Source organism: Streptomyces sp. CB02056, assembly GCF_001905545.1.
Taxonomy (GTDB): domain Bacteria; phylum Actinomycetota; class Actinomycetes; order Streptomycetales; family Streptomycetaceae; genus Kitasatospora.
This window is the reverse complement of the sequence record NZ_LIPD01000002.1, coordinates 1-113,789: the sequence shown is the minus strand read 5'-3', so window position 1 is coordinate 113,789 and position 113,789 is coordinate 1. Positions and strand designations below refer to the sequence as shown.

The 113,789-nt window shown below is 73.4% G+C and carries 98 protein-coding genes, 4 tRNA genes and 1 rRNA gene; 39 read left to right on the top strand and 64 right to left on the bottom strand.

Translation table 11 applies throughout. The annotated features are described in order from the left end of the window. Positions 1 to 280: 280 nt before the first annotated feature. A complete protein-coding gene (locus tag AMK13_RS04625) occupies positions 281 to 742 on the top strand; it encodes a YwqJ-related putative deaminase (protein ID WP_049653632.1) in 462 nt (153 codons plus the stop codon). 76 nt (positions 743 to 818) lie between these two features. Then, positions 819 to 1,346, top strand: a complete 528-nt coding sequence (locus AMK13_RS04620; RefSeq protein WP_049653631.1) for an SUKH-3 domain-containing protein — start codon at positions 819 to 821, stop codon at positions 1,344 to 1,346. Between the two features lie 67 nt (positions 1,347 to 1,413). On the opposite strand, the gene AMK13_RS04615 is transcribed toward AMK13_RS04620, so the two are convergent. After that, on the bottom strand, positions 1,414 to 2,682 hold the full coding sequence (locus tag AMK13_RS04615) for a sensor histidine kinase (RefSeq protein ID WP_049653628.1): 1,269 nt from the start codon (positions 2,680 to 2,682) through the stop codon (positions 1,414 to 1,416). Between the two features lie 259 nt (positions 2,683 to 2,941). Between AMK13_RS04615 and ppc the strand changes: the two genes are divergently transcribed. Continuing rightward, a complete protein-coding gene (gene ppc / locus AMK13_RS04610) occupies positions 2,942 to 5,746 on the top strand; it encodes a phosphoenolpyruvate carboxylase (RefSeq protein WP_049653627.1) in 2,805 nt (934 codons plus the stop codon). Between the two features lie 67 nt (positions 5,747 to 5,813). Here ppc and AMK13_RS04605 read toward each other — a convergent pair whose 3' ends face one another. The 6 genes from AMK13_RS04605 to AMK13_RS04580 form a co-directional block, all read right to left on the bottom strand. Next, complete coding sequence (locus tag AMK13_RS04605; RefSeq protein ID WP_143204483.1) at positions 5,814 to 6,137, bottom strand: hypothetical protein; 324 nt, start codon at positions 6,135 to 6,137, stop codon at positions 5,814 to 5,816. A gap of 145 nt (positions 6,138 to 6,282) precedes the next feature. Continuing rightward, a complete protein-coding gene (gene pth, locus AMK13_RS04600) occupies positions 6,283 to 6,861 on the bottom strand; it encodes an aminoacyl-tRNA hydrolase (RefSeq protein ID WP_074001289.1) in 579 nt (192 codons plus the stop codon). A gap of 108 nt (positions 6,862 to 6,969) precedes the next feature. After that, positions 6,970 to 7,557 (bottom strand): 50S ribosomal protein L25/general stress protein Ctc, encoded by a 588-nt coding sequence (locus AMK13_RS04595; RefSeq protein WP_049653621.1) that lies wholly within the window; start codon positions 7,555 to 7,557, stop codon positions 6,970 to 6,972. Between the two features lie 278 nt (positions 7,558 to 7,835). Further along, positions 7,836 to 8,813 (bottom strand): ribose-phosphate diphosphokinase, encoded by a 978-nt coding sequence (locus AMK13_RS04590; protein WP_049653615.1) that lies wholly within the window; start codon positions 8,811 to 8,813, stop codon positions 7,836 to 7,838. Between the two features lie 201 nt (positions 8,814 to 9,014). Further along, complete coding sequence (gene glmU, locus AMK13_RS04585; protein ID WP_074001288.1) at positions 9,015 to 10,469, bottom strand: bifunctional UDP-N-acetylglucosamine diphosphorylase/glucosamine-1-phosphate N-acetyltransferase GlmU; 1,455 nt, start codon at positions 10,467 to 10,469, stop codon at positions 9,015 to 9,017. Between the two features lie 143 nt (positions 10,470 to 10,612). Then, positions 10,613 to 10,683: transfer RNA gene (locus tag AMK13_RS04580), tRNA-Gln, on the bottom strand. A gap of 248 nt (positions 10,684 to 10,931) precedes the next feature. On the opposite strand from AMK13_RS04580, the gene AMK13_RS04575 reads away from it, so the two are divergent. Both AMK13_RS04575 and AMK13_RS04570 read left to right on the top strand, forming a co-directional pair. Continuing rightward, positions 10,932 to 12,011 (top strand): fatty acid desaturase, encoded by a 1,080-nt coding sequence (locus tag AMK13_RS04575; protein WP_079271852.1) that lies wholly within the window; start codon positions 10,932 to 10,934, stop codon positions 12,009 to 12,011. A gap of 212 nt (positions 12,012 to 12,223) precedes the next feature. Then, a complete protein-coding gene (locus AMK13_RS04570) occupies positions 12,224 to 12,826 on the top strand; it encodes a TetR/AcrR family transcriptional regulator (protein ID WP_063780418.1) in 603 nt (200 codons plus the stop codon). 40 nt (positions 12,827 to 12,866) lie between these two features. On the opposite strand, the gene AMK13_RS04565 is transcribed toward AMK13_RS04570, so the two are convergent. After that, on the bottom strand, positions 12,867 to 13,667 hold the full coding sequence (locus tag AMK13_RS04565) for a methyltransferase domain-containing protein (RefSeq protein WP_074001287.1): 801 nt from the start codon (positions 13,665 to 13,667) through the stop codon (positions 12,867 to 12,869). 111 nt (positions 13,668 to 13,778) lie between these two features. On the opposite strand from AMK13_RS04565, the gene AMK13_RS04560 reads away from it, so the two are divergent. Next, positions 13,779 to 14,276 carry a MarR family winged helix-turn-helix transcriptional regulator gene (locus AMK13_RS04560; RefSeq protein WP_049660288.1) on the top strand — a complete coding sequence of 166 codons (498 nt, stop codon included), beginning with the start codon at positions 13,779 to 13,781 and terminating at the stop codon, positions 14,274 to 14,276. A 38-nt stretch (positions 14,277 to 14,314) separates the two neighbouring features. On the opposite strand, the gene AMK13_RS04555 is transcribed toward AMK13_RS04560, so the two are convergent. From AMK13_RS04555 to AMK13_RS44525, 5 genes are all read right to left on the bottom strand, one after another. Next, positions 14,315 to 15,316 (bottom strand): LuxR C-terminal-related transcriptional regulator, encoded by a 1,002-nt coding sequence (locus tag AMK13_RS04555; protein WP_074001286.1) that lies wholly within the window; start codon positions 15,314 to 15,316, stop codon positions 14,315 to 14,317. Between the two features lie 282 nt (positions 15,317 to 15,598). Continuing rightward, the gene (gene galE / locus AMK13_RS04550; RefSeq protein WP_049653698.1) at positions 15,599 to 16,561 is read right to left on the bottom strand and encodes a UDP-glucose 4-epimerase GalE; all 963 of its coding nucleotides are present in this window, start codon (positions 16,559 to 16,561) and stop codon (positions 15,599 to 15,601) included. Between the two features lie 141 nt (positions 16,562 to 16,702). Next, positions 16,703 to 17,371: a response regulator transcription factor gene (locus AMK13_RS04545; RefSeq protein ID WP_049653699.1), complete on the bottom strand. Its 669-nt coding sequence runs from the start codon at positions 17,369 to 17,371 to the stop codon at positions 16,703 to 16,705. Positions 17,372 to 17,540: 169 nt separating this feature from the next. Then, a tRNA-Thr gene (locus AMK13_RS04540) sits at positions 17,541 to 17,616 on the bottom strand. 143 nt (positions 17,617 to 17,759) lie between these two features. Then, positions 17,760 to 18,266: a winged helix-turn-helix transcriptional regulator gene (locus AMK13_RS44525; RefSeq protein WP_079271851.1), complete on the bottom strand. Its 507-nt coding sequence runs from the start codon at positions 18,264 to 18,266 to the stop codon at positions 17,760 to 17,762. 177 nt (positions 18,267 to 18,443) lie between these two features. On the opposite strand from AMK13_RS44525, the gene AMK13_RS04530 reads away from it, so the two are divergent. Then, on the top strand, positions 18,444 to 19,040 hold the full coding sequence (locus AMK13_RS04530; protein ID WP_049653702.1) for a flavodoxin family protein: 597 nt from the start codon (positions 18,444 to 18,446) through the stop codon (positions 19,038 to 19,040). Positions 19,041 to 19,052: 12 nt separating this feature from the next. Here AMK13_RS04530 and AMK13_RS04525 read toward each other — a convergent pair whose 3' ends face one another. From AMK13_RS04525 to AMK13_RS04500, 6 genes are all read right to left on the bottom strand, one after another. Further along, positions 19,053 to 20,447 carry an MFS transporter gene (locus tag AMK13_RS04525; RefSeq protein WP_074001285.1) on the bottom strand — a complete coding sequence of 465 codons (1,395 nt, stop codon included), beginning with the start codon at positions 20,445 to 20,447 and terminating at the stop codon, positions 19,053 to 19,055. A 171-nt stretch (positions 20,448 to 20,618) separates the two neighbouring features. Then, entirely contained in the window at positions 20,619 to 21,812 is a 1,194-nt protein-coding gene (locus tag AMK13_RS04520) for a S8 family serine peptidase (protein WP_241852757.1), read from the bottom strand. Between the two features lie 156 nt (positions 21,813 to 21,968). Beyond that, the gene (locus AMK13_RS04515) at positions 21,969 to 23,270 is read right to left on the bottom strand and encodes a S8 family serine peptidase (RefSeq protein WP_241852756.1); all 1,302 of its coding nucleotides are present in this window, start codon (positions 23,268 to 23,270) and stop codon (positions 21,969 to 21,971) included. A gap of 81 nt (positions 23,271 to 23,351) precedes the next feature. Continuing rightward, positions 23,352 to 24,554, bottom strand: a complete 1,203-nt coding sequence (locus AMK13_RS04510) for a S8 family serine peptidase (RefSeq protein ID WP_241852755.1) — start codon at positions 24,552 to 24,554, stop codon at positions 23,352 to 23,354. A 278-nt stretch (positions 24,555 to 24,832) separates the two neighbouring features. Next, positions 24,833 to 26,515, bottom strand: coding sequence for a WXG100 family type VII secretion target (locus tag AMK13_RS45730; protein WP_198959326.1), 1,683 nt, complete (start codon positions 26,513 to 26,515; stop codon positions 24,833 to 24,835). A gap of 44 nt (positions 26,516 to 26,559) precedes the next feature. Continuing rightward, positions 26,560 to 26,976 carry a hypothetical protein gene (locus tag AMK13_RS04500; protein WP_143204482.1) on the bottom strand — a complete coding sequence of 139 codons (417 nt, stop codon included), beginning with the start codon at positions 26,974 to 26,976 and terminating at the stop codon, positions 26,560 to 26,562. Positions 26,977 to 27,428: 452 nt separating this feature from the next. Between AMK13_RS04500 and AMK13_RS45725 the strand changes: the two genes are divergently transcribed. After that, the gene (locus AMK13_RS45725; RefSeq protein ID WP_143204481.1) at positions 27,429 to 29,456 is read left to right on the top strand and encodes an FUSC family protein; all 2,028 of its coding nucleotides are present in this window, start codon (positions 27,429 to 27,431) and stop codon (positions 29,454 to 29,456) included. Between the two features lies 1 nt (position 29,457). Here AMK13_RS45725 and AMK13_RS04490 read toward each other — a convergent pair whose 3' ends face one another. The 7 genes from AMK13_RS04490 to rsmI all read right to left on the bottom strand — a co-directional run bounded on the left by AMK13_RS04490 (position 29,458) and on the right by rsmI (position 37,631). Then, complete coding sequence (locus tag AMK13_RS04490; protein WP_074001278.1) at positions 29,458 to 31,296, bottom strand: ABC-F family ATP-binding cassette domain-containing protein; 1,839 nt, start codon at positions 31,294 to 31,296, stop codon at positions 29,458 to 29,460. 120 nt (positions 31,297 to 31,416) lie between these two features. After that, on the bottom strand, positions 31,417 to 32,334 hold the full coding sequence (locus AMK13_RS04485) for a 4-(cytidine 5'-diphospho)-2-C-methyl-D-erythritol kinase (RefSeq protein ID WP_074001277.1): 918 nt from the start codon (positions 32,332 to 32,334) through the stop codon (positions 31,417 to 31,419). Continuing rightward, positions 32,331 to 33,395, bottom strand: a complete 1,065-nt coding sequence (gene rsmA / locus AMK13_RS04480) for a 16S rRNA (adenine(1518)-N(6)/adenine(1519)-N(6))-dimethyltransferase RsmA (protein ID WP_079271850.1) — start codon at positions 33,393 to 33,395, stop codon at positions 32,331 to 32,333. Before rsmA ends, AMK13_RS04485 begins: the two co-directional genes overlap by 4 nt. 117 nt (positions 33,396 to 33,512) lie before the next feature. Continuing rightward, positions 33,513 to 34,391 carry a TatD family hydrolase gene (locus tag AMK13_RS04475; protein ID WP_074001275.1) on the bottom strand — a complete coding sequence of 293 codons (879 nt, stop codon included), beginning with the start codon at positions 34,389 to 34,391 and terminating at the stop codon, positions 33,513 to 33,515. Between the two features lies 1 nt (position 34,392). Continuing rightward, positions 34,393 to 36,015, bottom strand: coding sequence for a methionine--tRNA ligase (gene metG / locus AMK13_RS04470; protein WP_049655605.1), 1,623 nt, complete (start codon positions 36,013 to 36,015; stop codon positions 34,393 to 34,395). Between the two features lie 85 nt (positions 36,016 to 36,100). Next, a complete protein-coding gene (locus AMK13_RS43985) occupies positions 36,101 to 36,526 on the bottom strand; it encodes a hypothetical protein (RefSeq protein ID WP_181970659.1) in 426 nt (141 codons plus the stop codon). A gap of 235 nt (positions 36,527 to 36,761) precedes the next feature. Next, positions 36,762 to 37,631: a 16S rRNA (cytidine(1402)-2'-O)-methyltransferase gene (rsmI, locus tag AMK13_RS04460; protein WP_074001274.1), complete on the bottom strand. Its 870-nt coding sequence runs from the start codon at positions 37,629 to 37,631 to the stop codon at positions 36,762 to 36,764. A gap of 106 nt (positions 37,632 to 37,737) precedes the next feature. Between rsmI and AMK13_RS04455 the strand changes: the two genes are divergently transcribed. After that, the gene (locus tag AMK13_RS04455; protein WP_079271913.1) at positions 37,738 to 39,519 is read left to right on the top strand and encodes a dolichyl-phosphate-mannose--protein mannosyltransferase; all 1,782 of its coding nucleotides are present in this window, start codon (positions 37,738 to 37,740) and stop codon (positions 39,517 to 39,519) included. A 186-nt stretch (positions 39,520 to 39,705) separates the two neighbouring features. Beyond that, the gene (locus tag AMK13_RS04450; RefSeq protein WP_074001273.1) at positions 39,706 to 41,475 is read left to right on the top strand and encodes a penicillin-binding transpeptidase domain-containing protein; all 1,770 of its coding nucleotides are present in this window, start codon (positions 39,706 to 39,708) and stop codon (positions 41,473 to 41,475) included. Positions 41,476 to 41,527: 52 nt separating this feature from the next. Here the strand turns inward: AMK13_RS04450 and AMK13_RS04445 are convergent, their stop codons facing one another. The 6 genes from AMK13_RS04445 to AMK13_RS04420 all read right to left on the bottom strand — a co-directional run bounded on the left by AMK13_RS04445 (position 41,528) and on the right by AMK13_RS04420 (position 49,391). Further along, positions 41,528 to 42,964, bottom strand: coding sequence for a glycosyltransferase 87 family protein (locus AMK13_RS04445; protein WP_079271849.1), 1,437 nt, complete (start codon positions 42,962 to 42,964; stop codon positions 41,528 to 41,530). A gap of 128 nt (positions 42,965 to 43,092) precedes the next feature. Beyond that, entirely contained in the window at positions 43,093 to 44,652 is a 1,560-nt protein-coding gene (locus AMK13_RS04440; RefSeq protein WP_079271848.1) for an amino acid permease, read from the bottom strand. Between the two features lie 178 nt (positions 44,653 to 44,830). Then, a complete protein-coding gene (locus AMK13_RS04435; RefSeq protein WP_079271847.1) occupies positions 44,831 to 46,339 on the bottom strand; it encodes a penicillin-binding transpeptidase domain-containing protein in 1,509 nt (502 codons plus the stop codon). Next, positions 46,339 to 47,670 (bottom strand): FtsW/RodA/SpoVE family cell cycle protein, encoded by a 1,332-nt coding sequence (locus AMK13_RS04430; protein ID WP_074001271.1) that lies wholly within the window; start codon positions 47,668 to 47,670, stop codon positions 46,339 to 46,341. The genes AMK13_RS04435 and AMK13_RS04430 overlap by 1 nt, the downstream gene beginning before the upstream one ends. Before the next feature lie 189 nt (positions 47,671 to 47,859). Further along, positions 47,860 to 48,543, bottom strand: coding sequence for an ABC transporter (locus AMK13_RS04425; RefSeq protein WP_241852754.1), 684 nt, complete (start codon positions 48,541 to 48,543; stop codon positions 47,860 to 47,862). Further along, complete coding sequence (locus tag AMK13_RS04420; protein ID WP_074001270.1) at positions 48,540 to 49,391, bottom strand: ATP-binding cassette domain-containing protein; 852 nt, start codon at positions 49,389 to 49,391, stop codon at positions 48,540 to 48,542. The genes AMK13_RS04425 and AMK13_RS04420 overlap by 4 nt, the downstream gene beginning before the upstream one ends. 331 nt (positions 49,392 to 49,722) lie before the next feature. Between AMK13_RS04420 and AMK13_RS04415 the strand changes: the two genes are divergently transcribed. Together AMK13_RS04415 and AMK13_RS04410 are read left to right on the top strand one after the other, a co-directional pair. Next, positions 49,723 to 51,051 (top strand): VWA domain-containing protein, encoded by a 1,329-nt coding sequence (locus AMK13_RS04415; protein ID WP_074001269.1) that lies wholly within the window; start codon positions 49,723 to 49,725, stop codon positions 51,049 to 51,051. Positions 51,052 to 51,053: 2 nt separating this feature from the next. After that, entirely contained in the window at positions 51,054 to 51,935 is an 882-nt protein-coding gene (locus AMK13_RS04410) for a peptidase (protein WP_074001268.1), read from the top strand. A 64-nt stretch (positions 51,936 to 51,999) separates the two neighbouring features. Here AMK13_RS04410 and AMK13_RS04405 read toward each other — a convergent pair whose 3' ends face one another. The 10 genes from AMK13_RS04405 to AMK13_RS04360 all read right to left on the bottom strand — a co-directional run bounded on the left by AMK13_RS04405 (position 52,000) and on the right by AMK13_RS04360 (position 61,591). Continuing rightward, positions 52,000 to 53,619, bottom strand: coding sequence for a DUF2079 domain-containing protein (locus AMK13_RS04405; RefSeq protein ID WP_241852753.1), 1,620 nt, complete (start codon positions 53,617 to 53,619; stop codon positions 52,000 to 52,002). Between the two features lie 44 nt (positions 53,620 to 53,663). After that, positions 53,664 to 54,866: a glycosyltransferase 87 family protein gene (locus AMK13_RS04400; protein ID WP_074001267.1), complete on the bottom strand. Its 1,203-nt coding sequence runs from the start codon at positions 54,864 to 54,866 to the stop codon at positions 53,664 to 53,666. A 351-nt stretch (positions 54,867 to 55,217) separates the two neighbouring features. After that, positions 55,218 to 55,291 (bottom strand) — tRNA-Ala (locus AMK13_RS04395). Positions 55,292 to 55,476: 185 nt separating this feature from the next. Next, complete coding sequence (gene sepX / locus AMK13_RS04390; protein ID WP_074001266.1) at positions 55,477 to 56,472, bottom strand: divisome protein SepX/GlpR; 996 nt, start codon at positions 56,470 to 56,472, stop codon at positions 55,477 to 55,479. Positions 56,473 to 56,622: 150 nt separating this feature from the next. Continuing rightward, positions 56,623 to 57,207: a GNAT family N-acetyltransferase gene (locus tag AMK13_RS04385; protein WP_369808369.1), complete on the bottom strand. Its 585-nt coding sequence runs from the start codon at positions 57,205 to 57,207 to the stop codon at positions 56,623 to 56,625. 38 nt (positions 57,208 to 57,245) lie between these two features. After that, entirely contained in the window at positions 57,246 to 57,764 is a 519-nt protein-coding gene (locus AMK13_RS04380) for a MogA/MoaB family molybdenum cofactor biosynthesis protein (protein ID WP_049660037.1), read from the bottom strand. Continuing rightward, positions 57,761 to 58,201, bottom strand: coding sequence for a cyclic pyranopterin monophosphate synthase MoaC (gene moaC / locus AMK13_RS04375; RefSeq protein WP_241852779.1), 441 nt, complete (start codon positions 58,199 to 58,201; stop codon positions 57,761 to 57,763). Before moaC ends, AMK13_RS04380 begins: the two co-directional genes overlap by 4 nt. A 127-nt stretch (positions 58,202 to 58,328) precedes the next feature. Then, positions 58,329 to 59,666 (bottom strand): molybdotransferase-like divisome protein Glp, encoded by a 1,338-nt coding sequence (glp, locus tag AMK13_RS04370; protein WP_074001264.1) that lies wholly within the window; start codon positions 59,664 to 59,666, stop codon positions 58,329 to 58,331. A gap of 32 nt (positions 59,667 to 59,698) precedes the next feature. Then, positions 59,699 to 60,619: a UTP--glucose-1-phosphate uridylyltransferase GalU gene (galU, locus tag AMK13_RS04365; RefSeq protein ID WP_049660927.1), complete on the bottom strand. Its 921-nt coding sequence runs from the start codon at positions 60,617 to 60,619 to the stop codon at positions 59,699 to 59,701. Between the two features lie 51 nt (positions 60,620 to 60,670). Continuing rightward, positions 60,671 to 61,591: a GGDEF domain-containing protein gene (locus AMK13_RS04360; protein WP_074001263.1), complete on the bottom strand. Its 921-nt coding sequence runs from the start codon at positions 61,589 to 61,591 to the stop codon at positions 60,671 to 60,673. 63 nt (positions 61,592 to 61,654) lie between these two features. Between AMK13_RS04360 and AMK13_RS04355 the strand changes: the two genes are divergently transcribed. Next, a complete protein-coding gene (locus AMK13_RS04355) occupies positions 61,655 to 62,245 on the top strand; it encodes a 5-formyltetrahydrofolate cyclo-ligase (RefSeq protein WP_074001262.1) in 591 nt (196 codons plus the stop codon). Between the two features lie 62 nt (positions 62,246 to 62,307). Here AMK13_RS04355 and AMK13_RS04350 read toward each other — a convergent pair whose 3' ends face one another. Beyond that, complete coding sequence (locus AMK13_RS04350; protein ID WP_049654521.1) at positions 62,308 to 65,028, bottom strand: penicillin acylase family protein; 2,721 nt, start codon at positions 65,026 to 65,028, stop codon at positions 62,308 to 62,310. Positions 65,029 to 65,267: 239 nt separating this feature from the next. Between AMK13_RS04350 and AMK13_RS04345 the strand changes: the two genes are divergently transcribed. The 5 genes from AMK13_RS04345 to mscL all read left to right on the top strand — a co-directional run bounded on the left by AMK13_RS04345 (position 65,268) and on the right by mscL (position 70,004). Next, positions 65,268 to 66,752 (top strand): potassium/proton antiporter, encoded by a 1,485-nt coding sequence (locus tag AMK13_RS04345; RefSeq protein WP_074001261.1) that lies wholly within the window; start codon positions 65,268 to 65,270, stop codon positions 66,750 to 66,752. A gap of 367 nt (positions 66,753 to 67,119) precedes the next feature. Next, positions 67,120 to 68,466 (top strand): MFS transporter, encoded by a 1,347-nt coding sequence (locus AMK13_RS04340; protein WP_380718803.1) that lies wholly within the window; start codon positions 67,120 to 67,122, stop codon positions 68,464 to 68,466. Positions 68,467 to 68,681: 215 nt separating this feature from the next. Beyond that, positions 68,682 to 68,993: an FmdB family zinc ribbon protein gene (locus AMK13_RS04335; protein ID WP_049654525.1), complete on the top strand. Its 312-nt coding sequence runs from the start codon at positions 68,682 to 68,684 to the stop codon at positions 68,991 to 68,993. A 282-nt stretch (positions 68,994 to 69,275) separates the two neighbouring features. Continuing rightward, positions 69,276 to 69,554 carry a hypothetical protein gene (locus AMK13_RS42775; RefSeq protein WP_143204480.1) on the top strand — a complete coding sequence of 93 codons (279 nt, stop codon included), beginning with the start codon at positions 69,276 to 69,278 and terminating at the stop codon, positions 69,552 to 69,554. Positions 69,555 to 69,584: 30 nt separating this feature from the next. Continuing rightward, a complete protein-coding gene (gene mscL, locus AMK13_RS04330) occupies positions 69,585 to 70,004 on the top strand; it encodes a large conductance mechanosensitive channel protein MscL (RefSeq protein WP_049654529.1) in 420 nt (139 codons plus the stop codon). 48 nt (positions 70,005 to 70,052) lie between these two features. On the opposite strand, the gene AMK13_RS04325 is transcribed toward mscL, so the two are convergent. After that, positions 70,053 to 70,280, bottom strand: a complete 228-nt coding sequence (locus AMK13_RS04325; protein ID WP_049654534.1) for a hypothetical protein — start codon at positions 70,278 to 70,280, stop codon at positions 70,053 to 70,055. Positions 70,281 to 70,459: 179 nt separating this feature from the next. After that, positions 70,460 to 71,431: a sigma-70 family RNA polymerase sigma factor gene (locus AMK13_RS04320; protein WP_049654530.1), complete on the bottom strand. Its 972-nt coding sequence runs from the start codon at positions 71,429 to 71,431 to the stop codon at positions 70,460 to 70,462. 425 nt (positions 71,432 to 71,856) lie between these two features. Between AMK13_RS04320 and AMK13_RS04315 the strand changes: the two genes are divergently transcribed. Both AMK13_RS04315 and AMK13_RS04310 read left to right on the top strand, forming a co-directional pair. Beyond that, a complete protein-coding gene (locus AMK13_RS04315) occupies positions 71,857 to 72,723 on the top strand; it encodes a phosphatase PAP2 family protein (protein WP_074001260.1) in 867 nt (288 codons plus the stop codon). Positions 72,724 to 72,804: 81 nt separating this feature from the next. Beyond that, entirely contained in the window at positions 72,805 to 73,704 is a 900-nt protein-coding gene (locus AMK13_RS04310) for a carbon-nitrogen hydrolase family protein (RefSeq protein WP_079271839.1), read from the top strand. Positions 73,705 to 73,764: 60 nt separating this feature from the next. Here the strand turns inward: AMK13_RS04310 and AMK13_RS04305 are convergent, their stop codons facing one another. Together AMK13_RS04305 and AMK13_RS04300 are read right to left on the bottom strand one after the other, a co-directional pair. Continuing rightward, positions 73,765 to 76,233 (bottom strand): FtsX-like permease family protein, encoded by a 2,469-nt coding sequence (locus tag AMK13_RS04305; protein ID WP_074001259.1) that lies wholly within the window; start codon positions 76,231 to 76,233, stop codon positions 73,765 to 73,767. Positions 76,234 to 76,513: 280 nt separating this feature from the next. Then, positions 76,514 to 76,586, bottom strand: a tRNA-Arg gene (locus AMK13_RS04300). Positions 76,587 to 76,826: 240 nt separating this feature from the next. On the opposite strand from AMK13_RS04300, the gene AMK13_RS04295 reads away from it, so the two are divergent. Further along, positions 76,827 to 78,365 carry a glycosyltransferase family 39 protein gene (locus tag AMK13_RS04295; protein ID WP_079271838.1) on the top strand — a complete coding sequence of 513 codons (1,539 nt, stop codon included), beginning with the start codon at positions 76,827 to 76,829 and terminating at the stop codon, positions 78,363 to 78,365. A gap of 97 nt (positions 78,366 to 78,462) precedes the next feature. Here the strand turns inward: AMK13_RS04295 and AMK13_RS42770 are convergent, their stop codons facing one another. Beyond that, the gene (locus AMK13_RS42770) at positions 78,463 to 80,961 is read right to left on the bottom strand and encodes a hypothetical protein (protein ID WP_074001257.1); all 2,499 of its coding nucleotides are present in this window, start codon (positions 80,959 to 80,961) and stop codon (positions 78,463 to 78,465) included. A gap of 298 nt (positions 80,962 to 81,259) precedes the next feature. On the opposite strand from AMK13_RS42770, the gene AMK13_RS04285 reads away from it, so the two are divergent. From AMK13_RS04285 to AMK13_RS04275, 3 genes are all read left to right on the top strand, one after another. Next, positions 81,260 to 82,000 carry a GOLPH3/VPS74 family protein gene (locus tag AMK13_RS04285; RefSeq protein WP_049656970.1) on the top strand — a complete coding sequence of 247 codons (741 nt, stop codon included), beginning with the start codon at positions 81,260 to 81,262 and terminating at the stop codon, positions 81,998 to 82,000. A 635-nt stretch (positions 82,001 to 82,635) separates the two neighbouring features. Then, complete coding sequence (locus AMK13_RS04280; protein ID WP_049656226.1) at positions 82,636 to 83,499, top strand: helix-turn-helix domain-containing protein; 864 nt, start codon at positions 82,636 to 82,638, stop codon at positions 83,497 to 83,499. Further along, entirely contained in the window at positions 83,496 to 83,711 is a 216-nt protein-coding gene (locus AMK13_RS04275; protein WP_049656225.1) for a DUF397 domain-containing protein, read from the top strand. The genes AMK13_RS04280 and AMK13_RS04275 overlap by 4 nt, the downstream gene beginning before the upstream one ends. A gap of 170 nt (positions 83,712 to 83,881) precedes the next feature. Here the strand turns inward: AMK13_RS04275 and AMK13_RS04270 are convergent, their stop codons facing one another. Then, positions 83,882 to 84,997: an ADP-ribosylglycohydrolase family protein gene (locus AMK13_RS04270; protein ID WP_049656224.1), complete on the bottom strand. Its 1,116-nt coding sequence runs from the start codon at positions 84,995 to 84,997 to the stop codon at positions 83,882 to 83,884. A 212-nt stretch (positions 84,998 to 85,209) separates the two neighbouring features. Continuing rightward, a complete protein-coding gene (locus AMK13_RS04265; protein WP_074001256.1) occupies positions 85,210 to 87,798 on the bottom strand; it encodes a bifunctional FO biosynthesis protein CofGH in 2,589 nt (862 codons plus the stop codon). A gap of 182 nt (positions 87,799 to 87,980) precedes the next feature. Between AMK13_RS04265 and AMK13_RS04260 the strand changes: the two genes are divergently transcribed. From AMK13_RS04260 to AMK13_RS04250, 3 genes are read left to right on the top strand one after another with little or no spacing between them, the layout of a single operon-like run. Beyond that, complete coding sequence (locus AMK13_RS04260; protein WP_074001255.1) at positions 87,981 to 89,240, top strand: LolA family protein; 1,260 nt, start codon at positions 87,981 to 87,983, stop codon at positions 89,238 to 89,240. 3 nt (positions 89,241 to 89,243) lie between these two features. Beyond that, positions 89,244 to 90,326 (top strand): ABC transporter ATP-binding protein, encoded by a 1,083-nt coding sequence (locus tag AMK13_RS04255; protein ID WP_079271836.1) that lies wholly within the window; start codon positions 89,244 to 89,246, stop codon positions 90,324 to 90,326. Then, on the top strand, positions 90,313 to 91,206 hold the full coding sequence (locus AMK13_RS04250; protein WP_074001253.1) for an ABC transporter permease: 894 nt from the start codon (positions 90,313 to 90,315) through the stop codon (positions 91,204 to 91,206). Before AMK13_RS04255 ends, AMK13_RS04250 begins: the two co-directional genes overlap by 14 nt. Here the strand turns inward: AMK13_RS04250 and rarD are convergent. Beyond that, positions 91,196 to 92,191, bottom strand: coding sequence for an EamA family transporter RarD (gene rarD / locus AMK13_RS04245; RefSeq protein WP_074001252.1), 996 nt, complete (start codon positions 92,189 to 92,191; stop codon positions 91,196 to 91,198). The genes AMK13_RS04250 and rarD overlap by 11 nt on opposite strands. A gap of 166 nt (positions 92,192 to 92,357) precedes the next feature. Continuing rightward, entirely contained in the window at positions 92,358 to 93,206 is an 849-nt protein-coding gene (locus AMK13_RS04240) for an SDR family oxidoreductase (RefSeq protein WP_049659738.1), read from the bottom strand. Between the two features lie 103 nt (positions 93,207 to 93,309). Here AMK13_RS04240 and AMK13_RS04235 point away from each other — a divergent pair, with 103 nt between their 5' ends. Then, entirely contained in the window at positions 93,310 to 93,711 is a 402-nt protein-coding gene (locus tag AMK13_RS04235) for a winged helix-turn-helix transcriptional regulator (RefSeq protein ID WP_074001251.1), read from the top strand. A gap of 41 nt (positions 93,712 to 93,752) precedes the next feature. Here the strand turns inward: AMK13_RS04235 and AMK13_RS04230 are convergent, their stop codons facing one another. Then, a complete protein-coding gene (locus AMK13_RS04230) occupies positions 93,753 to 94,520 on the bottom strand; it encodes a TetR/AcrR family transcriptional regulator C-terminal domain-containing protein (RefSeq protein ID WP_074001250.1) in 768 nt (255 codons plus the stop codon). A 61-nt stretch (positions 94,521 to 94,581) separates the two neighbouring features. Between AMK13_RS04230 and AMK13_RS04225 the strand changes: the two genes are divergently transcribed. Continuing rightward, positions 94,582 to 94,821 carry a DUF6011 domain-containing protein gene (locus AMK13_RS04225; RefSeq protein ID WP_049659733.1) on the top strand — a complete coding sequence of 80 codons (240 nt, stop codon included), beginning with the start codon at positions 94,582 to 94,584 and terminating at the stop codon, positions 94,819 to 94,821. A 26-nt stretch (positions 94,822 to 94,847) separates the two neighbouring features. On the opposite strand, the gene AMK13_RS04220 is transcribed toward AMK13_RS04225, so the two are convergent. Continuing rightward, positions 94,848 to 96,785, bottom strand: coding sequence for a hypothetical protein (locus AMK13_RS04220; protein ID WP_074001249.1), 1,938 nt, complete (start codon positions 96,783 to 96,785; stop codon positions 94,848 to 94,850). Positions 96,786 to 97,133: 348 nt separating this feature from the next. Here AMK13_RS04220 and AMK13_RS04215 point away from each other — a divergent pair, with 348 nt between their 5' ends. Both AMK13_RS04215 and AMK13_RS04210 read left to right on the top strand, forming a co-directional pair. Continuing rightward, the gene (locus tag AMK13_RS04215; RefSeq protein WP_074001248.1) at positions 97,134 to 97,850 is read left to right on the top strand and encodes a chitinase; all 717 of its coding nucleotides are present in this window, start codon (positions 97,134 to 97,136) and stop codon (positions 97,848 to 97,850) included. A gap of 109 nt (positions 97,851 to 97,959) precedes the next feature. Then, entirely contained in the window at positions 97,960 to 98,478 is a 519-nt protein-coding gene (locus AMK13_RS04210) for a hypothetical protein (protein WP_074001247.1), read from the top strand. Positions 98,479 to 98,569: 91 nt separating this feature from the next. Here the strand turns inward: AMK13_RS04210 and AMK13_RS04205 are convergent, their stop codons facing one another. Then, complete coding sequence (locus tag AMK13_RS04205) at positions 98,570 to 99,553, bottom strand: oxidoreductase (RefSeq protein ID WP_074001246.1); 984 nt, start codon at positions 99,551 to 99,553, stop codon at positions 98,570 to 98,572. A gap of 73 nt (positions 99,554 to 99,626) precedes the next feature. On the opposite strand from AMK13_RS04205, the gene AMK13_RS04200 reads away from it, so the two are divergent. Both AMK13_RS04200 and AMK13_RS04195 read left to right on the top strand, forming a co-directional pair. Beyond that, the gene (locus AMK13_RS04200; RefSeq protein ID WP_074001245.1) at positions 99,627 to 100,049 is read left to right on the top strand and encodes a MerR family transcriptional regulator; all 423 of its coding nucleotides are present in this window, start codon (positions 99,627 to 99,629) and stop codon (positions 100,047 to 100,049) included. Between the two features lie 92 nt (positions 100,050 to 100,141). Further along, positions 100,142 to 100,906: a DUF6215 domain-containing protein gene (locus AMK13_RS04195; RefSeq protein ID WP_074001244.1), complete on the top strand. Its 765-nt coding sequence runs from the start codon at positions 100,142 to 100,144 to the stop codon at positions 100,904 to 100,906. Positions 100,907 to 100,929: 23 nt separating this feature from the next. On the opposite strand, the gene AMK13_RS40810 is transcribed toward AMK13_RS04195, so the two are convergent. Then, positions 100,930 to 101,802: a hypothetical protein gene (locus AMK13_RS40810; protein WP_079271835.1), complete on the bottom strand. Its 873-nt coding sequence runs from the start codon at positions 101,800 to 101,802 to the stop codon at positions 100,930 to 100,932. A 50-nt stretch (positions 101,803 to 101,852) separates the two neighbouring features. On the opposite strand from AMK13_RS40810, the gene AMK13_RS04185 reads away from it, so the two are divergent. Both AMK13_RS04185 and AMK13_RS04180 read left to right on the top strand, forming a co-directional pair. Next, the gene (locus AMK13_RS04185) at positions 101,853 to 103,199 is read left to right on the top strand and encodes a tetratricopeptide repeat protein (RefSeq protein ID WP_143204479.1); all 1,347 of its coding nucleotides are present in this window, start codon (positions 101,853 to 101,855) and stop codon (positions 103,197 to 103,199) included. A 122-nt stretch (positions 103,200 to 103,321) separates the two neighbouring features. Beyond that, positions 103,322 to 103,993, top strand: coding sequence for a DsbA family oxidoreductase (locus AMK13_RS04180; RefSeq protein WP_074001242.1), 672 nt, complete (start codon positions 103,322 to 103,324; stop codon positions 103,991 to 103,993). Between the two features lie 40 nt (positions 103,994 to 104,033). On the opposite strand, the gene AMK13_RS04175 is transcribed toward AMK13_RS04180, so the two are convergent. Beyond that, positions 104,034 to 104,711: a hypothetical protein gene (locus AMK13_RS04175; RefSeq protein WP_074001241.1), complete on the bottom strand. Its 678-nt coding sequence runs from the start codon at positions 104,709 to 104,711 to the stop codon at positions 104,034 to 104,036. A 268-nt stretch (positions 104,712 to 104,979) separates the two neighbouring features. Here AMK13_RS04175 and AMK13_RS04170 point away from each other — a divergent pair, with 268 nt between their 5' ends. After that, a complete protein-coding gene (locus AMK13_RS04170) occupies positions 104,980 to 107,016 on the top strand; it encodes a serine/threonine protein kinase (RefSeq protein WP_074001240.1) in 2,037 nt (678 codons plus the stop codon). A gap of 86 nt (positions 107,017 to 107,102) precedes the next feature. Here the strand turns inward: AMK13_RS04170 and AMK13_RS43980 are convergent, their stop codons facing one another. The 5 genes from AMK13_RS43980 to AMK13_RS04140 all read right to left on the bottom strand — a co-directional run bounded on the left by AMK13_RS43980 (position 107,103) and on the right by AMK13_RS04140 (position 109,459). After that, positions 107,103 to 107,315, bottom strand: coding sequence for a hypothetical protein (locus AMK13_RS43980; protein ID WP_198959313.1), 213 nt, complete (start codon positions 107,313 to 107,315; stop codon positions 107,103 to 107,105). Positions 107,316 to 107,466: 151 nt separating this feature from the next. Further along, entirely contained in the window at positions 107,467 to 108,408 is a 942-nt protein-coding gene (locus tag AMK13_RS45720; RefSeq protein WP_274538665.1) for a GNAT family N-acetyltransferase, read from the bottom strand. Between the two features lie 35 nt (positions 108,409 to 108,443). Continuing rightward, a complete protein-coding gene (locus AMK13_RS04150) occupies positions 108,444 to 108,737 on the bottom strand; it encodes a hypothetical protein (protein WP_074001238.1) in 294 nt (97 codons plus the stop codon). A gap of 105 nt (positions 108,738 to 108,842) precedes the next feature. After that, positions 108,843 to 109,097: a hypothetical protein gene (locus AMK13_RS04145; RefSeq protein WP_049653135.1), complete on the bottom strand. Its 255-nt coding sequence runs from the start codon at positions 109,095 to 109,097 to the stop codon at positions 108,843 to 108,845. Next, the gene (locus AMK13_RS04140) at positions 109,094 to 109,459 is read right to left on the bottom strand and encodes an ATP-binding protein (RefSeq protein ID WP_074001236.1); all 366 of its coding nucleotides are present in this window, start codon (positions 109,457 to 109,459) and stop codon (positions 109,094 to 109,096) included. The genes AMK13_RS04145 and AMK13_RS04140 overlap by 4 nt, the downstream gene beginning before the upstream one ends. A 181-nt stretch (positions 109,460 to 109,640) precedes the next feature. Between AMK13_RS04140 and AMK13_RS04135 the strand changes: the two genes are divergently transcribed. The 3 genes from AMK13_RS04135 to AMK13_RS04125 all read left to right on the top strand — a co-directional run bounded on the left by AMK13_RS04135 (position 109,641) and on the right by AMK13_RS04125 (position 111,753). After that, the gene (locus tag AMK13_RS04135) at positions 109,641 to 110,522 is read left to right on the top strand and encodes a helix-turn-helix domain-containing protein (RefSeq protein WP_074001235.1); all 882 of its coding nucleotides are present in this window, start codon (positions 109,641 to 109,643) and stop codon (positions 110,520 to 110,522) included. Between the two features lie 12 nt (positions 110,523 to 110,534). Further along, positions 110,535 to 110,735 carry a DUF397 domain-containing protein gene (locus tag AMK13_RS43350; RefSeq protein WP_074001234.1) on the top strand — a complete coding sequence of 67 codons (201 nt, stop codon included), beginning with the start codon at positions 110,535 to 110,537 and terminating at the stop codon, positions 110,733 to 110,735. A gap of 67 nt (positions 110,736 to 110,802) precedes the next feature. Then, the gene (locus AMK13_RS04125; RefSeq protein WP_158077668.1) at positions 110,803 to 111,753 is read left to right on the top strand and encodes a phosphotransferase family protein; all 951 of its coding nucleotides are present in this window, start codon (positions 110,803 to 110,805) and stop codon (positions 111,751 to 111,753) included. 125 nt (positions 111,754 to 111,878) lie between these two features. On the opposite strand, the gene AMK13_RS04120 is transcribed toward AMK13_RS04125, so the two are convergent. Together AMK13_RS04120 and rrf are read right to left on the bottom strand one after the other, a co-directional pair. Then, positions 111,879 to 113,453, bottom strand: a complete 1,575-nt coding sequence (locus tag AMK13_RS04120) for a TIGR03086 family metal-binding protein (protein WP_074001233.1) — start codon at positions 113,451 to 113,453, stop codon at positions 111,879 to 111,881. A gap of 171 nt (positions 113,454 to 113,624) precedes the next feature. Next, a 5S ribosomal RNA gene (gene rrf, locus AMK13_RS04115) occupies positions 113,625 to 113,741 on the bottom strand. Between the last annotated feature and the right edge of the window lie 48 nt (positions 113,742 to 113,789).

Genomic DNA, 113,789 nt, shown 5'->3' with positions numbered 1-113,789 from the left:
CGGTCGGCCGCGTCCCCCTTCGGCTCGCTGCCGGAACGGTACCGGCCGCGTACCGGCCTCCGGGGCCGTTTCGGTAAATCGGCGGACAAGTCGTGACGGACGCGTGCGCGTTCGGCCAGCATCGGGTGACCGCCGGGCCGGTCCGTGGCGCCACCGGCCGCCGCCGCACCCCGGTTGCGCGGTTGTCAGTGCCGTTTGACAGGCTTGCCCCTGAACAGGCTTGCCCCGGACGGGCCCGGTCACTCCGGCCGACACCGGGTTACCAGGAGGAGGACGACGGATGACCACCGGTGAGCCGGCGGGCCCGCCCGTGCTGCGCCACCACCGCGACAGCCTGCTGCCCGCCGTCGCCGCCGCGCTGTCGCTCAAGGGCGGCGAGGTGCACACCCTGGCGGGCGACAAGGACCCGCGCCGCCCGGTGCTGCACCACCTGGTCGCCGATTTCCTGGACGCCCTGCCGACGGAGGCCCGCGAGCGGTTCACCGGCCGCTGCCCGGAGGCCGTCCTGCTCTCCCAGCACCTGGCCGCGGTCGACGGCCGGCGCTCCAAGCGCGCCGCCCGCAAGCCGATGACGCTGCACGAGGCCCGCAAGGCGCTCAAGGGCTCCCGGATGACGACCGTCCGCATCCGCGAGGAGGGGGATCCGGCGCACGGCAGCCACGCCCCGCCCTGCCGCTCCTGCGCTCCGATGCTGGAGCACTTCACCGTGCGCAGCGTCGCCGTCGGCCCGCCCGCGCACTGACCGCCCGCGCACCGGCCGGCCGAGCCGCCGGCACGTCCCCCGTCCCCCAGCCCTGGAGCCCGCCCTGAACCCGCCCATCCCGCCCGCACCGGCCACCCTCTCCCCCGCCGGCGCCCGGACCCGCCCGCGCTTCCCCGCCGACGTCGCCGCCGAGCTCAAGGCGGCCGGCTGGCACCCCGGCCGCTGGCAGATCCGGCAGGCCGAGGAGTGGGCCGACGCCCTGGTCGGGTACGGCGCGCCCACCGGTGTGACGCACGCGGTGTTCCCGGCGGCGGTGGAGGCCTGGGCCGAGTTCGGCGGCCTCGCCTTCGACCTGTCCGGCCCGGGCCGCCAGTTGGCCCGCACGCCGTTCCTGATCGACCCGCTGTGCGGCCTGCACCAGCCGCGCACCCTGCTCGACCTCGGCCGGGCACTGGGCACCCGGCTGGCCCCGCTCGGCGAGGAGGCGTACGGGCAGGCGCTGCTGGCCGTCGACGAGGAGGGCCGGGTCTACAGCCTGGACCACACCGGCGAGTGGTTCCTCGGGCACGGCATCGACCAGGCGGTCTCCGCCCTGGTCCTGGGCACGGCCCCGGAGCGGCTGCGGACCCCGGACGAGTACTGACGAGTACTGACGGGCACCGAGGCGTACGGAGGAGGAGCACCGGGAGCGCCGGAGCGCCGGGCCCGGCTCAGCGCAGCCGCTCGGCCCGCACCGCCAGCCGGGACGGCAGCACCGCCTCGATCCGGAACCCGCCGTCCGCCTCCGGCCCGGAGGAGAACGTGCCGCCCAGCGCGATCACCCGTTCCCGCATCCCGACCAGCCCGTTGCCCCCGCTGGGCAGCTTCGCCGCGCCCCGCTCCCCGCCCGGGCAGGCGTTCACCACGGCCACCCGCACCCCGTTCGGCGCGTACGAGAGCAGGACGGACACCTGGGCGCCGCCCGCGTGCTTGTGCGCGTTGGTCAGGCCCTCCTGGACGACCCGGTAGGCGGTCTGCTCGGCCTCGCCGGTGAACTCCTGCCGGCTGCCGCTGACCGTCAGGGTCACCGCCATCCCGGCCACCCGGGACTGGTCCACCAGCCGCGGCAGCCCGGCCAGCGAGTCCGGCTCCGGCTGCCGCTCGTCGTCCATCCGCAGCACCCCGAGGATCTCGCGCAGTTCGTTCAGCGCCTGCCGGCCGACCTCGCCCATCAGCTTGGCGCTCTGCGCCGCCTTCTCCGGGTCCTTGCCGACGATCCGCTCCAGCGCCCCGGCGTGCACCACCATCAGCGACACCCGGTGCGCCACCACGTCGTGCATCTCCCGGGCGATCCGGGTGCGCTCCTCCAGCCGGGCCCGGCGGGCGCGCTCCTGCGCCTGCTCGGCCAGCAGGTCCAGTTCGGTCTCCAGGCCGTGCGCGCGGTCCTTGAGCGACTCGATCAGCCGCCGCCGCGCGCCGACGTACAGTCCGGTCAGCACCGGGGCGACCGTCAGCCCGACCGCCACCAGCAGCGACAGCAGGATCTGACCCCACAGCGGCGGCGGGTCCACCGGCCCGTCCCCGGGCGTCATCAGCGACACCGCCATCACGGCGGCCGCCTCGGCGAAGGCCAGCGCGGACAGCGCGACCACCCGGCGGCGCCGCGAGGGCCACTCCCAGGTCGACGCCAGCGTGTACAGCGCCACCACCAGCAGCACCACGCCCAGCATTCCCGGCATCACCAGCAGCGTCACCAGCACCGGGACGGCCGGCCAGCGCCGGCGCACCACCAGGGAGCCGCCGGCCAGCGTGCCGAGCACGGCTATCCCGACCGCTCCCGCGGTGCTGACGTGGATCCGGGCGGAGAGGAAGGCGATCGTGCTGGCCGCGCACTCGACCGCGGCGAGCAACGCCAGCCCGATGTCCAGGAAAGCGCTGCGCGGCCGCTTCCACCACAAGAACGACCGGACCGGCACGCGCTCCCCAGGCGAGTTGCTCATGCCCCACAGCGTAAGCGGCAACCCCCTCCCCTCCCCACCGGGATCTCCCCGTACACCCCCCTAGGCCGTCAAGTGGTCCAGACCACAGGTGGTTTTCGGCAGCCCTGTCCGCCATCCGGCCACGTCGCGGACAGCACCCTCCCCGACACCTATGCTGGTCGCGTCGGACAGCGCGGTCCGCACGCGTCACACCCGCCACACGCGTGTGGACCTGTGACGATGAGCCGTTGCCGAACCCCACCACCACAGGGAGACAGCCGTGACCGCTCCGGTCCCCACCCCGGCGGACAGCCCCACGCCCGTCGTCGCCGATCCCGACAACGCCGCCCTGCGTGCGGACATCCGCCGCCTCGGCGACCTGCTCGGCGAGACGCTGGTCCGCCAGGAGGGCCCCCAGCTGCTGGGCCTGGTCGAACAGGTCCGCCTGCTGAGCCGCACCGACGGCGAGGCCACCGCCGAACTCCTCTCCGACATCGACCTGGACACCGCCGCGAAGCTGGTCCGGGCGTTCTCCACCTACTTCCACCTCGCCAACGTCACCGAGCAGGTGCACCGCGGCCGCGAGTTCGCCACCCGCCGCGCCCGCGAGGGCTCGCTGCTCGCGCAGACCGCCGACCTGCTCGCCGAGGCCGACGCCAAGCACCTCCAGGACACCCTGGCCCACCTCGCGGTGCGCCCGGTCTTCACCGCGCACCCCACCGAGGCCGCCCGCCGCAGCGTCCTCAACAAGCTGCGCCGGATCGGCGAACTCCTCGACCGCATCCACCGCGACGAGGTCACCTCCGGCCTGGCCGCCGCCGACCAGGCCCGCACCAGCAGCGCCAAGCGCTCCGCCGACCGCCGCCTGGCCGAGGTCATCGACCTGCTCTGGCAGACCGACGAGCTGCGCATCGCCCGCCCCGAGCCCACCGACGAGGCCCGCAACGCCGTCTACTACCTGGACGAGCTCTACCGCGAGGCCGTCCCCGAGGTCCTGGAGGAGCTGCACGAGGAGCTCGCCCGGGTCGGCCTGAGCCTGCCCGACGGCGTGCGCCCGCTCACCTTCGGCACCTGGATCGGCGGCGACCGCGACGGCAACCCCAACGTCACCCCGCAGGTCACCTGGGACGTCCTCAACCTCCAGCACGAGTACGGCATCAAGGACGCGCTCGCCGCGATCGACGACCTGCGCAACACGCTCTCCACCTCCGAGCGGCTGGCCGGCGCCTCGGTCGAGCTGCTCGCCTCGCTCAACACCGACCTGCACCTGCTCCCCGAACTCAGCCCGCGCTACAAGCGGATGAACGCCGAGGAGCCCTACCGCCTCAAGGCCACCTGCATCCGGCTCAAGCTGGAGAACACCCGCGAGCGGCTGGCCGGCGGCACCCCGCACGTCGAGGGCCGCGACTACCTCGGCACCCGCGAGCTGATCGCCGACCTGCGGCTGATCCAGGACTCGCTGCGCTCCCACCGCGGCGAGCTCATCGCCGACGGCCGCCTCGCCCGCGCCATCCGCACCGTCGAGGCCTTCGGCCTCCAGCTCGCCACCATGGACGTGCGCGAGCACGCCGAGGCCCACCACCACGCCCTCGGCCAGCTCTTCGACCGGCTCGGCGAGGAGGCCTGGCGCTACGCCGACATGCCCCGCGAGTACCGGCAGAAGCTGCTCGCCAAGGAGCTCCGCTCGCGCCGCCCGCTCGCCCCCACCCCGGCCCCGCTGGACGAGGCCGGCACCAAGACCCTCGGCGTCTTCAACACCGTCCGCCAGGGCTTCGAGCGCTTCGGCGACGAGATCGTCGAGAGCTACATCATCTCGATGTGCCAGGGCGCCGACGACGTCTTCGCCGCCACCGTGCTGGCCCGCGAGGCCGGCCTGATCGACCTGCACGCCGGCATCGCCAAGATCGGCATCGTGCCGCTGCTGGAGACCACCGACGAGCTCCAGCAGGCCGACCGCATCCTCGACGAGATGCTCTCCGACCCGTCCTACCGCCTGCTCGTCTCGCTGCGCGGCGACGTCCAGGAGGTCATGCTCGGCTACTCCGACTCCTCCAAGTTCGGCGGCATCACCACCTCCCAGTGGGAGATCCACCGCGCCCAGCGCCGGCTGCGCGACGTCGCCCACCGCTACGGCATCCGGCTGCGCCTGTTCCACGGCCGCGGCGGCACCGTCGGCCGCGGCGGCGGCCCCTCGCACGAGGCCATCCTGGCCCAGCCCTGGGGCACCCTGGAGGGCGAGATCAAGGTCACCGAGCAGGGCGAGGTCATCTCCGACAAGTACCTGCTCCCCTCGCTGGCCCGGGAGAACCTGGAGCTGACCCTCTCCGCCACGCTCTCCGCCTCCGCGCTGCACACCGCCCCGCGCCAGGCCCCCGAGTCGCTGGCCCGCTGGGACGCCGCGATGGACCAGGTCTCCGAGGCCGCCCACACCGCCTACCGCGGCCTGGTCGAGCAGGAGGACCTGCCGAAGTACTTCTTCGCCTCCACCCCGGTCGACCAGCTCGCCTCGCTGCACCTGGGCTCCCGCCCGTCCCGCCGCCCCGACTCCGGCGCCGGCCTGGACGGCCTGCGGGCCATCCCGTGGGTGTTCGGCTGGACCCAGTCCCGGCAGATCGTCCCCGGCTGGTACGGCGTCGGCTCCGGCCTCGCCGCCGCCCGCGCGGCCGGCCTCGGCGACGTGCTGGACGAGATGTACGGCGAGTGGCACTTCTTCCGCAACTTCCTGTCCAACGTCGCCATGACGCTGGCCAAGACCGACCTGCGGATCGCCCGCCACTACGTCGAGCAGCTGGTGCCCGGCGAGCTGCACCACGTCTTCGACGAGATCAAGGCCGAGCACGCGCTCACCCTGCGCGAGGTGCTCCGGCTCACCGGCGAGAGCGAACTGCTGGAGCACAACCCGGTGTTGAAGCAGACCTTCGCCGTCCGCGACGCCTACCTCGACCCGATCTCCTACCTCCAGGTCGCGCTGCTGCGCCGCCAGCGCGAGGAGCTCTCGGCCGGGCGCCAGGACGACCCGCTGCGCGCCCGCGCGCTGCTGCTGACCGTCAACGGCATCGCCGCCGGCCTGCGCAACACCGGCTGACGGCCGGCCCGAGAACGGCCGAGGGCCGGTGTCCCGTCGGGGACACCGGCCCTCGGCCGTGAGGTTCCTACTCCGCGGTCTCGCCCGCGCGCTTGCGCTTCAGCCACAGCGCCGCGCCGCCGGCCGCCACCACCAGGCCGCCGCCGACCGCCAGCAGCCCCGCGTCGGGGCCCATCGAGTCACCGAGCACCGGGCCGAACTGCGCCGCCGCCGGCTCCGGGGAGACCGCCGGGTCCGACTCGGCGACCGGCTCCGCGTGCGCCACCGCACCGCCCGACAGCAGGACGCCGGCCACCCCCAGCGCACCGGCCGTACCGACCCGCCGGCCGAGCCGCCTCAGCTCGACCCCCCGGCTCCACCGCACTCGGCGGTCCGGACGCAATTCCCGCATCGAGAACTCCCCAGGACTCGTTCGCGTACCAGGCCGACGCTATCCGATCCCGCACAGGTTTCTCACACCGATTCAGGTTTGACGGGCCAAGCGTTGTACGACCGTTGCGTACCCCGCACAGGGTCCTGACGGACGGTCAGGAGGCTCAGGAGTTGTACGTCCCCTGGGCCCGCTCCAGCCCCTCGGACAGCAGCGCCTCCACCGCGTCCGCCGAGCGGTCCACGAACCACTCCAGCTCCTTGCGCTCGGTCGCGGAGAAGTCCTTCAGCACGAAGTCCGCGACCTCCATCCGGCCCGGCGGACGGCCGATCCCGCAGCGCACCCGGTGGTAGTCCGGGCCCAGCGACTTGGTGATCGACTTCAGCCCGTTGTGGCCGTTGTCGCCGCCGCCCAGCTTCAGCCGCAGCGTCGCGTAGTCGATGTCCAGCTCGTCGTGGACGGCGACCAGCGCCGAGGCCGGCGCCTTGTAGAAGTCGCGCAGCGCCGTCACCGGCCCGCCGGAGAGGTTCATGAAGGACATCGGCTTGGCCAGCACCACCCGCCTGCCCGCCAGCCGTCCCTCGGCCACCTGCGCCCGGCTCTTGTGCGCCTTGAACCTGGCACCCATCCGCTGCGCCAGCAGGTCCACCACCATGAAGCCGATGTTGTGCCGGTTCCGGGCGTACTGCTCCCCGGGGTTGCCCAGCCCGACCACCAGCCACGGGCCCTCGTACTCGTCCGCCATGCCGTCCTTCCTCTCCTTCGCGCTCGTCGTCATCATCCCGGACACGCCGCTGCCCCGGGCGCTCCGACGGGAGCGACCGGGGCAGCGGTCCGACTAACGGGGCGAGGCTCAGGCCTCGGTGCCCTCGGCCTCGGCGGCCTCGTCCTCGGCCGGGGCGGCCTGGGCGCCGATGACCTGCAGCACGACGGCGTCGGCGTCGACGGCCAGGGTGACGCCGGCCGGCAGGACGATGTCCTTGGCGTGGATGGCCGCGCCGGCCTCCAGGCCCTCGACCGAGACGGTGACCGACTCGGGCAGGTGGGTGGCCTCGGCCTCGATCGGGAGCGCGTTCAGGACGTGCTCCAGCAGGTTGCCGCCGGCGGCCAGCTCGCCCTCGGTGTGGACCGGGATCTCGACGGTGACCTTCTCGCCGCGCTTGACCAGCAGCAGGTCGACGTGCTCGATGGTGCGCTTGATGGCCTCGCGCTGGACGGCCTTCGGCAGGACGTACTCGTCCTTGCCCTCGATCGGGACGACCAGCAGGGCGTTCGGGGTCTTCAGGGCCATCATCAGGTCGTGGCCGGGCAGGTTCAGGTGAACCGGGGCGTGGCCGTGGCCGTAGACGACACCGGGGACGAAGCCGGCGCGGCGGGCGCGACGGGCGGCACCCTTGCCGAACTCGGAACGGGTCTCAGCGGCAATACGGATCTCGGACACGACTGCACTCCTCGTGGAAATGGCGCGGGGGTGCAGGCAATGCGAAAACCGCCGGGACCACACCCTCAGTACGTTCGGGGGTCACTCGGCGGCAACGGCCTGCCGGTGGACGGGAGTCCGGCACCGGCAGCGCGTCGATCACGGAGCGGGCACCCGGCAAGCAGGCGCACGGCATCCCTCGCCGAGCAGTTTCACGAGTCTAACCGCACGAGCGGCCTCCCGCGAAATCGGCGGCGGCCCCGGTCCGACCGGACCGGGGCCGCCTGCACGGGCCTTCGTCAGTGCACGCCCTCGAAGAGGCTGGTCACGGAGCCCTCCTCGAAGACCTCGCGGATCGCGGCGGCGATCGACGGGGCGATGGACAGCGTGGTGATCTTGTCCAGCTGGATCGAGGCCGGGGTGGGCAGCGTGTTGGTGAACACGAACTCGCTCACCCGCGAGTTCTTCAGCCGGTCCGCGGCCGGACCGGAGAGCACACCGTGGGTGGCGGCCACCACGACGTCCGCGGCGCCGTTGTCGAACAGCGCGTCGGCCGCGGCGCAGATGGTGCCGGCGGTGTCGATCATGTCGTCGACCAGCACGCAGACCCGGCCCTTGACGTCACCGACGACGTCGGCCGACAGGATGGTGTTGGCCTGGGTGATGTCGCGGCGCTTGTGGATGATCGCCAGCGGGGCGTCCAGCCGGTCGCACCACTGGTCGGCGACCTTCACGCGGCCGGCGTCCGGGGAGACGACCGTCAGCTTGTCGCGGTCGACCTTCCCGCCGATGTAGTCGGCCAGCAGCGGCAGCGCGAACAGGTGGTCCACCGGGCCGTCGAAGAAGCCCTGGATCTGCGCGGTGTGCAGGTCCACGGCCATCAGGCGGTCGGCGCCGGCCTGGCGCAGCAGGTCGGCGACCAGGCGGGCCGAGATGGGCTCGCGGCCGAGGTGCTTCTTGTCCTGGCGGGCGTACCCGTAGAACGGCAGGATCGCGGTGATGCTCTTGGCGGAGGCCCGCTTCAGAGCATCGATCATGATCAGCTGTTCCATGATCCACTGGTTGATGGGAGCCGTGTGGCTCTGCATCACGAAGCAGTCCGCGCCGCGCGCGGAGTCCAGGAAGCGGACGTAGATCTCGCCGTTGGCGAAGTCCAGGGCCTTGGTGGGGACCAGCTCGGTCCCGAGCGCCTCGGCCACCTCCTTCGCCAGCTCCGGGTGGGCACGGCCGGAGAAGAGCTTCAGCTTCTTCTCACCCGACGTCGTGATCCCGCTCACTGCACCGTCTCCTCGCGTTGCGAACGCTGAACCCTCGACCCGGTGGCGGGCAGGCAGGGCCCGCTCGCGGTACGGGTTGGGGAATTGTCGGTACGCCTGGACACGGGCGGTAAGCCCTGTGGCGCACGTATGTCCCCAAGGTTACGCGCCCGCGCAGAAACCGTCCGCCTCGGGACCGTCCCCCGGCCCCGGCCCGCCCGCTCAGGCCTGCTCGGCCCCGTCCGCCGCCGCCTTCGCGGCCTGCGCGGACACCGTCCCGGGGCGCTTGCGCTCGACCCAGCCCTCGATGTTGCGCTGCGTGGCCCGGTTCACACCGAGCGCCCCGGCCGGGACGTCGTTGGTGATCACCGAGCCGGCGCCGGTGTAGGCGCCGTCACCGACGGTGACCGGGGCGATGAACATGTTGTCCGAGCCGGTGCGGCAGTGCGCGCCGATGACCGTGCGGTGCTTGTTCACGCCGTCGTAGTTCACGGTGACGGAGGCCGCGCCGATGTTGGTGCCCTCGCCGATCGTGGCGTCGCCGATGTAGGACAGGTGCGGCACCTTGGCGCCCTCGCCCAGCTCGGAGTTCTTCACCTCGACGTAGGTGCCGACCTTCGCCTTGCGGCCCAGCCGGGCGCCCGGCCGCAGGTAGGCGTACGGGCCGGCGGTGGCCAGCTCGCCGATCTCGGCGCGGTCGGCCGTGGTGTTGCTCACCCGGGCGCCGACACCGACCAGGGTGTCCTTGAGGGTCGAGTTCGGGCCGACCTCGCAGCCCTCGCCCAGGTGCGTGGCGCCCTGGAGCTGGGTGTTCGGCAGCACCACGGCGTCCGGCTCGTACGTGACCTGCACGTCGAACCAGGTGGTCGCCGGGTCCACCACGGTGACGCCCTCGCGCATCGCCCGCTCCAGCAGGCGGTCGTTCAGCAGCCGGCGGGCCTGCGCCAGCTGGACCCGGTCGTTGATGCCCAGGATGTCCCGGTGGTCCTCGGCCACCACGGCGCCGACCCGGTGGCCCGCCGTACGCAGGATCTCCAGGGTGTCGGTCAGGTACTCCTCGCCCTGCGAGTTGTCCGTGGTGAGCTCGCCCAGCGCCGCGGTGAGCAGCTTGGCGTCGAAGGCGAAGACGCCGGAGTTGATCTCGGTGATCGCGCGCTGGGTGGCGCTGGCGTCGCGCTCCTCGACGATCGCGGCGACGGTGCCGTCCTCGTCCCGCAGGATGCGGCCGTAGCCGAAGGGCTCCGGGACGACGGCGGTCAGCACGGTGACGCCGTTCTGCTGGGCGGCGTGCGCGTCGGCCAGCCGGCGCAGGGTCTCCCCGGTCAGCAGCGGCGAGTCGCCGGCGGTGACGATCACGGTGCCGTCCAGCACGGCGCCGTCGGCGGCCAGCGACTCCAGCGCGGTGCGCACCGCGTGCCCGGTGCCGTTCTGCTCCGCCTGCACCGCGGTGCGGGTGGCCGGGTAGTGCTCCGTCAGGTGCGCCACGACCAGCTCGCGCTGGTGGCCGACCACGACGACCAGCTGGCCGGGCGTCAGTTCCCGGGCCGCCGAGACCGCGTGACCCACCAACGAGCGGCCGCACACCTCGTGCAGCACCTTGGGCAGCTTGTTCGACTTCATCCGGGTCCCGCCACCGGCGGCGAGCACGACAACGGCGGCAAGCGAATTGGCACCCATGCGGGGAGGCTCCTCGGTAGGTTCACAGAGAGGGCAGAGCAGGCCCGGCCCGGACCCAGGCCGGTCGCCATTCGCACAGTCCGCCGAGCAGCACCGACAATACCGGCGCCACGGATAACGCCCGAACCCGAGGCGTGCAGAGGCTCCGCCGCTAGGATTCGAACCCAGACAAAGGCCTCCAAAGGGCCCTGTGCTGCCATTACACCACGGCGGACAGTCGTGTCAGACCCTACCCGAGAGGGCCCTGCCGTGGGTATCGACTTGACCGATCCACGGCCCGGATTCCAGCCCCGGCGGCCGAACCCGCCGGCCCCCCGGTTCATCCATCCAGTCGGGTGAATTCACTCAAGCGCCGCGCGGCGGTGTGTTCCCCTGGACACGGAGCGCAACCTACGATGCCGTAGGTTACGCCAACGTAGCTCCGCTTCGCTCCCGTTCCGGGACGCCGCACAAGGGACGCCCATGACCATCCAGGCAGGCGAGGCGCGCGCGGGGAACGCCGCGTCCCGCACTCCGTCTCCCGACCCCGAACCCGCCGAACCCACCGACCCCGCCGCACCCGTGGAGACCGACGACGCCGTGGAGACCGCCGACCAGACCGCCGGGACCGGCGACTCCGACACCGCCGCCACCCGGCTGTCCGCCACCCGCGGCGGCGAGAAGCAGGGCCCGGCCGAGCGGATCGCGCTCTCCCTGTTCATCCTCGTGCCGTTCGCCGCCCTGGTCGCCGCCGTCCCGGTGGCCTGGGGCCGGGGGCTGGGCTGGACGGACCTCGCGATCACCGTCGGCATGTACTACCTCACCTGCCACGGCATCACCATCGGCTACCACCGCTACTTCACCCACGGCGCCTTCAAGGCCGGCCGCCCGATGCGCCTGGCGCTGGCGATCGCCGGGAGCCTCGCCGTCGAGGGCCCGCTGGTGCGCTGGGTGGCCGACCACCGCAAGCACCACCGGTTCAGCGACAAGGACGGCGACCCGCACTCGCCGTGGCGCTACGGGGAGAGCGTCCCGGCGCTGATGAAGGGCCTCTGGTGGGCCCACATGGGCTGGATGTTCGACGAGGAGCAGACCCCGCAGCTCACGTACGCCCCGGACCTGGTGCGCGACCCGGCCCTGCGGCGGATCTCCCGGCTGTTCTGGCTCTGGACCACCATCTCGCTGCTGCTGCCCGCGCTGATCGGCGGCCTGGTGAGCCTGTCCTGGGAGGGCGCGCTGTCCGCCTTCTTCTGGGGTTCGCTGGTCCGGGTGGCCCTGCTGCACCACGTCACCTGGTCGATCAACTCGATCTGCCACGCCGTCGGCCGGCGCCCGTTCCGCTCCCGGGACCGCTCCGGCAACGTCTGGTGGCTGGCCGTGCTCTCCTGCGGGGAGTCCTGGCACAACCTGCACCACGCCGACCCGACCTCGGCCCGGCACGGGGTGCTCCGCGGGCAGATCGACTCCTCGGCCCGGCTGATCCGCTGGTTCGAGCTGGCCGGCTGGGTCCGGGACGTCCGCTGGCCGGACGCGCAGCGGATCGCCGCCCGCCGCGCCGCATGAGGCGGCGCTTCCAGCATGATGTAGGGGTGAACGGGAGCAGCGCAGACAGCAGGGGCGGTCACCACGGCACGCGGACGGACGCGGCGCCCGCCACGGCGCAGGCCCGTCCGCGGGCCGCCGCACCGGCGGCCGGCACCGACGACGGAGGTCCGGACCGGGGCGCCGGCGGCGGCCCGGCCCCGACGGCCCGCCGCCGGGGCGGCCGGGTCCGGATGACCGGCAAGCAGCGGCGCGAACAGCTGCTGGAGATCGGCCGGACGGTCTTCGCCGAGCGCGGCTACGACGGCACCTCGGTGGAGGAGATCGCCGAGCGCGCCGGGGTGTCGAAGCCCGTGGTGTACGAGCACTTCGGCGGCAAGGAGGGGCTGTACGCGGTGGTCGTCGACCGCGAGATGCAGCTGCTGCTGGACATGGTCACCGGGGCCCTGACCGGCGGGCACTCGCGCGAACTGCTGGAGCAGGCCGCCTTCGCGCTGATGGACTACATCGACACCTCGACGGACGGCTTCCGGATCCTGGTCCGGGACTCCCCGGTGGCCCAGTCGACCGGCACCTTCGCCTCGCTGATCAGCGACATCGCCACGCAGGTCGAGGACATCCTGGGCCTGGAGTTCAAGTCCCGCGGCTTCGACGCCCGGCTGGCCCCGATGTACTCGCAGATGCTGGTCGGGATGGTCGCGCTGACCGGGCAGTGGTGGCTGGAGGTCCGCAAGCCGGACAAGGCGACGGTGGCGGCGCACCTGGTGAACCTCGCCTGGCACGGGCTGGAGGGCCTGGAGCGGCACCCGCGGCTGGTCGGCGAGCGCAAGGGCTGACCGGCCGGGCCGCCCGGGCCGACCCGGCCCCGCGGCCGCCTCACCCCCGCGGCCGCCTGGTCCCCACGGCGAAGATCCGCCGGAACGGGAAGACCGTCCCGTGCGGCCCGGCCGGGTAGGCCTCGCGCAGCAGCCGCCCGTACTCGGCCAGGAAGGCGGCCCGGTCGGCCGGGTCGGTGAGCCGGGTGAGGACCGGGCGCAGCGCGGTGCCCTTGACCCACTCCAGCACCGGGTCCGGCCCCGGCAGCAGGGTGCGGTAGGTGGTCTCCCAGACGTCCGGCAGGCAGTCGGCGGCGACCAGGGCGTCGAGGTAGCGCTCGGGCGGGTGGACGCCGGCCCGGACGGCCTCCTCGCCGAGCAGGCCCCGCCAGCGGGCGCTGCGGCGCAGGTCGGCGAGCAGGGTGTGGCTGGGGGCGTCGAAGTTGCCCGGCACCTGGAAGGCGAGCACCCCACCAGGTTCGAGGGCCGCCGCCCAGCGCGGCAGCAGCGCCAGGTGCCCGTCCACCCACTGGAGGGTGGCGTTGGAGACGATCAGGTCGGGCCGGGCCGGGGCCGGGTCGTACTCGCGGGCGTCGGCGAGCAGGTACTCGGCCGTGGGCTCGCCCTCGGTACGGGCGGTGGCCAGCATCGGAGCGGAGTTGTCGACGCCGGTGAGGTGGGCGGTCGGCCAGCGCTCGCGCAGCGCGGCGGTGGAGTTGCCGGGGCCGCAGCCGATGTCCAGGATCACCTCGGCACCGGGGTGCGGGAGGGCGGGGACGCGGGCGAGCAGTTCGCGCAGCGGACGGTTGCGTTCGTCGGCGAAGCGCAGGTACTGCTCCGGGTCCCAGACGGGGGTGGTCATGGTTCACCTCAAAGGTATCTCGATATCAAGATATCCAGCGTTAGCCTTGCTGGCACATTTCTCGATGTCAAGAGACTTCACATCGACACATCCACCGATACACTGATCGTCATGGAGGACGAGGTCGACAGGCTGGTCGCAGCGTGGCGCCGGGAGCGCCCCGACCTCGACGTGGAGCCGCTGGAGGTGCTCAGCCGGGTCAGCCGGCTCGCCCGGCACCTGGACCGCGCCCGCCGCACCGCCTTCGCCGAGCACGGGCTGGAGCCCTGGGAGTTCGACGTCCTGACCGCCCTGCGGCGGGCCGGCTCCCCGTACCAGCTCTCCCCCGGCCAGCTGCTCACCCAGACCCTGGTCACCTCCGGCACCATGACCAACCGGATCGACCGCCTCACCGGCAAGGGCCTGGTCAAGCGCCTGCCCGACCCGGACGACCGGCGCGGCGTGCTGGTCAGGCTCACCGACGACGGCCGCGACCGCGCCGACCAGGCGCTCGCCGGACTGCTCGCGCACGAACGCGAACTGCTCGCCCAGCTCACCTCCGGCCAGCAGACCGAACTCGCCGCGCTGCTGCGCGTACTGGTCGCCCCGTTCGACAACATCCCGGGCTGACGGCTCCGGGCTGACGGCTCCGGACTCGGGCTTGCGGGTCAGGGCCGTTCGACGGTGCCGACCACCGGGGACGGCGGGGGCGCGGCCGGCTCGGCCGGGCTGACCCCGGCCCGGCGGGCGACCGCGACGGCCGCCAGCGTGGAGTGCACCCCGAGCTTTCCCAGCACGTTCTGCATGTGCGTCCGGACGGTGTGCGGCGACAGGTAGAGCCGCTCCGCGACGGCCTGCCGGCCGAGGCCCGCGACCATGCAGCGCAGGATCTGCTTCTCCCGCGGCGTCAGGGTGTCCACCAGCCGCTCGCTCTCGGTGCGGTCCCGCCGGGCGGTGGTGAGCTCGCGGATCACCCCGGTGAGCAGCGCGGGCGGCAGGTGCGTCTCGTCCCGCAGCACGCCCCGGACCACCGCCAGCAGCCGGGCCAGTGAACTCTCCTTGGCCACCCAGCCGGTGGCGCCCGCGTGCAGGGCGCGGGCGGCGCGGTGCGGGTCGTCGGCGGTGGCCAGGACGACGGCGCGCAGCCCGGGGTGGGCGCGGCGGAGCCGGGCGAGCAGGGTGATGCCGTCCGGTGGCGGGGCGGCGGGTCTGAACTGATCGCCCCGCAGCGGGTCCACCGCGGCCCGCACCCCGGTCGGCAGCCCGCCCGACAGCGGAACCGGCACCCCCACCGGTACGGCCGGCCGGCGCGGCTGCGGCACGGGCGGGGCACCGCGGCCGCGCCGGGCCTCGTCGCCGTACTCCGCGCCGGGCCGACGGCGGGCCGGCACTCCGCCGCCCGCCTGCGCTCCCGGCACGCCCGCCTGGCCGCCAGTCCCGATCGTCCCGGCCGCACCGACCGTCCCGACCGGCTCGACGCCCAGGTCGGCGTCGATCAACGCCACGTCGTAGGACCGGCCCTCGCCGGCCGCCCGCTCCAAGGCCCGCTCGGCGGCGGCGGCACTGCCGGCCGCCCCCACCTCCACGTCCGGCTCGGCGGCCAGCGCCGCGGCCAGTGCCTCGGCGAAGATCCGGTGGTCGTCGACCACCAGGACGCGAATCCGCCCCATCGTCCCTCCCCCTGCTCGCACCGCCCGAGCCCGGGGGCGGGGACCGGCCCGGCATCCGCGTTCCGGACCCGCCGTTCCGCCCGCCCACCGGTGGCCGGTGAGGCCGAATGGGCGCCGGCCCCCACCGGTACCGCACTCAGCGTACGGGGCGGGATACGCGCTCGTGGCGATTCGGTGAAGTTTCGTCAGAAGGTGCGTGAGTGGCCGGACTTGGACCGTCCGACCCCCACTCCACCACTGCTCACCGGCCGTTGCTCACCGGCCTTTCTCACCGGCCTTTTCTCACCGGCCGTTCTTCGCCAGGGTGAACGTCCAGGCGTCGGCGACGATCTCGTCCAGGTTCGGGCGGCGCGGGGTCCAGCCCAGCGTCTCGTGGGCGCGGGCGGCCGAGGCCACCAGCACCGCCGGGTCGCCGGCCCGGCGGCCCGCGACCTGCACCGGGATCTCCCGGCCGGTGACGCGCTTGACCGACTCGATCACCTCGCGCACCGAGAAGCCGCTGCCGTTGCCCAGGTTGCAGATCAGGTGCTCGCCCGGCTTCGCCGCGTCCAGCGCCAGCAGGTGCGCCTCGGCCAGGTCCGCGACGTGGATGTAGTCGCGGACGCAGGTGCCGTCCGGGGTCGGGTAGTCGTCGCCGTACACCGCGATGTGCGGACGCTGCCCCAGCGCGGCCTGGAAGACCAGCGGGATCAGGTGCGACTCGGGGTCGTGCCGCTCACCGTAGGACCCGTACGCACCGGCCACGTTGAAGTAGCGCAGCGAGACGGCGGCCAGGCCGTGCGCGACGGCCTCACTGGTGATCAGGTGGTCCACCGCGAGCTTGGTGGCGCCGTAGGTGTTGGTCGGCGCGGTGCGGGCGGTCTCGGCGATCGGCACGGCCTCCGGCTCGCCGTAGGTCGCGGCGGTGGAGGAGAACACCAGCTTGCGCACGCCCGCCGCGCGCATCGCGCTGATCAGCTCCAGCGAGCCGGCCACGTTGTTGCGCCAGTACTTCTCCGGGTCCGCGACCGACTCGCCGACCTGCGAGGAGGCGGCGAAGTGCAGCACGCCGTCGAAGGAGCCGTCCAGCACCTTGTCGGCCTCCTGGATCCGGCCCTCGACGAACTCGGCACCGGCCGGGACGCCCTCGCGGAAACCGGTGGAGAGGTCGTCCAGGACGGTCACCCGGTGCCCCGCCTCCAGCAGGTGGGCGGCGACCACACTGCCGACGTAGCCGGCGCCACCCGTGACCAGGTACTTACTCATGTTGCGACCTCCAGCGAACGACGGTCCGCCCGGTCGGACGGAAGCCGTCGACGGAATCCGTACGACTGGGGTCATTCTCCCAATCCCACCGGGGTGCTCCGCGCCACCCGGACGACTGCTTCCAGCCTTCTCACCAACTCCTCAGCCGCCGGCCATCCGCTCCAGCAGACCGGTGCGCGCCGCCACCGCGGCCGCCTCCAGCCGGGTCCGCGCGCCGAGCTTCATCAGCACCCGCTGGACGTGCGTCCGGGCGGTGCTGGCGGCGATCCGCATCCCGGCGGCGATCGCCGCGGTGTCCTCGCCGTCCGCGATCCGGGCCAGCACCTGCACCTCACGGCGGGTCAGCAGCCGCAGCAGCCGGACGGCCTCGTCGTCCGGTTCGGCCGCCGGGCGCAACAGTTGGTCGAAGGCGCCGCGCAGGATGTCCACCGCGACCGCGGCCTCGCCCGCGCGCGCCCGCCCGATGGCCCGCTCGACCACCTCGATCCGCTCGTCGCTGGGCACGTACCCGGCCGCGCCGGCCGCGAACGCCCCTGCCACTCCGCGCAGTTCGCCCACCGGACCGAGCACGATCACGGCCACCTCAGGGCGTTCCCGACGGATCCGGCGCAGCCCGTCGAAGGCACCCGACTCCCCCGGCGCGGCCACCCCCAGCAGGCACACCTCGGGCCGCCGCCCGACCACCAGGTCGGCGGCGACACCGGCCGGGGAGCCGACCGCCAGCACCCGGTGGCCGCGCAGCTGAAGTGCGGTGGCCAGCGCTTCGGCCAGCAGTCGGTGGTCGTCCACCACGACGAGTCGAACACCCATGACACCCTCCCGGTCGGGGTTCGGCTCGCGCCCGCACCCCTCGGGCGGGCGGCCGATGACGCACCATCACAGCGCATTCCGTACCCGACCCGCTAGGCCGTGGCGTGTCGGGCCGCGGAACCGGTCGGGAAACGCGAAAGACCCCCGCCGTGAGGCGAGGGTCTTTCAGTGGAGCCCCCATGCGGAATCGAACCGCAGACCTTCTCCTTACCATGGAGACGCTCTACCGACTGAGCTATAGGGGCTTGCCGGGCTTTTCACCGGGCCGGTCGAACAAGGAAGACATTACACGGCTCCGGGCCCGGAAGGGAAATCGGCCTCCGGCCCCCGCCGCCGGTCGGCCCGGACCTCGCCGCGCCGGCCCGCCCGGTCGTCGCCACGCGCCGGCTCAGTCCTCGCCGTGCACCGCGTCGAACTCCTCGCGGGCCGCCATCATCCGCCTGGCGCGGTGCTCCGTCCACCGGCCGACCGGCGTGAGCAGCTCGGCCAGTTCGCGACCGAGCGGCAGCAGGTCGTAGACCACCCGCGGCGGCGTCTCCGGGAAGACCGTACGGAGCACCAGCCCGCTGCGCTCCAGGTTGCGCAGCGACTGGGTGAGCATCTTGCGGCTGACCCCGCCGACCCCGCGCTGGAGTTCGGAGAAGCGCTGCGGCCCGCAGCCGAGGAGGCTCATCAGGATCAGCATCGACCACTTGTCGGCCAGCTCGGCGAAGACCGCGCGGCTGGGACAGAGCTGGGCGAACACGTCGTACTCCAGCTCGTCCGACTCATCCGGCTCCCCCCGTGCGTCCCGCGCTTCCTTCGCGTCCCGTGCTTCCTGCGCGGTCCGCACTTCCTTCGCGTCCTGCTCCGCGGGTTGTCCGGTCCCGGCCCGGGCCGCTTGCTCCGTCGTCATGCGTCCAGGGTAGCCCTGCGGTCTCCAATCCACCCTTGGTAACCAATGGAGACCTGGTCTATATTGGAGACCAGCGGAGCCGGGGCCCGCCGCCACCGCGGTGCGCCCGCCCCGTCCCGTCCCCACGCCTGCCCGCCGGCCACCGCGCCGGCCCGCACCCGTCCCCTGGAGCGCCGCATGACCGCCGTCCGTCCGACCGTCGCCCTCGCCTACCACTCCGGCTACGGCCACACCGCCGTGATCGCCGAGGCCGTCGCCCGTGGCGCCGCCGCCGCGGGTGCCGAGGTCGTCACGATCGCCGTCGACACCATCACCGAGGAGCAGTGGGCCCAGCTGGACGCCGCCGACGCGATCGTCTTCGGCTCCCCCACCTACATGGGCACCGCCTCCGGTGCCTTCCACGTCTTCGCCGAGGCCACCAGCAAGCGCTGGTTCTCCGACTCCTGGAAGGACAAGGTCGCGGCCGGCTTCACCAACTCCGCCTCCAAGAGCGGCGACAAGGCGGGCACCCTCTTCTTCTTCCAGACCCTCGCCGCCCAGCACGGCATGAGCTGGGTCAACCTCGGTCTCAAGCCCGGCTGGAACGCCACCACCGCCTCCGAGGACGACCTCAACCGGCTCGGCTTCTCCAACGGCGCCGCCGCGTCCTCCCCGGCCGACGCCGGCCCGGAGGCCGTCCACAAGTCCGACATCGCCACCGCCGAGCACCTCGGCGACCGCGTCGCCCGGCACACCGCCGTCGTGCTGGCCGGCCGCGCCGCCCTGGCCGGCTGAGCCCACCCCTCGTCAGGCCGCCGGATCCGTCCCCAACCGGGGCGCCCGGCGGCCTCCGCCGTCCACCGGGCCGTCCGCCGCACCGAGTTCGGCACCGTCCGCCGCACCGCCCGTCACACCGTCCAGCGAACCGAGCTCCGCACCGGTGTTCTCCGGCAGCATCCGCAGGCACCCCAGGGCCAGCACACCCAGCACCGCCAGGTACCAGCCCACCGGCTGCGCCGTCCCGTACGCCCCGGTCAGCCGGGTGGCCACCAGCGGCGTCGTCGCACCGCCGACCACACCGCCCAGGTTGTACGTCAGCGCCGCGCCCGTGTAGCGCACCCGGGTCGGGAACAGCTCCGGCAGGAACGCCGCCAACGGCCCGAACATGCAGCCCAGCACCACCATCGCCCCCGCCAGCCCGACGAACATCAGCGGCCGGCTCACCGTCTCCAACAGCGGGAACAGCACCGGCGACCAGACCGCGGCCAGAGCCGTCGCCCACCGCAAGGTCCGCCGCCGCCCCCAGCGGTCACTGCGCGAGGCGCTCAACCACACCGTCGCGGCCATGCCCACCGCCCCGACCAGCAGCATCGACAGCACCACCGTGCTCGCCACCCCGAGCCCGGTCGTCGCGTACGCCAGCGCGTACGTCGTGGTCAGGTAGAACAACGCGTACCCCACGGTGATCGCCCCGCCGCCCGCCAGCACCGGACGCCAGTGCCCCCGCAGCACCTCCAGCACCGGCAGCCGCTCCCGCCGCCCCTCCGTCCGGAACAGCGGCGACTCCTCGACCCGCAGCCGCACGAACAGCCCCACCGCGACCAGGACGAACGAGGCCAGGAACGGCACCCGCCAACCCCACGCGCGGAACGCCCCCTCGTCCAGGCCGAGTTGCAGCGCCAGGAACACCCCGTTCGCCAGCACGAACCCGATCGTCGGCCCCAGCTGCAGGAACCCCCCGTACCGCCCCCGCCGCCCGGCCGGCGCGTTCTCCGCGATCAGCAGCGCCGCCCCGCCCCACTCCCCGCCCAACCCGACGCCCTGGCACACCCGCAGCACCACCAGCACCGCCGGCGCCCACCACCCCCACGCCCCGAACCCCGGCAACAGCCCCACCGCCGCCGTCGCCAACCCCATCAGCAGCAGCGACACCACCAGCGTCGCCTTCCGCCCCACCCGGTCCCCGAAGTGCCCGAACACCACCGCCCCCACCGGCCGGGCCAGGAACGCCACCGCGTACACCGAGAACGCCGCCAACAGCGCCCCCACCGTGCCCAACCCGGGAAAGAACACCGGCCCGAACACCAACGCGGCCGCCGTCCCGTAAATGAAGAAGTCGTAGAACTCGATCGCCGTCCCGATCAGCGCCGCAGCCGCCGCCCGCCGCACCTGCCCGACCCGCCAAGCACCCTCCGCATCCATACCACCACCCTCGCCACCCCCACCCCGCCCCCACCAGCCTCCACCCGAGTGACCCCGGCGCACACCCACCGCCCCACGCCCCCGACGTGCGCGAGGGCGCCAGGATGCACCTGACGCCCTCACACCTCTGCCGACCCGCCTGCGCCGCTGCCCGGCAACGCGGCAACCCGGCTACCTCGCGTACGGGTTGTCCTCCGGCGGCACCTGCGGCCGGTACGCCGGCAGGTCCGGCGGCGGCACCAGCGACACCTGAGCCACCCGAGGCCGCACAGCCGACTTCCGCCGCCACACCACCGCGAACACCACCCCCGCCACCAACACCAACCCGGCCACCACCCCCGCGACGACCGGCAACGCACCACTGCCCGAACCCGACGCCACCTCAGCCTTCGGCCGCGCCGACGGCACACCAGCCGGGCTCTCAACGGGAACCGGCACCGCCGAGGCAGCAGCAGACCCACTCGCCGACGGCAGCGGAACCGCATCAGCCGGAAGCGGCGACACGTCGGCGGGGCCGGGATCCCCCGGATCCGTCAACGCGATACGCGGCCGCACCGCACCCCAGCCGGCATCGTCCGTACGAACCGTTCCCCCGTTCGGCCTGCTCGCCGTATTGATGAGGACCCGCAGGACCTGGTTGGGAGACCAGTCCGGATGCACCGACCAGATCAACGCCGCCGAAGCGGAAGCCAGCGCGGTCGCATCCGATGAGCCGTGGCCCTTGCAGTACCCGGACGGCGTCGTACAGGCCCCGATCGTGTCCATCCCCGCGGCGACAAGAGCCACCTGCGGCCCGTAGGAGGATTCCGACGTGACGGTTCCGTTGCGGTCGATCGCACCGATGCCGACGACGTTCGGAAGAGCCCCGGGATAGTCGACCGGATTCCCCGACTGCGCCTCATTCCCTGCAGCCGCGAAGACCAGTGATCCCTTCGCCCTCGCAGACGCAAGAATGCGATTCAGCTTGGCCACATTCTCCTCAGTGGCGGTGACCGAGTTCATCCCTTGGGAAATGCTGATGATCTTGGCCCCCTGGCTGGCAGCAAAGTCGACGGCCTTCCCGACCTGGTCCAGAAAATCAGCCGAGACAAGACTCCCCACCGAGCCGTTATTGATCTTCAGGGGAAGGATCTTGGCTCCTGGCGCCAAGCCGTACGCGCCTTTGCCCCCGTTGGCCTTTCCTGTCCCCGCAATGAGACCTGCCATCAGCGTGCCATGGGGATCACCATAAGAACCGACCCCGCCTGCACTCCCACTGAAATCCTGCCCCGGCAGGAACTGCCCTGCCAAATCCGGGTGATCCAACTTGAAGCCGCCGTCGATCACCGCAACTGTGATGTTCGCCCCTTGGGAGGCCTTCCACATCTCCGGAGCGTGCATCGCGTCCAGGTGCCACTGATCAGCACGAATCGAGCTATCTGCGACAGCCGGCGTCACCGCGGCCCCCACCACGCACAGGCTCACAACCCCCAGGGCCACAAGCCGACGACCCCACATCCCACGATCCCCCAACAACGTGAACTACCTCGCGTACGGATTGTCCTCTGGCGGAACCGGCGGCTGGTACGGCAGGTGCGGCAGCGGCACCGGTTGCACCTGGGCCGCCTCGGGCTGCGCGACCGACTTCCTACGCCGCACCACCGCGAACACCACGCCGGCCACCAGCACCAACCCGGCCACCACACCCGCCACAACCGGCAACACACTGCCCGAACCCGACGACGCCTCAGCCTTCGGCTGCGCCGACGGCGCACCGGCGGCCACATCGGTCGGAGTCTCCACCGGGACCGGCACCGCAGACCCGGCAGCAGGTGCGCTCGCCGAAGGCGACGGGGCCCCCGACGGGGCAGGCGTGCCAACCGGGAGCGGTGACACGTTCGCGGGACCAGGATCTCCTGGTGCCGTCAACGCAATACGCGGCCGCACCGCACCGAAACCGATGAGGTCATTGCGACCGGACCCGTCATTCGCCTTCCCTGCGGTATTGATGAGCACCCGCAGGACCTGGTTCCCCGTCCAGTCCGGATGCGCCGCCCACACCAATGCCGCCGAGGCCGACACCATCGCGGTCGAGTCAGAGGTCCCGTGGCTCTTGCAATAACCCGTGGGCGAGGTGCAAGCCGCGATCATATCCATACCCGGTGCGACAAACACCACTTGCGGGCCTCGTTCGGACTCTGCCGTAACAGTGCCATTTCGATCCGAAGCCCCCACGCCGACCACCCCGGGAAGCGCTCCGGGATACTCGACCGGGTTCCCCTTCTCGGCTTCATTCCCGACGCTGGCGAATACCAGGACCCCCTTGTCCCTAGCTGCCGCGATGATCCCGTTCAGTTTCGCCACATCCGTCGGGAAGGCCGTTACTGCGTCAATCCCCTGCGAAATATTGATGACCTTGGCACCCTGATCGACGGCATAGTTGACGGCCTGCCCGATCTGACCAAGGAAATCCGTAGAAACGAGCGACCCGACCTTGCCGGTATTGATCTTCAACGGGAGAATCTTGGCTCCGGGAGCCAGACCCTGCGCACCGGTCCCCACGTTCCCCTTGCCGGTGCCGGCGATGAGGCTAGAGATACCCGTGCCGTGCCCGTCCGCGAAGGACCCCACACCACCGGGGCTCCCACTGAAGTCCTTGCCTGGCAGGAACTGTCCTTCCAGGTCGGGATGGTCAAACCTGAACCCGCCATCGATCACGGCGACCGTGACACCCTGCCCTTTGGACGCCTTCCACATCTCCGGGGCGTGCATGGCCTCCAGATGCCACTGCTGCTGCCGGATCGTGTCCTCGGCAACCGCTGATTCCGCTGTGAGCCCCAGCACGAGCAGACTCAGAGCCCCAGAACCCACAAGCCAACGAGCCCGCATCCAGCGGCTCCCCATCAGATCCCCCAACAACGTGAACTACCTCGCGTACGGGTTGTCCTCCGGCGGAACCGGCGGCTGGTACGACGACGGCGCCGGCGGCACCGCCCCCATCGGCTGCTGCGACGGCACCGGCGGCACCTGGGCCGCCTCGGGCTGCGCGGCCGACTTCCTGCGCCGCACCACCGCGATCACCACACCAGCCACCAGCACCAACCCGGCCACCACACCCGCCACAATCGGCAGCACACTGCTCGAACCCGACGACGCCTCAGCCTTCGGCTGCACCGACGGCGCGCCAACGGCCACATCGGTCGGGCTCGGCACCGCTGGTGCAGGAGCAGGAGCACTCGCCGAAGGCGACGAAACCGCTGACGGTGTCGCCGCGTCACCTGGAACGGGCGAAACATCCGCCGGCCCCGGGTCCCCCGGATCCGTCAAGGCGATACGCGGCCGGACAACGCCATAACCAATGATGTTGTTGCGGTTGGAACCGTCGTTCGGCTTCCCCGCGGTATTGATGAGCACCCGTAGGACCTGATTCGCGGTCCAGTCCTTGTGTACGGACCAGATCAATGCGGCCGAGGCCGAAGCCAAAGCCGAAGAGTCTGATGTGCCATGGCCCTTACAATAGCCGGTATTTCCGGTACATGCCTCGACGATGTCCACTCCAGGAGCAGACAGAATCACTTGCGACCCCTGCTGGGACTCCGAGGTCACGGTGGCATTGCGGTCGATCGCGCCCACCCCGACCACGTTCGGCAGGCCGCTCGGATACTCGAGAAGATTGCCTGACTGGTAGGAGTTGCCCACGCTGGAGAAAACCAGCACACCCTTCGCCCGCGCCCAGACCAGGGTCTTGCTCAGCTTCTCCACGTCAACAGGAGATGCGGTGACGGCAGAGATTCCCTGAGAGATATTGATGACCTTGGCGCCCTGCTCGACTGCATAGGTGACAGCCTGCCCGATCTGCCCCAGAAAATCCGCCGAAACCACGGCTCCTACGGACCCATTATTGATTTTCAGTGGAAGAATCTTGGCAGCAGGGGCCAGGCCGTACGCCCCCGTGCCACCACTGGCCTTGCCGGATCCTGCGATGAGACTGGCCATCGCCGTGCCGTGACCATCACCGTACGAGCCAACGCCACCAGGACTCTCGCTGAAATCCCTACCAGGGAGGAGTTGTCCCACCAGATCCGGATGGTCCAGCTTGAACCCACCGTCGATCACGGCGACGGTCATGCTTTCCCCCTTGGAGATCTTCCACATCTCCGGGGCGTGCATGGAGTCCAAGTGCCACTGGTTCTCGCGAATCGAGCCATCCGCAGCCGCAGGCCCGGCGACCGGGCCGACCACCACTCCAGCCGCGACGAGTACTGAGGCAAGAATCCGCCAGCGTGCCCGTGCGTTTGTCCGCCCCATCACAGCTCCTCGTCAATGTCCCCGTCAGCAAGACCAGTGCCCTGAACGTGACTGCCCGGCCACTGGGGATGCCCAGTGGCCGGGCAGTCGTTGCCGTCCTACTCAATCACGTCCGGATTGCTGTGCGGCGTACCGCTGGTCCAGGTCTCCTCGTCCTCGTGCAGGTAGTCGGCCCGCTGGCGGCGGTCGCGCTCCTTCCGGCCGCCGTGGCCCACCGCTCCGGGGGCCATCATGCCGTTCTGCCTGGCCTGGGGGCCGCCCTCGCCGGCACCCGCCGCGCGGTTGCGCAGACCGGTACCACCCGGCGTGAACTCCCCGCCGGCCGTCGGGCCCTTGCGGCCACCAACCGTGCCACCCGTGGTCGAGGACAGGCCCCGGCCGCGCGAGCCTCCGCCGGCGCCGACCGCACCGCCGTGGGCACCGCCCATGCCGGGGTGCATGCCGCCGCCCATGCCGCCGGGCCCACCGACCCGGCCGCCGCCGCCCGGCCCCGCCTCACGGGCGCCGAAGACCGTCCCGCTGGGCAGCCCGGGAGTCCCGCTCCTCCCCTGCCCGGGGCCGCCACCGAACGGGGTCGTGCGCACCGGGATCTGGCCGCCGCCCTTGCCCGGGACGTACCCGCTGCCACCGCCCTTGGTCGGGACGGTGCCGCCGCCCGGTCCACCCGGGATGCCCGTGACCGGGCCGCCACCGGGAACGCCGGGCCCGCCGCCCGGGCCACTCGGCCCGTTCGGGTAGCCGGGCAGGGTGGTCGGTCCGTCCGTCGGCAGCTGGCCGCCGCCGGGGCCGTACGGGCCGGTCTGCGTGGGCAGGGTCGGCAGGGTGGGCAGGCTGTTGAGGTCGGTGCCCGGACGGTTGACCGGGTCCGACGGGTACGACGGCGGGGTCGAGGTCCCCGGGTCCTGCGGCGCGGGCGGCAGCTGGCCGCCGCCACCGTGCGGCGGGGGCGGGGTGTTGCCCGGGTTGGACGGGCCGGGGCCGTCCAAGCCCGGGTCACGGGGCAGGACCTTTCCGCCGCCGTAGCCGCCGCCACCGGACGGGTCGGAGCCACCGCCGACGCTTCCGCCACCCGAACGCGGGTTGCGGACAGAGCCACCACGGCCTGCGCCAGAGCCGCCCCCTGTCGAGAAGTCCGACTGATCGTCTCGGTTCGTCCCTGGGGGTGTTCCCGGCAGGGACAAGTCAGCGCCTAGCCCGTTCAACGTCGTCGTGGCCGCGGCATACGCTTGCCCAAGCTTCTCCATCTGGTGGATGGCTTCCTGATGTGCCTTGTAGACACGCTGCGAAGCAGCATCGGCCTCGGCTGCGGTGACCCAAGTGCCGGGATTGCGCTTCTTCATGATCGAGTCGAGATTCGCGGGGGTCGACCCTTCAGGCGTGAAGTTGGCCGACGTCTGCGCCGCGGCGTCGGGTGGCCCCTGGCGCTGGCGCGTGTTCACCGTGGCAAGGTCACACGTCGGCACATCCGGCACTGCGGACTTGGCCAGGCTGAGCGCCTCGCCCGCCTGATGCATGGCCCCACCCGCACCAGCCGAGTAGTTGCCCAACAGGTCGGCCGACTGCTGCAGGTTCCCGGCCCAGGTTTTGAAGCTCTCCGCGGCCGGTCCCTCCCAAGTGATGTTGCCGATGTGCGACTTGAGTGCCTGGCTCAATTCCTTCAGAACACGGCCCGCATCCTGAAGCTTATTGCCACGGTCCAGCACCAAAGCAGGGTTGGTGCCGTCGACCATGCCCTTGAGCCCGGAGTGGTCGATCGCTTCGAAGTTCGTTCCGTCTGACACTGCCTATTCCCCGTTTCCCCGTGAACTGCCTCCGCCGACTGCCATCAGAGGGACCCGGAGCTTCCCGGTCCGGTCGTCGGCACGCCCGCGCCCTTCGCGACCGAGTTCTGGGCGGCGGTCGTGTGCTCCTCGTTGGTCGAATAGTTGCCTGCCGTCTTCATGACCGCGTTCTTCATCGCCTCGATCTGCGACACGAAGTCCTTGTGGAGTTTGACGAGCTGGGCGTGGACCTTCTCGTAGGCGGTCGTCAAGGCCGTCGCCTCGGAGAACTCCGCGCTCGCAAAGCTCTTGCCCGTCAGCTTCTGCTCCTGGAGCTTGTACGGAGCAGCCGCAGACCCCTCCATCGCGGCAAGCAGTGCCTCGATCTTCCCCGCAAACGCCGTGAGCGTATCGAGCTCGACCTGGACGTCATGCTTGCCGAATGCCGCCACCAGGTCACCGGCGCTGACGTTCGTCTGCACCGTACTGACGATGGGAGCGATGTTGAACCCTCCCAACGGCCATGGGAGTTTGTGGTCCAGCATGAACGGTGTCGTGTCCCCCGAAGGGTTCGCCGGCGCAGGAGCCCCCGGCTCCTTCGCGTCACCTTCTGCCACAGCAGTTCACCTCTCCCCCGTACGGCCCGCCGCGCCCGGGGCGTCCCGGGCTGCCGCGTTCCGCAACACACCGTCAACTTCTGGGTCGTACCGTCCTGGTCGGTACACCGTCCGCCCTGTGGACGGTTTCCGCCTCCGTCATCGTAGCCATCGCCTCTGTCGGACCGGCAGGGACCTTGGCCCGCCCGTACGCGATCGGTACGAACTTGACATGTGGGAGCCGCCGCGGACGGCCTGGGTAGACTGACCCGGTACGCCCCATCTGCCGCGCAATGTCGCACAGCAGCGACCCCAGGCCGCAGAACGGACGTGACCGCGTGAGCTCTCCCGACGTCTCCCCTTCCCCCTGGTGGGCCCGTGCCGCGCGGCCCGCGCGGCCGCCGGTGCCGGTGGCGCTGATGGTGCGGGCGGCGGTGGGCATGGCGGTGCCGTTGGCGGTGGGGCTGCTGGTGCACCGGCTGGATCTGGGGGTGTTCGCGGGGCTCGGGGCGATGCACGCGACGATGAACGACCGGGCCGAGCCGGGCAGGTTGCGGGCCGCCCGGATCGGGACGGCGGTCCTCGCCTCGGCGCTCGGCATGCTGATCGGCACCGCGCTCCAGCACGTGGACGCGGACGGCCTCGTCCTGGGTGTCGTGCTGACGCTGACCGCTTTCGCCTCGGGTGCATTGAGTGCGACCGGTCCGCGCGGGTCGGCGGCGGGGATGCTGCTGCTGGTGTCGGCGGCGCTGGGCAGTGGGATGCCGTTGCCGCAGCCGTGGTGGGCGGCGGCGCCGATGCTGCCGGTCGGGGCCGCGTTCGTGGTGCTGCTCGGGCTGCCGGCGGGTGCGCCGAACCGGCCTGCCGCGGATCCGCGCAACCGGGCGCTGGCCGCCGCGTACGACGCGCTCGGCCGTACCCTCGCCGACCTGGGCGGCCCGCGGGCGGGGGCCTCCCGCCAGGTGTTGACGGCCCGCCTGAACCAGCTCCAGGACCTCCTCGGCACGCATCGGAGGGACCGCCGGGAACGGCAGGACCACCGAAGCAGGCGGAACCGCCGGGCCCGGATGTACGAGGCGGCCCTCGCCGCCACCGAGGCGGCGACCGGCCTGCTGTGGGCGCGCCGCCCGGTCCCGCCCGAGGTGGCCGAGGTGCCGAACCGGCTGGCGGCCGCCGTGCGGCGGGGCGGCGGCGAGGTCGCCGTCCCCGACTGGCGGCCCGACACCCCCTCGCGGCAGGCCCTGGACGTGGCCCTGCGCGCCGCCGCCGACACCGTGGCCGGCCGCGACACCCGGCTCGGCACCGCCCCCGCGCCGCCGCCGGACCCCTGGCGGCTGCGGGTGCGGCTGCTGTCCCGGGGGTCGGTCCGGTACGGGCTGCGGGTCGCGCTGTGCATCGCGGTCGGTTCGGCGGTCACCGCCAACTACCCGCTCAGCAAGAGCTACTGGGTGCCGATGACGATCGCCTTCGTACTGAAGCCGGACCTCGGCTCGGTGTTCCTGCGCGCGGTGAGCCGCTCGGTCGGCACGGTGCTCGGGGTGGCGGTGACCGCGGCTCTGCTCATGGCCACCACCGACGAGTGGGCGCTGACCGCGATGGCCGCCGGCTGCGTGGCCCTGCTCCCGTACGCCACGGCGGCGCACTACGGGCTGAACACCGTGGTGATGACGCCGATGGCGCTGGTCCTGCTCCAGCTCGGCGGGCAGAGCAGCGCCGCCGAGTTCTGGCCCCGGGTCCTGGACACCGTGCTGGCCAGCGCGATCGTGCTGCTCTTCGGCTACCTGCTGTGGCCGGAGCGCCCGCGCCACCGGATCGAGCCCAGGCTGGTCGACGCGACGACGGCGCTGCGGGCCTACCTGGACGCCGTCGTCCGCGGCGCCGGCCAGGACGACGGCCCGGACAGCGGCCCGGACAGCGGCCAGGACGGCGGCCGGACCGGCACCGCCCAGGTGTGGCTGCGCCGTACGGCCTACCGGGCGCTGGCGGACGCCCGCCGGGAGGTGCAGCAGGGGCTGGCCGAGCCGCCGCCCACCGGCCGGCTGGCCGAGCGGTGGCTGCCGGCGACGGCGGCGCTGGAGCGGCTGGGCGGCGCGGTGGCGGCCTTCGCGGCGCAGATCCGGTACGGCGGCCGGGTGCCGGACCCGGCCGAGGTCGACCGGGTGCGGCGCGCGTTGGACGAACTGACCGCCAGCGCCCGCGCGCACCGCCCGCCGACGGCCCCAAGCGCGCCGACACCCCCGACGCCCCCGGCAACGGCGGCGACCCCGACAGTCGCAACACCCGCCCCGCACGACCCGACGCGCAGCGCGCTGGGCCGTGCGGCGGAGGAGCTCGAAGCGCTCCTCCGTACCCGACCGGACGACTAGCTCAGACCTGCTCGGCCAGCTCCAGCCAGCCCATCTCCAGCTCCTCCTTCTCGTCCCGGACCGCGCGCAGCTGCGCGTCCAGCTCCGCGACCTTGGAGAAGTCGGCGGCGTGCTCGGCGAGTTGGGCGTGCAGCTTGGACTCCTTCTCGTCCAGTTTGGCGATCTGCCGCTCCAGCTTCTGCATCTCCTTCTTCGCCGCCCGCAGGTCCCCGCCGGACAGCGCGGGGGCCGCGCCCCCGTCCTCCGCGACGGCCGTGGCGGTCGGGGCGGCGGCGCCGGCCTGAGCGGCGGCGGTGGCCGCGGCGGCCATCCTGGCCCGGCGCTCCAGGTACTCGTCGACGCCGTTCGGCAGCATCCGCATCTTCTTGTCGCCGAGCAGCGCGTGGACGGTGTCCGTGGTGCGCTCGATGAAGAAGCGGTCGTGGCTGATGACGACCATCGAGCCGGGCCAGCCGTCGAGCAGGTCCTCCAGCTGGTTGAGCGTCTCGATGTCCAGGTCGTTGGTGGGCTCGTCCAGGAAGAGCACGTTGGGCTCGTCCATCAGCAGCCGCAGCAGCTGGAGGCGGCGGCGCTCGCCGCCGGACAGGTCGCCGACCGGCGTCCACTGCTTGTCCTTGCCGAAGCCGAACTGCTCGCACAGCTGGCCGGCGCTCATCTCCCGGCCCTTGCCGAGGTCGACCCGCGAGCGGACCTGCTCGACGGCCTGGAGCACCCGGGTCGCCGGGTCCAGCTCGGCGACCTCCTGCGACAGGTAGGCCAGCCGCACGGTCTTGCCGACCTTGATGACGCCCGACGCCGGCTGGACGTCGCCCTCGGAGGCGTACGCGTCGCGCATCGCGCGCAGCAGCGAGGTCTTGCCGGCGCCGTTGACGCCGAGCAGGCCGATCCGGTCGCCGGGGCCGAGCTGCCAGGTGAGGTTCTCCAGCAGCAGCTTCGGGCCGGCCGTGACGGTCACGCCCTCCAGCTCGAAGACGGTCTTCCCGAGCCGCGCGTTGGCGAACTTCATCAGCTCGGACTTGTCGCGCGGGTCCGGCACGTCCGCGATCAGGGCGTTGGCGGCCTCGATCCGGTAGCGCGGCTTGGAGGTGCGGGCGGGGGCTCCGCGGCGCAGCCAGGCCAGCTCCTTGCGGGCCATGTTCTGGCGCTTCTGCTCCTCGACGGCCTCGATCCGGGAGCGCTCGGCGCGGGCGAAGACGTAGTCGGAGTAGCCGCCCTCGTACTCGTGCACCTCGCCGTTCTGGACGTCCCACATCCGGGTGCAGACCTGGTCGAGGAACCAGCGGTCGTGGGTGACGCAGACGAGCGCGGAGCGGCGCTTCTGCAGGTGCTGGGCGAGCCAGTTGATGCCCTCGACGTCGAGGTGGTTGGTGGGCTCGTCCAGGATGATCAGTTCGGGCGAGCCGAGCAGCAGCTTGGCGAGGGCGATCCGGCGGCGCTCGCCGCCGGAGAGCGGGCCGATGACGGTGTCCAGGCCGTCGGCGAAGCCGGGCAGGTCGAGGCCGCCGAAGAGGCCTTCGATGATGTCGCGGATGCGGGCGTCGCCGAGCCACTCGTGGTCGGCCCGGCCGGCGATCACCTCGTGCCGGATGGTGGCCTTCGGGTCGAGCGAGTCGTGCTGGGTGAGGACGGCCGGTTCGAGGCCGCCGTTCCAGGTGATCCGGCCGCCGTCGGGCTCCTCCAGCTTGGCGAGCATCCGGATCAGGGTGGTCTTGCCGTCGCCGTTGCGGCCGACGACGCCGATCCGGTCGCCCTCGCTGACGCCCAGGCTGACCGCGTCCAGCAGGGCGCGGGTGCCGTAGACCTTCGTGACGGACTCGATGGTGGCGAGGTTGACGGCCACGTGTGCTGCGCTCCAGGGTTCGGCGGTCGCGGGGCGGCCCGCCGCTCGACGGCCGGATGCCCCTCTCGGGACACCCCGATCTCCCCAGCCTAATGGGCCCGCCGCGGCGGCCTCACCGCGTCAGCCCGCGACGGACGCCCCCGGCACCGGCCCGTGGGTGGCGTGCGCGGTCCGGCAGGTGCCGGAGGCCCGCAGCGCCCCGGCGACCGCGGCGGCGGCCTCGGCGTCCTTGACCAGGAAGGCGCAGGTCGGCCCGGAGCCGGAGACCAGTGCCCCGAGCGCGCCCGCCTCGGTGCCGGCCCGCAGGGTGGCGGCGAGCGCGGGGCGCAGCGAGAGCGCGGCGGGCTGGAGGTCGTTGGCGAGGGCGGCGGCCAGGGCGACCGGGTCGCCCTCGGCGAGGGCGGCGAGCAGCGCCGGGTCGGCGTCCGGGGTGGGGACGTCGGTGTCGCTGGAGCCGGTGCCGGCCTCCTCGCGCAGCCGGTCGCACTCGCGGAACACGGCGGGGGTGGACAGGCCGCCCTCGGCGACCGCGAAGACCCAGTGGAAGGTGCCCTCGACGGCCAGCGGCTCCAGGATCTCGCCCCTGCCGCGGCCGAGGGCGACGCCGCCGACCAGGGCGAACGGCACGTCGGAGCCGAGTTCGGCGGCCAGCTCCAGCAGTACGGGGAGCGGGGTGTCCAGCTGCCAGAGCGCGTCGCAGGCGACCAGCGCGGCCGCGCCGTCGGCGCTGCCCCCGGCCATGCCGCCGGCCACCGGGATGGCCTTGGCGATGTGCAGGTGCACGCCCGGGTCGGCGATGCCGTGGTGGGCGGCGAGCAGCCGGGCGGCGCGGGCGGCGAGGTTGCTGTCGTCCAGCGGGACGGCGGCGGCGTCCGGCCCGGAGCAGCTCAGCGTCACGCCCTGCGCCGCGGTGGCGGTGACCTCGTCCCCGAGGGCGACGGCGAAGAAGACGTTGGCCAGGTCGTGGAAGCCGTCGGCGCGCAGCCCGCCGACCCCCAGCTGGACGTTGACCTTGGCCGGTACCCGTACGGTGATCACTCGCTGTCCTCGGTCGTCTGCTCGGCGGACGCGGGCGCCTGCTCAGCGGACTCGGCGGCCCCGGGCTCGGCGGCCCCGGGCTCGGCAGCCGCGGACCGGCCCGGCTTGCGCTCGGCGGCCCCGGCCCGGCCGGTCCGCTGACCGGCCTCCGCGGCCCCCTCGGCCTGGGCGGGCTTGTGCTCGGCGATCGCGGCGAACTGCTCCACCGTCAGCATCTCGCCGCGCAGCCTGTGGTCGATGCCGGCCGCCGCGAGCGCCTGCTCGGCCCCGGCGGCGGAGCCCGCCCAGCCAGCCAGCGCGGCGCGCAGGGTCTTGCGCCGCTGGGCGAACGCGGCGTCGACCACCGCGAACACCTCCTCGCGGCTGGCGCTGGTCTTCGGCGGCTCGCGGCGGATCAGCGAGACCAGCCCGGAGTCGACGTTGGGGGCGGGCCAGAACACGTTCCGCCCGATGGCGCCGGCCCGCTTCACCTCGGCGTACCAGTTGGCCTTGACCGACGGGACGCCGTACACCTTGTTGCCCGGCTTGGCGGCGAGCCGGTCGGCGACCTCGCTCTGCACCATCACCAGGGTCCGCTCGATGCTGGGGAAGGTCGCCAGCATGTGCAGCAGGACGGGCACCGCGACGTTGTACGGGAGGTTGGCGACCAGCGCGGTGGGAGCCGGGCCGGGCAGCTCGGTGACCTCCATGGCGTCGCTGAACACCAGGTCGAAGGCGTCCGCCTTGCCGGGCATCCGGGCGGCGACGGTGTCCGGCAGGTGCCGCGCCAGCACCGGGTCGATCTCGACCGCGGTCACGTGCCGCGCGACCTCCAGCAGCGCCAGCGTGAGCGAGCCGAGCCCGGGCCCGACCTCCACCACCGCGTCCTGCTCCGTCACCTCGGCGGCCCGGACGATCCGCCGCACGGTGTTGCCGTCGATGACGAAGTTCTGCCCGCGCTGCTTGGTCGGCTTCACGCCGAACGCGGCCGCCAGCTCCCGGATGTCGGCACTGCCCAGCAAGGGGGTCCCCCCGGCCGGAGGCTGGGGGCGGCTGTCAGAGGTGGGGTCGGTGGTGCTCACGCGCCAAGGATACGGGCGCCGGGGCCGCCGTCCGGACGCGCCGATCCGGACGGGGCCCGACCACGCGCCGATCCGGACGGGGCCCCGACCGCGCGCTCGGGCCCCGGGGCCCCGGCGTCAGTACCCGAAGGCCCGGGCGGTGTTCGCCGCGATGGCCGTGGACAGCTCGTCCTCGGCCAGGCCCAGGGTGGCGGCCATCGAGCGCACCGTGACCGGGATCAGGTACGGGGCGTTCGGGCGGCCGCGGTACGGGTGCGGGGTGAGGAAGGGGGCGTCGGTCTCGACCAGGATCCGGTCCAGCGGGGTGGCGAGCAGGGCGTCGCGCAGCGGCTGGTTGGCCTTGAAGGTGACCGGGCCGGCGAAGGAGAGGTACCAGCCGTGCTCGGCGCAGGTCTTCGCCATCGCCGCGTCGCCGGAGTAGCAGTGGAAGACCGTCCGCTCCGGGGCGCCCTCCGCCAGCAGGACGGCGATGACGTCCTCGTGGGCGTCCCGGTCGTGGATGACCAGGGCCTTGCCGTGCCGCTTGGCCATCTCGATGTGGCGGCGGAACGACTCCTTCTGGATGTCCACGCCCTCCGGCCCGGTGCGGAAGTAGTCCAGGCCGGTCTCGCCGACCGCCACCACCTGCGGCAGTGCGGCGAGCCGGTCGATCTCGGCGAGCGCCTCGTCGAGCGCGGCGGCGCCGCCGGCCTTCCGCTGCTGGCCGGACCAGCCGTCCGCGTCGCCGAGGAAGATCCGCGGCGCCTCGTTCGGGTGCAGGGCGACGGCCGCGTGCACCTGCTCGTACTGCGCCGCCAGTTCGGCGGCCCAGCGCGAGCCGGGCACGTCGCAGCCCACCTGGACCACCGTGGTGACCCCGACCGAGGCGGCCTTCGCCAGGCCCTCGGCGGGGGTGCCGGACTGCATGTCGAGGTGGGTGTGCGAGTCGGCCACCGCCACTGCCAGGGGTTCCGGCAGCGGCGGCGGGGTCGACCGGGCGTCGTCCTTGGCGGCCATGTCAGGCGGTCGGCTTCTCTTCGAGGCGCGGGAAGAGGATCTCGCCCTTGGTGACGGTGGCACCGGCGGGCAGCCGGCCCCAGTCGGCGACGGTGGCGACGGTCTGCGCGGAGAGCGCGCCCAGCCCGGCGGCCTCGGCGCCCAGCGACACCCACAGCTTCTCGGCGGTGGTCGGCATCACCGGGTTGAGCAGCACGGCGGTGGCGCGCAGCGCCTCGGCGGCGGTATAGAGGATGGTGGCCAGGCGGGCCCGGCCCTCGGCCGAGTCGTCCTTGGCGACCTTCCAGGGCTCCTGCTCGGTGAGGTAGCCGTTGACCTGCTTGACGAACTCGAAGATCGCCGCGAGGCCGCCGGCGAAGTCCAGCTCCTCGCCGATCTTCCGGTCGGCCGTCTCGACGGCCCTGGTCAGCCCGTCGGCGACGGCCTGCTCGGCGTCGCCCGCGGCGGTGGCGGCGGGCAGCACCCCGTCGAAGTACTTGCCCACCATCGCGGCGACCCGGGAGGCCAGGTTGCCGAAGTCGTTGGCCAGCTCGGAGGTGTACCGGGCGGTGAAGTCCTCCCAGGAGAACGAGCCGTCGGTGCCGAACGGGATCGCCCGCAGGAAGTAGTAGCGGTACGCGTCCACGCCGAAGTGCGAGGTGAGGTCGGTGGGCGCGATGCCGGTCAGGTTGGACTTGGACATCTTCTCGCCGCCGACCATCAGCCAGCCGTTGGCGACGACCCGCTTGGGCAGCGGCAGCCCGGCGGCCATCAGCATGGCGGGCCAGATGACGGCGTGGAACCGCAGGATGTCCTTGCCGACGAGGTGGACCGAGGCGGGCCACAGCTCGGCGAAGCGCTCCGGGTCGCTGCCGTAGCCGGCCGCGGTGATGTAGTTCTGCAGCGCGTCGACCCACACGTAGAGGACGTGCTTCTCGTCCCAGGGCAGCGGCACGCCCCAGTCGAAGGTGGAGCGGGAGATCGAGAGGTCCTTGAGGTCCTGCTCGACGAAGCGCAGCACCTCGTTGCGGGCCGAGGCGGGCTGGATGAAGTCCGGGTTCGCCGCGTAGAACTCCAGCAGCTGCGGGCCGTAGGCGGAGAGGCGGAAGAAGTAGTTCTCCTCCTCCAGCCACTCGACGGGCCGCTTGTGCACGGAGCAGAGCTTCTCGTCCCCGGTGGCGCCGTCGAGCAGCTCGGAGGGGAGCTTGAACTCCTCGCAGCCGACGCAGTACGGGCCGGAGTAGCCGCCCTTGTAGATCTCGCCCTTGTCGTACAGGTCCTGGACGAACTCCTGCACCCGGGCGGTGTGCCGCTCCTCGGTGGTGCGGATGAAGTCGTCGTTGGCGATCTCCAGGTGCTGCCAGAGCGGCTTCCAGGCCTCCTCGACCAGCTTGTCGCACCACTCCTGCGGGCTGACGCCGTTCGCCTCGGCGGTCCGCATGATCTTCTGACCGTGCTCGTCGGTGCCGGTCAGGTACCACACCTTCTCGCCGCGCTGGCGGTGCCAGCGGGTGAGGACGTCGCCCGCCACGGTGGTGTACGCGTGGCCGAGGTGCGGGCGATCGTTGACGTAGTAGATCGGGGTGGAAACGTAGTACGCCGGGGTGCTCGCCCCGGTGGTGCTGTGGTCTGCAGTGGCCGCCATGGTCGGAAAGCTTAGTCGGGCACGCGGACCGCCCTCGACCGAGTTGTTCCCGGCCGGGGGCGGTCCCCGTTCCGTCGCCCCGGTGTCAGCCCAGCAGCCGCGACCAGAACCGGGCCCAGCGTCCGCGCGGCCGGGTGGGCTCGGCCGCCGCGGGCGCCCCGGCCGGCTCGGCGTGCGCCGGGTAGCCGGGGGCGTGCTGCCAGGCCTGGTCGGCGGAGGCGACCCGGCCCTCGCGCATGATCCGCACGGTGTGGCCGCCGCAGCCCGGGCAGGTCGGCTTGAGCAGCGGGGACGGCACCCGGACGCCGTTGGCGTGGTACTCGAACACGACGTGCCCGTCGTTGGCCACGTGGTGTTCGATGTCGTACGCCTGCTCCCAGCCGTACCCGCAGCGCAGGCACGCGAAGGAGTAGGCCTCCCGTACGGTCTCGACGGGAGTGTGCGGCCGGCCGGCCAGACCGGCGGTGCTCAGTGCGCTGCCACTGCGGGGGGTACCGACTACATCGCTCATGGCCGTCTCCCAGCGCCCGCCGGACGCTCGTCCGGCTGGGTCTTTCCCTTCCAGGAAATGCCCGGACCGCCCCGGCCGATGCCCGGCTTGTGAAGACTTGGATGCGCGTTGGTCAGACCTATACGAAAATCCTCGCAGGGTCCGGGAAGCGCGGCCGAAACTTCAGCTCAGCTGGTGTTTACCGGGGCCTTCTCTCCACGGTACGACTCCCCGTGAGCAACGCAACCCCCGGAATTCACCCCTTTCCCAGGCCGCTTCCCAGGCCTTCCCGCTTCGCCGCCACGACCGCGTCGAAGACCTCCCGCTTGGGCAGCGAGAGCTCCACCGCGACGGCCGCGATGGCCTCCTTGCGGCGCTCCCCGGCCTCCTCGCGGACGGCCACCAGCCGGGCCAGCTCGGCCGGGGTGAGCTCCTGGGGCGCGGCCGGCGGGGCGCCGGCGACCACGACGGTGATCTCGCCCCTGACGCCCTCGGCCGCCCAGGCGGCCAGCTCGCCGATCGGCCCGCGCTTGACCTCCTCGTAGGTCTTGGTGAGCTCGCGGCAGACGGCGGCCGGCCGCTCCGGCCCGAACGCCCCGGCCATCGCGGTCAGCGCCTCGGCGATCCGGTGCGGCGCCTCGAAGAAGACCATGGTGCGCGGTTCGGCGGCGATCGAGGCGAGCTGCCGGGCCCGGTCGCCGCTCTTGCGCGGCAGGAAGCCCTCGAAGGTGAAGCGGTCCACCGGCAGGCCGGACAGCGCGAGGGCGGTGAGCACCGCCGAGGGCCCGGGCACCGCGGTGACCTTGACGTCGGCGGCCACGGCGGCGGCGACCAGCCGGTAGCCGGGGTCGGAGACCGAGGGCATGCCGGCGTCGGTGACCAGCAGCACCCGGGCGCCGCCGAGCAGCGCCTCGACCAGTTCGGGGGTGCGGCCGACCTCGTTCCCCTCGAAGTAAGAGACCACCCGGCCCGCCGGGGTCACCCCGAGTGCCTGGGTGAGCCGGCGCAGCCGCCGGGTGTCCTCGGCCGCGATCACGTCCGCCGTGGCCAGTTCGTCGACGAGCCGGGGCGGGGCGTCCGAGACGTCGCCGATGGGGGTGCCTGCGAGAACGAGTACTCCTGTCACGGTCCCCATCCTCGCAGCTGTCGGGCGCCCGGGGTTTTTGGTGACGATTCGGTCAGCTTCCGAGGGAGCGGACACGCGTGCGAAGAGCGCCCCTACGATGTGGCGGATGAACGGCGACACGGCGGCCCAGGCGCCCACTGGTACGGACCACTCCGCGTACGGCGGCGTCGGCCTGCCGTCCCCCCGCCCACCGCAGGACGGGCCGGCCGGCTGGCGCGAGCGCCTGGCCCGGTTCGGCTACACGGCCCGCCCCACCGGGACGCTCACCGAGCGCCTGGCCCCGCCGATGCCGGACGGCCCCCGGGTGACGCCCCGGGACGTGCCGCAGTCGCCGCTGCTGCTGCGGCTGGGCGTCTCGCTGCCGCAGGGCCTGTGGTTCTTCCTCTGCCGCTGGGCCGGCTGGCTGGGTCCGGTCGCGGTGGCGGTCTTCGCCGGCCTCCTGCGGTTCACGAACCTGGGGCAGCCGCACGCGATCATCTTCGACGAGACGTACTACGCCAAGGACGCCTACGCGCTCTGGCACGGCGGCTACGAGATCAACTGGCCGGAGGACGCCAACACCACGATCATGACGCCGGGCGCGGCCGTCCCGTACCGGGCGACGCCCTCGTACGTGGTGCACCCGCCGGTCGGCAAGTGGATCATCGGCCTGGGCGAGCAGCTGTTCGGCATGAACCCCTTCGGCTGGCGGTTCGCGGTGGCCCTGCTCGGCACCCTGTCGGTGCTGATGGTGGCCCGGATCGCCCGCCGGATGTTCCGCTCCACCCTGCTGGGCTGCGTGGCGGGCCTGCTGCTCGCGGTGGACGGCCTGCACCTGGTGCTCAGCCGGGCCGCCCTGCTCGACCTGGTGGTGATGTTCTGGACCCTCGCCGCCTTCGGCTTCCTGCTGCTGGACCGCGACCGCACCCGGGCCCTGCTGGCCCGGCGGCTGGGCGGGGTCGAGGACGCCCGGCTCGCCCAGCGGCTGGGCCTGGGCTGGCGCCCGTACCGGATCGCGGCCGGCGTCTGCGTCGGCCTGACCTGCGCCACCAAGTGGAGCGGTCTGTACGTCGCGGCGGCCTTCGGGCTGCTCACGGTGCTCTGGGACGTCGGCGCCCGCCGCCTGGCCGGCGCCCCGCGCCCGTTCGTGGCGGTGCTCGCCCGGGACGTGCTGCCGGCCTTCGTCTCGGTGGTCGTGGTCGCGGTCGCGGTCTACATCGCGTCCTGGTGGGGCTGGTTCGCCAGCAGCACCGCTCCCGGCCAGGGCGGCTGGGGCCGGGACTGGGCGGTCGGCCGCTCCACCGACTTCCCGTGGATACCCGAGGCCCTGCGCTCGCTGTGGCACTACCACACCACGGTCTACGAGTTCCACGTCGGCCTGAGCGACCCGCACACCTACCAGTCCAACCCGTGGTCCTGGCTGGTGCTGGGCCGGCCGGTGTCCTTCTTCTACGAGTCCCCCAAGTACGGCCAGGCCGGCTGCACCGCCGCCGACTGCGCCCGCGAGGTGCTGGGCATCGGCACCCCGCTGCTGTGGTGGACGGGCATCGCGGCGCTGGCCTACTGCCTGTGGCGCTGGGTGGCCCGGCGGGACTGGCGGGCCGGCGCGCTGCTCTGCGGCCTGGCCGCCGGCTACCTGCCCTGGTTCGCCTACCAGCAGCGGACGATCTTCCTCTTCTACGCGGTGGTCTTCGTCCCGTTCCTGGTGCTCGCGGTGACGATGCTGATCGGCGCCCTGATCGGGCCGGCCGGCGCCTCCCGGGACCGCCGGATCATCGGCTCCGCGGCGGCCGGACTGCTGGTCCTGCTGATCGTCTGGAACTTCCTCTTCTTCTATCCGCTGTTCACCGGGCAGACCATCCCGCTGGAGGACTGGCGCCGCCGGATGTGGTTCAACACCTGGATCTGACCCGCCGCCCCGGACACACCGCGTTCCCGCGAACCGTCCGTATGCGGTGCACAACACGTACCAGATCCGTCACAAGTGCCGGGCGATTCGCCGGCGCACCGATCCGCGCTGCCTAGGGTGGAGGGGTACCGCGTTTCCGGCCCCGCCGGTTGCGCCCGGCCGCGAGACCCCTGGGGGACCTGCACCATGCGCAGTGGCGCGAAGATCGGCATCATCACCGGCGTGTCCATCGCCGTCCTCGCGGGCGGCGGCTACGGCGTGTACAGCCTGGTGAGCGAGTCGGACGGCGTATCCGGTGGCAAGAAGCCGCGCACCGTGGTCGCCGAGCCGCCGACCGCCGACCAGGCGACGGCCGGACTGAAGGACTTCCTGACGGCCTGGGCGGCCGGCGACATCGCCAAGGCGGCCTCGCTGACCGACGACCCGGCCGCGGCCACCGCCGGTCTGACCGCCTTCCGGGACCAGGTCAAGCCGAGCGCGCTGACCCTCACCCCCTTCGGCCCGACCACCCAGCAGGTCTTCTCCGCCGCCACCGGCACCCCCGCCCCGGCCGCCAAGCCGACCGCCGGGGCCTCCGCGACCCCGGGCGCCACCGGCACGCCGGGCGCCGGCGACTCGCCGTCCGCGGCCGCCACGCCCGCGCCCACCGGCACGCTGATGTCCTACAAGGCGCGCGCCGAGTTCGCGGGCACCAACCGGGCCTGGGACTACCAGGGCTTCCTGGGCGTCGTGAAGATGAGCGACAACACCCCGGCCGTGCACTGGGCGCCGTCGGTGATCCACCCCCACCTGTCCGGCAACGAGACCATCGCCGTCCAGCCGGTCTTCGCCCCGCCGTCCACCGTGGTCGACCGCAACGGCAAGCCGGTCCAGGGCGCCTCGCTCACCCAGTCGCTGCTGACCACCCTCCAGGACAACGCCAACAAGCTGCTGCCGCCGGACCCGGCCAAGGACCAGGACGCGGGCAGCGCGGTGGTGATCTCCGACCCGGCCGGCAAGGGCCCCCAGGACAAGCTGTTCACGATCGTCGAGCCGAAGCCCGGCAAGCCGTTCAAGCTCACCATCGACAACACCCTCCAGGCCGCCGCCGAGAAGGCGATGACCGACCTGGCGGGCAAGCCCGGCTCCATCGTCGCGATCGAGCCGAGCACCGGTCAGGTGCTGGCCTTCGCCAACTCGCCGGCCACCGGCCAGAACCGGGCCTTCGCCGGGCTGCTCGCCCCGGGCTCGACGATGAAGATCGTCACCTCGGCGGCGCTGCTGGAGAACGGCGTCAACCCGGACACCGTGGTGGCCTGCCCGGAGAAGAGCAGCAACCCGCACGCGATCCCGAACTCGTTCCCGGGCGCCTTCCCGAACAACACGCTCCAGCAGGACTTCATGATGTCCTGCAACACCGCCTTCATCAACCAGGGCCTGACCAGCCTCAAGCCCGAGACGCTGAACGGCACGGCCAAGGACGTGTTCGGCATCGGCCTGGAGTGGAAGACCGGCCTGCCGAACACCGACGGCAAGGTTCCGGCGGCGCCGGGCAGCAAGGACGAGCAGGCCATGAACTACATCGGCCAGGGCAAGGTCCAGATGAACCCGCTGGCCATCGCCTCGGTCACCGCCACCGTGCAGAGCGGCGAGTTCAAGCAGCCGATCCTGGTCGCCGAGCTGCCGCAGCAGAAGGCCGCCCGCCCGCTCTCCCCGGACGTCGACGCCAAGCTGAAGGCGATGATGGCGGCCACCGCCACCGGCGGCACCGCCAGGGACGTGATGGCCGGCATCACCGACAACGCGGGCGCCAAGACCGGCTCCGCCGAGGTCGCCGGGGTCGACGTCACCAACAGCTGGTTCACCGCCTACCGCGGCAACGTCGCGGTGGCCGCCGAGGTGCAGGGCGGCGGCCACGGCGTGGACGCGGCCGGCCCGGCCGTCGCCTCCATCCTGAAGGCCGCCGGCGGCCGCTGAGCCCCCGCAAGCCCCCGCCCGCCCGGAGCCGGGCGGGCCGCCGACAGCCCGCTCAGCCTCGCGGCAGGGCGGGCTGCGGCCTTCCCCGCCGCACCCGGCCCGGCGGGACCGGGCGCCGGCTGCTCCAGCGCCGGGCCGCCAGCCGGGGCCAGATCACCAGCACCGCCGGCAGCGCCAGGTACCCGAACCGCCCGGCCGGGGCCAGCATGAAGGCGATCGCGAGCCCGGCGGCCAGCAGGTCGGCCGCGGCGATCGCGGAGACCGGCGGCCGGGCCAGCAGCCAGATCGCCACCGCGACCAGGGCCACGGTCATCAGCGCCAGCGAGATCGCGTGCCCGGTCGGCCCGAAGCCGGCCAGCACCTTGCCGGGCAGCGGGCTGCCCGCCGGGGTGCGGATCGCCGTCATCCCGAGCGGGAAGCGCACCACCTGTTCGCGCAGCGCGTCGGCCTGGGTCAGCGCGGAGGGCAGGATCACCAGCGCGCTCACCCCGACCCCGATCAGCGCGGTCCGGGCCGCCGGGCGCCGGCCGTACAGCCGCCAGAGCAGCAGGACGGCCACCGGCAGCGCGGGCCAGGCCGTCCACTTCAGGGTGCAGGCGAGGGCGAGCACCAGCCCGGCGGCGACCGTGCGGTCCCGCTCGGCGAGCGCCATGGCCAGGCAGCAGACGCCGATCAGCGGCAGGTCCACCCCGCCGACCACCAGGGCGAGCGCGATCAGCGGCGAGGCGGTGAGGACGGCCAGCGGCAGCAGCGGCGCGCGCCCGTCGCCGCCGCCGGGGCGGGCGGGCCGCAGCAGCCGCCAGGCGGCCAGCATGCAGACGAAGAAGGTCAGCGCGAACCAGATCCGGGCGTCCCCGGCGACCCGCGCGACGGCGGTGGAGTCGCCGAACAGCTGGCGCGGCATCCCGAACAGGGACATCGCCGGCAGGTACGGGTTGTAGTCGGTGACCACCGCCGGGTGCGGCAGGTACGCGGTGCCGGTGGTGAGCAGCAGGTGGGCCGAGCGTTCGACCACCATGACCTCGGACTGGTGGCGGCCCTGCAGGGCGAGCAGCCCGAGCGGCACCAGGACGGCCCCGACCAGGGCGACCGAGGCGGCCGCCTTGGCCGCGAAGCGGCGCGGCAGGGTCAGGCAGAGCACTCCGGCCAGCACGTAGCCGGGGGCCGCGATCAGGCCCCACTGCCGCTGGTTGGGCAGGTCGGAGACGAGCGGGAAGGCGGCGGCCCAGCCGGCCGCGACGAGGCAGCCGAGCAGTTGGACGGTCCGTGTCGAGGCGAGCCCGGCCAGCCGGGCGGTGTTCAGCCGGGCGGGCGTGGGCGGAAACGTGCTCTCGCCGCGCTGGCGGGGGAAGGGCCGGACGGAGAGGCCGCGCTGCGGCCGTCGTGGCCTGGCCGGCGCCTCGGTCGTGGAGGTCTGGGCCGGCGTTCCGCCGCGGCCGGTGAAGCGGCCGCGCGGGCGGGGGTAGCCGGGCGTGCGGGTGCTCACCATGGTGGAAGGTTATGGGTGGGAGCCGGGCCCTGTCGCCATGGTGTCGGACACCGGACGGGCGTTGGCGTGAAAAGGGCCGCCGGACGCGGTGGCGGTCGGCGGCCCTTCACACGGGGTTTGCCTCCGGGTCAGCCGGCGGCGCTGTCCGAGGGCGCGGACTGCGGCTCGGCCTGCTCCAGCCGGGAGTGCTTGATGCTGTAGCCGAAGTAGACGACCACGGCGACGACGAGGGCGATCGCCCCGGCCCGGAAGGTGTCGGCGTGCAGGCCGGTGATCAGGTAGACGCAGAAGCCGACGCTGATCAGCGGGACGACGGGGTAGCCGGGCACCTTGAAGCCGCGCGGCAGGTCGGGCTGGGTGCGGCGCAGCACGATCACGCCGATCGAGACCACCGAGAAGGCGATGAGCGTCCCGAGGCTGGTGATGTCGGCCAGGACCCGCAGCGGGATGAACGCGGCCAGCGCGCCGACGCCGAGGCCCACCACGACGGTGTTCCAGACCGGGGTGCCGCTGCGCGGGGAGAGCCTGGCGAAGCGCTTGGGCAGCATGCCGTCGCGGCCCATCGAGTACAGGATGCGGGTCTGGCCGTAGATCACCACGAGGGTGATGCTGAAGATCGAGACGATCGCGCCGATCGCGAAGACGATCGCGGGCCAGCTCTGGCCGGTGATGTCCTGGAGAATCTGGGCGAGGCCGGCCTCCTGGCCGTCGAACTTGGTCCACGGCTGGGCGCCGATGCCGGCCAGCGCGACCAGGATGTAGAGCAGGGTCACCACGACCAGCGAGATGATGATCGCCAGCGGCAGGGTGCGGCGCGGGTTCTTGACCTCCTCACCGGCGGTGGACACGGCGTCCAGGCCGATGAAGGAGAAGAAGATGCTGGACGCGGCGATCTGCACGCCGCTAATGCCGAGCGGCATGAACGGGGTCAGGTTGCCGGAGTGGAAGCCGGTGAGCGCGATGCCGATGAACATCAGCAGGATCGCGATCTTGATCGCGACCATCACCGCGTTGACCTTGACCGACTCGCTGACGCCGCGGATCAGCAGGAAGCAGACCATGAAGACCAGCAGCAGCGCCGGCAGGTTGAACCAGTGGCCGCTGTCCGGCGCCCCGGAGAGCTGCTCGGGGATCGTGACCCCGAAGGTCAGGTCGAGGAACTTGTTCAGGTACTCGGCCCAGGTCACCGCGATCGCGGAGGCCGAGACGCCGTACTCCATCAGCAGGCAGATGCCGACGGCGAAGGCGACGCCCTCGCCGAGGGTGGCGTAGGCGTAGGAGTACGAGGAGCCGGAGACCGGGATCGCGGAGGCCATCTCGGCGTAGCAGAGCGCGGTGAGCCCGGCGGTGACCGCGGCGATCACGAAGGACAGGATGACGGCCGGGCCGGCCGAGGGCACCGCGGTGTTCAGCACGAAGAAGATGCCGGTGCCGATGGTCGCGCCGATGCCGATCGAGGACAGCTGCCACAGGCCGATCGAGCGGCGCAGGTGGATGCCGGAGCGCCCGCCCTCCTCGGGTGCGCCGGCCGGGAGGACGTCCTCGCCTTCGGTCTCGGCGATCAGTGTCGAGACGGGCTTGCGTCGCAGCAGACGCGCACCGATGGTGTTGCTGGCCAAAACCACGGTCCTTCTGGGCGGGGGAGGGTGTCCTTGCAGTCGGTCACCCGACGTGCCAGGGGGTGTCATCGGGGACCAACCGAACAAACATGGGACAGTACCCCGCGAAAGCACCAGTGTCGCAAACGAACAGTCCCAACCAGCGCATTGTACGAATCGGCGCATATCGATGTACAAACCGGACACTTCGTAAACGGCGCATCCTCCGCCCGGTCGCTAAAGCAGCAGCTCAGCGCACCTGCGGAGATCATCCGCCGAGCACCGCCCGCATCACCGACCGGGCGATCGGCGCCGCCAGCGCGCCACCCGTGACGTCCGTGGCCCCGCCGTCCTCGACCACCACGGCGACCGCCACCGGCGGCACCGCGTCCGAACCGGCCGGCGCCGCCCAGGCGATGAACCAGGCGTACGGCGTCCCGCTGTTGCCCACCCCGTGCTGGGCCGTCCCGGTCTTGCCGCCGACCACCGCCCCGGCGATCCGGGCGTTGCCGCCGGTGCCGTTCTCCACCACGCCGGTCATCAGCCCGCGCACCTGCCCGGCCACCGCCGGGGTCATCGCCCGCCGGTACACGGCCGGCTTCATCAGCTGCACCGTGGTGCCGTCGCTCCTGGTCAGCCGGTCCACGAGCTGTGGCCGCATCACCGTCCCGTCGTTGGCCACCCCGGCCGCGACCATCGCCATCGTCAGCGGGGTGGCCGCCGTGTCGAACTGCCCGATCGAGGAGAGCGCCAGCTGCGACTCGTCCATCCGGGTGTCGAAGTTCGACCGGGCAGCCCGCACCGGGACGTCCAGCCTCGCGTCGTTGAAGCCGAGGTTCCCGGCCATCTCGGCCATCCGGTCCAGGCCGGTCCGCACCCCCAGGTAGCCGAGCACGCTGTTGCAGCTGGCGGTCATCGCGGCGGCCAGCGACAGGTCGGCCCGGTCGCAGGCCGGGGTGTCGTTGACCAGCGGCGTGGTCGTGCCGGGCAGCACGTACGGGAAGGGCGCTCCGGTCGGCGCGGCCGGGTCGGTGACCACCCCGGCCGCCAGCGCGGCCGCGGCGGTGACCACCTTGAAGGTCGAGCCCGGCGGGTAGGTCTGGCGCAGCGCCCGGTTGAGCATCGGCTGGTCGGCGTCGGCCTGCAGCCGGTTCCAGGCCTCCTGGTCGTCGGCGCCGTACCCGGCGAAGGAGCCCGGGTCGTAGGAGGGCGTGCTGGCCAGCGCCAGGATCCGCCCGGTGGCCGGCTCGATCGCGGCGACCGCCCCCTTCTGGTCGCCGAGCCCGCGCATCGCGGCCTGCTGGGCGGCCCGGTTCAGCGTGGTGTGGACGTCCCCGCCGGGGTTCTGCCGGCGGGAGACGGCGTCCCAGACCGACCAGCCCGCCAGCCGGCCGTCGGTGCCGGTCAGCAGCTCGTCCTCGGTCCCCTCCAGCTGGGTGGTGCCGTACGCCTGCGAGGCGAAGCCGGTGACCGCCGCGTAGGTCGGGCCGTCGGTGTAGCCGCGCTTGTACGCGTACCGGCCGCCGGTCGGCTCGGAGCCGGTCACCGGGTCCGGGCCGACCAGGATGTCGCCGCGCGGCTGGGCGTACCGCTCGACGGTGAGCCGCTGGTTGGCGCTGTTGCGGTCGAGGTCCTGCGCCTGGAACACCTGCACCCGGGTGGCCTGCACGCACAGCGCCGCGACCAGCAGCAGGCAGAAGGTGCCCGCCCGGCGCCCGGTGACCGAGATGCCGGGCAGCCCCTGCGGGCCGTTGCCCCTGGCCCGGACGCGCGCCATCAGACCTCCCCGGGCACGGGCCGGCGGGCGTCGTCGCTCATCCGCACGAGCAGCGCGACGATGATCCAGTTGGTGACCACCGAGGAACCGCCCTGGGCGATGAACGGCATGGTCATCCCGGTCAGCGGGATCAGTGCGAGCACCCCGCCCGCCACCACGAACACCTGGAGGCCGACGATCGCGGCCAGCCCGATCGCCAGCAGCCGCCCGAACGGGTCGCGCAGCGCGATGCCGGTCCGGAAGCCCCGCGAGACCAGCGCCGCGTACAGCAGGAACACCGCGGTCAGCCCGGTCAGCCCGAGCTCCTCGCCGATCGTGGCGAGGATGAAGTCCGACTTGGCGGCGAAGCCGATCAGCACCGAGTGCCCGTTGCCGAGCCCGGTGCCCAGCTCGCCGCCCCAGGCGAAGGCGAACAGCGACTGGGCGATCTGGTTGGCGCCCCGGCCCGCCTCGATCGAGCCCAGCGGGTCCAGCCAGTCCGCGACCCGGCTGTGCACGTGCGGCGAGAGCCAGCCCACCGTCACCGCCCCGACGGCGGCCAGGCCCAGGCCGATCGCGATCCAGCCGGTGCGCGCGGTCGCCACGTAGAGCATCACCACGAACAGGCCGAAGAACAGCAGCGAGGTGCCGAGGTCGGTCTCCAGCACCAGGACGCCGACGAACGCCGCCCAGATCAGCAGCACCGGTCCGAGCACCCGCCCGCGCGGCAGCTGCCAGCGCCAGACCCGGCGGCCGGTCAGCGCCAGCGCGTCCCGGTGCACCGCCAGGTACGCGGCGAAGAAGACCGCCAGCAGGATCTTGGCGAACTCCCCGGGCTGGAAGGAGAGCGGCCCGATCACGACCCAGATCCGGGAGCCGTACACCGGCGGGAAGAAGATCGGCAGCACCAGCAGGACCAGCGCCACCAGCGCCCCGACGTACGCGTAGCGCCGCAGCCGCCGGTGGTCGCGCACCAGCAGCACCACCGCGATGAACAGCGCCACCCCCAGCGCCGACCAGAGCAGTTGGGTGGAGGCGGCGCCGCGCCCCGGGGTGGCCCGGTCGAGCCGGTAGATCACCACCAGCCCGATCCCGTTCAGCAGCACCGCGATCGGCAGCAGCAGCGGGTCCGCGTACCGGGCCCGCCACCGGACCACGGCGTGCGCCGCCAGGGCGAGCACGCCCAGCGCGGCGCCGTACTCGGCCGCGTCGGCCGGGACGTGGCCGTCCAGGTTGACGCCGACCTCGACGTAGCCGAACACGGCGATCAGGACGGCGCCGACCACCAGGACGAGCTCGGTGGTGCGCCTGGTCGGCACCGGCCGGCTCGGCCCGGCGGCGGATCTCGGCACGGCGGAGGGTGTCGCCACGGACCGTCCTGGGGGTCGCGGTCTAGCGGGGAGGGTCCGGGCGCCGGTGCGGCGGCGCCCGTGTCCCGGTTCGTCACCCTAACGAGTGCTATCCGTATTTTTGACACTCCGCCACGGTGTGTCCGCCGATGCCCGAATCACCCGGGCCCGCCGATCCGCCCCCGGCCCTCACTACGGCCGCCGCCCGGCCAGCGCCGCCACCCCCGCGCCGACCGCCGCCAGCAGGACGGCGGCGGCCAGCAGGCTCGGCCACGGCACCGCGACCCGGCCGGTCCGGGCCGCCGACACCAGCCCGCGCACCGCCGCGTTGGCCGGCGAGGCCGGCACCACCAGCAGCAGCGTGGCCAGCCCCAGCGCCGCCGGGATGCCGTACTGCGCGTGGACCAGCACCGGACGGTTCGCCACCGCCCCGGCCAGCACCCCCAGCAGCGCGCAGACCACGGAGGCCACCAGCCCGGCCAGCACCGCCGGCCCGGTCCCCGGTTCCTGCCGCGCCCCCTGGCCGACCACCGGCCCGCTGGTCCACCAGACCGCCGCCACCTGACCGACCGCCAGCACCAGCGACACCGTCAGCGCCGCCAGCAGCGCCCCCAGGTGGACCCGGACCGGGCCCGCCGCCGCCACCAGGCAGGCCCGCGAGGCCGGCGGCTCCGCGCTCAGCGCACTGCGCACGTACCAGGCGCTCACCGGCAGCAGCACCCCCGCGCCGAAGCCGAGGCCGCCCAGCAGCGGGTCCCCCGCCGCCACCCCGACCACCAGCAGCACCGCGTACGCCAGGAACGGCGGCAGCCAGGCGTGCGAGCGCAGCAGCAGCTCCAGGTGGTACCGGGTCAGCGCACCGATCCGCGCCGTCACCGCTCCCCCTCCTCGCGCCGACGCACCGCCAGCACCCGGACCGCCGGGCGGCCCAGCAGCAGCCGGCGCAGCAGCGCGTCCGAGTGCGCGGCCGGCACCGCCAGCCGCACCGCCGTCCCGGCCAGCGCGGTGACCTCCGGCGCCCCCGGCAGCGCCGTGGGAAGCGGGGCGCCGTCCGGGACGTCCACCTCGACCTCCATCACCGGGCCGCCCGCCGCCGGCTCCGGCACCCCGTCCTCGACCGGCCGCAGCACGCCGTCCGCACCGACCCGGTACGCGGCGCTGGTCACCCCGGCCAGCCGGGCCGGGTCGTGGTCGACGAACAGCACCGTGCCGCCCGCCGCCGCCCGCTCGGCGGCGGCCTCGTCCAGCACCGCCCGGGCCTCCGGGTCCAGCCCGGTCCACGCCTCGTCCAGCAGCAGCACCCGCGCCTCGGGGAGCAGCGCCTGGGCGACCGCGACCTTCTGGCAGGTGCCCTTCGACAGCCGGCTCAACGGCGTGCCCGCCCGGTCCGCGACACCGAACCGGTCCAGCAGCTCCCCCGCCCGCCGCCGCGCCCGCTCCGCCGACAGCCCGTGCACCCGCCCCACCCGCAGCAGGTAGGAGGCGGCGTCGAAGGGCAGCGCCGGCGGGAAGCGCTCGGGCACGTACGCCGCCGGGCCGGGCCGCGCCACCCGCCCCGTGCTCGGCCGCTCGATCCCGGCGACCAGCCGCAGCAGCGTCGACTTGCCGCTCCCGTTCCGCCCGGCGATCCGCACCAGCTCGCCCGGCCCGACCGCCAGGTCGACCCCGCGCAGGATCCACCGCTCCCGCCGCCCGTACCGCTTGCCGACCGCCGTCAGCTCCATCGCTCCCCCCGCCCCAGTCCGTCGTGAAAGGAAGGCTATCCACGCCGCGTAAGACCGCCGTGAACGTACGGATTCCCCAGCTGTGCGCCGGAGTTCACGCCGGAGCTGGTTGAGGCACGATCCGGGCCCGTTTCGCCATCGCGAACTGATGATCCCCAGGGCGTGTCCGACAATTGGCGTCGGATCAGGGCGCGGCGTCGGGGTGCGTGCATCGCAAGGCGGAGGAGGGAGTCCATGCGGAGCATCGGCGACCGACGACAACGCGGCGAGGTGCGTGCACCGGCGTCGCGCACCCGGCGGGAATTGTCGGACACGCCCTAGGATCGGCCGGGTGACTACCGGACGACGACCACAGACCAGGCTCGGCAGCCTGCTGGCAGCAGTGGCGATAACGGGCGCCTCACTGCTCCTCGGCCTGCCCGCCCACGCCGACGAACCATCAGCCGGCGCCGCTCCCGCGACCAAGGAGGCGCCCCGGGTCGACCTCGTCCTGGACGTCAGCGGCTCCATGCGCGAGGCGGACATCCAGGGCAAGAGCCGCATCGCGGTGGCCCAGCAGTCGCTGAACGAGGTGATCGACGCGCTGCCCGCGGAGACCGAGTTCGGCATCCGCACCCTGGGGGCGAACTACCCCGGCAACGACAAGGCCCAGGGCTGCCAGGACACCAAGCAGCTGTACCCGGTCGGCAAGACCAACAAGGTCGAGGCCAAGACCGCCGTCGCCACCCTGCGCCCCACCGGCTGGACCCCGATCGGCCTGGCCCTGCGCGGCGCCGCGCAGGACCTCGGCAAGGGCGAGACCACCCGCCGGGTGGTGCTGATCACCGACGGCGAGGACACCTGCACCCCGCCCGACCCCTGTGACGTCGCCCGCGAACTCGCCTCCCAGGGCATCCACCTGGTGGTCGACACCCTGGGCCTGGCCCACGACGACAAGACCCGCCAGCAGCTGCTCTGCATCGCCAACGCGACCGGCGGCACCTACACCGACGTCCGCACCCAGGAGCAGCTCACCGACAAGGTGAAGCAGCTGGTCGACCGCTCCAACGACACCTACACGGTGACCCCGGTCAAAACCACCGGCACCGACAAGTGCGAGAGCGCCCCGGTGCTCGCCCCGGGCGTCTACACCGACCGTGAGAAGTTCTCCGAGCACCGCGTCTACAAGGTCCCGGTCAAGTCCGGCCAGGAGCTGCGCGCCTCGGTCAGCGTCGCCCTCGACCGCCCGGTGGCCCGGGACTACGGGGTGCTGCTCCAGGCCACCAGCGCGACCGGCCAGGAACTGGTCCGCGGCACCGACGCCGGCAGCAGCCGCACCGACGTGGTCTCCACCGGCCTGCGCTGGTCCACCGACGACTCCAAGGGCTACGTCACCGCGAGCCCCACGGCCACCAAGGACTCCAAGGAGAAGCCGGAGACCACGGTCTGCCTGGTCGTCAGCAACTCGCTGGCCCCGCAGGCCGGCGTGCTGGCCGACCCCGGCCTGCCGCTGGAGCTGACCGTCGACCTGGCCTCCGCCTCGCCCGCCCCGGAGGGCGCCGCGATGGGCCTCGGCCGCGGCTGGATCCTGCTGCTCACCCTCACCCTGGCCGGCCTGGCCTTCGGTCTGGTCTTCGGCTGGATCGCGCGCTGGCGGATCGCCGTCTGGCGGGAGAACTGACCATGCGTACGACGATCCGCGGCGCCCTCGCCGCCCTCGCCCTGCTGCCCGCCCTGGCCCTGAGCGCCCTGGGCGCCCCGGCCGCCTCGGCCGCCTCGCCGTCCCCCTCGGCCAGTGCGAGCGGCACCCCGGCCCCGGCCACCAAGGCCGGCACCTCCTTCCTGACCGCGGTCAACCTCTCGCCCAACCAGGACGCCAACGTCTCCGTCTCCACCGGTGACTACCTGTACTGGGCGTTCGGCGCCGCCGAGGGCCAGACCCCGACGGTCAACCTGACCGTCGGCCTGGCCCCCTCGGCCGACCGGCACGGCCCGCAGACCTGGTCCGTCGAGGTCTTCGACGGGCTGCGCCGCCGCCAGGCGTGCACCGCCGGCACCCAGAACGCCACCGCCGAGCAGAGCGCCGGCTCGCTGACGCTGAACTGCACCCTGCGCGAGGTCCGCACCTGGGCCGAGCCGTGGTCCGGCGACCCGCTGCCCGGCACCTACTACGTGCGGCTGTCGGTCAGCGACGTCCCGCAGCCGGACCTCGGCCTGGCCTCCTCGGTGCAGCTGCACGTCGCCGCCAAGGGCGACGCGGACAACGCCCAGCCGGAGGGCGGCGAGCTGAAGGCCCCGCTGGTCCCGCCGGCCGGCGGCGGCGCGAGCACGGCCAAGGCGGCCGCCCCGGTGGCCCAGGAGGAGCACTGGTACACCGGCTGGTTCTCCGGCTGGAACAGCCGCTGGTACTGGACGATCGGCGGCGGCTTCCTGGCCGCGCTGGCCGGCATCCTCGGCTACCGGCTGACCCGGCACCCGCGCGGCCACCGGCCCGGCCACTACGGCGCCGTCCCGTCCCAGGGCTCCCACCAGAGCGGCCACTACACCGGCTCGGACCGCCCCTGACCCGCCCCGGAGGGCCGGCCGGACGTCGTTCCGGCCGGCCCTCCGGCGTGTCCGGGCCCCGCGCTCAGCCGCGGAACAGGTTGTGTCCGACGTCGGTCGGGACCTCGTCCTGGACCGGCTTGCTGCCCGGCCCCGGCACGTGCTCGCCGGGGATCGGCTCGTCGCCCTCCCGGTGCAGCAGCACGACCCCGTCCTCGGCCCACAGCTGCCGGTAGCCGTGCGCCAGCAGCAGCTGGATCCGCTCGGCCTGCTCCTTGTCCGTCTTGAACGGGAAGGACCGCTTGTCGCCCCGGGTGAGCACGTACTCGCGCCCGCGCGGTGTGCCGTCCACCAGCACCACGTCCGTCCGGGCGGTCAGCCGCGGCGCGATCTGGTTGTCCGCCTCGACGGACGCCCCGTCCGGGATCAGCGCGGCCGCCCGGACCAGCGCCGCCTCGCTCGGCTTGGGCGCCCAGGAGGACGGCAGGACCAGCGGCACCAGCCCGATCGGCACCGCGGCCACCAGCGCGATGCCGGCCGCGCCGAGGCCCAGCCGGCGGGCCCGCCGCAGGCTCCGCTCCGGCCGCCCGGTGGCGCTCAGCCGGCCCAGCACCTCGATCGCGGCGGTGAGCAGGACCGGCCACAGCAGCGAGTCGTAGTGCCGGGCGATCGACCAGTGGTTGGGGTTGCTGGACAGGATCCGTTCGGCCAGCAGCGGCACCGCGCACAGCACGGTGGCCGAGCGCAGCGGCAGCAGCAGCATGGTGCCGAACAGCCACAGCAGCAGCAGCGGCTTGAGCGGCTGGTCGAAGGCGGCCTGCACCAGCAGGAACGGGTCGTGCAGCAGGTTGCGCAGCGCGTCGCCGCCGTCCGTGCCGAGCGAGCCGTAGTTCCAGTAGTAGCCCGGCTCCCCGCCCATCGCCGGGATCAGCCAGGTGATGGCGGCGGCCGAGGCGACCGGCCCGCCCAGCAGCAGTCCCAGGCCGGTGCGGCGGCCCGCCCGGTCGTCGGTTCGGCGGGTGCGCAGCAGCAGCACCAGCCCGTACGCCCCGACCATCAGGCCGAGGTCCTCCTTGGTGCAGCACAGCAGCAGGGCGGCGAGCAGCACCGTGCCGTACCGGCGGGCCAGCCCGCGCTCCAGCATCAGCAGGGTCAGCGGGACCGCGAAGGCGACCTCGTGGAAGCCCACCCGGGCGGCGACCAGCAGCGGCCAGCCGAGCCCGTAGACCAGGCCGGCCAGGTCGGCGGCCCGGCGGGCGGTGCGCGGCTCGGCGCCGGCGAAGGCGTACCCGGCGATCCGCCGGATCAGCGGCACGCCGGCCGCGAACAGCAGCGACTGTCCGATGATCAGCGAGCGCGGGTCGTCCCAGATCCAGTACAGCGGCGCGAGCAGCGCCAGCACCAGCGAGAAGTGGTCGCCCAGCAGCGAGAAGCCGGGCGGGAACTCGTGGTGGAAGCTCTTCAGCGTCGAGACGGGCAGCCCGAAGTGGGCGTAGCCGCGCACGCCCTGGTCGAAGATGCCGAGGTCGAAGCCGCCGAGCGAGACGGACGTCCAGCCCTGCAGGCCGATGGCGCAGGTCACCGCGAAGCAGAGCGCGGTGAGCAGCGCGGTGCGCCGGGCGGGGCCGAGCAGGACGGCCGCGGCCATCCGGCGGACGGCGGGCCCGGCGGCGGCCGGCGGCGGGGGTGCGGTCTGGGTGGTCACGTCTGGTCTGGTCCGTCCGGTCTGGGGTCCGTGGGTCCGGTCCGTCAGGTCCGGTTCGTCAGCGCGGGGTCGCGGTCCAGCCTGGCGGTCAGCAGGGTCAGGGCCCCGCCGCCTGCGGCGTCCACGGCCTGCCGCCGGGCGCGGTACAGCCGCACGCCCAGGACGACCAGGACGGCGATCGCGATCGGCGGGTAGATCGCGCCGGGCAGCTGCCAGTACCAGGCGACCCCGCGGCCCCAGCGGTGCGGCACCGCCCACATCACGTGGGAGAGGAAGACCGCCGCGGTCACGCCGAACAGCACCCGCCGGGCCGTGGTCCTGGCCTCCACCGCCAGCAGGGCGAGCAGCGGGATACACCAGACCCAGTGGTGGGTCCAGCTGATCGGCGAGACCAGCAGCGCGGTGAGCGCGGCGCAGACCGCGCCCCAGGCGTCGGCCCGCCGCAGCACCCGCGCCGAGCGGCCGGCCAGCACCGCCACCCCGAGCCCGAACACCGCGACCAGCGCCGAGGCGACGACCCCGACCAGGCCGGGGTCGTTGACGTCGAGCAGCCGGCAGACGGCGCCGCGCAGCGACTGGTTGTCCACCAGGACGGTCACGCCGACCCGGCTCGGGTCCCAGAGGTAGGTGGTCCAGAACCCGTACGAGGCGTCGGGCAGGAGGGCCCAGCCGATCAGGCCCGCCGCCAGGAAGGTGCCGGCCGAGACGAAGGCGGCCCGGACCCGGCCGGTCAGGAACAGGTAGACGGCGAACAGGCCCGGGGTGATCTTGATGGCGGTGGCCAGGCCGATACCCACGCCCTTGAGGCGGTGGCTGTCCGGCCGGGTCAGGTCCCACAGGACCAGGCAGAGTATGCCGAGGTTGACCTGGCCGTACTGGAAGGTGGTGAAGACCGGCTCCAGCCAGACGCCGAGGCCGGTGGCCAGGACCACCACGGCCGCGCGGTGCTGCTTGGGCCAGCCGGCCAGCTTGAGCGACAGGTGCACGGCCACGGCGAGCAGCGCGTAGTTGAGGAGCATCACCAGGACGCGCAGGGTGCTCACGTCGAACCAGGTGCTCGGCACGAAGAGCATCGCCGCGAACGGCGGGTAGGTGGCCGGCAGGTCCCAGCCGGGCAGCCGCATCGCGTACAGGTCCTCGCCGCGGACCACCGCCTGGCCCTCGGCCCGGTAGACCAGCATGTCGACCATGGTGGCCCCGTGGACGTGCCGGAACCAGGCGAACACCGCCAGTGAAACCGCCGCCACACAGGCCGCCGGAAGGGTCCAGGAATTCGGCCTTCCGGTTTCCGCCGCGTCGCCGGACCCTTCCGGACCGGACCGCCGCACCCACCGTTTCAGACCGAACTCGCGCACCGCGATGGCACCCCGTCGAGATAGACCAGATCGTTCCCTCGTCGCCGTCTGGGCCCACCCACCATAACCGACCCCCCTGAGCCCCAAACCGCGTCAGAAACGGGCCCGGAGGGGCGATGTGACCTCCCCCACACCAGGCCCCGGGTCGGGGTCGGCACCGGGCCGGGACCCCAAAACGCGAAATCCCGCCGGGAGTTGCCTCCCGGCGGGATTTCGTCGACCGGCCGGAGCCGGTCTGTTGGGTGGAGCTGAGGGGATTCGAACCCCTGACCCCCTCGATGCGAACGAGGTGCGCTACCGGACTGCGCCACAGCCCCAACGAGAAGAAACTCTAGCACCTTTCGGAGGGGGTCCGTGACCACCCCCGGATCACGGTGCCGGCCGGGGTGGCCAGGGGGCTCGCCCCGAACGCGGGCCGCCCCGCCCGCGGTGGCGGGCGGGGCGGCATCGGGTGGGTGCGTCGCGGCGTACGGGCGGGCCGGGGGCCGGCCCCCGGCCCCTGTCACTCGTTGGCCGCGCGCGGGCGCGACTCGGGAGCCTGGGGCTCGGCGTACTGGTCGAAGAGCGGGGTCTTGCGGGACTCGGCGGGGCGCCCGGCGGTCCAGGTGCCGGGGGCCGACAGGTCGAGGCCGCGGGAGACCCGGGGGGCGACCGGGGCGGTCACGTAGGTCGGCAGCGGGACGGGCACCGGCTCCCAGGAGTCCGGCCCGGCCGCGCCGCGCTCGCGCATGCCGTCGACCCACTCCTCGTGCTCGGTCGCCTCGGCCACCGCGGAGGCGGAGGGCACCGAGACGGTGGCCTGCTCGGGGTCGGCGGCCAGCCGCAGGTGGGAACGGCGCGCGGGCCGCTCCCCGGCGGGCGCGGCCGGGGCCGGCTCCGCGGCGGGGGCCTCGGCCGGGGCGCCGGCCGGCGGCCGGGCCTCGGCGCGCTGCTGCTCGCGCTTGCGCAGCCGCTCGGCGGCCTGGGCGGCCCGGACCCGGTCGAGCTTCACCTCGTACCGCTGGCGCTCCAGGCGTCGCAGGTGACCGATGTACAGGGTGAGGAGGACCGCCGGGACCGCCGGGACCCAGAGGAAGGCGAGTCCGGCCACCGCGGCGACCACCGCGCCGAGCGCGAAGGAGAGGAAGAGGGCGGTGACCATCCGGCGCCGGCGGGCCAGCAGCCGCGCCCGGCGCTCGGTGCCGGCCCGCGGTTCGGGGCCCGGCCGCTCGGCCGGGCGCTGCACCGGGGGTTCGGGCTCCCGTGCGGGGTCGCCGGAGGCGGTCTCGTCCCGTTCGGGAGGACCGTCGTCGCTCTGCTCGTCACGCGGTTCGTCACCCAGGGCCCGGGCTGCCCGCCGCTCCAGCCCCGAACGCCCGGCCAGCAGGCGGATGGCGGTGCTGAAGCGTTCCGTCGGGCGCGCCTCGTTGAGTTCGTCCTGCCTGCGGAGCCACATCGGCACCAGATAGGCGGCCCAGGCCCCTACGATGACGGCGTAGATAAGGCCGCTACTGCTCACGATTCACACCGTACGGGCGCCGGGGAAGGCCTGGCAGCAATTTGGTGCGGCGTGTCGTGTGATCAAGCTGATTCTCCGACTATTTTGCCGCTATTTGTGCGGGTCCGGTGCCCCGACGATGCCATATCGATATTTCTTTCGAACATACATTCAATTACGTGTCCCGCGCCCGGAACTGAGCGCGCGCCAGCGCTCCAGCATCCCCTCCGGGACCTCCTCGTCGGTCAGCGCGTAGACGAGGTGGTCGCGCCAGTCGCCGTCGATGTGGAGATAGCGCGGACGGATTCCCTCCGAGCGGAAGCCGAGCTTTTCCACCACCCGTCGGCTCGGGCCGTTCTCCGGGCGGATGCAGACCTCGATCCGGTGCAGTCCGAGCGTGCGGAAGCAGTAGTTCACCGAAAGGGCCACGGCGGTCGGGATGATGCCCCGGCCGGCCACCTCCTCGTCCACCCAGTACCCGATGTTCGCCGAGCACATCGATCCCCAGGTGATCCCGCCGACGGTCAACTGGCCGACCAGCTGGCCCTTGTGGACCACGACGAAGGGCAGCATCCGGCCGGCCGAGGCCTCGCCGCGCAGGAAGCGGACCATCTGCCGGTAGGTCGGCCGGGCGCCGGCCGCCTGGCCCGCCGGGCCGGGCGGCACGGTGGCCTCCCAGCGGCGCAGCCAGTCCCGGTTGCGGCGGCTCACCTCCTGCCACTCGCGCTGGTCGCGGGCCCGGATGGGGCGCAGCACAACCTCACCCTCGTGGAGTTCTACCGGCCAGCCGGCGTTCAGTGCCCTCTCCTGGATGCTGGAGCCCCGGGTGCCGGGGCGTCGGTCCGGGGGTGGTCCCCGCCGCCGAGCTGGTCGACGGCGTGGGCGAGCAGCGGCTCCAGGACGGCGAGGCCGTCCCTGACGCCGCCGGTCGAGCCCGGCAGGTTGACGATCAGGGTACGTCCGGCGAGGCCGGCGAGCCCGCGGGAGAGCGCCGAGGTCGGCACCTTCTCCCGGCCGTACGCGCGGACGGCCTCGGCGATGCCGGGGACCTGGCGGTCGATCACCCGGGCGGTCATCTCGGGGGTGAGGTCCATCGGCGAGATGCCGGTGCCGCCGGTGGTCAGCACCACGTCGTAGCCGGCCGCGACGGCCTCGCGCAGCACGGCCTCCACCGGCTCGCCGTCCGGGACGACCCGGGGGCCGTCGGCGGTGAAGCCCATCGCGGTCAGGCCGGCCACCAGCAGCGGGCCGCCCCGGTCCTCGTAGACCCCGGCCGAGGCCCGGTTGGAGACGGTGACCGCCAGGGCCCTCACTGCGCCACCTCCGGGGCGAACCAGTCGCCGCTCTTGCCGCCGGTCTTGCTCAGCACCCGGACGGACTCGATCGTGGCGCCCTTGTCCACCGCCTTGACCATGTCGACGACGGTCAGCCCGGCCACCGCGACGGCGGTCAGCGCCTCCATCTCGACGCCGGTGCGGTCGGCGGTCTTCACGGTGGCGGTGATCTCGACCGCGTCGTCCGCGACGGCGAGGTCGACCTTGACGCCGGAGACCGCGATCGGGTGGCAGAGCGGGATCAGCTCCGGGGTCTTCTTGGCGCCCATGATCCCGGCGATCCGGGCCACCGCGAGGGCGTCGCCCTTGGGCACGCCCTCGCCGCGCAGCAGGTGGACCACCTGCGGGGAGACCCGCACCCGGCCGGCCGCCACGGCGGTGCGCGCGGTGGCGGCCTTCTCGGACACGTCGACCATCCGGGCCGCGCCCTGGTCGTCGACGTGGGTGAGGCGGTCGCCGGGGGGAGGTGTCGTCACGGGTAACTCCAGGGGCGCGCAGGTCGAATACCGCGCTACCGTACCGTTCCCCGGTCCCGGGGGCCGATCAGGCGTCCAGCAACACCACGTCCACCTCGCTGCCGGCCGGCAGTTCGGTGGTCTCCTCGGGGACGGTGATCAGGCAGTCGGCCCGGGCCAGCGCGCCCACCAGGTGCGACCCGGCGCCGCCGACCGGCTCGACCGTGCCGTCGGCCACCGAGTAGCGGCCGCGCAGGAACTGCCGGCGGCCGGCCGGGGAGCGCAGCGGGGACGGGCAGAGCGCGCGGACGACCGGGCGGTGCACGTCGGCGGCGCCGAGCATGGTGCGGATGACCGGGCGGACGAAGAGCTCGAAGGAGATGTAGGCGCTCACCGGGTTGCCGGGCAGGGCGAGCAGCGGCACCCCGGCCGCGCCGCCGATCCGGCCGAAGCCCTGCGGCTTGCCGGGCTGCATCCGCAGCCGCCGGAAGTCGACCCCGCCGTAGGACTCGAAGACCTCCTTGACCACGTCGTACGCGCCGACGCTGACCCCGCCGCTGGTGACGATCAGGTCGGCCCGGCCGAGCTGGTCCTCCAGGACGGCGCGCAGCCGGTCGGCGTCGTCCGGGACGGCGCCGACCCGGAAGGCGATGGCGCCGGCGTCCTGGGCGGCCGCGGTGAGGGCGAAGCTGTTGGAGTCGGCGATCTGCCCGGGGCCGACCGGCTCGCCGGGCTGGACCAGCTCGCTGCCGGTGGACAGCACCACGACCCGGGGGCGGGGGCGGACCTTCACGGTGGGCCGGCCGATCGCGGCGAGCAGGCCGAGCTGGGCGGGGCCGAGCCGGGTGCCGGCCTCCAGCACCCGGACGCCGGCCGCGACGTCGCTGCCGCGGCGGCGGATGTGCGCGCCCGCGGCGACCGGGCGCAGCACCCGGACCTCCTCGTCCGGGACCGGCGCGGTCATCGCGGCGGCGGCCACCCCGGTGCCGGTGCCGCCGTCGGTCCACTCGACCGGGGCGACGGCCTGGGCGCCGGGCGGCATCGGGGCGCCGGTCATGATCCGGGCGGCCTGGCCGGGGCCGACCCTGGGCAGCGCGTCGGCGCCGGCCGCGATGTCGCCGACCACCGAGAGCACCGACGGGTAGGTGTCGGTGGCGCCCTCGGTGTCGGCGGTGCGGACCGCGTAGCCGTCCATCGAGCTGTTGTCGAAGGGCGGCAGGTCGCCGTCGGCGACCACGTCCTCCTCGAGCCGGCAGCCGCGGGCCTCCAGCAGCTGGAGCTCGATCGCGGGCAGCGGGCCGACCGCGGCCAGCACGTCGGCGAGGTGCTCGTCCACCGTCCAGAGGCGGGGGGCCGCCGGGGCCGGGTCCGCTCCGGCGTCGCAGCAGGCGCTGGGCATGGTGCTGTGCTCGGTGGACCCGGTCATCGGCGGCTCGCTCCCTCGGTCGTGGTCCTGCGTCAGTCCTGCATCTCGGAGCCGACGAACTCCCGCAGCCAGGAGCGGAACTCCGGGCCCAGGTCCTCGCGTTCGGCGGCCAGACGGACGATAGCGCGCAGGTAGTCGGCGCGGTCGCCGGTGTCGTAGCGGCGGCCCTTGAAGAGCACGCCGTGCACCTGCCCGCCGTCCGCCGCCTCGCGGTTGGTCAGCTCGCGCAGGGCGTCGGTCAGTTGGATCTCGCCGCCGCGGCCGGGCGGGGTCTCCCGCAGCACGTCGAAGACCAGCGGGTCGAGGACGTAGCGGCCGATCACGGCGTAGCTCGACGGGGCCTCGCCGGGCTCGGGCTTCTCGACCAGGTCGGTCACCTGGAAGACGTCCTCGCCGAAGCCGTTCGCCTTGACGGCGGCGCAGCCGTAGAGGTGGATCTGGGAGGGGTCGACCTCCATCAGGGCGACGACCGAGCCGCCGAGCTGCTGCTGCACCTCGATCATCCGGGAGAGCAGCGGGTCGCGCGGGTCGATCAGGTCGTCGCCGAGCAGGACGGCGAAGGGCTGGCCGGCGACGTGCTGCTCGGCGACCGAGACGGCGTGGCCGAGGCCCTTCGGGTCGCCCTGGCGGACGTAGTGCATGTTGGCCAGCTCGACGGACTCGCGGACCCGGGCCAGGCGCTGCTCGTCGCCCTTGCGGACCAGCAGCTCCTCCAGCTCGTAGGCGCGGTCGAAGTGGTCCTCCAGGGCCCGCTTGTTGCGCCCGGTGACCATCAGTATGTCGGACAGGCCCGCGGCGGAGGCCTCCTCGACGACGTACTGGATCGCCGGCTTGTCGACGACCGGGAGCATCTCCTTCGGGGTGGCCTTGGTCGCCGGAAGGAAGCGGGTGCCCAGTCCGGCCGCGGGCACCACGGCCTTGGTCACCGGAACTCGGGGGTTGGTCGTCGTCATGCGTTCACCTTACTCAGGCACGTTTTCGCCCGGCCGAGTACGGGCGGACGGCTAGGACAGCACGTCGCTGGGCCCGGCCGCGGTGGCAGTCGTATGGGTCGCGACCGGCTGGGCGAACGGGTCCCGGCCGACACAGGCCGACACACTACCCGCCTTTTCCGTACGGTCACGTTCGGCATCCGTTCCGTGATCGGGCGTGCGAGCGGCCTGTTCGGAGCGGTCGGCGCGGGGCTCCCCGGACTCCCCGGGCGGCCGGGCCGAGAGCCGCCAGCAGTCGCCGCCGGCCGCCCGGGCCGCGGCGAGCGCCGTGTCGGCGGCGCGCAGCAGGACGGCCGCGTGGGTGCCGTTCTCGGGCAGCACGGCGATGCCGGCGGCGGCGGTCAGGCCGTTGCCGGCGGCGGGGCGGGACTCGCGCGGGCCGGAGGACCAGTCCAGCAGCAGGTGCCGGCGGACCGACCAGACCAGCCGCTCGGCGACCTGGGCGGCGCCCTCGGCGCCGGTGTCCGGGAGCACCACCAGGAACTCCTCGCCGCCGTAGCGGCCGAGGGTGTCGGCCCGGCGGATCTCCATCGCGAGCCGCTGGGCGAGGTCGCGCAGCACCGCACCCGCCCGGCCCCGGCCGTGCTCGGCGACGACCGCGTCGAAGCCGCTGATGGCGAGCATCAGCACGGCGAGCGGGCGCGGGCCGTCGGCCTGTCCGGTGTGCTCGGCGCGACGGGCCCGTTCGATCTCCCGGTCCAGGGTGAGCTGGAGGTGGCGGTAGTTCCACACGCCGGTGAGCGGGTCGCAGGAGGCGGTGCGCTCCAGGTCGGCGCAGCGCTCCTCCAGTTCGGCGATCCGCCCGCGCAGCCGCTGCGCCCCGGCGGCGGCCCGGGCCCGCTCCCGGCGGCCGCGCAGTCCGAGGGCGGTGGCGCCGGCCAGTGCGGGGACGCCGAGTGCGGCCAGGGCCTGGACCAGCAGCGGGGTGGTCAATGGGGGGTGCCCCTTCGCGTGTCAGGCTCTGCGCGTCGGCGGTGCGGAGGCCAGGAGGATCGGATGAACGAGGATCGGATGCCCAACGAGAAGAGCGGCCTGAGGACACGGCTGTTGTCGCGGCGGCGCGAACTGGCCGCCGAGGAGCGGGCGGCGGCGGCCGACGCGCTGGCCGGGCACGCCGGGGAGCTGGCCGCCCCCGGCGCCACGGTGGCCGCGTACGTCTCGGTGGGCGCCGAGCCCGGGACCAGGCCGCTGCTGGACGCGCTGCGGGCGCGCGGGGTCCGGGTGCTGCTGCCGGTGCTGCTGCCGGACAACGACCTGGACTGGGCCGCGTACGCGGGGCCGGACGCGCTGGCCCCGGCCGGGCGCGGGCTGCTGGAGCCGGTCGGTCCGCGGCTCGGCCCGGAGGCGGTCGCGCGGGCCGCGGTGGTGCTGCTGCCGGGCCTGGCGGTGGACCGCTCCGGGCTGCGGCTGGGCCGGGGCGGCGGCAGCTACGACCGGGTGCTGGCCCGGCTGGCGCGGGCGGGGGCGCGGCCGGTGCTGGCGGTGCTGCTGTACGAGCACGAGCTGCTGGAGCGGGTGCCGGCCGAACCGCACGACCGGCCGGTGGACCTGGCGGTGCTGCCCTCGGGGGTGCGCAGGCTCGGGTGAGACGGCGGCGGCCCCGCTCCCTCGGGGGGAACGGGGCCGCCGGTGTCCGGGCCGTACGGGCGTCAGCCGGTGGTGAGCACCAGCTTGTGCTTGGTGGCCTTCTCGACCGCGTCCGGCGTGTAGGCCCAGGTCAGCAGCTTGCCCTTGAGCCAGAGGTCGGTCTGGTCGTTGTAGTTGTCGTGGAAGGCGTGGCCGGAGGCGCCGCCGACGTTGACCCAGCGCGAGGAGTCGAGGTCGTTCAGGTCGACCACCATGCGCATCGACGGGATCCAGTCCACCTGGTAGCCGGCCGCCGCGTTCCAGCCGGCCGCGTCGACCGCCGCCGAGCCGCCGGAGAGCCGGTACGGGCCGCGGTTGAGCAGCTTGTGCACCGCGCCGGAGGCGATCGAGGAGTCGTCGGTGCCGAGGGTCTGCTCGCGCAGCTCCAGCTTGTGCAGGCGGCCCCAGCTCCAGGTGGAGACGTCCTTGCTGAGCAGCGAGGTCAGCTCCTGGCGGGCGTTCTTCATCGCCTCCTGGAGCAGGTTGTCCAGGCCCTTCTGCTCCTTGTGCTGGTCGTCGATGTACGTCCACCACGAGCTGTCGGGCTTCTCCAGCTGCTGGCGCACGACCTCGGTCCAGCGGTCGCCGCCGTCCGGCTGGGCCTTGCCCGGTTCCCGGGTGCCGCACTCGGTGACGATCTTGGTGGCGCTGTCCGGCTTGGTGGGGTCGTCCTGCTGGCGGACCAGCAGGCAGTTGTCCTTGGCCCGCAGGTCGGCCGGGAACTTCTGGCCGAAGGCGAGGATCAGCAGCTGGCGCCAGACGCCGTTGTAGTAGGCGGCGGCGGCCGAGTCGGCGTCCTGGTGGAAGTTCCAGTCCTTCAGCAGGTCCTGGGCCTCGCGCACGTACGGGTCGCTGACCGGCTGCTTGAGCAGCAGCGGGACCAGCGTCTTGGCCATCACGCTGGTGTTGTCCAGCTGGAGGGTCTGCATGTCGTCCGGCGAGATCTTGCCGTTGTTCTTGAGCAGGCCCTCGATCTGGTCGGTGATCTCCTTGGCGCGGGTGCCGTACTCCCAGTCCTTGGTGAGGTTGTACTTGTAGCTCGGGTCCACCACGGCCTGGTTGGCGGTGACGATGTAGCCCGCCGAGGGGTTGAGGCTCCACGGCAGCGCGTTGAAGGGGATCGGGTCCTTCCACTGGTACGCGGAGTCCCAGCCCAGCGCCGGGAGGGTGCCGTCGCCCTTGCCGCGGACCGGGATGGTGCCCGGAGCCTGGTAGCCGATGTTCTTGGCGTCGGCGTAGATCAGGTTCTGCGCGGGGACGGTGAAGTCCTTGGCGGCGGCGCGGAACTCGTCCCAGTTCTTCGCCTTGTCCAGCTCGAAGACGGCGTCCATGGTCTTGCCGGGGCTGAGCGCCGTCCACTGCAGGGCGACGCCGTAGCCGCTGGTGCCGCGGTCCGGGGCGGAGGGGCCGTTGGGGGCGTACTTGCCGACGTTCTGCTGCTCGGTGCTCTGGTCGGAGATGAGCGGGGCGCCGGTCTGGGTGGTGCGGACGGTGATGGTGCGGTCCTCCCCGCCGGCGACCTTGATGGTCTCCTTGCGGAGGTCGAACTTCACGTCCTTGCCGTCCACCTGGTAGGTCTCCGGGCCGGTGACCTTCTCCAGGAAGAGGTCGGTGACGTCGGCGCCGAGGTTGGTGAAGCCCCAGGCGATGTCCTTGTTGTGGCCGATGACCACGCCGGGCATGCCCGCGAAGGTGAAGCCGGAGACGTCGAACTGGCAGGCCGGGGAGCTGGTCCGGCAGTGCAGGCCCATCTGGTACCAGACCGAGGGCAGGCCGGGGCCCAGGTGCGGGTCGTTGGCCAGCAGCGGCTTGCCGGTGGTGGTGTGCGAGCCCGCGACCACCCAGGAGTTGGAACCGATGCCCTGGCCGGGGCGGCCGAGCAGCTGCGGCATCGCGTCGACCCGGTCCGTCAGGCTCTGCAGCATCGCCTTGGTGGTGGCCGCGCCCTGGGCGGTGGCGGCCGTTCCGGCGGGCGTGCCGGACTGCGGGGAGCCGTCCGCGGGGCGGTAGTTGTCGCCGGTCACCGCGCCGGTCTTCACGATGGTGCCGTTGCGGGCGTACGGGTAGTCCGGGTACAGCTCGGCGATCTTGTCCGGGCCGAAGTCCTGGGCCAGCAGCGAGCGGTCGATCTCCTCCTGGAGGTTCCCGGAGAGGTTCCAGGCCATCGCCTTGAGCCAGGCCACCGAGTCGACCGGGGACCACTGCTCGGGCCGGTAGCCGCCGTTGACGACGCCGAGCAGGCCGTACTCCAGCGAGGCCTTCGCGCCGCCGGGGTGCTCGGAGAGCCAGGCGTTCACACCGTCCGAGTAGGCCTGGAGGTACTTCTTGGTCTCCGGCGAGAGCTTGGTGTCGAACTCCTTCTGCGCCACCTGCCGCCAGCCCATGGTGCGGATGAAGGTGTCGGTGTCGACCTGGCTGTCGCCGAACATCTCGGAGAGCCGGCCGGCGGTGATGTGCCGGCGGACGTCCATCTCCCAGAAACGGTCCTGCGCCTGGACGTAGCCCTGGGCGCGGAACAGGTCCTCGTCGGTGTCGGCGTACAGCTGCGGGATGCCGTTCGCGTCCCGCTTGACGTCGACGGGCGCGCTCAGGCCCGCGACCTTCACGCTGCCGTCGACCTCCGGGAAGGAGGCGCGGACCGCGGAGACCCCGCGGTAGCCGCCGTAGCCGGCACCGGCCACCAACAGCACGACCAGCACGATCACGATCAGACGGGCGCGCCGGAACTTCTTCGAGCGGGGCATCTGGGTCCTTGCGGTCCTGACTTCGGGGCGGGCGGGCGTGTCCAGGGCCTGCGGCCGTGACAGGGCACCACATTAGGCCGAGTCGGCCGGGCACCGTGAACGGGGGACCAAGCTAAAGATATGGCAAAATGTTAGACTGCGTAACGATCCGCAAGGGGAGCATTGACGACTTCTTAACGGGTCACCCCACAGCACCACCAGACACCCCGTCCGCCCCTGCCTGCCCGAGGTGCCCCTGCGTGAACATCTCCCATCTGAACCAGCTCCTGCTCGAGTCCTCCGTGATCCTGCTGTTCGCGGTGGGCGCCGTACGTCTCTCCACCCGATCAGGGCTGCCCAGCCTGCTGATCTATCTGGGGATCGGCGTGGCGCTGGGCCAGAACGGGATCGGTGTCACGTTCAACAACGCGGAGCTCACCCAGGTGCTCGGCTACGCGGCGCTCGTGGTGATCCTGGCCGAGGGCGGCCTCAAGACCAGCTGGCGCGAGATCAAGCCCGTGATGCCCGCCGCGACCGTGCTCGCCACCCTCGGCGTCGGCGTCAGCGTGTTCGCCACCGCGGCCGGCGCCCACTGGCTGGTCGGCCTGGACTGGCGCACCTCGCTGCTGCTCGGCGCCATCGTCTCCTCGACCGACGCGGCCGCCGTCTTCTCCGTGCTGCGGATGGTCCCGCTGCCGCACCGGCTCACCGGCCTGCTGGAGGCCGAGTCCGGCTTCAACGACGCGCCCGTGGTCATCCTGGTCGTCGCCTTCGCCACCACCGGGGAACTGGACTCCTGGTACGTCCTGATCGGCACGATCGTCGCCGAGCTGGCCATCGGCGCCGTCATAGGCCTGGCCGTCGGAAAGATAGGGGCCTACGGGCTCAAGCACGTCGCCCTGCCCTCCTCGGGCCTCTACCCGATCGCCGTGATGGCGCTCACCGTGCTCGCGTACGCCGGCGGCGCGCTGCTGCACGGCTCCGGCTTCCTCGCCGTCTACATCAGCGCGGTGATCCTCGGGAACTCCAAGCTGCCGCACGGCCCGGCCGTCCGCGGCTTCGCCGACGGGCTCGCGTGGATCGGGCAGATCGGCATGTTCGTGCTGCTCGGGCTGCTCGTCACGCCCGAGACCATGGGCGACGCGGTGGTGCCCGCGCTGGTGATCGGCGGGGTGCTGGTGTTCCTGGCCCGGCCGCTGTCGGTGATGCTCTCGCTGACCCCCTTCAAGGTGCCGGCCCGCGAGCAGGCGCTGCTGAGCTGGGCCGGGCTGCGCGGGGCGGTGCCCATCGTGCTGGCCACCATCCCGGTGGTGTCCGGCGCGCACCGGGCCGAGGACGTCTTCAACATCGTCTTCATCCTGGTCGTCGTCTTCACCCTGCTCCAGGGGCCGACCCTGCCCTGGGTGGCCAAGCGGCTGCGGATCGACGAGGGCGACATGGGCCAGGACCTGGGCATCGAGTCCGCCCCGCTGGAGAAGCTGCACGGACACCTGCTGTCGGTCGCGCTCTCCCCCACCTCGAAGATGTCCGGCGTGGAGATCAGCGAACTGCGGCTGCCCAAGGGGGCCGCGGTCACCCTGGTCGTGCGCGAGGGGAACTCCTTCGTGCCGGACAAGGCGACGGTGCTGCGGGCCGGCGACGAACTGCTGGTGGTCACCACGGACGAGGTCGGCGAGGCCGCCGAGCGGCGGCTGCGGGCCGTGGACAAGGGCGGCAAGCTCGCGGGGTGGCTGAACGGGCGGTGACGGGCGCCGGGCCCGCCCCGGCCCAGGGTCCCCGGACGGGCCTGCGGGCCCGCCCCGGTCCGTCCCGGCTCTCCTCGGTCCGCCTTGGTCCGGGGCCCTGACGGGCCTGCGGGCCGGGGTGGGCTGGCGGTGTCTACGCGCGTAACTGTATGCTGGTTCGACCACGCCGTATAACCACCGCTAGACCACCCCAGCATCTGCCTGACGCAGAGTTGGCGCGACCGCTCGGCGGCCGCGGTCCGGCCCCCGGCCACCACGCCGGACCGACCCGGTATCTACCCCGGTCGACGCGCGAGAGGACGACTCTCGGCGCCGTCGGGGCCACACCATGCCCTGCCGCGCTACCAGGCAGCAGGAAGGACCGACCGTGACGGCGCGCCGAACGGTCGACACCGCCGCGCACCCCGCGGCCACCCCCGCAGCTCCCGCCCCCGCCCGCGTCGGGTACGGCGAGCTGCTGCGCACGCCCGGGGCCTGGACGTTCCTGTCCCCCGCCCTCGTCGCGCGACTGCCGTACGCGATGCTCAGCATGGGCATCCTGCTGCTCGTCACGCAGACCCACGGCTCGTACGGCACCGCCGGTACGGTCACCGCGGTCGCCGCCGTCGCCCAGGCCCTGATCGGGCCGCAGACCGGGCGGCTCGCCGACCGCTACGGCCAGGCCTCGGTGCTCGTCCCGACCGTGCTGGTGCACGCCGTCTCGGTCGGCGTGCTGATCGCCCTCGCGCTCGGCCACGCGCCCGCCTGGAGCCTGTTCCTGGCCGCGGTGCCGGCCGGTGCGAGCGTGCCGCAGGTCGGCGCGATGGTCCGGGCCCGCTGGGTCGCCAGGTTCACCGCCGACGGCGCCTCCGACGCCTCCGCGGCCCGGGTGAGCACCGCCTTCGCCTTCGAGTCCGTGACGGACGAGTTCACCTTCGTGATCGGCCCGATCCTGGCCTCCGGCATCGCCGCCCTCGCCAACCCGGCCACCGCCCTGGTCGCCGAGGCCGCGCTGACCCTCGTCGGCGGCCTGGCCTTCGCCGCCCAGCGGGGCACCGCCCCGGCCCGGATCGTGCCGCAGCCCGGCACCAGGCGCGCCTCGGCGCTCGCCTCCCCCGGCGTCCGGCTGCTGGCCGGGACCTTCCTCGGGGTCGGCGCGGTGTTCGGCGGCATGCAGGTCTCGGTGAACGCCTTCGCCGACTCGGTCGGGCAGCACGACGCCGGCGGCACCGTGTACGGGATCTTCGCCGGCGGCTCCATGCTGGCCGGCGTGCTGTACGGCGTGATCGCCTGGCGGCGGCCGGTGCAGCAGCGGATGCTGTTCAGCTACGCGCTGCTGGTGCTGGGCTGCTCGGTGCTGTGGGCGATGCCCAACCTGGTCGCGCTGACCGTCGCCGGGCTGGTCTGCGGACTGGCCATCGCGCCGACCCTGATCAGCGGCTACACCCTGGTCGAGACGCTGGTCGCGGACGGGGCCAAGACCGAGGCCTTCACCTGGCTGACCGGCGCCATCGGGCTGGGACTGGCGGTCGGCTCGATGGCGGCCGGCCGGCTGATCGACGGGCACGGGCCCTCCACCGGGTTCCTGGTGCCGGTGGTCGGGGCCGGGCTCGGACTGGTCGTGCTGGCCTCGCTGCGGCACCTGCTGGTGGCGCCGCGGGGCGAGGAGACCGCCGCTGCGGGGACCGCGGAGGGCGGGCGTCCGATGCAGCTGGCGGGTGTCGCCGAGGGCTGAGCGGGGCGGCGGCCGGGGGCCGGGCCTCCGGCCGCCCGGGGCCGAGCCGACGGCGGCCGGAGGCTGCGCGGGTGTCGTCCGGAAACCGGGCCGACGGCGGCCGACGGGTGCTCCGGGGCCGATCTCACACCGGGGTCGCTGGACTGATCCCGCGGAATGCCGCATCATTGACCATCGTTAGCACTCATCAGGCGAGAGTGCCAGGAGGAAGACAAGTGCCCACGTACCAGTACCAGTGCACCGAGTGCGGCAACGGCCTGGAGGCGGTGCAGAAGTTCACCGACGAGGCGCTGACCACGTGCCCCGACTGCCAGGGACGGCTCCGCAAGGTCTTCTCGGCCGTGGGCGTCGTGTTCAAGGGCTCCGGCTTCTACCGGACCGACAGCCGTTCGTCCTCCAGCAGCTCGGTGGGCGCCGGGTCGTCGTCGACCCCCTCGACGTCGTCCACCGCGTCCACGTCCTCCTCGTCGACGTCGTCGGGCTCCGGCTCCTCGACCTCGTCCAGCCCGGCTCCGGCCGCGAGCTGATCCCGGCGCCGGGCACCATCGGCCCGGACGGCCCGTAGACCAGGGAAAGGCCCGTCGACCCCGCTTCCACGCGGGGCGGCGGGCCTTTTCGCATGCCCGCCCGGGCGCCCTGTCACCCCGGAGGGGTCGACCTCACTCCGGCGAGTGAACGAAGTTGTCCACAGGGGCGAGTTGTCCACAGGCCTGGGGAAAGGGCTTTCCGAGTTCGCCGGAAACGCCCATCGTGTGGGCATCCGGTCGGTCCGCGAGGGGCCGGCCCGCCGACACCCCGGAGGTGCGTCGATGACGACCGCGAGCTTCTCCCTCCCCCTGCCGCTGCCCGCACCCGCCGTGCCGCCCCGGCAGGAGCTGCCGAGCTTCCCGCCGATCCGGCGCGGGTGCGGCGGGTGGCACCGCTGGCGCAGTGCGGTGCGGCGGCGGGCCGCAGTGCCCGTCCTGGTGCTGCTCGCGGTGGCGTCGGCGCTGGCACTGGGGCCCGCGCGGGCCGGGCTGCCACCGCCCCAGGGAGGCGCACTGGGCCGGACGGGTTGTCAGTCCGGGGCTGCGGAAGATCACCCGTAACCGGGAGGCGACTTCGTCGTTCGAGGCGGCATGAAAGGCTTCAAGGAATTCCTGCTGCGCGGAAATGTCGTCGAACTCGCCGTCGCCGTGGTCATCGGCGCGGCTTTCACCAACATCGTCAACGCCTTCGTCAAAGGCGTGATCAATCCGATCGTCGGCGTCTTCGGGACCAAGGACCTCGCGTCCTACAGTTCCTGCCTCAAGGGGCCCTGCGAGGTGAGCCCGACCGGTGAGGTCACGTCCGGGATCCTCATCCTGTGGGGATCGGTGCTCAGCGCCGTGCTCCAGTTCCTGATCACCGCGGCGGTCGTCTACTTCGCCCTGATCGTGCCCATGAACAGGCTGGCGGCCCACCGCAAGAGCCTCGCCGAGGAGGCGGCGGAGGCCGAGGCCAAGGAGGTCCAACTGCTGACCGAGATCCGCGACGCACTGGTCGCGCCGCTGCGCTGACCGGCGGGCGCCGTTCGGCCCCGGTCCCCGTTCCCCCGTCCCCGTTCCTCAGTCCCCGTGGTGCGGCGGGCGCTGGCTCAGGTACCAGTCCAGCCCCCGTCCACCGCTCTCCCCCGCCCCGGGGCGGCCGCCCCAGCCTGCGTCGGTGTCGTCCCCGGACTGCTGGTCCAACGGGTCCCGGAAGACCAGCCGGGCCTTCACGGCCGCGGCCTTCCGGAGCTCCTGCTCCTGTTCCCCGCCCTGCTCCCGGTCCTTTTCCTGCCCCTGCTCGCTCACGCCGTCCACTCCGTCCGCTCGTCCCTTTCCTCCAGCCTAAAAGCCCCGTGGCACGCCTCGGGCCCCGGTGCGGGGCGCTCCGCACCAGGGCCCGATGAGGGCGGGTCCAGGCAGCCTGCCGGGAGGCTTCCCCGGCGGCCTCTCAGGCGGCTTCCTCAGGCTGCTTTCCCGGCGGCCTCTCAGGCGGCTTCGAAGCCTGCGTGGTCCGCGATCTTCTTCAGCTCGGCCAGCGCGTGCTTCTCGATCTGGCGGATCCGCTCGCGGGTGAGGCCGTGCTGCTTGCCCACCTCGGTGAGGGTGCGCTCGCGGCCGTCCTCCATCCCGTAGCGGGAGCGGATGATCGAAGCGGTGCGGTCGTCCAACCGCCCGATCAGGCCGTCCAGTTCCTCCCTGCGGAGCATGACCATCACGGCGTCCTCGGGGGACGTGGCCCCGGTGTCCTCGACGAGGTCGCCGAACTGGGTCTCGCCCTCGTCGTCGACCGACATGTTGAGGCTGACCGGGTCGCGCGCCCAGTCCAGCACGTCCTTGATCCGGGCCTCGGTGGTGTCCAGCTCGGCCGCGATCTCGGCCGGCTCCGCCTCGCGGCCCAGCTCCTTGGACTTCTCCCGCTGCACCCGCCGGATCCGCCCGAGCTCCTCCACCAGGTGCACGGGCAGCCGGATGGTGCGGGACTGGTCGGCGATGGACCGGGTGATCGCCTGCCGGATCCACCACGTCGCGTACGTGGAGAACTTGAAGCCCTTGGCGTAGTCGAACTTCTCGACGGCGCGCACCAGGCCCGCGTTGCCCTCCTGGATGAGGTCCAGCAGCGGCAGGCCGCTGCGCGGGTAGCGGCGGGCGACGGCGACCACGAGCCGGAGGTTGGAGCGGATGAAGACGTCCTTGGCGCGCTCGGCGTCGGCGGCTATCGCCTCCAGCTCCTCGCGCGTGACGCCGTCGGGGAGTTCGCCCTCGTCCAGCATGTGCTGGGCGTACACGCCGGCCTCGATCCGCAGCGAGAGCTCGACCTCCTCGGCGGCATCGAGCAGGGGCGTCCTGGCGATCTCGTCGAGGTACATGCCGACCAGGTCGCGGTCGGCCTCGAGGTTGGTCGGGCGGGCCGCGCGACTCCGGTCGGCCCTGTCGCGAACGACGGCACGGGTGGCCATGCTTGCTCCCTTTGCTGGTGTTGCCGAGGTCTGCCTGCCTGCCTCGTGAGGGCAAGAAATGCGGGCCCCTCGGGGCCTCACACGTAACGATCCAACGAACAGATTCCGGACAACATTCCCAAGTCACTCAGATTCTTCCCGGCGATGCAGTATCCTGCCGGTTTTCACCCCGGTTCTGGACACTGGGTGACCGGTCGGGCACTTCCCGTGTCATCGGGTGACCGCTCCGGGAGTGTTTTCTTCACTCGACCCTCACGCGGCCACCGCCCACCCGTTGAACCCGCGAACGGCCGCCGACGTTCCCCGCGCGCCCCGCCGTCCGTCCCGGCCCACACCCCGGCGCACGCAGGTCCTCCGCACAAACGATGCCGAATCGCTATCACTCCGGCCCTTGCTCGGCACGGGACACTGGGAAGGTGTCAGCCATGCACCTGACCAACAGCACGACCATCCTCACTGCGCGTAATCGCAGTCTCCTTCGGGACGCCGCGCTCGCGCTGGGCTGTGCCGCGCTGTTCGGCCTGCTGGCGGCCCTGGTCACCGGCCAATGGCGCCCGCTCGCCCGCTTCGACCAGGAGTGGATCGGCGAACTGCACACGTACGCCCGGGAGCACCGGATCTGGACCGCCTCGGTGCAGACGCTCTCGGACATCGGCGGCACCGTCACGATGCGTACGCTTCTCGGAATCGCCGCCGGGTGGCTCTGGTTGATCGGCGCCCGGGTGCTGGCCGGCTGGGTGGCCGCCCAGGCCCTCGTCGGCTGGGGCGTCCTGTGGGCGCTGAAGCTGTCCTTCGACCGCGCCCGCCCCTCCTTCACCGATCCCGTCTCGCACGCCGGCGGGCCGTCCTTCCCCTCCGGGCACGCCATGGCCTCGGCGATCACCTGCGCCGTCCTGGTCGGCCTGCTCTGGTACCGGGTCCGCCGGCGCGGCCGGACCGCCGCCTGCCTGGTGGCCGCGGCGACGGTGCTGACCATCGGCTGGACCCGGGTCGCGCTCGGCGTGCACTGGCCCAGCGACGTGCTGGCCGGCTGGCTGGCCGCCGGGATCGTGCTGGGCACCGTGACCGCCGTGATCCAGGTGTGGCGCCCCGGCGCGCTGGCCCAGGACGTACGGCGGGTCAACTGGCGTACCAGGCCCCGGGTGCAGCGGGTCCTCGTGTCGGCCGGGCACCCCTCGGGCACCGCCGCCCCGCTGGACGAGGACGGACCGCACGGCGCGCGGGACGGCGCCCCGGGCGAACCGGTGGACCCGTCCGACCCCGCCGACCGGCCGGACGAGGCCGTGCGCTGAGGCGCCGTCACCCCGCTGACCCGCCCTCGCCGCCCCGTTACTCCGACACCGGCCGAGGGCCGTCGCGCTAGGTTGGCGGCCATGTCCGACACCCCTGCCCCCACCGCTCCCACGGCTCCCAACGCCCCCACCGCACCGGCCGGTTACCCCGGGCGCCCGCTGCGGATCGCCACCGTCCAGGCCCAGGCCGTGGCCGGTGACATACCGGCCAACGCCGCCCAGGCCGCCGGACTGATCCGCGAGGCCGCCCGGGCCGGCGCCCGGCTGGTGCTGTTCGCGGAGAAGTTCCTCTCCGGCTACGAGCCCGAGCTGATCAGCGCCGACCCCGTCAGGTACGCGGTCCAGCCCGGCGATCCGCGGCTCGCGCCGATCGCCGAGGCCTGCCGCGAGACCGGCACCGCCGCGATCGTCGGCGCCGCCGTACGGGACGGCGACGACCTGCGCATCTCCGCCCTCGTCCTCGGCCCGGACGGCGGCTTCGTCACCCGCTACGACAAGCAGCACCTGTTCAAGAGCGAACGCGAGCACTACCGCCCCGGAACGGCCGGCTGCACCCTGGAACTGGACGGCTGGCGGCTCGGCCTCGGCGTCTGCTACGACTCCGGCTTCCCCGAGCACGCCCGCGCCGCAGCGCTCGACGGCTGCCACGCCTACCTGGTCGGCGCGCTGTTCAGCATGGGCCACGGCCACCACGAGTCCCGCACCTGGTTCCCGGCCCGCGCGCTCGACAACACCCTCTACACGGTGCTCGCCAACCACATCGGCCGCACCGGCGAGTGGCACACCTGCGGCGGCAGCGCGGTCTGGGGCCCGGACGGCCGGCTGATCGCCGAGGCGGGCGAGGACCGGCGCGAACTCGTCGTCGTCGACCTCGACCCGGACGTCCTGCGCACCACCCGCGAGACCGAGACCCTCCTCGCCGACCTCGCCCTCACCACGGGCCGGCCGCCCGCGCCCCGGACCCGCTTCACCCTGGCCTGAGCACCCCGCCGGGCCGACCCCCCCGGCAGCCGGTTGCCGGGCACCCGGCTGCCGGCCCGGTCAGGAGGCCCGCATCGCCGCCACCGCGCTCATCCGCCCGACCCGGCGGGCCGGGAGCACCGCGGCGGCCAGGCCGACCAGGACGGTCAGGCCCAGGGCGGCCAGCACCGGCAGGACCGGCGGGGTGCCGACCGTCCCCACCGTCGAGGTGATCGAGCGGGCGGCCGCCCAGCCGTAGGCGGCCCCCAGGCCCGTCCCGACCAGGGCGCCGGCCAGGGAGAGCAGCAGCGCCTCCAGGGTGAGCATCCGGCGGAGCTGTTCGCGGGACATCCCGATCGCGCGCAGCATGCCGATCTCGCGGGAGCGTTCGCTGATGCTGAGCATCAGGGTGGCGGCGACGCCGAGGCCGGCGATGGCGACGGAGAAGGACAGCAGGGCCATGCTGATGGTCTTCAGCCGGTCCAGCAGGGAGCGCAGGGTGTCCGCCTGGGCGGCCGTGTCGGCGACGGTCACCTGCGGGTGGTCGGCGAGGGCGCGGTCCAGGGCGCGGCGGGCGGTCGGCCGGTCCTCGCCGGCGGCCGGGCTGATCCAGGCCGTGGTGACGGGCGCGCCGGGGGCGAGGCGGTCCAGGGTCGCGGGCGCCACCAGCAGGGTGGCGCCGCTCTGCAGGGTGAACGGCAGGCTGCTGCGGCCGGGTTGGAGCCGCAGCTCGACGCCGCCGACCCGGCGCACCCCGGTGTCGCCGAGCCCGCTCAGCGCGCCGCCCTCGGTGAGCGCGCGGGCCCGGTCCACGTCGTCCGTCGAGGAGTTGAGCCGGGTGGCGTCGACAGCGGCGACCACGGTGGGCCGGCCGTCGAGGTCGACGGTGGCGGACCGGACCGGGGTCACGGTCAGTCCGTGCTCGGCGCCGAGCGCGCCGAGCGCCCCGGCGGGCAGGGCGCCGCCGCCGGTGGCGGCCGCCGAGAAGACCCCCGGCTGGCGCGCGGACACCACGGGCACCAGCGACTGCGAGGTGATGTCCAGCGCGGTGACCGCGCCGACCATCACGGTGACGCCGAGCAGCAGCGCCGAGCCGGTGGCCCCGGTGCGGCCCGGGTTGAGCCGCAGCTGCTGGGTGGCGAGCCGCCCGGCCGTACCGCCGAGCCGCCGGGCGGGCCGGCCGAGCACGGCGACGACGGCGGGCAGCACCCGGTGGGAGAGCCGCAGCACCCCGAAGAAGTTGGCGATGGCGCCGACGGTGACGGCGAGCAGCGACAGCGGTGGCGGGGCCACCGCCCCGGCCACCAGCAGCGCGGTGCCCGCGACCAGCAGTCCGGTGGTCCACACCGCGGCCCGCACCCGGGCGGCCCCGTCGGCCGGCGCGGGGGTGCCGCCGAGCGCGGCGATCGGCGGCACGGCCGCGGCGGCCTTCGCCGGGCCGCGAACGGCCAGCAGGGTCAGCAGCACGCCGAACAGCCCGGCCAGCAGGCAGGTCAGCGGGGAGGGCAGCAGTGACAGGTGCACCGGGCCGAGGTCGAGCCCGCCGACCACGGCGGTGCCGGCCGCGCCGAGGGCGACGCCCAGCAGCACGCCCGTCGCCGAGGCGCCCACCCCGAGCAGCAGCCCCTGGCGGCGGATCAGCCGGCGCAGCTGCTGCCGGTCGGCGCCCACGCAGCGCAGCAGGGCGAGCTGGCGGGTCCGCTGGGCGAGCACCACGGTGAAGGTGTTGCCGACCACCATCCGCGCCACCGCGAGGGCGATCAGGACGAAGGAGAGCGAGGCGATCAGCACCATGCCGTACAGGGTGCTGCTCTGCCGGGTCGCCTCGTTGACCGAGGCCTCGTGGCTGTGCACCTGGACGTCGGCGCCGAGGGCGGCGCGCAGGGCTTCGACGGTCCCGGTCCGGGAAACGCCGGGCGCGACCCGGACGTCGAGCCGGTCGGTGACGGCGCCGGCCGCGTAGCCGGCGACCGCGTCCGCCGGGACGCCGATGATCGGGACCCCGGCGAGGCTCGGGGCGCCCCGCTCGTCCAGGGTGCCCACCAGCCGGGCGGTGGCGGTGGTGCCGTCGGCCCGGGCCAGGTGCACCTCGGCGCCCACGGCGGCGTCCAGCCGGTGCGCCGTCCCGGTGTCGAGCAGCACCTCGCCGGGTCCGGCGGGCCAGCGGCCGTCCTTGAGCAGCTGCCAGCGCAGCGCCGGGTCCTCGGCGACGGCGCTGACCGCGGCGGTGCGGTCGAGCGGCCGCCCGTCGGCGGCCAGCACGCCGCCCTTGCCGGTCAGCCTCGGCGCCACCGCGGCCACCCCGGCGGTCTGCCGCACCCGCTCCGTCGCCGCCGCGTCCAGACCGCCGGCCGCGGTCTTCCCGGTCACCTGGATGTCACCGGGCCCGACCTCGGCGGCCGCGGTCTGGCTGAAGGAGTCGACCAGTGCCCCGCTGCCGCTGACGGAGGCGATCAGGAAGGCCACCCCGAGCGCGATCGCGGCCCCGCTCAGGAGCAGTTGGCGCAGTTGGCCGCGCAGTTCGGCCACGGTGTATCGGTACGTCGTCATGGTTCCCCGGCTCGTCCACCCTGGCCGGTACGGTGCTCCGGCAGGGGTCTCGACGAGCCTAGGAGCGGAGCGGCCGCGGGCCATCGGCACGAGGTCTGCTTCATGATCAATCCGTGGGCGGACGGTCTCCCGCCCCCTCCTCCTCCCGGAGAGGTACGCCGCCCCTGACACCGTCAGCCCCGGGAACGCCGAGGGCCCCGGACCGGTCGGGCACCGCCGGAAAGCGGCACAGGCCCCCCGCCCGACATGGGCGGAGGGCCTGCGACCTGCGTGTTCGTTGTGCCCCAGGCAGGATTCGAACCTGCGACACCGGCTTTAGGAGAGCCGTGCTCTATCCCCTGAGCTACTGAGGCGGGGCCCGCGTGCTGCCGGGCCGTTCACAGCGTACCGGATCGGGGCTGGGGCTCGGGGTGCGTCCTGTGGATCTTGTCGGATCGGGCCGCGGCGGCGCGGACCGGGCGGGATCCGCGGGAGGCGCCGCACGGCGGCGGAGGGGGTGCGGGTGGCCGACGGCGCGTCAGGGCGGGTCAAGTAGCCTGCCGGGCAGGGCGGGATCCGCCCCGGCGCGTCGCGTGAAGGAGACGAAGGACTCGATGAGACCTGCTGTGCGCCCGGTGGGCCGGCTGTTGGGGCAGGTGTGGGTGTGGCCCGCGCTGGTCATGCTGGCGGTGGGCGGGTACCGGCTGGGAACGCCGGACCTGTGGCGGGACGAGATGGCGACCTGGACGGTGTCCACCCGCTCGCTGGGCGACCTGCTGCGACTGCTCCAGCACGTGGACGCCAGCAACGGCGCGTACTACCTGCTGATGCACGGCTGGACGGCGGTGTTCGGCGACTCGACGCTCTCCCTGCGAATACCCTCCGTGCTGGCGATGGCCGGGGCGGCGGCGCTGGTGGCGCTCACCGCCCGACGGCTGTTCGGCAGCAAGGTGGCGGCGGTCGGCGCCGGACTGCTGCTCGCGGTGCCCCCGGAGATCTCCCGGTACGCCCAGGAGGCGCGCTCCTACGCGCTGGTGACCTGCGCGATCGCGGCGGCCTCGTACTTCCTGCTGCGGGCCCTGGAGCGGCCGACCTGGCGGCGCTGGGCGCCGTACTGCGTGGCCATGGCGCTGGCCGGCGCCGGGCACCTCGTCTCCTTCAGCACCGTCGCCGGGCAGCTGGGGCTCCTGGCGCTGCACCTGTGGCGCACCCGTCCGGCGGCGGACCGGCGGCTGCTGTGGCAGTACCCGCTGGCGGTCGCCGTGGCGGCGCTGCCGGTGCTGCCGGTGGTGCTCCTGGGCAGCCGGCAGTCGGACCGGCAGCTGGGCTGGATACCGACCCCCTCCCTGCGCGGCCTCGCCTACTTCGGCGAGCGCCTCTTCGGCTCGGACCTCGTCTTCTACGCCTTCGTCCCGCTGGCGCTGCTGGCACTGGCACTGCCCGGCCGGCGGATCCAGGCCTGGCAGGCGCTCCTGCTCGCGGAGCTGCCGGTGGTGGGCGTCTGGCTGGTGTCCCGGCTGACCGACACCTCGTACTTCCTCGGGCGGTACCTGCTGTTCACGGTGCCCGCCTGGGCGGTGCTGGCCGGCGGCGGCGCCGGGGCGGTGTACGGCGCGGTGGCGGCCCTGGCCCGACGGCGCGGCCGGGCGCCCCGGGGGGCCGTCGCGGTGGCCGGGCTGCTGACGGTCGGGCTGCTCGCGGCGCCGGCCGTGGTCGCGCTGCCGAAGCAGCCCGAGATCCGGTACGCGGACTCGCACAACGGCTCGGAGGAGCCGTTCAAGGCGGCGGCCCGGGAGATAGCGGCCGGCTACCGCACCGGGGACGGGATGGCGGCCCCGCTGGGCGACCAGGCCTGGGCGATGGCCTGGCCGGGCGTCAGCTACTACCTGCCCCGGGACGTCGTCCCCTTCCCGGTCTTCGTCGCGCAGAGCGCCGACGACGCCGAGGACCTCTCCCCGACGCCCTGCCCGCAGCCGGCGGACTGCCTGGGCGGGGTGTCCCGGATATGGCTGCTGGTCCTCGGCGACACCGAGGACCCGCTGGGCGCGATGCCGACCGACCAGGCGCAGGTGCTCCGCACCCAGTACGGCGACCCGGACCGGGTGACGCCGCTCGGCGGCCTCACGCTCGCACTGCTCGACCGGGACGTGTAGGGGGCGAAGAAGAAAAGGAAGAAGGGGAGCCGGTGTGGACCGGCTCCCCTTCTTCCTTCCCGCGGTCGGCGCCTCAGCGCCTCAGCCGCTCAGCGCCTCACAGCGTGCGCAGCAACCGGGACTGGATGGACGGCGGGTTCAGGTCGGACTGGAGGGCCACCGGGACCTCCGCCTTGTCCTCGCCCGCGCCCACCCGCAGCGTGCCGACCTCCGTGCCGGCCAGCGCGCGGTGGCCGATCTTCGAGGTGTCCAGGGTGACCGTGCCGGAGATGCCGGGGAAGCCCGCCACCACCAGGTCCTTGGTCGCGACGACCGCGACCTTGCCGCCGATCCCGTCGTCCACCGAGCCGACGACGTCGCCCTTCTTCACCACGGTCTGGCCGGTCACGCCGTTCTGCGCGGCCTGGATCTGCTTGCCGCTGACCTTCAGCACGGTCGGCAGGATGCCGTCGCCCGGGTTGGGCGAGGTGGCCTGCTGGCCCAGCGTGACACCGAGGATCAGCCGCTGCACGCCGCCGATCTCCTTGTAGGCGGCCCACATCAGGCAGCCGCCGGCCGGGGTGCTGGAACCGGTCTTGACGCCGATGACGCCGGTCTTCGGGTTGATCAGGTTGTTGGTGTTGGAGATCTTCACGTTGTTGAAGTTGGTCTCCGGGGTGGAGACGATCTGCCGGAAGATCTCGTCCTGCATGACCTGCTCGGCCAGCTTCAGCTGGTCCTTGGCGGTGGACTTGGTGTCCGCGCTGAAACCCGCCGGGTCGGCGTAGATGGTGTTGGTCATGCCGAACTTGGTCGCGGTGTCGTTCATCAGCTTGACGAACGCGTCCTCGGAGCCGGAGTGGAAGCGGGCGAGCAGCCGGGCCACGTTGTTGGCCGAGGGCAGCATCAGCAGTTCCAGCGCCTGGTACTCGGTGATGACCTGGCCCTCGGTGAGGGTCACCCGGGACTCGTCGACGTTGCCGGACTCCTGCGCGGCCTGCTTGTCGACGGTGATCTTCGGACCGCTCTCCCCCTTCTTCAGGGGGAACTTCTGGAGGATCAGGTAGGCGTTCATCACCTTGGTGACGCTGGCGATCGAGGACGGCGTCTCCTGGCCCGAGCTGCCGAGGCTGCCGACGCCGACCACCTCGGCGGCGGACTGGCCCTTGGCCGGCCAGGCGAGGTCGAGCACGTCGCCGGAGAAGCTGTAGCTGCCCGCGGCGGTCATCTTCAGCTTGGGGTCCGGCAGCGGACGCAGCAGCTGGGCCACCGCGAGCGCGCCGAGCACCACGGCGAGGAAGACGGTCCAGATGGTCACCCGCTTGAGGGCGCGCCGCAGCGGCGAGACCGGGCGGGCGTTGAGGGAGGCCAGGACCTCCATCGCCTCGGCGGTGTTCTCCGGCGACGGCAGCGGCTCCGGGGCGGGCAGCGGTTCGGGCTTGGGCAGCGGCGGGACCGGCGGCACCGGCCGCGGGTCGGGCTCCGGCAGCGGCTTCGGGGCCGGTACGGGGGCGGGCTCGGGGGTCGGCTTCGGCAGCGGCGCCGGACCGGGGGTCGGCTCGGGCTCGGGAAGCGGCTTGGGCTCGGGCCTGGGCTCGGGCTTCGGCTCCGGCACGGTGCCGGTCCCGGGGACGGCGGCGGCCGCGGAGGCGCGCAGCGGCGCGGGCTTCTCCAACTTCTCGGCCTGACCCGGCCGCTGGCCCGACTGACCCGACTGGCCCGACTGACCGGGCTGAGCGGGCTGAGCGGGCTTGGTCAGCGCGAGGGTCACGGAGCCGATGGCGGGAGCGGCCTCGTCGTCACCGGTGTCGCCGGTCTCCTCCGGGGTCTCCTCGGCCTTCCCTGCCTTCTCGCTCTTCTCGGTCTTCTCGGCCTTCTCGGCCTTCTCGGCCTTCGCAGCCTTCTCGACCGGCTCCGCCGTGGCGGCTTCGTCGGTCTTGTCGGCCGCTTCGTCGGCCGCTTCGTCGAGCTTCTCCGCCGCCTTCTCCACCGGTGCGGCGGCAGGCTCGGAGCCGCCCTCGGAGCCGGTCTCCCCCGACGGCTCGGCCGTCTTCTCCCCGGCCTTCCCCGCCACCGCGGCACCTGTCCGCATGGCGAGACGCGGGTCGGCGGCGACCGGACGCCCGGCGGGCTCCGTCACCTCCGCGGTCTCCGACGAGGACTCCTTCTCCTCGCTCTCACCTTCGGAACTCCCCTTGCCGGCGGCCTTCACCAGCTCCTCGGGCAGCCGCAGCGCGGTGGTCCGGTTGTCCACCGGCAGTCGCAGCATCGTCGTCCGGCTGTCCACATCCCGGACTCGGAGCTGCACGGTCGAGCCGCCCTTGGGCGCCGTCGCCGGGGCGTCGTCGGACGCCTCCGGGGCGGCCTCGGCGGAGGTCTCCGCGGGGCTCTCCGAGGCGGTGCCGGAGTCGGCGGCCGAGGAGGCGTCGGAGGAGGCGTCGGAGGAGGTCTCCGCGGTCGCCCCGGTCTCAGCCGCGGCTGACGTCCGGTCGGCCGCCGCACCGGAGCCGCCCCCGGCCGGCCCGGCGGCGCCGGCCGCCGCACCGGTCCGTTCGGGTTCGCGGTCCCGCTGCCGCTCGTCGCCGTCCCTCAGCACCCTGTCGGGGGACTCGCCCACGTATCCCAGCCTCCTCAACGCCCGGCGGGGCACCGGCGAACCCGATTTCGGGAAGCCGACGCCCCGCCCCGTGTACCTGTACAGTCTCCGCCACCGGCGGCCGTTCCGGCCGCGCACACCCCGCCCGACCGGCGCTTATTGTCGTCGCCCGGCCGCGCCGCGGTCTGTTCACCGCTCAGACGCAGGGCCCGCCGCCGCCGGTTCCGCGCCTTCACCGCAAGGTCACGATTCGGAGGCGTACTCGACAAGCCCGTGTGAGAGGCGTCACCCTGTCTCTCATCCACGCGGGGAGGCTTGGATGGGCAAGAGCCGCAGAACTGTTCCCGAGGAACTCTTGCTGCTCGCTTTGGACCCGACCACGGGTACCACGGCGCAGCCGCAGACCCTCGACCTCGGACTTGCCGGGGCCCAGCTCGTCGAGCTGTCCCTGGCCGGACGGATCGTACCGGAGGGAGACCGGATCGCCGTCGTGCTCGCACGGCCGACCGGCGACCCGACCCTCGACCATGCACTGGAACTGCTGCGCCGACGCGGCAGTCCGGTCCGCGCGGCGCACTGGATCGGCGGGCCCCGGCTGGGGCTGCGGCAGACGTATCTGGCGCACCTGGAGCGCTGCGGCATGGTCACGGCCGTACCGGGCCAGGTGTGCGGCGTGCTGCCGACGACCCGGTACCAGGCGTCCGACGACTGCACCAACGCCGCGATCAAGCAGCGGCTGGACACCGCGATCCGCACCGGCGTCCCGCCGGATCCGCGGACGGCGGCGCTCGCGGCGCTGGCCCACTCGGTCGGCCTGGGCAAGCACCTGTACCCGGGCAACGAGGGCCGGTCCTCGCGGTCGCGGCTGCGCGACCTGATCCGGTACGACCCGCTGGGCGGGATGGTCGCGCACGCCGTGATGGACGTGCAGAACGGCCTACCGGCTCAGCAGAACCGTTCTTCCCAGGGTTCCGGGGCCGCTTCCGGCCGTCCTGGCGCCCGTACGGCGGGCCGGGGTTCGGGCGGGCGGGTCCCCGCCTCCCGGGTCGGCGTGCGCTGATCACAGCGGTGTGCACTGATCTCGGCGGAGCGCACTGACCGCGGCGGTCCGCGCGGCCCGGCGGGCAGCCATCACGGCGCCCGACACCACCGGCCGCGCGTCCGACGCACACCCGCCGGCACCGGTCGCGCGTCCGACGCCAACGGCCGCGCACCCGGCGGCGCACGCCGCCCCGCTCGCACCGCCCGAGGGCGCCGAGCGACCCGACGCACGACCGGTACCACCGGCGCCAGGAGCACGACGCGCACCGGCCGCACCGGACGCACCACCGGCACCACCAGCACCGAGGGGCGGTCGCCCCGCGACGCGAGTCGCCCGGCGACCGCCCCTTCGCCGTCCCCGGACGCCCGGCAACCGCCCGCCCCCCGCACGCGCCGGGGCAGGTGCGGGCCGGTCCGGGGACGGCCTCCGCAGTACCTGTCCGAGTCGTCCGAGCCGCATTACCACCTGGGGGCTTTCGCTGTCTCGCGGAAGTGCTTTTCCGATGATCTGTTCTACCGCGCTGCTGTGATTCCCCGGCGCCGACCTGGCCCAAGGTGACATGCTGCTCCAAGTCAGGGGGGTTGGTCCCAATGTCCGAAGTGTTCCGAGGACTGCCGTTCCAACGAGCACCAGAGGTCCGGCCGGAGGTCGAAGTGTCCGCCAACGTCAATCCCACCGTGCGCCGTCGGCGCCTCGGTTCGGAGCTGCGCAAACTCCGTGAGGGCCTCGGTATGACGGCGGAGGAGGTCGCCGGCCGGCTGATGGTCTCCCAGTCGAAGATCAGCCGGTTGGAGAACGGCCGGCGCAGCATCAGCCAGCGCGACGTGCGCGACCTCTGCGACGTCTACAAGGTGCCCGACGACCAGTTGCGCGCCAGCCTGATGGAGATGGCCAAGGAGTCCCGCCAGCGCGGCTGGTGGCACGACTTCAACGACATGCCGACCCCGTACAGCGTCTACATCGGGCTGGAGGCCGAGGCCTCCTCGATCCGCGCGTACGAGTCCTCCTTCGTCCCCGGCCTGCTGCAGACCGAGCACTACGCCCAGGCCGTGGTCGAGGGCACCCAGCCGGACACCGACGCGGTCGCCGTGCAGCGCCGGGTGCAGGTCCGGATGAAGCGCCAGGAGCGCGTCCACGGCGAGAACCAGCTGGGCAGCCTGTGGACCGTCATAGACGAGGCGGTGCTGCGCCGCGAGGTCGGCAGCAAGGCGGTGATGGCCCAGCAGCTGCGGCAGATGCTGGAACTCAGCCAGCGCCCGAACATCACCATCCAGGTGATCCCGTTCTCGCACGGCGCCCATCCCGGAATGACCGGGACATTCTCGCTGCTGGAGTTCCCCGAGTCAGCCGATTCCACAGTTGTCTACTTCGAAGGTGTGACGAGCGATCTCTACCTGGAGAAGGAGGCGGACGTGCGCCGCTATACCGGTCTGTACGACTACCTGAGAGCGGCCGCACTCGGTGTCTCGGAGAGCCGGTCGCTGATAGCCGACATCGAGAAGGAATTCCACGAATGATCACCCCGTCCGAGTACGGAACCCCTTGGCACAAGAGCAGTCACAGCGGGGGCCAAGGCGCCTGTGTGGAGATCGCCGTCCCCGGCGCGGGGGAGGTGGCCGTCCGGGACTCCAAGGACCCCCGGGGCCCCCAACTGCGCTTCTCGACCGAGGCGTGGAACACCTTCGCCTCGGCGGCGGCGGGCGGCGCCTTCGGCGAGCTCCCGGGCTGACCCCCTCCGGTTCCGCACTCGGACCAGTTGCCCGTAGCGGTGTCCGTCGCCCGTCGGCGGCCGGCGCTACGGGCAACTCCCGTTCCGGGGGCCGCCCCGGCCCGGCTCCGGTCCCGAGGGCCGGTCCTGAGGGCCGGTCCCGGTTCAACTCCGGCACACAAGGCCCCGGTTCAGCCCGCCACCGGGTAGCGGGTGGTCCAGTTGGCGCCCTCCGGGGTCCGCCGGTCGTGCAGTTCGGTGCCGTGCACCAGCTCCATCACGAAGTCGTCGGCGAGTTCGAGGATCGCCCCGCGCCCCTCGAGCCCGGCCAGCAGGCCCGGCGGCAGCGCGGTGTCCCCGTGCAGCGCCCCGAGCAGGTTGCCGCAGATCGCGCCGGTGGAGTCGCTGTCCCCGGAGTGGTTGACGGCGAGCAGCAGGCCCGAGCGGACGTCGTGCGCGACGAGGGCGCAGTAGACCCCGATCGCCAGCGCCTCCTCGGCGACCCAGCCCTCCCCCAGCGCCTCGACCCGCTCGGCGGACGGCTCGCCGGCCCGCACCGCGTCCAGGGCGGCCCGCAGCGCCGCGGTGGTCTCCTCGTGCGCCGACCGCTCGGAGAGCAGGGCGAGCGCGAGGTGGACGCCCTCCTCCAGGGTGCCGCCGCGGGCGACGGACTGGACGATCACCGCGAGCGCGCCCGCCGCGAGGTAGCCGGTGGGGTGGCCGTGGGTGAGCACCGAGCACTCCACCGCGAGCTGGAACACCAGGCCCGGCTCCCAGGTGGTGAGCAGTCCGAAGGGCGCCGCCCGCACCACCGTGCCGCAGCCCTTGGAGTGCGGGTTCTTGGGGGCCTCCAGGGTGCCGAGCCGCTCGGCGTGGGCCCCGCTGAGGCCGGACAGGCAGCCCTGGCCGGGGGCGCGCTGGGCGTACAGCCACTCCTCGCGGCCGAGCCAGCCGAGGTCGGGGCGGCGCTCGTCCGGGCCCCAGTCGCGCTGGGTGGCGGCCCAGCGCAGGTAGGCCAGGTGCAGGTCGGTGGGCGGGTGCCAGCTGCCGGTGTCCCGTCGGATGTGGGCGCGTATCAGTCCGTCGACGGTGAAGAGGCTGAGCTGGGTGTCGTCGGTGACGGCGCCGGTGCGCCCGTACGCGGGGACGTAGCCGGTGACGCCCTGCGGGCCGTGCTGGGCCCGGATCTTCTCCAGCGACTCGAACTCGACGCCGGCTCCGAGCGCGTCGCCGATGGCACCGCCGAGCAGACAGCCCCGCACCCGGCTGCGGTAGTCCTGCTGCTGGGCGCGTGACCACAGTGGCATCACGACGGGGCGCCTTTCCTCGGGCGTGTGGGGGTCCGCGCGACGCTCGGCCGGGCGCGCGCCCTCGCACTGTATTCGAAGAGCCGGTCGGACCGGCCCCGTCCCCCGGACTTCGGCGCACCCGTCCCCGGGAGTTCACCGCCCCGTCCCGGCCGCCGCCCGTACGGCGGCCGGGACGGCGACCGGGGCGGCGGCCGGGACCGTCGCGGGCCTCAGTCCAGCACCGGCAGCAGCTCCGGCAGGTGCCCGTCCGAGGCCAGCGCCGCGGCCCGCCGTTCGGCCGGCACCTCGCCGTAGGTGGTGGTGCGCTGGCGGTGCGGGCGGCCCGCCGCCTCGGCGATCGCCTGGAGGTCGCGCACCGACTTGTAGCTCCCGTACGCCGAGCCGGCCATCCGCGAGATGGTCTCCTCCATCAGCGTGCCGCCGAGGTCGTTGGCGCCCGAGCGGAGCATCTCGGCCGCGCCCTCGGCGCCCAGCTTGACCCAGCTGGTCTGGATGTTGGGGATGTGCGGGTGCAGCAGCAGCCGGGCCATCGCGACCACCGCGCGGTTGTCCCGGGCGCTCGGGCCGGGCCGGGCGATGCCGGCCAGGTAGACCGGGGCGTTGGTGTGGATGAACGGCAGGGTCACGAACTCGGTGAAGCCGCCCGTCCGTTGCTGGATCCCGGCGAGCAGCCGCAGGTGGCCGAGCCAGTGCTCCGGGGTGTCCACGTGCCCGTACATCATCGTGGACGAGGAGCGGATGCCCAGCTCGTGCGCGGTGGTGACCACCTCGACCCAGGTGGCGGCCGGCAGCTTGCCCTTGGTGAGCACCCAGCGGACCTCGTCGTCGAGGATCTCGGCGGCGGTGCCCGGGATGGTGTCCAGGCCCGACTCCTTGGCGCGCTGCAGCCAGTCCCGGATCGACAGCCCGGTGCGGGTCGCGCCGTTGACCACCTCCATCGGCGAGAAGGCGTGCACGTGGATGCCGGGCACCCGCTCCTTCACCGCGCGGGCGATGTCGAAGTAGGCGGTGCCGGGCAGGTCCGGGTGGATGCCGCCCTGCATGCAGACCTCGGTGGCGCCCACCTCCCAGGCCTGCGCGGCCCGGTCGGCGACCTGCTCCAGGGAGAGGGTGTAGGCGTCCGCGTCGGTGCGCCGCTGGGCGAAGGCGCAGAAGCGGCAGCCGGTGTAGCAGACGTTGGTGAAGTTGATGTTCCTGGTGACGCAGTAGGTGACGTCGTCCCCGACGGCGTCCCGGCGGACGTCGTCGGCGATCCGGCAGAGCGCGTCCAGGGCCGGGCCGTCCGCGTGGAACAGGGCCAGCGCCTGGTCGTCGGTCAGCCGCGCCGGGTCGGCCGCGGCCACCGCCAGGGCCTCCCGGAGGTCCCCGGCGAGGCGCTCGGGCGCGCCCTTGGCGAGCACCTGCTCGCGCAGCACCTCCCAGTCGCCGTACACGTCCTCGAAGTCGGCCCGGCGGTCGCCGGTGCGGCCCTCGGTGTCGACGGCGGTGTGCAGGTCGGTGCGCCCGTACGACTCCGGCAGGTCCTCGGGCTCCTGCCAGGGCAGGCCGCGGACGACGGCGTCCGGGTTCGCCAGGCCGGTGGCCGGGTCGGCCAGGGCGCGCACGTGCGGCAGCACCCGCGGGTCCAGCCAGGGCTCGCCGCGCAGCACGTACTCGGGGTAGACGGCGAGGCGCTCGCGCAGCTCGAAGCCGGCCGCCGCCGAGCGCTCGGCGAGGCGCTCGATCTGCGGCCAGGGGCGCTCGGGGTTGACGTGGTCGGGGGTGAGCGGGGAGACCCCGCCCCAGTCGTCGACGCCGGCCGCGATCAGCCGCTCGTACTCGCCGTCCACCAGGTTCGGCGGGGCCTGGAGGCAGGCGGCCGGGCCCATCAGGTGCCGGGCGACGGCCACCGTGGCCACCAGCTCGTCCAGTTCGGCGTCCGGCATGCCGCGCATCGCGGTGTCCGGCTTGGCGCGGAAGTTCTGCAGGATCAGCTCCTGGACGCCGTGGTAGGCGCGGGAGACCCTGCGCAGCGCGAACAGCGACTCGGCGCGCTCCTGGTGCGTCTCGCCGATGCCGATCAGCAGGCCGCTGGTGAACGGGACGGAGCTGCGCCCGGCGTCCTCCAGCACCCGCAGCCGGACGGCCGGCTCCTTGTCCGGGGAGCCGAAGTGCGGGCCGCCGGGCTCGCTCCACAGCCGGGTGGCGGTGGTCTCCAGCATCATGCCCATCGAGGCGGAGACCGGCTTGAGCCGCTGGAAGTCCGTCCAGCCCAGCACCCCGGGGTTGAGGTGCGGCAGCAGGCCGGTCTCCTCCAGGATGCGGATCGACATGGCGCGCACGTAGGCGATGGTGTCGTCGTAGCCGTGCGCGTCCAGCCACTCGCGGGCCTCGGGCCAGCGGTCCTCGGGCTTGTCGCCGAGCGTGATCAGGGCTTCCTTGCAGCCGAGTTCGGCGCCGCGGCGGGCCACCTCCAGCACCTCGTCCGGGGACATGAACATCCCGTGCCCGTCCCGGCGCAGCTTCCCGGGGACGGTGGCGAAGGTGCAGTAGTGGCACTTGTCGCGGCAGAGCCGGGTGAGCGGGATGAAGACGCTCTTGGAATAGGTGATGACGCCGGGGCGGCCGGCCGCTTCGAGTCCGGCGTCGCGGACCCTCGCGGCGCTCGCGCAGAGGTCCAGCAGGTCCTCGCCTCTGGCCTGCAGCAGCACGGCGGCCTCGGTCACGTCGAGGGCGACGCCGTCCCGGGCGCGGCGCAGGGCGCGGCGCATCGCGTTCGCGGTCGGCGGGGTGCTGGAGTCCGTGGCGGTTCCGTCCATGGCGCGACCCTACGCCAGGGGTGGTACCGCGGGTGGATGCAACCCTGAGGCGGCATCAGGGTCGGCGTACCCACGAAGGTCAACCCGATCTGGCCCCACAGGGCGATGACGGCGGCGGCGCGGCGGCCTCTAATGGAAGGGCAAGGCCAACCACACGTGTTCGCGGAGGAGTTGAGGACGCCATGACCAATGAGAAGGCGGCGGGGGACGATCTGGACGCCGGTACGCCGTACCGCTCCCGACGGCGCGTACTGATGCGCGCCGGGGTGCCGGTGGCGGTGGTCGCCGCGATCGCCGCGGGGGTGGGACTGGTCCCGGCACTGGCCGCCGACAGCGCGCCCGATCTGCCGGCGGTGAGCGCGGAGCAGCTGGTCGCGAAGGTGCTCGGCTCCGAGACCCAGGCGCTGTCCGGGTCGGTCGCCATCTCGACCGACCTCGGCGTGCCCGGCCAGCTGCTGAGCGGCGCCGCCGGCCTCGGCGGGGCGGTCGGCGGGCACGGCGGTGACGGCGGGGGCTCCACCGCGGACCCGCAGTCCAAGCTGCTCGGCCTGCTCGGTGGGGACCAGACGCTGCGGATCGCGGTGGACGGCCCGGACCGCCAGCGGGTGGACGTGCTGGAGAAGATGGCCGGCTACTCCATGGTCCGCAACGGCGACCAGGCCTGGGCCTGGGACAGCTCGTCCAACTCCGCGGTGCACATGACCGGTCGGGCCGCCGGCCAGGAGCACGCCAAGACGCCGCTGTCCGAGCTGCCGACCACCCCGCAGGAGGCCGCCAGGCAGTTCCTGGCCGCGAGCGCCGGCACCACCTCGGTGACCGTCGCCGGGACGGCCAAGGTGGCCGGGCAGAACGCCTACCAGCTGAGCGTGAAGCCCACCCAGTCCGGTTCGACCCTCGCCGAGGTGCGGATCGCGGTGGCCGCCGACAACGGGGTGCCGCTGTCGGTGGCGGTGAAGTCCATCGACGGCAGCACCGTGCTGAACGTCCGCTTCACCCAGGTGTCCTTCGCCCGGCCGGACGCCAAGACCTTCGACTTCACCGCCCCCAAGGGCGCCAAGGTGACGGAGCAGAAGGCGCAGGACGCGGCCAAGGGCGCGCCGGGCGACGCCCGGGAGCACGTGGGCACCGGGGCGCCCGAGGGCCTCGACGTGATCGGCGAGGGCTGGACGACGGTCCTCGCCACCCGGCTGCCCGCCGCGGTGGACGGGGCCGCGGACGGCGCGCCGAAGGGCGACGCCAAGGGCGGCAAGCACGGCGGCCACGGGGCGGGCGCGGGCCAGTCGCTGAACCCGCAGTCGATGGTGAAGTCGCTCGGCAAGCCGGTCGCCGGCGGCACCCTGGTGAGCACCAAGGTGCTCAACGTCCTGCTCACCGACGACGGCCGGGTCCTGGCCGGCGCGGTGACCCTGCCGGTCCTCCAGCACGCCGCCGGGGTGAACTGACGGATGACCCAGGCTCCCGTAACGGGGGACGTTACGGAGCCGGCCGGGGGTCCGGGCGCCGCGTCGCGCCCGGCCCCCGCGCCCGTGCCCGCTCCTACCGCTCCTTCGACTCCCACTACTTCGGCTTCCGCTTCTGCTCCGGCTTCCGACGACGTCATCCGGACCCGCGGCCTGACCAAGCGCTTCCGCGGCGGCCAGCTCGCCGTGGACGGCCTGGACCTCGCCGTGCCGCGCGGCTCCGTCTTCGGCTTCCTGGGCCCCAACGGCTCCGGCAAGACCACCACCATCCGGATGCTGATGGGCCTGATCGCCCCCACCTCGGGCGCGGCCACCGTCCTCGGCGAGTCGATGCCGCAGTCCGTCGCCACCGTGCTGCCCCGGGTGGGCGCGCTGATCGAGGGCCCGGCCCTGTACGGCTTCCTCACCGGACGGGACAACCTGGTGCGCTTCGACGCCGCCGACCCGACCGCCGACCCGCGCACCCGCCGCCGGCGCGTCGACACGGCCCTGGACCGGGTCGGTCTGAGCGCCGCGGCGGGCAAGAAGGCCCGCGCGTACTCGCTGGGCATGAAGCAGCGCCTGGGCCTGGCCTCCGCGCTGCTCCAGCCGCGCGAGCTGCTGGTGCTGGACGAGCCGACCAACGGGCTGGACCCGCAGGGCATGCGGGAGATCCGGACGCTGGTCCGGGAGGTCGCGGCGGAGGGCACCACGGTGTTCCTCTCCTCGCACCTGCTGGACGAGATCGAGCAGGTCTGCACCCATGCCGCGGTGATGTCCCGGGGCCGGCTGGTGGTGCAGGGCACCGTCGCCGAGCTGGCCGCCCGGGCGCAGGGCCGGCTGGTGGTCCGCACCCCGGACGTGGCGCGGGCAGCGGAGGTGCTGGCGGCCCACCGGGTCACCGCCCTGGTGCCCGGCGAGGACCGGGTGGACGGCGAGCCGGGCGTCCTGGACGAGGAGGCGCTGCCCAGGCTGTGCGCGGCGCTGGTCGGGGCCGGGGTGCGGGTGCACGGCTTCGGGCTGGAGCGGGGCACGTTGGAGGACGCCTTCGTGGCGCTGACCGGGGAGGGCTTCGATGTCGCGGGCTGAGGCACCGGCCATGGGCGGGGCGCTGCCGTTGACGACCGGCCGGCGGCCGCAGACGGCGGCCGGGTTCCTGGCGCTGTTCCGCAGCGAGCTGCACCTGACCTTCCGCCGGATGCGCACCAAGGTGCTGCTGGGCATCCTGGCGGCGCTGCCGATCCTGATCGGGGTGGTGGTCAAGCTCAACACGGACAGTCCGCACCAGGGCGGCGGCGGTCCGAGCTTCATCGCGCAGACCACGCAGAACGGGCTGTTCCTGGTCTTCACGGCGCTCGCGGTCGCGCTGCCGGTCTTCCTGCCGATGACGGTCGGCGTGGTCGCCGGGGACTCGGTGGCGGGCGAGGCGGCCGCCGGGACGCTGCGCTACCTGCTGGTCGCCCCGGCCGGGCGGACCAGGCTGCTGGCCGCCAAGTTCACCGCCGGGCTGGTGTTCTGCCTGGCGGCCACGGCGGCGGTCGCGGTGACGGCGCTGGCCGCGGGTGCCCTGCTCTTCCCGCTCGGCCGGGTCACGCTGATCTCCGGGGACACCATCGGCCTCGGCGACGCGCTGCTGCGCGCGCTGCTGGTGGCGCTGGTGGTCGCGGCCTCACTGGCCGGGCTGGTGGCGATCGGGCTGTTCGTCTCCACGCTCACCGGCAGCGGCATCGCGGCGATGGCCGCGACCGTCGGGCTGGTGGTCACCGTCCAGATCCTGGACGTCTTCCCGCAGCTGCACGCCGTCAGCCCGTTCCTGTTCTCCCACTACTGGCTGAGCTTCGCGGACCTGCTGCGGGCGCCGATGTACTGGGACGGGGTGCTGAAGGACCTCGGCCTCCAGGCCGCCTACGTCGCCGTGTTCGGCTCGGCGGCCTGGTCCCGCTTCACCAGCCGGGACATCAGCGCGTGACGGCCTCCGGGGCGGCCGCGGGGGCGGTCGCCGCCACGGGGGCGGGCTGCGGCACCGCCGCGGCGGCCCGCACCGCGCGGTCGGCCCGCACCTGGCGCAGCGCGTCCCAGGTGAGCAGCGCGAGCGCGACCCAGACCAGGCCGAAGCCGGCCCAGCGGGCGGGCGGCATGGACTCGTGGAACACCGCGACGCCGATCAGGAACTGGAACACCGGCGCCAGGTACTGCAGCAGGCCGAGCACCGTCAGCGGCACCCGGACGGCGGCCGCGCCGAAGAACAGCAGCGGGATCGCGGTGATCACCCCGCTCAGCATCAGCAGCCCGGAGTGCCCCCAGCCGTACGAGCCGGCCACCGTGTGCCCGAAGGTGCCGCGCCCGCTGACCTCCAGGTAGACCAGGTAGCCGAGGGCGAACGGGAACATGAAGGCGCTCTCGGCGGCCAGGCTCTCCAGGCCGCTCAGCCCGACCTGCTTCTTCAGCAGGCCGTAGGTGGCGAAGGAGAGCGCCAGGGTGAGCGCGATCCAGGGCAGCTGCCCGTACGCGACGGACAGCACCGCGACGGCGGCGGCGCCGATGCCCACCGCCGTCCACTGGGCGCCGCGCAGCCGCTCCTTGAGCACCAGGACGCCGAAGCCGATGGTGACCAGGGGGTTGATGAAGTAGCCGAGGCTGGTCTCGACCACGTGGCCGGCGTTGACGGCCCAGATGTAGACGCCCCAGTTGACCGAGATCACGGTGGCCGCGCCGGCCAGCATGGCGAGCCGGCGGGGCTGGCGCAGCAGCGGGCGTATCCAGCCCCAGTGCCGCTGGGCGACCAGCAGCAGGACGACCGCGACCAGGGACCAGACCATCCGGTTGGCCAGGATGTCGTCCGCGGCTCCCGGCTCCAGTAGCGGCCAGAACAGGGGGAAGAGGCCCCAGATGCCGTACGCGGCGACGCCGTACCAGAGGCCCCGGCCGTTGTCCTGCTGGTCTGTTCCCGCCATGGCCGAGTGCCCTCCCGCGCGCGTGTGTCGATGGCGACGGTAGCGGGCGGGAGGGGCGACTGTCATCTCCGTTTCCGGATTTTGGTCATGACATTGCCTGCATGCTGGACCCGTCCGGAGTTCCGGGAGCTCAGGGCGGGTGCCCCGGGGGTCGGGAGCCGTCGCCTCAGGCGTCGAGGGCCGTACGGACGGACTCGGCCAGCGGGACGGTCGGGCGGCCGATCAGCCGGGCCAGGTCGCCCGGGGTGCCGGCCAGCTCGCCGCGCGCGATGCCCGCGTCCACGTCCACCAGGGCCTCGGCGAAGCCCTGCGGCAGGCCCGCGCCGACCAGCGCGTCCAGGTGCTCGGCCGGGGTGACGTCCCGGTGCCCGACCGGCTTGCCGGAGGCCTTCGCCAGCTCGGCGGCCAGCTCGGGCAGGCTCCACGCGGCGTCGCCGCTCAGCTCGTACACCCGGCCCTCGTGGCCCTCGCCGACCAGGACGGCGACCGCCGCGTCCGCGTAGTCCCGGCGCGGGGCGGTGGCGACCCGCCCGTCCCCGGCGCTGCCGAGCACCACGCCGCGCGCCACCGTGCCGGCCGCGTCGCCCAGGTAGTTCTCGGTGTACCAGCCGTTGCGCAGGAACGCGTGCGGCAGCCCGGAGGCCAGGATCAGCTCCTCGGTCGCCTTGTGCTCGTCGGCCAGCCGGAAGGTGGCCGCGCCGGGGATGCTGGTGTAGGCGAGCAGCGCGACCCCGGCGGCCTTGGCGGCCTCCACCACGGCCCGGTGCTGCGGGATCCGGCGGCCGACCTCGCTGCCCGAGATCAGCAGCACCCGGTCGCCCTCGGCGAAGGCGCCGGCCAGGGTCTCCGGCTTGTCGTAGTCGACCACGCGGACGGCGACGCCGCGCGCGGCCAGGTCGGCGGCCTTCTCGGCGGAGCGGACGGCGACGGCCACCTCGCTCGCGGGGACCTGGGCCAGCAGGCCCTCGACGACGAGACGGCCGAGCTGGCCGGTGGCACCGGTGACGACGTACATGGTGAAGCTCCTCGGGGTTACGTTTTGCGGTTCTGGCCTCGGAACTCACCCTAGGGGTGGCACTAACCTTTCGAAAGTACGCACTTCAAAGTAGGGTACTGACATGAAGGTAAGCGAGATGAAGGCCGGCGGGCTGCCACCCGCCGACGTCTTCGACCGGATGTGTCCGTCCCGGGGCGTGCTGGAGCACGTCACCAGCCGCTGGGGCGTGCTGGTCCTGGGCGCGCTGAACGAGCGCGGCTACCGGTTCAGCGAGCTGCGCCGCAAGGTCACCGGGGTCAGCGAGAAGATGCTCGCCCAGACCCTCCAGACGCTGGAGCGGGACGGCTTCGTGCTGCGCGAGGCGCACCCGGTGATCCCGCCGCGGGTCGACTACAGCCTCACCCCGCTGGGGCGCGAGGCGGCGGAGCTGGTCGCGGCGCTGGCGCACTGGTCGGAGCGGCGGGTGCCGGAGGTCGAGGCGGCGCGCCAGGGGTACGACGGACGGGCCGCCGCCCTGCGGTGAGGCCGCCTCCCCTCGGCGATCGGGCGGGCTGCCGGCCTCGGCTACCGCTCCGCGACGAGGGCGGCGAGCCCGTCCAGGACCCGGGCCAGGCCGAAGGCGTAGGCGTGGTCCGGGCTGTACGCGCCGCCGTGCGCCTCGCCGGCCGCGGCCCCGACCCGGGCGGCGACCGGGTAGCGCTCGGCGTCGAAGACCCGGGCGAGCAGGTCGGCGTTGGCGGCCCACCACTGCTCGTCGGTCATCGCGCTGTCCTGCCGGGCGGCGCGCTCGTCGGCGGCCATCCGGGCACAGGTCTGGACGAAGCCGAGCAGGTGGGTCAGCGCGGCGTCCAGGTCGACGTCGGGCAGCCCGGTGCCCTCGAAGGCGCGCAGCTCGTACTCGTACTTGGCCATCAGGCCGGGCCCGAGCGGCGGGCGGCTGGTGGAGACGGCGGCGACCCACGGGTGGGCGCGGTGCAGCGCCCGGTTGTCGTCCGCGACGGCGGTGACCCGGGCGCGCCAGCCCTCCCCGGCCGGGGTGCTGCGGGGCATCGTGGCGTAGACGGTGTCCAGCATCAGGTCGAGCAGCTCGGCCTTGCCCGGCACGTAGGTGTAGAGCGCCATCGGGGAGAGTCCCAGCTCCTGCGCGACCCGGCGCATGGTGACGGCGTCCACGCCCTCGGCGTCGGCGAGGGCGATCGCGACGGCGGCGATCTCGCCGGTCGAGCGCGCCTGCCGGGGCCCGCGCCGGCCGGGCTTCTCCTCGGCGGTGAGCCCCCAGAGCAGGGCCAGGGTGCGGGCCGGGTCTCCTGCGCTGCTGCGGTCGGTGGCCATGGGGCCATCGTTTCACGCACCGGCCGGGGGCCCTGACGGCGCGGACGGCTACCGTCTCACCATGACCAGCCCGACCACCCCTCCCGGCCGTCCCGGCCCTTCCGGACCGGCCGAGCCCGAGACGCTCCCCGGGACGGACACCGCGCAGACCCTCCGCCCGCGGGTGACCTGCCGCCGCTGCCACCGGCCGCTGCACGACCCGGAGTCGCGGATGCTGCGGCTGGGCCCGGAGTGCCGGGACCCGGCGGAGCGGGTCGCCCGGTACGACGTCGACCAGGAGCCGCTGCCCGGGGTGGGTTAGGCCCTCTGAGCCTCAGCCCCGGCCGATCAGCCCCGGCCGAAGAGGCGGCGCAGCCGGCCGCGCCGGGGCTCCTCCTCTGCGGCCGCCGCTGCCGGGGCCTGCGGCTCCGCGGCCTGCGGCTCCGACCCCTGCGGCTCCGGCTCCGCCCCCGCGTCGGCGGCGTCCTCCCGGGCCGTCAGGTGGCGGGCGAGCGCGCGGTCCTCGGCGGACGTCCAGGGCGCGGCGAGCACCAGCGCGGACAGCGAGCGCAGGATCGTCACCGCCCGGGTGCGGCGGGCCCGGGCACCGTGGTGCAGCCGCTGCCGGAGCAGCTCGGCGATGTCGGCCCTGGTCCGCGGCTGCGTCCAGCCGATCGCGACCAGCGCGAAGCCGGCCGCCTCGACCACCCAGTCCTCCGGCCCGAGCAGCAGGTCGCGCAGCACCCGGCGGCGCTCGGAGCCCTCCCAGGGCTGGTCGGCCCGGTGGTGGGCGATGCCGAGGCAGGCGAAGACCTGGACGGCCCGCACCCAGAGTTCGGGCTGGTGGGCGAGCAGGGCGCGGCCGAGGTCGTCCTCGCGCGGCACCGGCGGGTGGACCAGGACGCCGAGCAGGTCGTCCAGCGGCAGTCCGGCCAGCCGGACGGCGTGGTCGTAGGCGGCGGGGACGGTCGGCCAGAAGATCTCGGCGGTGGCCCGGACGAGTTCGGCGCTCTGCGGCGCGGGCGGGTCGACGGCCGGGCGCGGGTCGGTGCCGTCCCAGGCCCAGATCCGGGTGGTGGGCTCGGTCAGCGGCAGCCGGGGGTCGGGCTCGCCGACGGCCTGGTAGCGGACGGTGGAGCGCGGCAGCGCGAGCCGGACGGCCAGCACCGAGCTGGGCGGCTCCACGGTGGAGGCCGTGCACTCGATCTCGGTGTCGCGGCTGGTGTCGGCGGCGGCGAGCACCTGGTGCAGCACGTTGACGGTGGCCTCGGTGGCGCCGGAGACCAGGCCGAGCCAGGGCTCCCGGTGGCTCAGCCGCTCCAGCAGCTCCTGGGCGTACCCGTGCTCGGGGTGGGCGCGGTGGTGGTCGGCCAGGGCGAGCAGGTGCGCCGGGTCGCCGTCGAGCGCGTGGCGCAGCCCGTACCGGGCCGGGCCGGCCTTGGGGTGGTCGGGCACGGCGGCGAGCACCCGCTCCAGCCAGGGCAGGCCCTCGGCGGGGCGGCCGAGCGCGCCGTACAACTCGGCGACGTCGACGGCGAGGTAGCTGTTGGAGTCGTCGAGGTCCGGGGCGACCCGCTCCAGTTCGGCCTCCCAGACGGCGAGCGCCTGCTCCGGGCGGCCGGCCGAGCGCAGGGCGTTGCCGAGCATCACGGCGGGCAGGTAGCCGGGGGCCGACCGGTGCGCCCGGTCGGCGAGTTCGACGGCGCGGGCGGTGTCGCCGAGCCGGCGGGTCAGGCCGGAGGCCATCGCCAGCAGCAGGACGTGGTCGCCGTGGCGGTCCAGCACGGCCTGCACGAAGTCGTGGAACGGCCGTACGGCTTCGGCCGGTTCGGCCGGGAGCGGGTCGGGCAGCGCGCCGGTCGCGCGGGCCACCGCCTGGGCGACGGCGTCCGGGTCGACCAGGCCGGGCAGGTCCTCGCGGGCGAGCCAGGCGGCGTGCGCCCAGGGGCGGGCCGGCTCGGCCTGGATGGCGGAGGCGAGCAGTCCGACGGCGGCGTTCCAGTCCCCCGCCGCGGCCTCCACGTGGGCCCGGCAGACCGCCGTGCCGAGGTACACCCGGCCGTCCAGCGGGAACAGCTCGCGGGCCGCCGCCGGGCCGCCCGCCGCGGCGCACAACTCGGCCAGCGCCTCGTGCAGTTCGGGCAGTTGGGGGGCGGCGAGGATCGCGTCGCCGAGGTGCTCGGCGGCGTGCGTCAGGTCCCCGGAGTCGATCGCCAGCCGGGCGACCGCGACCTCCCCCTCGGCGGCCAGGCGCTCGGCGCCCTCGTCGTCGGTGTGACCGCTCATGCGCCCCTGCTCCCCCGGTTGTGCCGTCCCACTCGGAAGGAGGCTATCCGGTACGACCGACAGCCCGGTGATCACCCCGAGGGCGGCCGACGTCCAACGACCGGATCGGATACGACCCGTACGAGTGGTTTAGACCTCCGTTGGACATATTTGACGCTTTCCGCCCGCCAGGATGGCGGAGGCCCTTCGCGAACCTTCGCGAGCTGTCGAGACCCTTCGCGACTCTTCGCGGATCTTTGCGACCTTTTGCGCGAATCTGCGCGTCCCCGCGAACCGTCCCGAGCCGTCGCGAGTCCTCGCGAGCGAAGTGCCGCCCCCGCCAAGGAAACCCGAGGAACGAGGAAACCGATGAAGCTTTCCCGCACCCTGTCGCTGGCGGCCTCCGCCGCCGTGCTCAGCACCCTCGCCGTCGCCGGCCAGACCGCCCCGGCCTCCGCCGCCGGCTCCTTCGTGGTGAGCGAGGCCCAGTTCAACAAGATGTTCCCGAACCGGAACGCCTTCTACACGTACAAGGGCCTGACCGACGCCCTGGGCGCCTACCCGAAGTTCACCACCACCGGCGACACCGCGACCCGCAAGCGCGAGGCGGCGGCCATCCTGGCCAACGTCAGCCACGAGACCGGCGGGCTGAAGTACATCGTCGAGCAGAACACCGCCAACTACCCGCACTACTGCGACACTTCGCAGCCGTACGGCTGTCCGGCCGGGCAGTCCGCGTACTACGGGCGCGGGCCGCTCCAGCTGAGCTGGAACTTCAACTACAAGGCGGCCGGCGACGCCCTGGGCATCGACCTGCTGCACGACCCGTACCAGGTCGAGAAGAACCCGGCGACGTCCTGGAAGACCGCGCTCTGGTTCTGGAACACCCAGAACGGCGCCGGCCGGATGACGGCGCACGACGCCATCGTCAACAACAAGGGCTTCGGCGAGACCATCCGCACCATCAACGGCGCGCTGGAGTGCGACGGCAAGAACCCGGACCAGCGCAACAGCCGGATCAACCTCTTCAAGCAGTTCGTCGGCGTCCTGGGCACCGACGTGGGCGGCGGCAACCTCTCCTGCTGACGGGACCGGTGGAGCGCGGGGAGTGGGACCTCGGCCGGGCCGACGTCCCACTCCCTGTCGGTGCCGGCTGCTTCACTGGCGCCCTACGTCGAACGAAGGAGCGGCCGCGATGGGTGTACTGACCGACTACTTCCGCGCGGGCGATGCGGCAACGGTCGTCCGAGCGCTGGAACTCGGGGACGGCGTGCTGCCGCCGTTCGACGGCGATGGCTCCTCCGGCGGGGCCTTCGACGGGGCCTTCGACGGAGTGGAGGCCAAGGGCGTCGACCCGACCGTCCTGCTCGGCCAGCTGGTCGCGGCCGCCCTCGGGGAGCCGTGGCGGGTCGACCTGGTGACGGAGACGGCGGTCTGGCCGACGACGCCGGCGCCCGGTCCGTCCGGCCCCGAGGACGAGGACGACCCGTGGGCGACGGGCCCGTGGGTCACCCGGCTGGGCCCCGCCGCCCGGGACGCGCTCGCCGGGGTGCCCGACGAGCGGGTGCCGGAGGTCGTCGCGCGGTGGGCCGAGGCGGAGGAGTGGGGCGGCGCCGACCCCTCCGATCTGCTGCCGCTGGTCGAGGAGTTGATCGCCCTCGCCCGACGGGCGCGGGCCGCCGGTGAGCAGCTGTACTGCTGGATGTCCCTCTAGCGGCGCCCGGCCCGGCGGCTCAGCGCGGCACCGGGGTGGCGGCTCAGCGCGGCACCGGCCCGGCGGCTCAGCGCGGCACCGGCCCGGCGGCTCAGCGGGGCACCGGGGTGGCGCCGGTCGCGGCCAGCGAGAGCTCCCAGAGGCGGGCCGCCCCGTCCGGGTCGACGGCGTACGGGCGGACGCCGCCGTCGTCCATCGGGGTGCCCGGACCGGCGGGGCACGCGACCTCGCAGTCCTCCAGGTAGAGCCCGCCCAGGCCGTCGAGCAGCGGCGAGGTGGCCGCCCACAGGCCGGTGGCGGCGCCCTGGGAAGGGGACTTGAAGTCCGCGCCGATCACGGTGCCCCGCTCGTCCACCCAGCCGCGCTCGACCTGCTCCTGCCGGGTCATCTCCCGCTGGAGCCCGGTGATGATCTTCCCGGGGTGGAGCGCGAACGCCCGGACGCCGTCGCCCCGTCCGAGCGCGTCGAGGTGCACGGCGAACAGGGCGTTGGCGGTCTTGGACTGGCCGTACGCCAGCCACTTGTCGTAGCCGGTGCGGAAGTGCGGGTCGTGCCGCCGGATGTCCGTCAGGAAGTGCCCGGCCGAGCTGTTGACGACGACGCGGGCACCGTCCGGTGCGGCGGCCAGCAGCGGGTACAGCTCGCAGGCGAGCAGGAAGTGCCCGAGGTGGTTGGCGGCGAACTGCCCCTCCCAGCCCGGCCCGACGCGCCGCTCGGGGGTGGCCATGACCCCGGCCACGGCGAACAGCAGGTCGAGGCGGTCCATGGCCTCGCGGACCAGCCCGGCGGCGGCCCGGACGCTCGCGGGGTCGGCGAGGTCCATCGGGACGATCCGGCTCCCGGTTCCGGCGAGCGCGGCGCGGGCGGTGTCCGGGCGGCGGGCCGGGACGATCACCTCGGCCCCGGCGGCGGCCAGTGCCCGGGTGGTCTCCAGGCCGAGGCCGGAGTAGCCGCCGGTGACGACGGCGGTGCGGCCGGAGAGGTCGAGGCCCGCCAGGACCTCCTCGGCGGTGGTGGCGGCGGAGAAGGGCGAGCCGATCGGCTGCTGCTGGTACTGGAGCTGAGTGGTGGTCATGGCGATGACCGTAGGAAGTGGAGCGCGGTCTAGATCAAGCCCGGCTCCCGCGTTCTTCCTATGCTCTGACGCCATGACGGAACTCAGCATCGGCGAGGTGGCCGAACGCACCGGGCTCAGCGTGCACGCCCTGCGCTTCTACGAGCGCGAGGGGCTGCTGGTCGGCCCGGTGCGGCGCACGGCGGGCGGGCGGCGGCGGTACGCCGTGCTGGACGTGCAGTGGCTGGAGATCTGCGTCAGGCTCCGCGAGTCCGGCATGCCGCTCGCCGACCTGCGCCGCTTCGCCGAACTGGTCCGGCAGGGCCCGGGCAACGAGGCCGAACGGCTGCGGCTGCTCGACGCCCACCGGCAGCGGGTCGACGAGCGGATCCGGGAGCTGGAGGAGTGCCGCTCGCTGATCGCCTGGAAGACCGCCGTCTACGCCGACCACCTGGAGCGCGGCGAGGCCGCCGGGCTCTGGGACCCGACGGCGGAGAACCGGTCGGCCCGGGCCTGATCCGCCCGGCACCACGGCCGGCGCTACCATCGGCCCGGCTCATGGGGCCCTCGGGTGCCCGGGGCGGGCCACTCGAACGGGGGGATCCAGGAATGGCGTCCGACGCGGCCGACACCACCGACGCCGCAACCACAGCCGACATCGCCGACATCGCCGGAACGACCGACGGCGACGCGACGACCGGCACCACCGACGGCACCGGCACCGGCACCGGCGCCGGCGCCCGGAAGCGCGGCGGCCGACCGGGCCTCCGGACGGCGGCCGCGGCGGCCCTGGCCGTCGCCCTCCTGGGCGGCCTGTGGGGGCTGGGGTTCCTCCACCTCCCGAAGCCGGGGCACGAGCCGGGCGGCCCCGGAAAGCCGGCCGAGTGCGCCGCGCCCCGCCCCACCGACAAGCCGGGCTACCCGGCGCTCTGCGCGGCGCTCAACCGCCCCGACCTCCCGGCCCTGCTGGGCACGCCCGAGGACCGCGTCACCGTCGCACAGCCGGCGCCGATCACCTTCGGCACGGACGTCATGGCGGAGGTGCGGCTCACCCACACCGTCGTGAGCCTGCTGGACAGCAGCACCTCGCTCGAGGACACGCGCGACATGCGGCGGGTCTACACCTGGCCGGCCACCGTCCTCGGCCACCCCGCCGCGACCTACTGGTCCAACGCGACATCGGTCATCCCCGGCGGGAAGCTCGGCCCCGCCACGCGGAACATCGTCGTCGCCCAGGACCCGGCGGCGCCCGGCGGACGGGCCTTCGAGGTCGTCGTCTTCCGCGACGACGGCCTGACGCCCGACGAGGCGACCCTGACCCGGCTCGCCGAGACGGTGCTGCCCACCGTCCCGGGCTGGGTCCCGGCCCCGTAGCCGGACACGGCGGGCCTCCCCCCTCAGGCGTCTCCCTCGTCCTCGTCCTCGTCCTCGCCGTAGGGCGGGATGGTCCAGCGCAGGACCGTCCCGCCCGCCCCGTCGGCTTCGAGGGTGACCGGGAAGGCCTGGCCCCAGTCCCGCCCGCCGTGGTGCCGGACCGCGTGGTCGCCCTGGCACCAGTCGATGCCGAGCACCTGGCAGCCGCCGACCTCGATCGCGCCCACGTGCAGCGGGTGGTGCAGGCCGGCCCGCCGGAAGGTGAAGTAGTCGACGTGCTTCTCCACCATGGTGGCCACTCCCCTGCCGGGCAGGCCGCCCCGCCAGGTGCTGATCTCGGCCTCCAGCGCGACCGCCTCCGCCACCGGGAGGTCGAGCCACCCGTACGGGCCCCCGTCACCGTCGTACGAGCGCATCCGCTCGCCGCCGAACCGCTCGTGCGCCTCCTGCTCGTACCGGCCCCAGTAGGAGAGGTCGGCGAGCCCGTCGGCCGGTTCGTCGTCCAGGCTCGTCCACGCGTCCAGTCCGACGGCGTCGCCGACCACCATGCCGCTCCGGTCGACCGGCAGGTCCCCGAGCAGCACCGGGCCCTCCGCACCTTCCGGCCAGGGCAGGCCGAGGGCGATCTCCAGCGTCGCGATCGTCGGCTCCTCGTCGAAGGCCGAGGGCTCGGTGGTGGCCCGCACCGCCAGCGGCCGGTCGGCGGCGGCCGGGACGGCGACCGCCTCGCACTCCTCGTCCCGCAGGTGACCGCCTCCCGTCTTCGCCGCCGCCGCGGCCCGCACCGGCAACGGATCCCCCAGCTCCCGCCAGTAGTCGATCCAGGTGGCCATGCCGAGCACCACCACCCCGGAGGGCGCGGTGACGAATCCCAGGTCAACGAAGGTTTCGGGCATCCGTCGATTATCTCCGGGCAGGACGTCGCCCCGTCGCCTAGCCTGGCCCGGTGAATCTTGACGATCTCGCCTGGCAGCGGCAGTTCGACGGCGGGATAGAGCCCGCCATGGCGGAATACCTGGCCCGACAGGGGCAGTTGGAGTTGCTGATCGAGACCGCACGGGACCGCGGTGAGTGGCCCTGCGCCGAGGTGGCGGTCGGTGAGCTGTGCGATATGGGGGAGTTCGAACGGGCCCTGACGGTCCTGGAGCCGTTCGTCGCGGTCGGCTGGCCGTTCGCCGTACGGGAGTCCGCCTCGATCATGGTCCGGCTGGGCCGGATCGAGGAGGGGCTGGCGCTGGTGCGTCCGGACGCGGCCGGCCTGGAGTCGGCGTTCGACTGCCGCTGGTTCGCCGGGGCGCTGGTGGAGGCCGGGCGGGTGGACGAGGCCATCGAGGTGCTCACGCCCCACCTCGGGGAGCCCTGGATCCTGGAGTCCCTGGTCGATCTGACCAGGGGGGAGAACCGTGACGCCCGCGTCCTGGAGCTGCTCGCCCCGTGCGCCGAACGGGCCCTGGGCGGCGCGGCGGACTGCCGGTGCTCCGCGGCCGGGGGTCGGCGCGAGTGCCGGCACCAACCGTCGGACGCGCTGCTGAAGTACAGCTGGGTCCTGGAGCGCATGGGCCGGGCGGACGAGGCGATCCGGCTGCTGGGCACGGTCCTGCCGGTCGTCCCGCGCATCGCCTGGCGGTACGCCGACCTCCTCGCCGATCAGGGCCGGTTCGAGCAGCTGCGCGAGCTGGCCACCGGCGAGCACACGGAGCTCGCCCTGAACCGGTACGCGGACGCGCTGGAGGAGCAGGGGCGGGTCCGGGAGGCCGAAGCCGTCCTCCACGAGGCCCTTGCCGCGGACGGCAAGCACAGTCGCCGACGCCTCATGGCCTTCCTCGCCCGCCAGGGACGCCTCGACGAGGTCGTCGACGTCGGACGGCCCACGTACGAGCACACCGAAGGGAACCTCCTCCACGAGGCGATCGACCTGCTGATCAGGGCGGGCCGCCCGGAGCCGGGGCTGGAGCTCGTGGACAGCCTCGGCGCCGCGTACGTCGAGGCGCATGCCGACGTCCTGGGCCACACCCGGCTGCGCCTGCTCGCGAAGGCCGGGCGCTACGCCGAGGGCATCGCGCAGGCGCGGGCCCTGAGCGAGCGGGAGCCCGGCCAGTGGGACACCACGCTGGCCTGGCTGCTGGATCTGGACGGCCGGCCGGACGAGGCCCTCGACCTGCTCCGGTCGTCCACCGAGCGCGAGGCCCACCGGGCGATCGCCCAGATCCTGACCAGGCACGGCCACTACGCCGAGGCCGTCGCCGTCATCCCCACGGTGCCCGCCCAGCGCGAGGCCTGGGACCGGCGCTGAGGCAGGGGGCCGCCGACCGGCCGGCCCGAATAGTTCAGTGAGAGAAATATTCAGGTGGACGGAGGCGTTCCGGCAGGAGCAGGCGCGGGAGGTCCGCGCGAGGCTGAAAGGAGTGCGGCGCCGTGCGCGTGGAGATCTGGACCGACATCAACTGCCCCTGGTGCTACATCGGCAAGGCCCGGTTCGAGCAGGCACTGGCGGCGTTCCCGCACCGCGAGGAGGTGGAGGTCGTCCACCGCTCCTTCGAGCTGGACCCGCGGGCGCCGCACGAGGCCCGTCCGGTCGTGCCGCTGCTCGCCGCCAAGTACGGGATGAGCCTGGAGCAGGCCGAGGCGGCGGAGGCCCGGATCGCCGAGAACGCGCACGCCGAGGGCCTGCCGTACCTGCGCGAGGGGCGCGACGCGGCGAACTCCTTCGACATGCACCGGCTGCTGCACTTCGCCGAGGAGCACGGCCGGCAGGGGCAGCTGCTGGACGCGCTGTACCGGGCGAACTTCGCCGAGGAGCGGTCGGCCTTCGAGGAGGGCCGGCTGGTCGAGTTGGCGGTCGAGGCCGGACTGGACGGCGAGGCGGCCGCGGCCGTCCTGGCCGATCCGGAGGCCTACGCGGAGGCGGTGCGCGAGGACGAGACCACGGCGAGCGCCATGGGTGCGACGGGCGTGCCGTTCTTCGTCCTGGACCGGCGCCTCGGCGTCTCGGGCGCCCAGCCCGCGGAGACGTTCACCCGCGCACTGGAGCAGGCCTGGGACAGCCGGGTCGCCCTGCCGCTGGCCCCGCTCGCGCCCAAGGAGTGAGGCGGGGCGGAGCAGGAAGTCGGCCGGGCCGACTTCCTGCTCACCCGGCTTGCCAGCGGTGGGCGTAGACGATGTGCAGGCTCGCCGGAACCCCCTTGGCCGCCCGCCCGGAGCCCCAGCCCTCGTGGTCGAGCTCGATGCAGTAGTGCTCGTCGGGGCGCCACCCGAAGCGCCACCCGGGGGCCTCGCGGGTGAACTCGTGGAGCTGGGAGCCCGACCAGCGGAAGGCCGTGGGACTGCCGGTGACCACCAGCGTGTGGGCGGCCCCGGAGAAGCGGAGCCGGTCCCGCCAACCGGCGAAGCGGTGGCGTTCGTAGTCGATCTCCTCCTCGGACGGGAAGTCCGTCACCGGCAGGTCGACGGTGTGCGGCGTCCCGGCGCCGAGCCGCGCCCGGACCTCCTTCCAGCGCGACGCGGGGAAGCCCAGGCTGTGGTGGACGAGCAGCAGATCCAGCCGGTCCTCGGACGGGACGTCGCCCAGCCCGGCCGGACCGGCGTTGGCCCGCAGCGGCAGGTGCACCAGGGAGCGCCGGGAGCGGGCCGCCAGGGCCCAGGCGGTGGCCAGGTCCTCGGCGCCCTGCCGGTCGAGGTGCAGGTGCATGTACGTGCTGCCCGGGCCGGCGTACAGGAGGGCCCCGGCGGTCTGCCGCGCCGGGGTGATCACCCGGTACTCGTCCCGGCCGAGCCGCACCCGGTGGATCTTCGTTCGCAGTCTCACCAGGCCTTCGTACCGGAGACCGGCCCGGGCTGTCCTTCGGTTTTCCTCCGGCCGGAGCCGCGCGGCGCTGCTCCGCCACGAGCCAGGCACCCCGGGGTGTCCTTGCGGGATCCGGCTCCCTGCCCGGCCGGAGCCGCCCCGCGCGACAGTTCCGAAACATTCAACCCCCGTGTGTAAAAAGACCATTGAGGCCACCTCGTCGCCTGGCACACACTGTGCACCGACGCCCTTCCGGGGGCGGGGTCATGACACACCAGGGGGTAGGGGCATGATCGACAAGGACACCGTCCTCAACCACCGGTACCGGCTGCTGGAGCAGCTCGGCCGTGGCGGGATGGGGACGGTCTGGCGCGCCCGGGACGCCGTCACGGAACAGGACATCGCCGTCAAGGTGCTCAACCCGGGCCTGCTGGAGGATCCGACCGCCACCGAGCGTTTCCGCCGGGAGGCGAAGGCCGTCACCGGAATCGGCCACCCGGGCGTCGTGGGCGTCCACGACTACGGGGAGAGCGGTGCGGAGGGCACCGACGGCACGGAGAGCACCGACAGTACGGACGGCACCGACAGTACGGACTGCGCCGACGGCCCGAAGGGCACCGACAGCCCGAAGGGCGCCGACACCGGCCCGCGCTACGCCTACATCGTGATGGACCTGGTCGAGGGCCGGCCGCTCAGCGCGCTGCAGAAGGACGAAGGGCCGATGCCGCCCGAGCGGGCCCTGGCCATGGTGGCCACCGCACTGGACGCCCTCCAGGCCGTCCACCAGTCCGCCATCGTCCACCGCGACGTCAAACCGTCCAACCTGCTGGTGCGCGAGGACGGCGCCGTGCTCGTCGCCGACTTCGGCCTCGCCCTGGCGGTCGCCGACTCCAAACTCACCACGTCGAACGGATTCATCGGCACCGCCTCCTACGCCTCCCCCGAACAGGTCGACCCTTCTCCCGACAACCCCGTCACACCCGCCGCCGACCTCTACTCGATGGGGGTCGTCTGTTACGAACTGCTGGTCGGGAAGCTGCCGTTCGAGGGCGGACGCGCCATGCAGGTCGCGTACAAGCACGTCAACGAGCCGGCGCCGGAGCTGCCGGACACCTTCCCGCCGGCCGTCCGGGCGCTGGTCGCCAAGGCCCTGTCCAAGGCGCCGGAGGACCGGTACGAGAGCGCCGCCGAGATGGCGGCGGCGGCACGGGCGGCGGTCGGACTGCCGGTCGGGGACGCCACACAGCGGCCGGTCAGGCTGTGGAAGAGCGCTCCGAGGGCGGGCGGTGCGGGCCCCGCTCCGCAGAGCGAGCCGGTCCCCTCAGCCGAACTGGTCGTGAAGGTGTCCCCGGTCGTCCAGGCGGACCCTCAGCAGACAGCCGAGCAGAGCCGCCGCCGCTCACGGCGGCGCCGCCTGCTGGTACCGGTGATCATCCCGGTCGTCGTCTCGTTGGGTACGGCGGGCGCCCTGCTGGTCGACCGCAACCCGTTCAGCGCCGACGCCGCGCCCGGAAGCCGGTCGAGCACCGCCGTGACCGCCCCGCCGCCCGGGGGCACCGGTGTCCCGGACACCGGTGCCCCCGTCGAGACCCCGGCCGCCACCCCGGCGGGCGACCAGCCGCCGGGGACCACCCCCGACCAGCAGACGCCGCAGCAGCAACGGCCCGTGCCGCCGGCCTCCTCCGGCGGCAACGGGGGTACGAACGCGGGCAACGGCGGAGGCGCGAACAACGGAGGCGCCAACAGCGGCGGCACGACCGCCGGACAGAACGGAGGCACCCAGCCCCGCCAGACACCGGCCAACACCCCCGCCCCGCAGCCCCCGGTGACCAACAACCCCGCCCCGCAGCCTCCGCCGCAGAACTCCGCCGGCGGGACCACCGCACAGCCCGGCGGCGGCAGCACCCCGCCACCGGAGTCCCCGGCCCGCCCGGCGGAGTGCGGCGGAACCAACTGGACGCGCATCATCAGTGTCCAGTCCGGCCTGCCGATCGGGCTGGCCAACGACAACCTGAACGCGAGCAACCCGGTCGTCCTGGGCGGCGCCACGCAGTACGGCTGGGTCGTCAGCTACGACAACTGGAACGAGTACCACGCCTGCAACTCCGCAGGCTACCGCCTGATCAGGGGCGCCCCCTTCAACAACGCGGTGACCCTCGGCAACGGCCTCGACTTCGCGTACCGGTGGACCGTACAGCCCGCCGCCTCGGGCGGGTACACCCTGGGCGACGGCACCAACTGCATGACCGCCGGCGCGCGGGGCAAGCCCATCACCATGACCACCTGCACCGACGACCTCGCGAGCCAGCTGTGGAAGTTCCAATGACCACAGGGGTGTCCACGCGCCCGCACGGCCTCACATCCGGAATTCATGGTCCGCACCCGGGAGCCCGGCTGTCCATCACCTCGCCATCAGGGGAGCGGAAGGCCTCCCGAACGGGCGGCGAGCCAGGCGGCGGCACGCTCTCGTTCCTCGCGGTTGGAGAAACGACCGTCGTGACGCGCGATCCACTCCAGGTGTCGCAGGACGTTCTCCGAGCGGTCCGGGTCGCGCACCGCGAGCACGTCGATGCCGGTCTCGCCCGTCGAGGCGCCGACGTACACGCTGCTGTCCAGGGCCATCATGCCGAAGCCTGGGTGGCCCGAGCGCACGCCGAGGAACGCCGATGCCGCGCCTCGGCCCATGATGTCCCAGCGGCCCAGGAGCCGGACCCGGGTCCACTGCGCCGGTGCACGGGTGCGGCCGTGCCGGGTGGCTCCGGGGTGCTCCGGGCCCTCAGTCGTAGAAGAACTGGCGGAGGTCCTCCGCCGAGCCCGGGCCGAACAGGAAGGTCTCGCACCCGGCGAGCGCCCGGGGCGGTGGCGGCCCGTCGGCGGGTAGCCGCCGCAGCCAGGCCTCGCCCTGCTCCCCCACCGCGTGGACGGCGGAGAGCAGTTCGGCCATCCCCGCCGGGCGGGGCGGGGCCGCTCCGGTGACGGGGGCGAGCTCCCACCCGCCGGCCCGGGCGGCGAGCCGCACCGCGCCCGCCCAGGTGGCGATGCGGCAGAGGCGGTTGCGCAGGGGGAGTTCGACGGACGGGTCCAGGTACCCGAGTCCGACGGTCGCGGCGGCGAGGTCGTCCATCACCCGGCGCTCGACGGGGGTGCGGATCCAGTGGCCCTCCTGGGCGTCCTCGATGGCGGCGCCCCACCACTCCCAGGCGCTGTCGAGGCGGGCCGCTGCCTCGGACTCGGCCTCTGTCCGCGAGGGAGGACCCGGCCGGGACGCCTGCGGCCGGTACAGGTGGAACAGTTCCGGATCACCCTCGTCGAGGCCCTGGACGAGGCCGACCGGCTGCCACCCGGCCCGGTGCAGGAGCCGTCGCATCGGCTGGTTGGAGACGTTGGTCGAGGTGAACAGCTTCGGGGTCTCGCAGGAGGCCGCCGCGGCGTCCAGCAGCCGGCGGCCGACGCCCCTGCCGCGCGCGGCGGGCGAGACCATCAGCATCGTGACGAAGCCCTGCTCGAAGAACGTGTACTCGGTGACGCAGTAGCCGAGGAGCCCGGACGCGTCTTCGGCCACGAGCACCGGGCCCGGGGCCTGCCGGCACCACCGCCGGATGCTCGCCGCCCGCTCCTCGTCGCCTTCGAGGGCGACGGAGTCGATACGGATCAGCGCGTCCGCGTCCGACTCGGTGCCGCGCCGCACGACGAAATCGGTGAAGTCCACTGCGTCCATGGAGACATGCTGCCAGCCGGCTTCGGCGCGGCCGTCTACTGCGGCCCCGGTCCTCCGTGGGCGACCCGGGGGTGCAACCGGGTCGCCTGCCAGGGCGAGTTACGGCCGGCGGCCTCGCGGTAGGCGACGCGCTGGACGGCGAAGAGCAGGCGGTAGAGGTTGAGGGCGGTGTCGGAGTCGTCGGCGGCGAAGCCGAGGTCGTGGACGAAGGTCTCGAGCTTGGGCCAGTCGAAGTCGTCGGGGACGGGCGGGGCGACGGCGTAGTGGGAGGCGGCGAGGGCGTTGAGGACGTCGGGGTCGGCGGCCGGGTCGAGGACGGGGTCGGGCACGTCAGGTCTCCTCTTGGTCGGGCCTTGCAAGCTTGAGCGTGGTGACGACGCCCAGGGCGACGGTGGCGAACGCCAGGGCGAGGAGGGAGAGGAAGGCGGCGGCGATCAGGAACCGCACGAGCGCTCGCGGTCGGCGTCGAAGAGGAGGGTGAGGAGGTTCATCAGCGTCGAGGCGGGCGCCGTGTTGAAGGCGACCAGGACGCGGCCGTCCATGGTCGTGTCCGTGGTGGCGGAGGGGAAGATCAGGCCGAACGCGCGGCCGCGCTCCTGGAGTTCGGCGAGGAGGATGCGGACCTGGTCCTCGGTGTAGCCCCGGATGCGGGGGTCGGTGGGCTGCATGGGGAAGCGGCGACGGTTCACGCGGAGGCCTCCAGTTCGAACCAGACGACCTTGCCCGTCTTGCGGGGCTCGGCGCCGAGGCGGTGGGTGAGGGCACGGACGAGGAAGAGGCCCCGGCCGGAGGAGGCGAGCGGGTCCGTGGGGAGGTGGAAGGTGGGGAAGATCGGGTTGTTGTCCGCGACCGAGACCCGCAGACGGGGGCCGGTGAGGGCCAGCACGACCATGGGGGCAAGGGTGCCCCCGTGCCGCCAGGCGTTGACGAAGACTTCGTGGAGGGCGAGTTCGGCGTCGGAGATGACGGACGGTCGCCACCCGGCCGAGACGAGGAGGTCGGAGAGCTCGGAACGAGCGGTGGACCAGTCCGGAAGGTTGCAGGCACGCATGAGAGACCCCAAGGGAGGAAGAGGGGAATCGACGAAGCAGACACTCCGTCACGTGATCGGTGCAACACTGAGAGTAGGACCGTCGGTCACACGCGTGCAACCTGATCGCCGAGATGTCTCCCCCAACTTGGCTAAGCTCACTCGTGTGGGTGGAGACTGGCCCGACACGGAAGGAACCCCCTTGGCACTCAGGACCCAAATCAGCGAGCGACAGCGGCGGTTCGGCGCTGAGCTGAGAAGGTTGCGCGAGGCCGCAGGCCTGGCGGTCAAGGACGCCGGCGCCCTCATCGGCATCGCGGGCCCGCAGCTGAGCCACATCGAGGCAGCTCGAACGGCGCTCGACCCGGAGCGACTCTCGGTCTTGCTCCAAGGCTACGGGTGCACGGATGAGACCTACATCGCGCTGCTGCACGCTCTCGGAGCCAGCAACGGCAAAGGCTGGTGGAGCACCTACAAGGGCCGGGTGCCCGACCTGTCGCTCGACCTGGCCGAACTCGAAGACCGAACTGTCACTCTGCGCAACTTCGAGACTCTGTACGTTCCCGGGCTGCTCCAACTACCTGAATACGCCGAGGCCATCTACAAGGACGCCTACCGCAACGGGCATTGGGATCTGGCGACGGCCATCCAGTTCCGCATGGATCGCCAGCGGATCCTGGAGAACGAAGAGCAGCGGCAGTTTCGATTCGTCATCCATGAAGCAGCTCTGCGGATGCTCTTCCCTGGTGTGGAAGTCATGAGGGCTCAGCTGGACCACCTGCTGAACATGGCTGAACGCCCCAACGTCACCATCCAGGTCCTCCCCTTCACAGCTACGAGGAAGCCTCCTCAGTCAGGCCCCTTCGTGCTGTGCGACCCCGGATGCCTTGACCTCGCAACCATCCTGCTGGATGTACCCGGGCGAGCCGAGCACCAGAGCGACCCTGAGAGCATTGCGGCGTACGAATGGAAGTTCCAACAGCTGAGCGAGATCGCACTGCCGGCCGTCGACGTGGCGGCTTCCGCCAACTCGCGAAACTCGTGGGGGATTCTTCAACATCTCCTCTACACCCTACAAACATGAGAGGCGCCTCGGATGGCTGGATTCTCCTGGCAGAAGTCATCGTTCAGTGGCGGCGATGCCGGCAATTCCTGTCTGGAACTGGCCCACGGCGCCGACAACCTCTGCTACCTCCGCGAGTCGGACGACCCCTCCGTCATCGTCACCACCTCGACCACGAAGCTCCGCGCCTTCCTCCTCGGCGCCAAGGCCGGCGAGTTCGACCACCTCATCTGAACCACGCGACGGGGGCGGGACGGCGCTACCACCATCCCGCCCCCTGTCTCTGCCGCAGGAAGTCACCGTGACCCCGAACGATCCCTGCTCCCCGACCTCCGTGAGGCCGTCCTGGGATGAACTCCCCCTCCCGGCACAGGAGTCCGTCGAGACCCACCTCGGCGCACCGGTCATCGACGCCCGGACCCAGGCCGGCGGGTTCAGCCCCGGCCTGGCGGTCCGCGCCACCCTCGCCGACGGCCGGGCCGTCTTCCTCAAGGGCGCCGCCACCGACCACCCCGTCCACGGGAGGTACGCCGCCGAGGCAGCCATCAACCGAAGCCTGACCCGGCAGGTCCCCGTGCCGAGGATGCTCGTCTCCTGGGAGGCCGGCGGATGGCTGCTGATGGCCTTCGAGGACGTCGGCGGCGGCCACCCGGACCTCAGCCCCGGGTCGGCCGACCTCCCCGCCGTCGTCCGGCTGCTCGACCGACTCCCCAGGGCGGTCAGCCCGTCGCCGATCCCCGACGCCCCGTCCATCGTCTCCGTCCTCGGGGGCGGCTCCCGCAGCTGGCGGGCTCTCGCCGACCAGCAAGCCGAGCTCGACCCGTGGTCCACCCGGCACATCGAGCAGCTCGCGGCCGTCGAGCACGACTGGCACGCCGCATCCGCCGGGGTCTGCCTCCTCCACGCGGACCTGCGCGCCGACAACATGCTCATGCGCGGTGACGACGCCCTCGCCATCGACTGGGCCTACCTCCACCAGGGCGCCGCCTGGATCGACCCGGCCTTCCTCGTCACCCAGCTGATCCGCGCCGGCCACACCCCGGCCCAGGCCGAAGCCCTGCTCGCACCCGTGGCCTCGTGGGCCGCCGCCCCGCCGGACGCGATCACCTCCTTCGCGGTGGCCCAGGCCGGCTACTGGGAGCTGAACTCCAGGCTCCCGGCCCCGCCGGGGGTGCCGTACCTGCGCGGCTACCAGGCCTCCATGGCCGCCATCGGCCGGACGTGGATCGAGCACCGAACCGGCTGGCACTGACCGAACTCGCAGCACCCGCAGCGCTGTTCGCGGAGCCCACCAGCAAGCACGAGCCCTGCCGCTCTTCCCCGCCCGCTCGTTGGCCTCCAACGAGCGGGCGGGGTCTTGTCCACCCCCGCCGTTGCTCAGGCGACGGCGCGACCGAGGTGGGCGGCCAGACGGTCGAGGGCGGTCGCGTCGTGGGGCGCGGGCCGGGGCGGGGCGAAGGAGCCGCCTTCCGTCCGCGGCAGGCCCGCGTAGATCTCCCGCACCACGGGCATGGCCACCGTCGCAATGTCCGGGACCAGGTCGCGCGGGTGTCCGATGGCTTCGGCCAAGTCCCAACCGTGGACCAGCATTTCGATGACCAACTGCTCGACGAGACGTCGGCCCGGCGCCGGCCCGTACCGCCGGTCGAGCATGCCGGGCCGGCGAAAGGCCGTGAGCGTCCGCTGGGCGGCGGTCCGGAACGCCGCGACATGATCACCGCCCAGGTGATCCGCGGCGGCATCGGACCGGGGCCTCCCGTCCGCCAGGCCGGCCCACATCAGGTTCTCCCAGACCAGGTGGTCCAGCAAGGCGCGGACGTCCCAGTCGGCGCACGGTGTCGGCCCGTCGAGGCGGCTCGGGTCGACGGCGCTGACGAGGTCACCCACGGCCTGGAGGACTCGCTCGCAGGCGGCGATCAGACCCACCGGCTCCCAGGCCTCGGCTCCGGAGTCGTACAGCGCGTCGAGATCGGCGGCGCGGCGTCCGGGTTCGGGATTGGCACGCAGGGCGGTCTTCAGCCAGTTGCCCGCCGTCTCCAGACTCGGCCGCGCCGGTTGGCCGTTGATGAGGCAGAGCAGCTGCCAGTACCGCTCGACGCACGGGACGGAGACGATGCCGAGTTGTTCGAGCAGCAGGTTCCGGGCCGGCGCGCCGTCGGTGCGGACCCCGTCGACGGTCCGCGCCTGGGTGGGGAGCCACTTCTCGACGACGGCCGCGACAACGGGTTCCGCCGCGGGCGAGTCCGGCGCGATCCCGTCCCGGATGGCCTCGTCCACCCGCCCCGTCCAGTAGTCGGTGACCCGCTGTGCCTCCTGGAGTGTGGCGTCATCGTGCTCGCCGGGGGCGTGTTCGGCCGCGTACTGCGCCATGCGCCGCATCGCGCCCCGCAGTTCGGGATCGGCCACCAGCTCGCCCAGTTCGATCCAGGCGTCGACCTGCGCGTCCGTGGGGTCGTCGGGCAGCTCCGGGGTGGCGGCCAGCAGGCCGCTGCGGTAGGTCGGTACGTCCAGGCCGGCGAGCGTCCCGGTCACGAACTCGTGGATGGTCTTCCGGCGTTCGGCAGCGGACAGTCGGGCGGTGCGGTTCATGAAGGCGAGTCCTTCGGCAGTGGTTTCGCGACGGGCGGCGGAGCGCAGGACCGCCTGTTGCGCGCGCAGCAGGCGGATCCGCGTCTCCAGCACGTCGACGTGGACCGCGGCCACCTCCGCCAAGGTGTGCTCCCGGTCGAGGACTTCGCGGATAGCCGGCAGGCCGAGCCCGAGGTCCCGCAGCGTCCGTGCCAGCTCCAGGCGGGCCACGGACTCCGCGTCGTAGACCCGGTACCCGGCGGCCGTGCGTCGGGCCGGTGGCACGAGGCCCAGATCGGACCAGTGCCGGATGAGCTTCACCGACAGCCCGGTCTTCCCCGCGACCTCTCCGATGCTCCACAGCACCCTGTCGTCGACGTGCATGTGCCCCACCCTCGGCTCTCCCACGATGGGAGAGTCAACCAGCCGGGAGCTCTGGCCTACCGCGCGCGTTGACCGTCGCTCCGCCCCGCAGCCGGCCCGGAAACGCGAAGAGTCCCTGAAAACGCGAAGAACCCCCATCCGGGACCCGGATGGGGGTTCTTCTGAAGAATTGTTCGGCGGCGTCCTACTCTCCCACAGGGTCCCCCCTGCAGTACCATCGGCGCTGTAAGGCTTAGCTTCCGGGTTCGGAATGTAACCGGGCGTTTCCCTCACGCTATGACCACCGAAACACTATGAAACTGTCAACCGCACGCTCTTCAAAAAGAGCGGGTCGTT

Bases quoted from the DNA above. Each gene is read 5' to 3' on its own strand.
- AMK13_RS04625 (WP_049653632.1), top strand. From the start codon at position 281: ATGACCACCGGTGAGCCGGCGGGCCCGCCCGTGCTGCGCCACCACCGC.
- AMK13_RS04615 (WP_049653628.1), bottom strand. From the start codon at position 2,682: ATGAGCAACTCGCCTGGGGAGCGCGTGCCGGTCCGGTCGTTCTTGTGG.
- AMK13_RS04605 (WP_143204483.1), bottom strand. From the start codon at position 6,137: ATGCGGGAATTGCGTCCGGACCGCCGAGTGCGGTGGAGCCGGGGGGTC.
- pth (WP_074001289.1), bottom strand. From the start codon at position 6,861: ATGGCGGACGAGTACGAGGGCCCGTGGCTGGTGGTCGGGCTGGGCAAC.
- glmU (WP_074001288.1), bottom strand. From the start codon at position 10,469: ATGGGTGCCAATTCGCTTGCCGCCGTTGTCGTGCTCGCCGCCGGTGGC.
- AMK13_RS04575 (WP_079271852.1), top strand. From the start codon at position 10,932: ATGACCATCCAGGCAGGCGAGGCGCGCGCGGGGAACGCCGCGTCCCGC.
- AMK13_RS04570 (WP_063780418.1), top strand. From the start codon at position 12,224: ATGACCGGCAAGCAGCGGCGCGAACAGCTGCTGGAGATCGGCCGGACG.
- AMK13_RS04565 (WP_074001287.1), bottom strand. From the start codon at position 13,667: ATGACCACCCCCGTCTGGGACCCGGAGCAGTACCTGCGCTTCGCCGAC.
- AMK13_RS04560 (WP_049660288.1), top strand. From the start codon at position 13,779: ATGGAGGACGAGGTCGACAGGCTGGTCGCAGCGTGGCGCCGGGAGCGC.
- AMK13_RS04555 (WP_074001286.1), bottom strand. From the start codon at position 15,316: ATGGGGCGGATTCGCGTCCTGGTGGTCGACGACCACCGGATCTTCGCC.
- galE (WP_049653698.1), bottom strand. From the start codon at position 16,561: ATGAGTAAGTACCTGGTCACGGGTGGCGCCGGCTACGTCGGCAGTGTG.
- AMK13_RS04545 (WP_049653699.1), bottom strand. From the start codon at position 17,371: ATGGGTGTTCGACTCGTCGTGGTGGACGACCACCGACTGCTGGCCGAA.
- AMK13_RS44525 (WP_079271851.1), bottom strand. From the start codon at position 18,266: ATGACGACGGAGCAAGCGGCCCGGGCCGGGACCGGACAACCCGCGGAG.
- AMK13_RS04530 (WP_049653702.1), top strand. From the start codon at position 18,444: ATGACCGCCGTCCGTCCGACCGTCGCCCTCGCCTACCACTCCGGCTAC.
- AMK13_RS04525 (WP_074001285.1), bottom strand. From the start codon at position 20,447: ATGGATGCGGAGGGTGCTTGGCGGGTCGGGCAGGTGCGGCGGGCGGCG.
- AMK13_RS04520 (WP_241852757.1), bottom strand. From the start codon at position 21,812: ATGTGGAAGGCCTCCCAAGGGGCGAACATCACAGTTGCGGTGATCGAC.
- AMK13_RS04510 (WP_241852755.1), bottom strand. From the start codon at position 24,554: ATGACCGTCGCCGTGATCGACGGTGGGTTCAAGCTGGACCATCCGGAT.
- AMK13_RS04475 (WP_074001275.1), bottom strand. From the start codon at position 34,391: ATGGCCGCCAAGGACGACGCCCGGTCGACCCCGCCGCCGCTGCCGGAA.
- metG (WP_049655605.1), bottom strand. From the start codon at position 36,015: ATGGCGGCCACTGCAGACCACAGCACCACCGGGGCGAGCACCCCGGCG.
- AMK13_RS43985 (WP_181970659.1), bottom strand. From the start codon at position 36,526: ATGAGCGATGTAGTCGGTACCCCCCGCAGTGGCAGCGCACTGAGCACC.
- AMK13_RS04455 (WP_079271913.1), top strand. From the start codon at position 37,738: ATGAACGGCGACACGGCGGCCCAGGCGCCCACTGGTACGGACCACTCC.
- AMK13_RS04450 (WP_074001273.1), top strand. From the start codon at position 39,706: ATGCGCAGTGGCGCGAAGATCGGCATCATCACCGGCGTGTCCATCGCC.
- AMK13_RS04445 (WP_079271849.1), bottom strand. From the start codon at position 42,964: ATGGTGAGCACCCGCACGCCCGGCTACCCCCGCCCGCGCGGCCGCTTC.
- AMK13_RS04440 (WP_079271848.1), bottom strand. From the start codon at position 44,652: ATGACACCCCCTGGCACGTCGGGTGACCGACTGCAAGGACACCCTCCC.
- AMK13_RS04435 (WP_079271847.1), bottom strand. From the start codon at position 46,339: ATGGCGCGCGTCCGGGCCAGGGGCAACGGCCCGCAGGGGCTGCCCGGC.
- AMK13_RS04420 (WP_074001270.1), bottom strand. From the start codon at position 49,391: ATGGAGCTGACGGCGGTCGGCAAGCGGTACGGGCGGCGGGAGCGGTGG.
- AMK13_RS04410 (WP_074001268.1), top strand. From the start codon at position 51,054: ATGCGTACGACGATCCGCGGCGCCCTCGCCGCCCTCGCCCTGCTGCCC.
- moaC (WP_241852779.1), bottom strand. From the start codon at position 58,201: ATGGTCGACGTGTCCGAGAAGGCCGCCACCGCGCGCACCGCCGTGGCG.
- glp (WP_074001264.1), bottom strand. From the start codon at position 59,666: ATGACCGGGTCCACCGAGCACAGCACCATGCCCAGCGCCTGCTGCGAC.
- galU (WP_049660927.1), bottom strand. From the start codon at position 60,619: ATGACGACGACCAACCCCCGAGTTCCGGTGACCAAGGCCGTGGTGCCC.
- AMK13_RS04355 (WP_074001262.1), top strand. From the start codon at position 61,655: ATGAACGAGGATCGGATGCCCAACGAGAAGAGCGGCCTGAGGACACGG.
- AMK13_RS04350 (WP_049654521.1), bottom strand. From the start codon at position 65,028: ATGCCCCGCTCGAAGAAGTTCCGGCGCGCCCGTCTGATCGTGATCGTG.
- AMK13_RS42775 (WP_143204480.1), top strand. From the start codon at position 69,276: ATGACGACCGCGAGCTTCTCCCTCCCCCTGCCGCTGCCCGCACCCGCC.
- mscL (WP_049654529.1), top strand. From the start codon at position 69,585: ATGAAAGGCTTCAAGGAATTCCTGCTGCGCGGAAATGTCGTCGAACTC.
- AMK13_RS04320 (WP_049654530.1), bottom strand. From the start codon at position 71,431: ATGGCCACCCGTGCCGTCGTTCGCGACAGGGCCGACCGGAGTCGCGCG.
- AMK13_RS04315 (WP_074001260.1), top strand. From the start codon at position 71,857: ATGCACCTGACCAACAGCACGACCATCCTCACTGCGCGTAATCGCAGT.
- AMK13_RS04310 (WP_079271839.1), top strand. From the start codon at position 72,805: ATGTCCGACACCCCTGCCCCCACCGCTCCCACGGCTCCCAACGCCCCC.
- AMK13_RS04305 (WP_074001259.1), bottom strand. From the start codon at position 76,233: ATGACGACGTACCGATACACCGTGGCCGAACTGCGCGGCCAACTGCGC.
- AMK13_RS04295 (WP_079271838.1), top strand. From the start codon at position 76,827: ATGAGACCTGCTGTGCGCCCGGTGGGCCGGCTGTTGGGGCAGGTGTGG.
- AMK13_RS04285 (WP_049656970.1), top strand. From the start codon at position 81,260: ATGGGCAAGAGCCGCAGAACTGTTCCCGAGGAACTCTTGCTGCTCGCT.
- AMK13_RS04275 (WP_049656225.1), top strand. From the start codon at position 83,496: ATGATCACCCCGTCCGAGTACGGAACCCCTTGGCACAAGAGCAGTCAC.
- AMK13_RS04270 (WP_049656224.1), bottom strand. From the start codon at position 84,997: ATGCCACTGTGGTCACGCGCCCAGCAGCAGGACTACCGCAGCCGGGTG.
- AMK13_RS04265 (WP_074001256.1), bottom strand. From the start codon at position 87,798: ATGGACGGAACCGCCACGGACTCCAGCACCCCGCCGACCGCGAACGCG.
- AMK13_RS04260 (WP_074001255.1), top strand. From the start codon at position 87,981: ATGACCAATGAGAAGGCGGCGGGGGACGATCTGGACGCCGGTACGCCG.
- AMK13_RS04255 (WP_079271836.1), top strand. From the start codon at position 89,244: ATGACCCAGGCTCCCGTAACGGGGGACGTTACGGAGCCGGCCGGGGGT.
- AMK13_RS04250 (WP_074001253.1), top strand. From the start codon at position 90,313: ATGTCGCGGGCTGAGGCACCGGCCATGGGCGGGGCGCTGCCGTTGACG.
- rarD (WP_074001252.1), bottom strand. From the start codon at position 92,191: ATGGCGGGAACAGACCAGCAGGACAACGGCCGGGGCCTCTGGTACGGC.
- AMK13_RS04240 (WP_049659738.1), bottom strand. From the start codon at position 93,206: ATGTACGTCGTCACCGGTGCCACCGGCCAGCTCGGCCGTCTCGTCGTC.
- AMK13_RS04235 (WP_074001251.1), top strand. From the start codon at position 93,310: ATGAAGGTAAGCGAGATGAAGGCCGGCGGGCTGCCACCCGCCGACGTC.
- AMK13_RS04230 (WP_074001250.1), bottom strand. From the start codon at position 94,520: ATGGCCACCGACCGCAGCAGCGCAGGAGACCCGGCCCGCACCCTGGCC.
- AMK13_RS04225 (WP_049659733.1), top strand. From the start codon at position 94,582: ATGACCAGCCCGACCACCCCTCCCGGCCGTCCCGGCCCTTCCGGACCG.
- AMK13_RS04220 (WP_074001249.1), bottom strand. From the start codon at position 96,785: ATGAGCGGTCACACCGACGACGAGGGCGCCGAGCGCCTGGCCGCCGAG.
- AMK13_RS04215 (WP_074001248.1), top strand. From the start codon at position 97,134: ATGAAGCTTTCCCGCACCCTGTCGCTGGCGGCCTCCGCCGCCGTGCTC.
- AMK13_RS04210 (WP_074001247.1), top strand. From the start codon at position 97,960: ATGGGTGTACTGACCGACTACTTCCGCGCGGGCGATGCGGCAACGGTC.
- AMK13_RS04205 (WP_074001246.1), bottom strand. From the start codon at position 99,553: ATGACCACCACTCAGCTCCAGTACCAGCAGCAGCCGATCGGCTCGCCC.
- AMK13_RS04200 (WP_074001245.1), top strand. From the start codon at position 99,627: ATGACGGAACTCAGCATCGGCGAGGTGGCCGAACGCACCGGGCTCAGC.
- AMK13_RS04195 (WP_074001244.1), top strand. From the start codon at position 100,142: ATGGCGTCCGACGCGGCCGACACCACCGACGCCGCAACCACAGCCGAC.
- AMK13_RS40810 (WP_079271835.1), bottom strand. From the start codon at position 101,802: ATGCCCGAAACCTTCGTTGACCTGGGATTCGTCACCGCGCCCTCCGGG.
- AMK13_RS04170 (WP_074001240.1), top strand. From the start codon at position 104,980: ATGATCGACAAGGACACCGTCCTCAACCACCGGTACCGGCTGCTGGAG.
- AMK13_RS43980 (WP_198959313.1), bottom strand. From the start codon at position 107,315: ATGATGGCCCTGGACAGCAGCGTGTACGTCGGCGCCTCGACGGGCGAG.
- AMK13_RS45720 (WP_274538665.1), bottom strand. From the start codon at position 108,408: ATGGACGCAGTGGACTTCACCGATTTCGTCGTGCGGCGCGGCACCGAG.
- AMK13_RS04140 (WP_074001236.1), bottom strand. From the start codon at position 109,459: ATGCGTGCCTGCAACCTTCCGGACTGGTCCACCGCTCGTTCCGAGCTC.
- AMK13_RS43350 (WP_074001234.1), top strand. From the start codon at position 110,535: ATGGCTGGATTCTCCTGGCAGAAGTCATCGTTCAGTGGCGGCGATGCC.
- AMK13_RS04120 (WP_074001233.1), bottom strand. From the start codon at position 113,453: ATGCACGTCGACGACAGGGTGCTGTGGAGCATCGGAGAGGTCGCGGGG.